At 49.2% G+C, this 115,343-nt stretch carries 74 protein-coding genes (2 of these 74 cut by a window edge); 37 read left to right on the top strand and 37 right to left on the bottom strand.

Annotation, left to right across the window (positions count from 1 at the left end):
* From MHN33_RS04890 to MHN33_RS04845, 10 genes are all read left to right on the top strand, one after another.
* Positions 1-221: the 3' end of a hypothetical protein gene (locus MHN33_RS04890; protein WP_239396525.1), read on the top strand. 508 nt of this gene lie to the left of the window's left edge; 221 of the gene's 729 nt are visible here — the last part of the coding sequence; the start codon falls outside the window, past its left edge; the stop codon is at positions 219-221.
* Positions 222-309: 88 nt separating this feature from the next.
* Entirely contained in the window at positions 310-1,548 is a 1,239-nt protein-coding gene (locus MHN33_RS04885; protein WP_239396523.1) for a hypothetical protein, read from the top strand.
* A 10-nt stretch (positions 1,549-1,558) separates the two neighbouring features.
* Positions 1,559-2,506 (top strand): formyltransferase family protein, encoded by a 948-nt coding sequence (locus MHN33_RS04880; protein ID WP_239396521.1) that lies wholly within the window; start codon positions 1,559-1,561, stop codon positions 2,504-2,506.
* Positions 2,507-2,736: 230 nt separating this feature from the next.
* Positions 2,737-3,237, top strand: a complete 501-nt coding sequence (locus MHN33_RS04875) for a hypothetical protein (protein ID WP_239396519.1) — start codon at positions 2,737-2,739, stop codon at positions 3,235-3,237.
* Between the two features lie 240 nt (positions 3,238-3,477).
* Complete coding sequence (locus tag MHN33_RS04870; RefSeq protein ID WP_239396516.1) at positions 3,478-4,095, top strand: tail fiber protein; 618 nt, start codon at positions 3,478-3,480, stop codon at positions 4,093-4,095.
* Positions 4,096-4,366: 271 nt separating this feature from the next.
* Positions 4,367-25,984, top strand: coding sequence for an Ig-like domain-containing protein (locus tag MHN33_RS04865; RefSeq protein WP_239396505.1), 21,618 nt, complete (start codon positions 4,367-4,369; stop codon positions 25,982-25,984).
* Between the two features lie 273 nt (positions 25,985-26,257).
* On the top strand, positions 26,258-27,928 hold the full coding sequence (locus tag MHN33_RS04860; protein ID WP_239396494.1) for an O-antigen ligase family protein: 1,671 nt from the start codon (positions 26,258-26,260) through the stop codon (positions 27,926-27,928).
* A 155-nt stretch (positions 27,929-28,083) separates the two neighbouring features.
* Positions 28,084-28,410: a hypothetical protein gene (locus tag MHN33_RS04855; protein ID WP_239396472.1), complete on the top strand. Its 327-nt coding sequence runs from the start codon at positions 28,084-28,086 to the stop codon at positions 28,408-28,410.
* Between the two features lie 16 nt (positions 28,411-28,426).
* On the top strand, positions 28,427-32,122 hold the full coding sequence (locus tag MHN33_RS04850; protein ID WP_239396470.1) for a hypothetical protein: 3,696 nt from the start codon (positions 28,427-28,429) through the stop codon (positions 32,120-32,122).
* A 119-nt stretch (positions 32,123-32,241) separates the two neighbouring features.
* Positions 32,242-33,180 carry a class I SAM-dependent methyltransferase gene (locus tag MHN33_RS04845; RefSeq protein WP_239396468.1) on the top strand — a complete coding sequence of 313 codons (939 nt, stop codon included), beginning with the start codon at positions 32,242-32,244 and terminating at the stop codon, positions 33,178-33,180.
* Here MHN33_RS04845 and MHN33_RS04840 read toward each other — a convergent pair.
* Positions 33,173-33,916 (bottom strand): transporter substrate-binding domain-containing protein, encoded by a 744-nt coding sequence (locus MHN33_RS04840; protein WP_239396466.1) that lies wholly within the window; start codon positions 33,914-33,916, stop codon positions 33,173-33,175. The two genes, MHN33_RS04845 and MHN33_RS04840, sit on opposite strands and share 8 nt — an antisense overlap.
* A gap of 148 nt (positions 33,917-34,064) precedes the next feature.
* Complete coding sequence (locus MHN33_RS04835) at positions 34,065-34,826, bottom strand: hypothetical protein (protein ID WP_239396464.1); 762 nt, start codon at positions 34,824-34,826, stop codon at positions 34,065-34,067.
* Between the two features lie 301 nt (positions 34,827-35,127).
* Here MHN33_RS04835 and MHN33_RS04830 point away from each other — a divergent pair, with 301 nt between their 5' ends.
* Positions 35,128-36,132, top strand: coding sequence for a prolyl oligopeptidase family serine peptidase (locus MHN33_RS04830; RefSeq protein ID WP_239396462.1), 1,005 nt, complete (start codon positions 35,128-35,130; stop codon positions 36,130-36,132).
* A 332-nt stretch (positions 36,133-36,464) separates the two neighbouring features.
* Complete coding sequence (locus tag MHN33_RS04825; protein WP_239396460.1) at positions 36,465-38,705, top strand: M14 family zinc carboxypeptidase; 2,241 nt, start codon at positions 36,465-36,467, stop codon at positions 38,703-38,705.
* Between the two features lie 57 nt (positions 38,706-38,762).
* Here the strand turns inward: MHN33_RS04825 and MHN33_RS04820 are convergent, their stop codons facing one another.
* The 7 genes from MHN33_RS04820 to MHN33_RS04790 all read right to left on the bottom strand — a co-directional run bounded on the left by MHN33_RS04820 (position 38,763) and on the right by MHN33_RS04790 (position 51,067).
* A complete protein-coding gene (locus MHN33_RS04820; RefSeq protein WP_239396458.1) occupies positions 38,763-40,304 on the bottom strand; it encodes a M20/M25/M40 family metallo-hydrolase in 1,542 nt (513 codons plus the stop codon).
* A 196-nt stretch (positions 40,305-40,500) separates the two neighbouring features.
* Positions 40,501-40,857: a gamma-glutamylcyclotransferase family protein gene (locus MHN33_RS04815; protein WP_239396456.1), complete on the bottom strand. Its 357-nt coding sequence runs from the start codon at positions 40,855-40,857 to the stop codon at positions 40,501-40,503.
* A 360-nt stretch (positions 40,858-41,217) separates the two neighbouring features.
* Positions 41,218-43,371 carry a DUF6351 family protein gene (locus tag MHN33_RS04810; RefSeq protein WP_239396454.1) on the bottom strand — a complete coding sequence of 718 codons (2,154 nt, stop codon included), beginning with the start codon at positions 43,369-43,371 and terminating at the stop codon, positions 41,218-41,220.
* Between the two features lie 83 nt (positions 43,372-43,454).
* Positions 43,455-44,675 (bottom strand): response regulator, encoded by a 1,221-nt coding sequence (locus tag MHN33_RS04805; protein ID WP_239396452.1) that lies wholly within the window; start codon positions 44,673-44,675, stop codon positions 43,455-43,457.
* 47 nt (positions 44,676-44,722) lie between these two features.
* On the bottom strand, positions 44,723-45,082 hold the full coding sequence (locus tag MHN33_RS04800) for a response regulator (protein ID WP_239396450.1): 360 nt from the start codon (positions 45,080-45,082) through the stop codon (positions 44,723-44,725).
* Positions 45,079-46,284 carry an EAL domain-containing response regulator gene (locus MHN33_RS04795; RefSeq protein WP_239396448.1) on the bottom strand — a complete coding sequence of 402 codons (1,206 nt, stop codon included), beginning with the start codon at positions 46,282-46,284 and terminating at the stop codon, positions 45,079-45,081. Before MHN33_RS04795 ends, MHN33_RS04800 begins: the two co-directional genes overlap by 4 nt.
* 67 nt (positions 46,285-46,351) lie before the next feature.
* Entirely contained in the window at positions 46,352-51,067 is a 4,716-nt protein-coding gene (locus tag MHN33_RS04790; RefSeq protein ID WP_239396437.1) for an ATP-binding protein, read from the bottom strand.
* Between the two features lie 75 nt (positions 51,068-51,142).
* Here MHN33_RS04790 and MHN33_RS04785 point away from each other — a divergent pair, with 75 nt between their 5' ends.
* Complete coding sequence (locus MHN33_RS04785; protein WP_239396427.1) at positions 51,143-51,649, top strand: GAF domain-containing protein; 507 nt, start codon at positions 51,143-51,145, stop codon at positions 51,647-51,649.
* Positions 51,650-51,704: 55 nt separating this feature from the next.
* On the opposite strand, the gene MHN33_RS04780 is transcribed toward MHN33_RS04785, so the two are convergent.
* The 6 genes from MHN33_RS04780 to MHN33_RS04755 all read right to left on the bottom strand — a co-directional run bounded on the left by MHN33_RS04780 (position 51,705) and on the right by MHN33_RS04755 (position 57,975).
* Positions 51,705-52,427 (bottom strand): transporter substrate-binding domain-containing protein, encoded by a 723-nt coding sequence (locus MHN33_RS04780; protein ID WP_239396415.1) that lies wholly within the window; start codon positions 52,425-52,427, stop codon positions 51,705-51,707.
* 78 nt (positions 52,428-52,505) lie between these two features.
* Positions 52,506-53,243, bottom strand: coding sequence for a transporter substrate-binding domain-containing protein (locus tag MHN33_RS04775; protein ID WP_239396413.1), 738 nt, complete (start codon positions 53,241-53,243; stop codon positions 52,506-52,508).
* Positions 53,244-53,384: 141 nt separating this feature from the next.
* Positions 53,385-54,011, bottom strand: coding sequence for a hypothetical protein (locus MHN33_RS04770; RefSeq protein ID WP_239396411.1), 627 nt, complete (start codon positions 54,009-54,011; stop codon positions 53,385-53,387).
* Positions 54,012-54,196: 185 nt separating this feature from the next.
* Positions 54,197-56,632, bottom strand: coding sequence for a TonB-dependent receptor (locus MHN33_RS04765; RefSeq protein WP_239396409.1), 2,436 nt, complete (start codon positions 56,630-56,632; stop codon positions 54,197-54,199).
* Positions 56,633-56,890: 258 nt separating this feature from the next.
* Positions 56,891-57,601 (bottom strand): YafY family protein, encoded by a 711-nt coding sequence (locus tag MHN33_RS04760; protein WP_239396407.1) that lies wholly within the window; start codon positions 57,599-57,601, stop codon positions 56,891-56,893.
* Between the two features lie 56 nt (positions 57,602-57,657).
* Complete coding sequence (locus MHN33_RS04755; RefSeq protein ID WP_239396405.1) at positions 57,658-57,975, bottom strand: hypothetical protein; 318 nt, start codon at positions 57,973-57,975, stop codon at positions 57,658-57,660.
* 227 nt (positions 57,976-58,202) lie between these two features.
* Between MHN33_RS04755 and MHN33_RS23835 the strand changes: the two genes are divergently transcribed.
* Entirely contained in the window at positions 58,203-58,334 is a 132-nt protein-coding gene (locus MHN33_RS23835; protein WP_275442523.1) for a hypothetical protein, read from the top strand.
* 122 nt (positions 58,335-58,456) lie between these two features.
* Positions 58,457-59,077, top strand: a complete 621-nt coding sequence (locus tag MHN33_RS04750) for a LysE family translocator (protein ID WP_239396403.1) — start codon at positions 58,457-58,459, stop codon at positions 59,075-59,077.
* A gap of 3 nt (positions 59,078-59,080) precedes the next feature.
* Here MHN33_RS04750 and MHN33_RS04745 read toward each other — a convergent pair whose 3' ends face one another.
* Together MHN33_RS04745 and MHN33_RS04740 are read right to left on the bottom strand one after the other, a co-directional pair.
* A complete protein-coding gene (locus MHN33_RS04745) occupies positions 59,081-59,728 on the bottom strand; it encodes a hypothetical protein (protein WP_239396401.1) in 648 nt (215 codons plus the stop codon).
* A 64-nt stretch (positions 59,729-59,792) separates the two neighbouring features.
* Positions 59,793-61,193, bottom strand: a complete 1,401-nt coding sequence (locus MHN33_RS04740) for a PLP-dependent aminotransferase family protein (protein WP_239396398.1) — start codon at positions 61,191-61,193, stop codon at positions 59,793-59,795.
* An 86-nt stretch (positions 61,194-61,279) separates the two neighbouring features.
* Between MHN33_RS04740 and MHN33_RS04735 the strand changes: the two genes are divergently transcribed.
* Entirely contained in the window at positions 61,280-62,659 is a 1,380-nt protein-coding gene (locus MHN33_RS04735; protein ID WP_239396396.1) for an aminotransferase class I/II-fold pyridoxal phosphate-dependent enzyme, read from the top strand.
* Positions 62,660-62,707: 48 nt separating this feature from the next.
* Here the strand turns inward: MHN33_RS04735 and MHN33_RS04730 are convergent, their stop codons facing one another.
* Positions 62,708-66,220, bottom strand: a complete 3,513-nt coding sequence (locus MHN33_RS04730; protein ID WP_239396386.1) for a hypothetical protein — start codon at positions 66,218-66,220, stop codon at positions 62,708-62,710.
* A gap of 395 nt (positions 66,221-66,615) precedes the next feature.
* On the opposite strand from MHN33_RS04730, the gene MHN33_RS04725 reads away from it, so the two are divergent.
* The gene (locus tag MHN33_RS04725) at positions 66,616-68,664 is read left to right on the top strand and encodes a winged helix-turn-helix domain-containing protein (RefSeq protein WP_239396384.1); all 2,049 of its coding nucleotides are present in this window, start codon (positions 66,616-66,618) and stop codon (positions 68,662-68,664) included.
* A gap of 39 nt (positions 68,665-68,703) precedes the next feature.
* Here MHN33_RS04725 and MHN33_RS04720 read toward each other — a convergent pair whose 3' ends face one another.
* Positions 68,704-70,890 carry a DUF5916 domain-containing protein gene (locus MHN33_RS04720; protein ID WP_239396373.1) on the bottom strand — a complete coding sequence of 729 codons (2,187 nt, stop codon included), beginning with the start codon at positions 70,888-70,890 and terminating at the stop codon, positions 68,704-68,706.
* Positions 70,891-71,060: 170 nt separating this feature from the next.
* Here MHN33_RS04720 and MHN33_RS04715 point away from each other — a divergent pair, with 170 nt between their 5' ends.
* Both MHN33_RS04715 and MHN33_RS04710 read left to right on the top strand, forming a co-directional pair.
* A complete protein-coding gene (locus tag MHN33_RS04715; protein ID WP_239396371.1) occupies positions 71,061-72,101 on the top strand; it encodes a S66 peptidase family protein in 1,041 nt (346 codons plus the stop codon).
* A 142-nt stretch (positions 72,102-72,243) separates the two neighbouring features.
* Complete coding sequence (locus MHN33_RS04710) at positions 72,244-73,473, top strand: ectonucleotide pyrophosphatase/phosphodiesterase (RefSeq protein WP_239396369.1); 1,230 nt, start codon at positions 72,244-72,246, stop codon at positions 73,471-73,473.
* Positions 73,474-73,747: 274 nt separating this feature from the next.
* Here the strand turns inward: MHN33_RS04710 and MHN33_RS04705 are convergent, their stop codons facing one another.
* Together MHN33_RS04705 and hutH are read right to left on the bottom strand one after the other, a co-directional pair.
* Positions 73,748-75,760, bottom strand: a complete 2,013-nt coding sequence (locus MHN33_RS04705) for a urocanate hydratase (RefSeq protein ID WP_239396367.1) — start codon at positions 75,758-75,760, stop codon at positions 73,748-73,750.
* A gap of 13 nt (positions 75,761-75,773) precedes the next feature.
* A complete protein-coding gene (gene hutH, locus MHN33_RS04700) occupies positions 75,774-77,267 on the bottom strand; it encodes a histidine ammonia-lyase (protein ID WP_239396365.1) in 1,494 nt (497 codons plus the stop codon).
* A gap of 853 nt (positions 77,268-78,120) precedes the next feature.
* Between hutH and MHN33_RS04695 the strand changes: the two genes are divergently transcribed.
* Positions 78,121-79,041 (top strand): LysR family transcriptional regulator, encoded by a 921-nt coding sequence (locus tag MHN33_RS04695; protein WP_239396363.1) that lies wholly within the window; start codon positions 78,121-78,123, stop codon positions 79,039-79,041.
* Between the two features lie 68 nt (positions 79,042-79,109).
* Here the strand turns inward: MHN33_RS04695 and MHN33_RS04690 are convergent, their stop codons facing one another.
* Genes MHN33_RS04690 through MHN33_RS04680 form a run of 3 tightly spaced genes read right to left on the bottom strand, consistent with a single transcriptional unit; the run spans position 79,110 to position 80,419 of the window.
* On the bottom strand, positions 79,110-79,709 hold the full coding sequence (locus MHN33_RS04690) for a hypothetical protein (RefSeq protein WP_239396361.1): 600 nt from the start codon (positions 79,707-79,709) through the stop codon (positions 79,110-79,112).
* A 12-nt stretch (positions 79,710-79,721) separates the two neighbouring features.
* A complete protein-coding gene (locus MHN33_RS04685) occupies positions 79,722-80,165 on the bottom strand; it encodes a hypothetical protein (protein ID WP_239396359.1) in 444 nt (147 codons plus the stop codon).
* Complete coding sequence (locus MHN33_RS04680; protein WP_343224812.1) at positions 80,162-80,419, bottom strand: helix-turn-helix transcriptional regulator; 258 nt, start codon at positions 80,417-80,419, stop codon at positions 80,162-80,164. The genes MHN33_RS04685 and MHN33_RS04680 overlap by 4 nt, the downstream gene beginning before the upstream one ends.
* 350 nt (positions 80,420-80,769) lie before the next feature.
* Here MHN33_RS04680 and MHN33_RS04675 point away from each other — a divergent pair, with 350 nt between their 5' ends.
* Complete coding sequence (locus MHN33_RS04675; protein ID WP_239396355.1) at positions 80,770-81,060, top strand: helix-turn-helix transcriptional regulator; 291 nt, start codon at positions 80,770-80,772, stop codon at positions 81,058-81,060.
* Between the two features lie 509 nt (positions 81,061-81,569).
* Here MHN33_RS04675 and opgC read toward each other — a convergent pair.
* From opgC to MHN33_RS04650, 5 genes are all read right to left on the bottom strand, one after another.
* Positions 81,570-82,685, bottom strand: coding sequence for an OpgC domain-containing protein (gene opgC / locus MHN33_RS04670; RefSeq protein WP_239396353.1), 1,116 nt, complete (start codon positions 82,683-82,685; stop codon positions 81,570-81,572).
* A 216-nt stretch (positions 82,686-82,901) separates the two neighbouring features.
* Positions 82,902-83,693 (bottom strand): hypothetical protein, encoded by a 792-nt coding sequence (locus tag MHN33_RS04665; RefSeq protein ID WP_239396351.1) that lies wholly within the window; start codon positions 83,691-83,693, stop codon positions 82,902-82,904.
* A gap of 411 nt (positions 83,694-84,104) precedes the next feature.
* Positions 84,105-84,680, bottom strand: coding sequence for a hypothetical protein (locus MHN33_RS04660; RefSeq protein ID WP_239396349.1), 576 nt, complete (start codon positions 84,678-84,680; stop codon positions 84,105-84,107).
* Between the two features lie 441 nt (positions 84,681-85,121).
* Complete coding sequence (locus MHN33_RS04655) at positions 85,122-86,948, bottom strand: di-heme-cytochrome C peroxidase (protein WP_239396347.1); 1,827 nt, start codon at positions 86,946-86,948, stop codon at positions 85,122-85,124.
* 135 nt (positions 86,949-87,083) lie between these two features.
* Complete coding sequence (locus MHN33_RS04650; protein ID WP_239396337.1) at positions 87,084-88,490, bottom strand: coniferyl aldehyde dehydrogenase; 1,407 nt, start codon at positions 88,488-88,490, stop codon at positions 87,084-87,086.
* Positions 88,491-88,702: 212 nt separating this feature from the next.
* Here MHN33_RS04650 and MHN33_RS04645 point away from each other — a divergent pair, with 212 nt between their 5' ends.
* The 5 genes from MHN33_RS04645 to MHN33_RS04625 all read left to right on the top strand — a co-directional run bounded on the left by MHN33_RS04645 (position 88,703) and on the right by MHN33_RS04625 (position 96,618).
* Positions 88,703-90,016 carry an AarF/ABC1/UbiB kinase family protein gene (locus MHN33_RS04645; protein WP_239396335.1) on the top strand — a complete coding sequence of 438 codons (1,314 nt, stop codon included), beginning with the start codon at positions 88,703-88,705 and terminating at the stop codon, positions 90,014-90,016.
* A 105-nt stretch (positions 90,017-90,121) separates the two neighbouring features.
* Complete coding sequence (locus MHN33_RS04640) at positions 90,122-90,460, top strand: hypothetical protein (RefSeq protein ID WP_239396333.1); 339 nt, start codon at positions 90,122-90,124, stop codon at positions 90,458-90,460.
* Between the two features lie 142 nt (positions 90,461-90,602).
* Positions 90,603-91,265, top strand: a complete 663-nt coding sequence (locus MHN33_RS04635; RefSeq protein WP_239396331.1) for an ABC transporter ATP-binding protein — start codon at positions 90,603-90,605, stop codon at positions 91,263-91,265.
* Positions 91,256-93,784 (top strand): FtsX-like permease family protein, encoded by a 2,529-nt coding sequence (locus tag MHN33_RS04630; protein WP_239396329.1) that lies wholly within the window; start codon positions 91,256-91,258, stop codon positions 93,782-93,784. Before MHN33_RS04635 ends, MHN33_RS04630 begins: the two co-directional genes overlap by 10 nt.
* Before the next feature lie 230 nt (positions 93,785-94,014).
* On the top strand, positions 94,015-96,618 hold the full coding sequence (locus MHN33_RS04625; protein ID WP_239396327.1) for a serine hydrolase: 2,604 nt from the start codon (positions 94,015-94,017) through the stop codon (positions 96,616-96,618).
* A gap of 76 nt (positions 96,619-96,694) precedes the next feature.
* Here MHN33_RS04625 and MHN33_RS04620 read toward each other — a convergent pair whose 3' ends face one another.
* Positions 96,695-97,219: a GNAT family N-acetyltransferase gene (locus MHN33_RS04620; protein ID WP_239396325.1), complete on the bottom strand. Its 525-nt coding sequence runs from the start codon at positions 97,217-97,219 to the stop codon at positions 96,695-96,697.
* Between the two features lie 238 nt (positions 97,220-97,457).
* On the opposite strand from MHN33_RS04620, the gene MHN33_RS04615 reads away from it, so the two are divergent.
* Positions 97,458-98,675, top strand: coding sequence for a serine hydrolase domain-containing protein (locus tag MHN33_RS04615; protein WP_239396323.1), 1,218 nt, complete (start codon positions 97,458-97,460; stop codon positions 98,673-98,675).
* On the opposite strand, the gene MHN33_RS04610 is transcribed toward MHN33_RS04615, so the two are convergent.
* A complete protein-coding gene (locus MHN33_RS04610) occupies positions 98,659-99,234 on the bottom strand; it encodes an FMN-binding negative transcriptional regulator (protein WP_239396321.1) in 576 nt (191 codons plus the stop codon). The genes MHN33_RS04615 and MHN33_RS04610 overlap by 17 nt on opposite strands.
* On the bottom strand, positions 99,231-99,806 hold the full coding sequence (locus MHN33_RS04605) for a GNAT family protein (RefSeq protein ID WP_239396319.1): 576 nt from the start codon (positions 99,804-99,806) through the stop codon (positions 99,231-99,233). Before MHN33_RS04605 ends, MHN33_RS04610 begins: the two co-directional genes overlap by 4 nt.
* Positions 99,807-99,932: 126 nt before the next feature.
* Between MHN33_RS04605 and MHN33_RS04600 the strand changes: the two genes are divergently transcribed.
* The 3 genes from MHN33_RS04600 (at position 99,933) to MHN33_RS04590 (ending at position 102,560) form a co-directional block, all read left to right on the top strand.
* Positions 99,933-101,393, top strand: coding sequence for a PLP-dependent aminotransferase family protein (locus MHN33_RS04600; protein ID WP_239396317.1), 1,461 nt, complete (start codon positions 99,933-99,935; stop codon positions 101,391-101,393).
* Positions 101,394-101,712: 319 nt separating this feature from the next.
* Entirely contained in the window at positions 101,713-102,084 is a 372-nt protein-coding gene (locus tag MHN33_RS04595) for a hypothetical protein (protein WP_239396315.1), read from the top strand.
* A 101-nt stretch (positions 102,085-102,185) separates the two neighbouring features.
* Positions 102,186-102,560, top strand: coding sequence for a hypothetical protein (locus MHN33_RS04590; protein ID WP_239396313.1), 375 nt, complete (start codon positions 102,186-102,188; stop codon positions 102,558-102,560).
* Between the two features lie 53 nt (positions 102,561-102,613).
* On the opposite strand, the gene MHN33_RS04585 is transcribed toward MHN33_RS04590, so the two are convergent.
* Positions 102,614-103,084 carry a phosphoglycerate mutase family protein gene (locus MHN33_RS04585; protein ID WP_239396311.1) on the bottom strand — a complete coding sequence of 157 codons (471 nt, stop codon included), beginning with the start codon at positions 103,082-103,084 and terminating at the stop codon, positions 102,614-102,616.
* A gap of 337 nt (positions 103,085-103,421) precedes the next feature.
* On the opposite strand from MHN33_RS04585, the gene MHN33_RS04580 reads away from it, so the two are divergent.
* From MHN33_RS04580 to MHN33_RS04555, 6 genes are all read left to right on the top strand, one after another.
* Positions 103,422-104,678 carry an HlyD family efflux transporter periplasmic adaptor subunit gene (locus MHN33_RS04580; RefSeq protein ID WP_239396301.1) on the top strand — a complete coding sequence of 419 codons (1,257 nt, stop codon included), beginning with the start codon at positions 103,422-103,424 and terminating at the stop codon, positions 104,676-104,678.
* 15 nt (positions 104,679-104,693) lie between these two features.
* Positions 104,694-105,407: an ABC transporter ATP-binding protein gene (locus MHN33_RS04575; RefSeq protein WP_239396299.1), complete on the top strand. Its 714-nt coding sequence runs from the start codon at positions 104,694-104,696 to the stop codon at positions 105,405-105,407.
* A 1-nt stretch (position 105,408) separates the two neighbouring features.
* Positions 105,409-106,722, top strand: a complete 1,314-nt coding sequence (locus MHN33_RS04570; protein ID WP_239396297.1) for an ABC transporter permease — start codon at positions 105,409-105,411, stop codon at positions 106,720-106,722.
* Positions 106,723-106,734: 12 nt separating this feature from the next.
* Positions 106,735-107,940, top strand: coding sequence for an FtsX-like permease family protein (locus tag MHN33_RS04565; RefSeq protein ID WP_239396288.1), 1,206 nt, complete (start codon positions 106,735-106,737; stop codon positions 107,938-107,940).
* Between the two features lie 206 nt (positions 107,941-108,146).
* A complete protein-coding gene (locus MHN33_RS04560; RefSeq protein ID WP_239396674.1) occupies positions 108,147-109,484 on the top strand; it encodes a sigma-54 dependent transcriptional regulator in 1,338 nt (445 codons plus the stop codon).
* Positions 109,468-110,802: an ATP-binding protein gene (locus MHN33_RS04555; RefSeq protein WP_239396279.1), complete on the top strand. Its 1,335-nt coding sequence runs from the start codon at positions 109,468-109,470 to the stop codon at positions 110,800-110,802. The genes MHN33_RS04560 and MHN33_RS04555 overlap by 17 nt, the downstream gene beginning before the upstream one ends.
* On the opposite strand, the gene MHN33_RS04550 is transcribed toward MHN33_RS04555, so the two are convergent.
* On the bottom strand, positions 110,764-111,114 hold the full coding sequence (locus MHN33_RS04550; protein WP_239396271.1) for a hypothetical protein: 351 nt from the start codon (positions 111,112-111,114) through the stop codon (positions 110,764-110,766). The two genes, MHN33_RS04555 and MHN33_RS04550, sit on opposite strands and share 39 nt — an antisense overlap.
* A gap of 124 nt (positions 111,115-111,238) precedes the next feature.
* Between MHN33_RS04550 and MHN33_RS04545 the strand changes: the two genes are divergently transcribed.
* Complete coding sequence (locus tag MHN33_RS04545) at positions 111,239-113,071, top strand: ATP-binding protein (RefSeq protein WP_239396269.1); 1,833 nt, start codon at positions 111,239-111,241, stop codon at positions 113,069-113,071.
* A 9-nt stretch (positions 113,072-113,080) separates the two neighbouring features.
* Here the strand turns inward: MHN33_RS04545 and MHN33_RS04540 are convergent, their stop codons facing one another.
* From MHN33_RS04540 to MHN33_RS04530, 3 genes are all read right to left on the bottom strand, one after another.
* Positions 113,081-113,581 carry a low molecular weight protein-tyrosine-phosphatase gene (locus tag MHN33_RS04540; RefSeq protein ID WP_239396259.1) on the bottom strand — a complete coding sequence of 167 codons (501 nt, stop codon included), beginning with the start codon at positions 113,579-113,581 and terminating at the stop codon, positions 113,081-113,083.
* A 90-nt stretch (positions 113,582-113,671) separates the two neighbouring features.
* Positions 113,672-114,850 carry an NO-inducible flavohemoprotein gene (gene hmpA, locus MHN33_RS04535; protein ID WP_239396257.1) on the bottom strand — a complete coding sequence of 393 codons (1,179 nt, stop codon included), beginning with the start codon at positions 114,848-114,850 and terminating at the stop codon, positions 113,672-113,674.
* A gap of 60 nt (positions 114,851-114,910) precedes the next feature.
* On the bottom strand, positions 114,911-115,343 hold the final stretch of the coding sequence (locus MHN33_RS04530) for an NnrS family protein (protein WP_239396255.1). The gene runs 785 nt beyond the window's last position; 433 of the gene's 1,218 nt are visible here — the last part of the coding sequence; its start codon lies off the right edge, out of view; the stop codon is at positions 114,911-114,913.

Here is a 115,343-nt window from a genome sequence, read left to right as displayed (position 1 = left end):
CATTTGGTCATGTGCATATTCTGGAAATGGGCACATCCAGCATCAAAGTGTTTGATAGTAATGGTGCTTTCTTGTACACCTACGGCCAGGCGCGACTCGGAAAAAGGCCTAACTATAGAGCGCTCGACGGCACACAGCAAATCGTAGTCAGCGGTGGTCAGCTGGGCGACAGAAAATGGATTTTTAGTAAAGAAGTTCGCAAATTATTGGCGCTCAACTAAACTCAAACGTGAAAGCTGACGCAGCGCTGAACAACACGGCTCAGTGCTGCTTCTTGTTGTCAGGGACAAACCCAGTTAGGTAACGCCTATGGAAAAACATCAAGTGCACGATGCAACATTGACCGACTATGCAGATCCGCAGATCGATCAGTTATTAAAGTATTCAGTTCGAAATCAACTAGAGTCTTTACTTAAGGCTAAACTTACCACTACACAAAGGCAACAAGCGCTTACTCAGAGCTTTGTAGACGCGATGACTTTAGTGCTTAGTACTGAACCGGTTCAACATGCTCAATTGACGGCAGCATTCGAGGCTATGTATGAACATGCTGTCCAGTCTATGGCCATGGCAGAACTGAGTGAGGAGCTGCTGACTCGGCAATACATCTCAGCGACTGGCCTGATCATGTCACCACTTAATTGTCGTCATACAATCAAAGACATCTATCGGATCCAGGGTTATGTTAAGGGAATAGACAAGGCTGTGCGGGCTATGGCCAGTCGAAAAGAAAAACTGACTATTTTGTATCCTGCATGTGGGCCATTTGCGCCTTTATTATTGCCCTTGCTGAGTTACTACAAGCAGCATCAATATTTTGACGAAAAGCAGTTACAGGTCATTCTGGTAGACCTACAGCCAGGTGCTGTACAGTCGCTACGCCAATTGGTGAGTGATCTGAACTTACAAGACTATATCAGTGAAATCACTGAACAAGATGCGACTACTTATGAGCCCAAGGAAAGTATAGATTTACTGGTGCTCGAAGCTATGCAGCATGGCTTTACTAAAGAGGGCCAGCTGAGCATTGCCCGGCATCTAGTGAAATACTTGACGATAGACGGTTGGATGATCCCTCAATCGGTTTCTATTCGCGGCATGATGGTACTTGGTGAAACAGAGTTTAATCAGCAATGGAAACAGGCTGAATATAGTCATTCAAAAAATCGCCACCGGGCTGCGCTTGACGACCGTGTTGAGCTTGGCGAGCTGCTGCATATTGATAAGTCCAGCTTATTGAAAATGGAAGAAATAACGCTAGCTGATGAGGCTAAAGTTATTCCCGCGAATCAGATAATTTTGCCGACTGATGTGCATGATATGAGCAAGCGCATTCTTGCCATTTATGCTCACATTACTACTTTTGCAGAAGAACAAGTTGATCAGTATGACTCGGGCATTACTCACCCCAGACCGGATATGACCTTTTATGTTGATACCCGGCCTCAAGACGTAGAACACACTCATTTTGTTGCCAATAGCGGCGACACAGTACAGTTTTATTATCAGCTCAGCGGCTTGCCGGGCTTTGTGCCTACAAAAGTGTAAGGAGGCTGGTATGAGTGCAAGATATGCGGTATTCAGTGGCAGTTGCCTTACATTGGGGGCAATTCAGTATCTACACCAGGCGAATCTGCTGGCGTGTGTGGTGCTGCCGGACGCAGAGCCGAACCCCGATTTGGTGCGGCTGGAGGAGTTTTTGCGGCACCAGCAAGTGAAGGTACTAAAATACCAACACGAGTCAGACGACGAACTGTTAGCAAGTCTCGACAGGCTAGGGATAAATGGCGGGTTAGTACATTTATTCAGACATAAAATTCGTCAGCGTCTAATCCAGTTTTTTGCTGGCAATTTATACAATGTTCACCCTGGAGCTTTGCCCGATTACCGTGGGCCAATGCCATTATTCTGGCAATTGCGCAATGGTGAATCTGAGGTTTGTCTGACTCTTCACCGGGTCACCAGCGATCTGGACTGTGGTGAAATAGGTGCTGAGCTGGAAGTGCCAATTCATCCGTTTGATACCCACCAGTGTCTGCACCAAAAAACAGCGCAGGCGATCCCTGAATTGTTGTCACAATTTTTTAGTTTACAGCAGGGCGGTGAACTACAGTGGCGCGAGCAGGTTTTGGTGAAGGATGGTGGAGCGAGCGAGGAGCCACGGCAATTTGCCCGCCAAGTACGCCAGGAGGATCTGCTAGTTGACTGGCAACGACATAGCAGTGCCGAGATCATTAATTTAGCAAGGGCTGCGAATGCTGATTTGGGCGGGGCACGGTTTGTTCTGCGCGAGGCTGCGTATCAGCTTTTGCAGGCAACGCGTGTTGAACAGGATATGGCTGGCATACGACCTGGTACCGTGGTGTCGTTGGGGCGCAGAGATGGGCTCGTTGTAAAAACTCGGGATGGTGCGCTCAGGCTGGATGTAGTTGTAGCACCTCAGGGGATATTTGACGGATATAAATTTGCAGTATTATTCGGGCTGGATCCCGGGCTGTCGTTGTGAGGTGTTAAACCTCAAATAACGAACTGGAATAAAGTGTGGATATTTTGAATTTTGATATTGAAAGGCGGTACCTTTGTACTAAATTTTGTAGATGAAGCTTAGTTGAGAAGGACTCGATAGTGGCTTATCCAGTGTGGCACTTTGAGGTTTATGGCCATATTTGTGTAACCGATGTTTATCAATCCTGCAGTCTAACTTTGCTCTGAACTTAACTCAGAAGCGAGATAGATATGAATATTAAGATCAACCTGACAAACCGCTACGGATATGAGCTAGCTGTACATCCGTACAATGGTGGTGCGTTTCCAGAAGGTCAAGGTGAGCGTATTGCTCAAAAGGAAGGAAAAGGAGTGATCACCTTAGCAAGTGGTGAAAATAGCATTCTGATCATTCCGGGGATGGACAGTTTATTGATTCAATTCATGGGGAACCAAAGACTTGAAAACATTCATGAGCGTTTTCGTGATACCCCGGATGAGTTTGATCAGTATGAGCAAATGGCATTGCTAAGATATAAAACGACCGAGCTTTATTGGCGTTTCCCTGGCGATGACGATGCTGCGTTGGAGCTGAGCATTAATGACATTGGTACTGTGTGTCTAGATAAAGTGCTGACGGGTGAAGTACGTCAGGTGTCTTTACCAGAGTTTTTTATACCACCAGTGTTTTGTGATCATGGCCCCGAAGGCGTGGTAGAAGCTGTGTCGAATAGCGATCAAACAGAGCAATAGACTTGAAGGCGTATCCAACTTGTGGGAAATGCAATTGTCACGAGTTGTATTAGCAAGTGTGTTATTGCGGTTCTGTAACCGTTTAATGCGAACTTGCGTACGCCCAGATAGCAGTTGGAGTTGTTTAATATCAGCGAGGGTTTTTATTTATAAAACTTCGCTATGCGAAGGTAAAGCCAGACAAAGCTCTGTTGGCGATTACCTTAACAAAAGTATGTTTACATATTAAGAGGAATTAACATGTCTACTGATCCATATATTGGCTCTCTCTCCACATTTGCCGGAACGTTCACTGTTGAAAATTGGGCAATGTGCTTAGGACAGCTTCAGGCAATTGCACAAAATACAGCACTCTTTTCACTGGTTGGCTCACTATATGGTGGCGATTCGCGCACAACCTTTGGAGTGCCCGATCTCCGTGGCCGTAGCCCGGTGGGGCAAGGCACTATGGTCGGCGGCTTGACGTATCCGCAGGGGCTTATGATGGGGAAAGAGCGGGTTACCCTGAAGGTCTCACAGTTACCTGCGCATAGCCATACAGCTACGTTTACGCCAACAGGTGGTGGCACAAGTGTTACAGGTAAGCTAGAGGTGGCTACGAATGATGGAACGACCAAAGTACCTTCTAACAGTACCTATCTGGCTGCAGGCACTGCCAGCGAGAACTATATTACGCCAGGGCTTGGAGGCGTCAACCTCACTGAAATACAGGGTCTGACGGTGACTGGCGGAGGCGATGTTAGCGGCGTGGTTACAATTGGCAGTACAGGTAGTGATCAACCGGTGGACATTATCAACCCGGTGCTGCCAATGAACTGGTTAATTGCGCTCCAGGGAATTTATCCGCCACGTAGTTAATAATGGCGTTGTATGTGGCGGCTGGCTGAAGGTTTTCTGGTCGCCAAAGCAAACTCAGCTCAACCGATTGAGCTGAGGGATTTCAGGAAAATCGGGGGTTGGCCAGCCTTTGACCTGAGTGTACAAGGAATGAATTGTCGGTATTGATGTCCAGCACCACCACTTGCATGCAGTAAAGGCGGATGGTGGTGCAGGGCGCAACAATTAATTTTTGGGCTCCAAATGCTAGGTGGTACAGCTGCGAGGTCAAGTTGTAAGTTAGGATAAAACAATGCATTTTAAATCGCTATCGTCTACTCAAATTAGCCCGCTTGGTAAGGGGGGGTCTCAGCAAGGGAAACTGCATAATTTGTCGAAATTGGCATTGCTTATGTCAGCCATGTTCAGTGCCGACTCTTCAGCTTCAAGCAGTAAGTTTACTTTCCTGGTGGTAGATGGTAACAACACCCCGACGCTGACGACCACCATAGACACAGTGACACTCACCGGTACCCAGTCCAATGGCAATACGCTTACCGTTTCATCGGGCTTTATGGATGCGGGAACGTCAAGCAATGGCGAAACCTGGACGATCAGCTTTGATAAGGCGATTGCCATTACCCAGTTTGATATTGGCGAGTTTGCCAACCAAAGCGCCGGCACCTATGTATTTACTCCTGACAGCGGCACCGCAGTTAGCATTGTCTCAAACCATGCAGACTTAAGTGATTTTATTGCAACACTAACCCCTTCAGACTGGACCTCTGTGACCTCGGTGGTCATGAGCTATGACCATCCTACCGATGGTTCCCGGGTCGGTATTGACAATATCATCTTTACTATCGCAGCCTCAGATACAACCGCGCCGACCTTCGATGGGGGCAACTCCACACCTAATGACAATGCAACCGGTGTGTCGGTGGGCAACGATATAATCATTGACTTCGATGAAGACATTGCACTGGGAAGTGGCAATATCACCATCCGCAACGTCACCGACAGCAGTGATTTTGAAGTGTTTGATGTTGCTAGTGAAAGCGATGGCACAACAACATCACCGGGCGCCGGCAGGGTGAGTATTACCAGTGATAAAGTGTATCTTAATCCCACTAACGACCTTTCAGGCAATCGCACGTATGCAATTCGCATCGATGCGAGCGCTGTTGATGACAGTGCAGGCAACAGTTTTGCCGGGATCAGCGACGATACCACGTTTAATTTCAGTACGCCCAATACCGCACCTGAGGTTGATTTGAACTCGGGGACAGGTGGCAATGATAACACCGCGAGCTTTTCTGAAGGCAGTGGGGCGGTCAATATCGCCAGTAGCGCGTCAGTAACCGAAGCGGACAGTGATACACTAAACACCATAACAATTACACTGACCAACGATCAGGATGGGGCATCTGAAGGTCTGAATGTGAGCGCCTCTGCGCAAAACGCGCTGACCGGTGTATCAGGGGCATCGGACATTACACTCCAAGATACGATTTCTATTACGGGGGCAACCGCAACGGCCGCCGAAGTCGCTACGTTCTTGCAGGCGATTACATACAACAATACATCTAGCACGCCTGATGAAACCGCGCGGACTGTGACCGTTGTGATCAATGATGGGTCGACCAACAGTACGACCCGAACTGCTACCATCAGTGTGACAGATATTACTGCTGCCAGCTCCAGTGCCGCTGGGTTTGACACTAGCAGTGGCACCAACCTCTCACCAGCCATCACCTTTGCAGGAGGGGATGAAACCCTGACGATCGCCAATGCCAGCCATACGACAGGCTCTACCGCAAGCGGTGGTACAGGCACCGATATTCTTTCTGTCCCTACCAGTACTAACCTGGCAAACTTAACCTCTTTAAGTGGCTTTGAAACGCTAACACCAGATAGCGGGGCTTCCGTTACACTCACCGAAACTCAGCATGAGTCATTTACCACGATAAATGGCGCCGGGACCAACCAATTTACACTCAGCAGTGCTGATGGTGATGCGATTATTAGCGGTGATGCTGACATTGAAACCTATGTATTGGGTGCCGGCTTTACCTTTACGCTGGGTGGTGCTGCGCAAAACGTGACAGGCAGCAGCTCGGGTGACACAGTTGTGACCGGCTCAGTAACCGCAACTGGCACGTTGGCCGGTAGCGACGGTACCGATATATTACAATTGAGCAATGGGGCCAGTATCGCGGGTGCCACGGTGAGCGGCTTTGAAACCCTGACTGTAGACGCGAATGCATCTGTAACAATGACAGAGGCACAGCATGATGCCTTTAGCACGATTAACGGCAGTGCGACGGAGAGTATAACTATCTCTGCAGCAACCAACGGTTTAACAGCTGCAAGCGCCATCGAAGCCTATGTTTTGGGAGCAGCAAATAGTATTACGCTTAGCTCAGCGGGGCAAAGTGTTACAGGTAGCAGCGGCAACGACACTGTAGATATTGGTACATTAACTGCAACTGGCACTCTGAATGCGGCAGGTGGTACTGACACTTTATCAATGAGTTCAGGGGCAAGCATTGCTGGCGCGACGGTGTCTAACTTTGAAAACTTGACGCTGGCCAGTGGGGCAAGCGTGTCGATGACGGCCTCACAGCCCACGTTGTTCGGTGGTACAATCACCGCAGCTGGCACCGAAACCATCAATATTTCAGGTGATGGTAATTTTACCACGCTTTCAAATGTGGAAAGCTTTTCAGTTGGAGATTCATCGACCAACAGCAGAACGGTAACTGTGGCTGCTGCCGGTACATCGGTGACTGCTTCGTCATCTACAGATGCCGTGACTTTTGATATTGGTACACTTACCTATACAGGTACGTTGACGGGGGATGGCACGACAGCAGATACATTGTCTATGTCTTCAGGCGCCAATATTTCGGGCGGTACGCTTGCAAATATCGTTAATCTGACCTTGGCCAGTGGTGCATCGGTCACGATGACGCCGGCGCAAAATGCCACGTTTACAGGTACTGTCACTGCGGCAGGCTCTGAGACCATTACCATCAGCGGTGATGGTGATTTTACAACGCTCACAGGCATAGAAACCTACTCAGTTAATGATGACAGTACCAATACCCGGACTATCACAGTCACCAATGCGTCTGCCACGATAGACGCGACCGTGTCTAATGATGCCATTACGTTTGATATTGCTGGCAGCGCCTTTAATGGTTCGTTGGTGGGCGACCCGACTACAGGCGATACCGTGAGTGCATCCGATGGCGCTGATGTCAGTGGTGGGGGTTTTACCAATATTGGCACCTTGTCACTGGCCAGTGGCGCAACGGTGGCGATTGATGCTGCCAATGTGGTAAACAACTTCACTACGGCGATTACCGGCGCCGCAGGTTCTGAAACCCTAAAACTCATGGACGGGGGCACGTTTAACTTTAGCAATACCAGCGTCTCCGAAATAGAAAATCTGGCGATTGGTACCAATAACATCTTTACCATTACGCTGACAGATAACTTTGATTCCAATGGCAACTCTGTCACAGTTTCTAATGCCAGTGGTTTTGCGGTCACCGGTGGGATTTCACTGAATGCTAGCGCTCTCAGCGGTGATACCATTAATATGACCGCCACTGACTTTGACGGTAATGACACGATCACTGGTGGTAGTGGTACCGATACCATTCGTCCGGGTGGTGGCACAGACTCAATGACGGGCAATGCGGGCAACGATAATTTCGTCGGCGACGCATCTGATCTAAATGGTGACACCATCACCGATTTGAGTGTGGGTGACATCATTACCATAAATAGTGTCACCGGACTGACAACCAGTAATGTGCGCTTCAATGGTACGAGTACACTTCAGGTAGATACTGATGCAACTGACTTCAGTGCGATTGAAGTTGCAATCAGTTTGTCAAATGCGCCAGCTAATTCGCTTGATTTTACCGTGGCAGATAATGGTGCCAATACCGATATCACCTTTATTACGCCAAACGATGTGCCAGTATTTAGCAATCTCAATGGTGGACAAACATTCATTGAAAATGGCTCGGCTGTTGTCATAGATTCAGACGTATTGATTGCGGATACTGAACTGGATGCACTCGACAGCGGCGCAGGTAACTACAACAACGCTACGCTGACCATTGCTCGTAACGGTGGTGCCAGCTCGCAGGATGTCTTTGCTAACAATGGTCTGTTGGGCACCCTCACCGAGAGCAGTACTTTTACCTATAATTCAACGACGGTTGGTACAGTTACTACTAATTCATCAGGCACTTTAGTGCTGACGTTCAATACCAGCGCGACATCTGCAATCGTTGATTCTGTGTTGCAAAATATTACTTATCAGAATAGCTCAGAAGCGCCTCCTTCGTCTGTAACGCTCGACTATACCTTTAATGATGGTACAGCAAATAGCACAGGCACCAATCAGGCAACCGTTACCATTACTGCGCAAAATGATGCGCCAACTGACATTAGCCTGGACACGACATCAATCAATCAGTCAGCGACCGGCGCAGGTGCCAATATAGGCACTTTGAGTACGACAGATCCCGATACCAGCGATAGCCACACCTATTCTATCGTTAGCAGTGGAACCAGTGCCAATGGCACTTGTAGCGCAGATACCAACAACGGTAGTTTCCAGATCAATGGGTCTAATCTCGAAACACAAGCTGCATTATCGGCTGGAAGCTATGTTGTTTGCGTACAAACCAGTGATTCTACAACGACTTTCCAGGAAGCGTTTACGATTACTGTGAATGATGATGTGGCACCAAACGCACCATCTACTCCGGATCTCGATGCCAGCTCAGATACTGGCTCGTCAGACAGTGACAACAACACTAACGACACAACCCCGACCTTCAGTGGCACCGCTGAAAGCGGTTCAACGGTTAGACTGTATAGTGATCAAGAGGGTGGCGGTACAAGCGTGATAGGCACCGGCACAGCAACCGGTGGCAATTGGCAAATTACCACGAGTGCCCTGACTGCCGGTGTTACACATGCGATCACTGCGAAAGCAACGGATGCAAATAGTAACGAAAGTTCGGCATCTAGCAGTTTAAGCGTCACGATAGACACAACCGCGCCTTCAGCACCGGGCACACCCGACCTGGATGCCAGTAGTGACACTGGTACATCCAATACGGACAATGTCACCAACGATACCACAGCCACGTTTACCGGTTCAGGTCCTAATGGTGGTGACATTACGCTGATTTCAAGCATTGATGGTACTGTAGGTACTGGCACTGCAACAAATGGTACATGGACAATCACAACGTCTGCTTTAACAGCAGGCACGCACACGATGACAGCACGCTCAACTGACACAGCAGGAAACACTGCTGATGGCTCAGGTCTGTCAGTAACAGTGGATACCAGCGTGGGTGCTGTCAGCATTACCACGCCTATCGAAGTCGATGGCATCGTTAATGCGGCAGAAGACAATGACGTCTTAATTGCTGGCTCGGGTGCAGAGTCAGGTAACAGTGTGACCGTGACCATCACGGACAACAACAGCTCGGTGAGCCGTACGGTGACCGCCGACGGATCTGGTAACTGGACACTGAGCGGCAGTGAGCTGGATGTCAGTGGCCTGAACAATGGTACCCTGACGGTCTCGGCGACTCAAACTGATACCGCGGGGAACACTTCAAGCGCTGCGACGCAAAGCATCACCCTGGATAACGCGGCGCCCTCCGCGCTGACCATCACCACGCCGATTGAAACCGATGGACTTGTCAATGCCGCAGAAGACAATGATGTGCTGATCGCGGGTTCGGGCGCGGAAGCGGGCAACAGTGTGACCGTGACCATCACGGACAATAACAGCTCGGTGAGTCGCACGGTGACCGCTGATAACTCCGGTAACTGGACACTGAGCGGCAGCGAACTGGATGTCAGTGGCCTGAATAACGGTACTTTGACGGTCTCCGCCACACAGGCCGATACGGCGGGCAATACCTCAACCGCAGCCACCCAGAGTATTACCCTGGATAACGCGGCACCCTCCGCCGTGACCATCACCACGCCGATTGAAACTGACGGCATTGTTAATGCCGCAGAAGACAATGATGTCTTAATTGCCGGCTCCGGTGCGGAAGCAGGCAACAGTGTGACTGTGACCATCACGGATAATAACAGTTCGGTGAGTCGCACGGTGACCGCCGACAATTCCGGTAACTGGACGCTGAGCGGCAGTGAGCTGGATGTCAGTGGCCTGAATAACGGCACTTTGACGGTCTCCGCCACACAGGCCGATACGGCGGGCAATACCTCTACGGCCGCGACGCAAAGCATCACTCTGGATAACGCCGCGCCTTCCGCGCTGACCATCACCACGCCCATTGAAACCGATGGGCTCGTGAATGCGGCAGAGGACAATGATGTACTGATCGCGGGCTCGGGTGCGGAAGCGGGCAATAGTGTGACCGTGACCATCACGGACAACAACAGCTCAGTGAGCCGCACGGTGACCGCCGATAATTCCGGTAACTGGACGCTGAGCGGCAGTGAGCTGGATGTCAGTGGTCTGAACAATGGCACACTCACCGTGTCGGCGACACAGGCGGATACGGCGGGCAATACCTCTACGGCCGCGACGCAAAGTATTACCCTGGATAACGCGGCACCCTCCGCCGTGACCATCACCACGCCGATTGAAACCGATGGGCTCGTGAATGCCGCAGAGGACAATGATGTACTGATCGCGGGCTCGGGTGCGGAAGCAGGCAACAGTGTGACCGTGACCATCACGGACAACAACAGCTCGGTAAGTCGTACGGTGACCGCCGACAATTCCGGTAACTGGACGCTGAGCGGCAGTGAGCTGGATGTCAGCGGCCTGAATAACGGCACACTCACCGTGTCGGCGACACAGGCCGATACCGCAGGCAATACCTCTACGGCCGCGACGCAAAGCATCACTCTGGATAACGCGGCGCCTTCCGCGCTGACCATCACCACGCCGATTGAAACCGATGGGCTCGTGAATGCCGCAGAGGACAATGATGTGCTGATCGCCGGTTCGGGCGCGGAAGCAGGCAACAGTGTGACCGTGACCATCACGGACAATAACAGCTCGGTGAGCCGCACGGTGACCGCCGACAATTCCGGTAACTGGACGCTGAGCGGCAGTGAGCTGGATGTCAGCGGCCTGAATAACGGCACTTTGACGGTCTCCGCCACACAGGCCGATACCGCAGGCAATACCTCAACCGCAGCCACCCAGAGTATTACCCTGGATAATGCCGCGCCTTCCGCGCTGACCATCACCACGCCCATTGAAACCGATGGGCTCGTGAATGCCGCAGAAGACAATGATGTACTGATCGCCGGTTCGGGCGCGGAAGCGGGCAACAGTGTGACCGTGACCATCACGGACAATAACAGCTCGGTGAGTCGCACGGTGACCGCTGATAACTCCGGTAACTGGACACTGAGCGGCAGCGAACTGGATGTCAGTGGCCTGAATAACGGTACTTTGACGGTCTCCGCCACACAGGCCGATACGGCGGGCAATACCTCAACCGCTGCGACGCAAAGCATCACCCTGGATAACGCGGCGCCCTCCGCGCTGACCATCACCACGCCCATTGAAACCGATGGGCTCGTGAATGCCGCAGAAGACAATGACGTCTTAATTGCCGGCTCGGGTGCGGAAGCGGGCAACAGTGTGACCGTGACCATCACGGACAATAACAGCTCGGTGAGCCGTACGGTAACCGCCGATAATTCCGGTAACTGGACGCTGAGCGGCAGTGAGCTGGATGTCAGCGGCCTGAATAACGGCACTTTGACGGTCTCCGCCACACAGGCCGATACCGCAGGCAATACCTCTACGGCCGCGACGCAAAGTATTACCCTGGATAATGCGGCCCCTTCCGCGCTGACCATCACCACGCCCATTGAAACCGATGGGCTCGTCAATGCCGCAGAGGACAATGATGTGCTGATCGCCGGCTCGGGTGCGGAAGCGGGCAACAGTGTGACCGTGACCATCACGGACAACAACAGCTCGGTGAGCCGCACGGTGACCGCCGATAATTCCGGTAACTGGACGCTGAGCGGCAGTGAGCTGGATGTCAGTGGCCTGAATAACGGCACTTTGACGGTCTCCGCCACACAGGCCGATACGGCGGGCAATACCTCAACCGCAGCCACCCAGAGCATCACCCTGGATAACGCCGCCCCTTCCGCCGTGACCATCACCACGCCCATTGAAACCGATGGACTCGTCAATGCCGCAGAAGACAATGATGTACTGATCGCCGGTTCGGGCGCGGAAGCAGGCAATAGTGTGACCGTGGCCATCACGGACAACAACAGCTCGGTGAGCCGTACTGTGACCGCTGATAATTCCGGTAACTGGACGCTGAGCGGCAGTGAGCTGGATGTCAGCGGCCTGAATAACGGCACTTTGACGGTCTCCGCCACACAGGCCGATACCGCAGGCAATACCTCTACGGCCGCGACGCAAAGTATTACCCTGGATAATGCGGCACCCTCCGCGCTGACCATCACCACGCCGATTGAAACTGACGGCATTGTTAATGCCGCAGAAGACAATGATGTCTTAATTGCCGGCTCCGGCGCGGAAGCAGGCAACAGTGTGACCGTGACCATCACGGATAATAACAGCTCGGTGAGTCGCACGGTGACCGCCGATAATTCCGGTAACTGGACACTGAGCGGCAGTGAGCTGGATGTCAGCGGCCTGAATAACGGCACTTTGACGGTCTCCGCCACACAGGCCGATACGGCGGGCAATACCTCTACGGCCGCGACGCAAAGTATTACCCTGGATAACGCGGCACCCTCCGCGCTGACCATCACCACGCCCATTGAAACCGATGGGCTCGTGAATGCCGCAGAAGACAATGACGTCTTAATTGCCGGCTCGGGTGCGGAAGCGGGCAACAGTGTGACCGTGACCATCACGGACAACAATAGTTCGGTGAGTCGTACGGTGACCGCCGACAATTCCGGTAACTGGACGCTGAGCGGCAGTGAACTGGATGTCAGCGGCCTGAATAACGGCACACTCACCGTGTCGGCGACACAGGCCGATACGGCGGGCAATACCTCTACGGCCGCGACGCAAAGCATCACCCTGGATAACGCCGCGCCTTCCGCCGTGACCATCACCACGCCGATTGAAACCGATGGGCTCGTGAATGCGGCAGAGGACAATGATGTGCTGATCGCTGGCTCCGGTGCGGAAGCAGGCAACAGTGTGACCGTGACCATCACGGACAACAACAGCTCGGTGAGCCGCACGGTGACCGCCGATAACTCCGGTAACTGGACGCTGAGCGGCAGTGAGCTGGATGTCAGCGGCCTGAACAATGGCACACTCACCGTGTCGGCCACACAGGCCGATACCGCAGGCAATACCTCAACCGCAGCCACCCAGAGTATTACCCTGGATAATGCGGCACCCTCCGCGCTGACCATCACCACGCCGATTGAAACTGACGGTATTGTTAATGCCGCAGAGGACAATGATGTGCTGATCGCCGGTTCGGGCGCGGAAGCAGGCAACAGTGTGACCGTGACCATCACGGACAACAACAGCTCGGTAAGTCGTACGGTGACCGCCGATAACTCCGGTAACTGGACGCTGAGCGGCAGTGAGCTGGATGTCAGCGGCCTGAACAATGGCACACTCACCGTGTCGGCGACACAGGCGGATACGGCGGGCAATACCTCTACGGCCGCGACGCAAAGTATTACCCTGGATAACGCCGCGCCTTCCGCGCTGACCATCACCACGCCCATTGAAACCGATGGGCTCGTGAATGCCGCAGAAGACAATGACGTCTTGATTGCCGGCTCGGGTGCGGAAGCGGGCAACAGTGTGACCGTGACCATCACGGACAATAACAGCTCGGTGAGTCGTACGGTAACCGCTGATAACTCCGGTAACTGGACGCTGAGCGGCAGCGAACTGGATGTCAGCGGCCTGAATAACGGCACTTTGACGGTCTCCGCCACACAGGCCGATACCGCAGGCAATACCTCAACCGCAGTCACCCAGAGTATTACCCTGGATAACGCGGCACCCTCCGCCGTGACCATCACCACGCCGATTGAAACTGACGGCATTGTTAATGCCGCAGAAGACAATGATGTCTTAATTGCCGGCTCCGGTGCGGAAGCAGGCAACAGTGTGACTGTGACCATCACGGATAATAACAGCTCGGTGAGTCGCACGGTGACCGCCGACAATTCCGGTAACTGGACACTGAGCGGCAGTGAGCTGGATGTCAGTGGCCTGAATAACGGCACTTTGACGGTCTCCGCCACACAGGCCGATACGGCGGGCAATACCTCTACGACCGCGACGCAAAGTATTACCCTGGATAATGCCGCGCCTTCCGCGCTGACCATCACCACGCCGATTGAAACTGACGGCATTGTTAATGCCGCAGAAGACAATGATGTCTTAATTGCCGGCTCCGGTGCGGAAGCAGGCAACAGTGTGACTGTGACCATCACGGACAACAACAGCTCGGTGAGTCGCACGGTGACCGCCGATAATTCCGGTAACTGGACGCTGAGCGGCAGTGAGCTGGATGTCAGTGGTCTGAACAATGGCACACTCACCGTGTCGGCGACACAGGCGGATACGGCGGGCAATACCTCTACGGCCGCGACGCAAAGTATTACCCTGGATAACGCCGCGCCTTCCGCGCTGACCATCACCACGCCGATTGAAACTGACGGCATTGTTAATGCCGCAGAGGACAATGATGTACTGATCGCGGGCTCGGGTGCGGAAGCGGGCAACAGTGTGACCGTGACCATCACGGACAACAACAGCTCGGTGAGCCGTACGGTGACCGCCGACAATTCCGGTAGCTGGACGCTGAGCGGCAGTGAGCTGGATGTCAGCGGCCTGAACAATGGCACTTTGACGGTCTCCGCCACACAGGCCGATACCGCAGGCAATACCTCTACGGCCGCGACGCAAAGTATTACCCTGGATAACGCGGCACCCTCCGCCGTGACCATCACCACGCCGATTGAAACTGACGGCATTGTTAATGCCGCAGAAGACAATGATGTCTTAATTGCCGGCTCCGGTGCGGAAGCAGGCAATAGTGTGACTGTGACCATCACGGACAACAACAGCTCGGTGAGCCGTACTGTGACCGCCGATAATTCCGGTAACTGGACGCTGAGCGGCAGTGAGCTGGATGTCAGTGGCCTGAACAATGGCACACTCACCGTGTCGGCCACACAAGCGGATACGGCAGGCAATACCTCAACCGCGGCCACCCAGAGTATTACCCTGGATAATGCGGCACCCTCCGCGCTGACCATCACCACGCCGATTGAAACTGACGGCATTGTTAATGCCGCAGAAGACAATGATGTCTTAATTGCCGGCTCCGGCGCGGAAGCGGGCAATAGTGTGACTGTGACCATCACGGACAACAACAGCTCGGTGAGCCGTACTGTGACCGCCGATAATTCCGGTAACTGGACGCTGAGCGGCAGTGAGCTGGATGTCAGTGGCCTGAACAATGGCACACTCACCGTGTCGGCCACACAAGCGGATACGGCAGGCAATACCTCAACCGCGGCCACCCAGAGTATTACCCTGGATAATGCGGCACCCTCCGCGCTGACCATCACCACGCCGATTGAAACTGACGGCATTGTTAATGCCGCAGAAGACAATGATGTCTTAATTGCCGGCTCCGGCGCGGAAGCAGGCAACAGTGTGACCGTGACCATCACGGATAATAACAGCTCGGTGAGTCGCACGGTGACCGCCGATAATTCCGGTAACTGGACACTGAGCGGCAGTGAGCTGGATGTCAGCGGCCTGAATAACGGCACTTTGACGGTCTCCGCGACACAAGCGGATACGGCAGGCAATACCTCAACCGCAGCCACCCAGAGTATTACCCTGGATAATGCCGCGCCTTCCGCGCTGACCATCACCACGCCCATTGAAACCGATGGGCTCGTGAATGCGGCAGAGGACAATGATGTACTGATCGCGGGCTCGGGTGCGGAAGCGGGTAACAGTGTGACCGTGACCATCACGGACAACAACAGCTCTGTGAGTCGTACGGTGACCGCTGATAACTCCGGTAACTGGACGCTGAGCGGCAGCGAACTGGATGTCAGCGGCCTGAACAATGGCACACTCACCGTGTCGGCGACACAGGCCGATACGGCGGGCAATACCTCTACGGCCGCGACGCAAAGCATCACTCTGGATAACGCGGCGCCTTCCGCGCTGACCATCACCACGCCGATTGAAACCGATGGGCTCGTGAATGCCGCAGAGGACAATGATGTGCTGATCGCCGGTTCGGGCGCGGAAGCAGGCAACAGTGTGACCGTGACCATCACGGACAACAACAGCTCGGTAAGTCGTACGGTGACCGCCGATAACTCCGGTAACTGGACGCTGAGCGGCAGTGAGCTGGATGTCAGCGGCCTGAATAACGGCACTTTGACGGTCTCCGCCACACAGGCCGATACCGCAGGCAATACCTCAACCGCAGCCACCCAGAGTATTACCCTGGATAATGCGGCACCCTCCGCGCTGACCATCACCACGCCGATTGAAACTGACGGCATTGTTAATGCCGCAGAAGACAATGATGTCTTAATTGCCGGCTCCGGTGCGGAAGCAGGCAACAGTGTGACCGTGACCATCACGGACAACAACAGCTCGGTGAGTCGCACGGTGACCGCCGACAATTCTGGAAACTGGACGCTGAGCGGCAGTGAGCTGGATGTCAGCGGCCTGAACAATGGCACACTCACCGTGTCGGCGACACAGGCCGATACGGCAGGCAATACCTCTACGACCGCGACGCAAAGTATTACCCTGGATAATGCCGCGCCTTCCGCGCTGACCATCACCACACCGATTGAAACTGACGGCATTGTCAATGCCGCAGAAGACAATGATGTGCTGATCGCCGGTTCGGGTGCGGAAGCGGGTAACAGTGTGACCGTGACCATCACGGACAACAACAGCTCAGTGAGCCGCACGGTGACCGCTGATAACTCCGGTAACTGGACGCTGAGCGGCAGTGAGCTGGATGTCAGTGGCCTGAACAATGGCACACTCACCGTGTCGGCGACACAGGCCGATACGGCTGGCAATACCTCCAGCGCCGCCTCTCAGAGTATTACGCTTGATACTGTTGCGCCATCAGGCCAATCAGTTGCAATTGATCAGACTCTGATCAACCTGGACAATGAGTCGGCGCTTAGCTTTACCTTATCTGGCCTGGAAGGGGCAGGTTCATTTACTTACCAAGTTAGCGATGGCACGAATACTGTGTCCAGCAACAGTGCTACAACAATCACAGCAAGCAGCCAGCAATTAACAGGTGTGGATGTAAGTACCCTTGATGAGGGCACTTTGACATTGACGGTGACTGTGTCCGATGAGGCAGGTAATGCCGCTGAGGGCGTAACTGCCACAGTGACTAAGCAGTATAATGTTACACCTGTACTGTCTGGCACGCCTGCGACCTCAGTAAACGAAGATGAGGCTTATAGCTTTACACCAACCCTAACTGATTCGGACGACGGAGACACACACACCTTTAGCATTGTGAATAAGCCAGATTGGGCTGAGTTCAGCACCACGACGGGCGCTCTCACAGGAACGCCGACGGATGATGATGTTGGCACCCATGCAGATATTCAAATCTCAGTATCGGATGGCACTGATCAGGCGACGCTGACAGCATTCAGTATTGAAGTGGCAAACACCAATGATGCACCGGTTGGACAGGACTTTACCTTCACATTAGACGAAGAGGCCACGCTGACAGTAACGGCGACTCTCGGTTTATTGAGCACAGCCACAGACGATGACATGGACAGTGGTGACACATTAACGGTGAGTGCAATAAGTCAACCGCAATATGGTCAGTTGTCACTGAACGCAGATGGCAGCTTTAGCTATCAGCATGATGGCAGCGAAAACCACAGCGATAGTTTTACTTATCAGGTGATTGACAGTAACAATGCAACATCTGCTACCCAAACGGTCACGTTGACTATTACACCGGTGGCAGATGCGCCAACTGTGGTTGATGATTCGGCGACGACCAACGAAGATGAAGCTGTTATTTTCGATCTGTTAACCAATGACAGCGATCCGGAAAATGATCTGGTAGAGGCTTCTGCTGCTATTGTGACACAGCCTGGCAAAGGATCGGTGACTATAGCTAATGGCGTAGTAACTTACACGCCAAATGCCAATGAAACGGGACAGGATACATTCACTTATACGGTTAAAGATGCGGCACTCAATACATCCGCCGAAGCAACCGTCACAGTGACGATTACGCCAGTCAATGATCAGCCGACCGTAGAAAACTTCATTGTTTCAATAGATGAAGACAATGCAAGTGACGCCATCGCCGTGCGTGCCAGTGCCAGCGATATTGAGGACGGAATGCCTTCAGGCGATATTGCACTGGCTACACAACCTTCAAAAGGCAATGTCGCTATTGACCAGGATGCGGGCACTTTGGTGTACACACCGAATGCAAATGAAACGGGTCAGGATACTTTCACTTACACCATCACTGACAGCGAAGGCAGTACCTCAGAGTCCGGTTCTGTCACTGTGAACATAGGTGCAGTTAATGACCGTCCGGTTGTAGCAGATGACAGTGTGACCACCGATGAAGATGTTAGTGTGACGCTTGACATACTAAGCAACGACTCGGATGTAGAGGATCAGGGCTTCAATGGAGCCAACGTTACCCTGGAAGATCAGGGTAGTGGTGCGGGCAGCTATGCTAAGGCAGATGTGAGCATTCTTACAGACGGATCATTGCAAATCTCTCCAAAGCAAGATGAAACGGGCACCTTTAGTTTCACATACACGCTTACCGACAGTGAAGGACTTAGTTCAGATGCAGCAACAGTGACAGTCACCCTGGCACCTGTGAATGACGCACCTGTTGCGGTCGATAACGTGGCACAGTTAATGGAAGAAGGCTCATACGAAGTCAACGTGTTGGGCAATGACACCGACGTTGATGAGAACGATAGCTTTGATGCATCCAGTGTTACTGTGGTGCAGGCGCCAAGCAGTGGTCAAACGCAGGTCACTACGGCAGGGGCGATTATCTACACCCCTGATACCGACTTCTCGGGAGAAGATACCTTCACATATACAGTAGCTGATGCCGCAGGTGCAGTTTCGAACGAGGCGACAGTCACTATGACGGTCACACCAGTGAATGATGCGCCTGTACTCTCAGGGACACCTGCAACTGAGGTTGATGAAGACAGCACATACAGCTTTGTACCATCCGCAAGTGATGCGGACGCCGACACGCTTACGTTCAGTATTCAGAACTTACCGTCATGGGCCAGTTTTGATACAGCAATAGGCTTAGTAACAGGTACGCCAACCAATGATGATGTTGGGACTTATCAGGGAATTGTGATCAGTGTAACGGACGGCACGGAAACCGTGAGTATGACGGCCTTCAACGTCACAGTGGTAAATACCAACGATGCACCCACAATTTCAGGTACGCCAGCGACCAGTGTCAGTGAAGATGCTGTATACACCTTTACGCCGACAGCGGATGACGTGGATGTGGGTGATAGCCTGGTCTTTAGTATTGCGAATCAGCCTGCCTGGGCGAGCTTTGATACACAAACAGGCACGATCTCAGGTACTCCGACGAATGACAATGTGGGTACAACTTCGGATATTGTTATCAGCGTAAGTGACGGCACAGAAACAGTCTCACTGGCGGCATTCTCGTTAACCGTCACGAATACCAACGATGCGCCCGTTATATCCGGGACGCCAGCGGCCAGTGTTAATGAAGACTCCGGCTACAGCTTTGTTCCAACGGCGTCGGATGTTGATAGCAATGACACATTAACTTTCAGTGTAACGAACCTGCCATCTTGGGCAAGCTTCTCTACCTCAACAGGAGCGATAACCGGCACACCTGTGAATAGTGACGTGGGTAATTATCAGGGTATTGTCATCAGCGTAACCGATGGTACCGTCACTGTGAGCCTTGACGCCTTTACAATTACGGTTGTAAATGTAAATGACGCACCGGTGATATCCGGTACGCCAGAAACATCGGTGAACGAAGACACGGATTACACCTTCACGCCTGTTGCATCGGATGTAGATGGAGACAACTTATCCTTTAGTATTGTGAATCAGCCAGCGTGGGCAAGCTTCGATGCTCTGACTGGGACGCTATCAGGTACACCTACCAACGGTGACGTGGGTACCACCAGTGATATTGTGATTTCAGTCAGTGATGGCACGGTTTCTACATCGTTGCCGGCGTTCTCACTCACGGTTGTTAATACTAATGATGCACCGGAAATTAGCGGCACACCGGCGACCAGTGTGAATGAAGACGCCAGCTATAGTTTCACACCTACAGTGACAGATGTCGATGTGGGCGATGTGCTGGTCTTCTCCATCAGTAATCAACCTGGCTGGGCTAGCTTCGATACCACCACAGGAACGCTTTCAGGTACGCCAACCGACGTAGACGTGGGCACCGACACGCAGATCGTAATTACGGTTTCAGACGGTACAGCACAGCAGTCACTAAGTGCCTTTGATATTGAAGTAATTAATACCAATGATGCGCCAACAGCTCAAGACTATAACTTTGGCCTTGATGAAGGGCAGCTGTTGACCGTGACTACGATGCTAGGTTTACTGAGCAACGCCAATGACGATGACTTAGATAGCGGCGACAGCCTGTCAGTCAGTGCGCTTTCGCAGCCGCAGCATGGTGTGCTGACCTTAAACGCTGATGGCAGCTTTAACTATCAGCATGATGGCTCGGAAAGCACCAGCGACAGCTTTACCTTCCAGGTAACCGATTCACAAAATGCCGCCTCTGCTACCCATACGGTTTCGTTAACAATTAACCCGGTTGAGGATGCGCCGACAGCGGTAGATGACAGTGCAACAACCAACGAAGATACTTCGGTACAAATAGCCCTGCTGGACAATGACAGTGATCCAGAAGGCAATATGAACGCGGCTTCGGCTGTGGTTGTGACTGCGCCGACCAAAGGGTCAGTGTCCATTGTTAATGGCATCGCAACTTATACACCTGCGACTAACGAGAATGGCCAGGATAGCTTTACTTATACGGTAGCAGATACCGCGCTCAATACGTCTGAGCAGGCAACGGTTGTAGTGACAATCACGCCAGTGAATGATGCTCCTGTTGCTGCAAACTTAACGATCAGCACAGATGAAGACACCCCATCAGCGGCATTGGCTGTGCGTGCAGCAGCGACCGACATCGAAGATGGCGTACCAACGGGAGTGATGACACTGACTAGCACACCAAGTCTTGGCGTGGTCTCACTGGACCAGGAAGCTGGTACTTTAGTGTATACACCAAACACTAATGAAGTTGGTGAAGAGACCTTTACGTACACGATTACGGACAGTGACGGACAGGCCTCGGCATCTGCCAACATTACAGTCAACATTGGTGCTATCAATGACCGACCAGTGGTTGGTGACGATACGGTAACCACGGACGAAGATGTCACGGTTGTTCTGGCTATCCTGGCTAATGATTCGGATGTAGAAGATCAGGACTTTAATGGTGCCAATGTCACGCTGGAAGATCAAGGCAACGGCGCGGGTAGCTATGCTAAAGCAGATGTGACTATTCTGGCCGATGGCACACTGGAGATTACGCCCAAACAAGATGAAACGGGCACCTTCAGCTTTACCTATACACTAACGGACAGTGAAGGGCTTGCTTCATTACCTGCAACAGTCACAGTCACCTTAACACCGGTGAATGACGCACCCGTAGCAGTCAACAATAGCGTGGAGCTACAAGAAGAAGGCTCGTTTGAAGTCAATGTTTTAGGTAATGACTTTGATGTGGATGAAGGGGATAGCTTCGACTTGAGCAGTGTTACCGTTGTGAGTGAGGCTCAGAACGGCCAGACTACGGTGACGGCACAGGGCACCATTATCTACACTGCGAACACGAACTACTTCGGCAACGACAGCTTCACTTATACAGTCAAGGACCAGGCCGGAGCGGTATCGAACGAGGCAACGGTGTCACTAAGTGTAACACCAATAAATGATGCACCGGTCGTTGAGGGGCAAGCACTGTCCTTAAATGAAGATGATACTTTGCTCATCACTTTGGACGGTACCGACCCGGATGCGGATCCGCTGACATACAGTATAGTGTCAGGCGTGTCGTCTGGAACATTGCAGCAGCAGTCTGATACGACCTGGTTGTATACACCGAATACAGACTTTAATGGTTCGGATAGTTTCAGCTTTATGGCAAATGACGGGGCGCTTGACTCAAACACAGCGACAGTATCGTTAACGGTCAATGCAGTGAATGATGCGCCAGCGATTTCCGGAACGCCTGATACCTCCGTAGTCCACAACACTGCATACAGCTTTACCCCGCAGGCCTCTGATGCAGATGGAGATGCTTTAACATTTGCTGTCGCTAACCTGCCTGTGTGGGCACAGTTTGATACCGCAACGGGCACGCTTTCGGGCACGCCGGGCAGGGATGACGAGGGCGTTTATAGCAATATTGTGATCAGCGTAACTGACGGCACTGCACAGACCTCCCTGGATGCGTTTGATATAGAGGTGCAGTTTGTAAACAACCAGCCAGTTGCTAATAATATGGACGTGGTGGTTAACGAGGATGGTACAACCAGCTTTGTGGCTGATGCATCGGATGAAGATGGCGATAGCGTTACAGTATCCATTGAGCGTCAGCCAGTGAACGGTTTGCTGGTGTTGCAGGGTAATACCTTCACTTATACGCCGTTTGGCAACTTTAATGGTCTGGATAGTTTCAGCTACATTGCTAATGATGGCACTCTGGACTCGACGGCAGGCGAAGTGAAGATCACCATCAATTCGGTTAATGATTTACCTCTTGCAGTTAATGACAGTTTTGTTTTTGAACCGCAGGCAAACAATACCTACATTCTAGATGTCCTGGCCAATGACACTGACGCTGATGCGGGAGATGTGCTGAGGATTGTTGGTGCCAAGGCCTCGGTGGGCACAGCTTCAATTGTAAATGATACAGTGTCTTACGTAGCTCAGGCGGATACCCAAGGTTTAATTGTCATTGATTACCTGATAGAAGACAGCCAAAAAGCACGTAGTAAGGCCACAGCTCAGCTGCAAATTAACTCGGCGCCAGCGAATACGCTCCCTGTTATCACTGCCCCAGCTGATGTAACAGCCAATGCAACGGGCTTGTTTACCAAAGTGGCACTGGGTACTGCAACGGCAGTGGATGGCAGTGGTAATACCATCGCCGTATCCCTTGTTGATGGTAGAACCCTGTTTGCACCTGGAACGCACTTTGTATATTGGCAGGCAACAGATAGTCAGGGATTACAATCTATTGCAACACAAAATGTGTTTGTGAATCCGCTTATCTCATTGGAGAAAAACAGTGAAGTGGCTGAGGAGCAGAGCCACACAGTTAGTGTATTCCTCAATGGTCCGGCACCAAGCTATCCGGTGACCATTCCTTATACTGTTTCGGGCACTGCCGATACCGCAGATCATGATTTAATTGACGGTCAGGTGGTGATTGAGTCAGGTACGTCTGCCCAGATTAACTTTAACGTGTTTGGCGATGGCGTCATAGAAGGTAACGAGAACATTGTGATCACGTTGGCAGATTCTCTGAATCGAGGTGCCAAATCGTCCACCACAGTGACTATTGTTGAAGAAAATGTAGCGCCTAAAGTCTCTGTCAAAGTGACACAAGCCGGTGAAACGCGCTCGCTTCTGACTATCAATGATGAGCTGGTCACTGTGACCGCAACCGCTAGGGATGCAAACCCTCAGGATAACGTGACGTTAAGCTGGAATTCTGTTGATAATGCGTTGACTAATCAGAGTACAGACGAAAATACCTTTGTATTTAGTACCTCAGAACTCACTGAGGGAATTTATCAGTTGACTGTGACAGCGACAGATGATGCTCAGCCCAGTCTGTCTTCCAGAAGAGATATCTATCTGGAGGTGGTTGCTGAGCTACAGACTCTGACGCAGGTGGATACCGACGGTGATTTAATTCCTGATGACGAAGAAGGCTATGCTGACTCCGATGATGATGGTATACCTGACTTCCAGGACGCCATCACTGAATGTAACGTGATGCAGGAGCAAGCTGCTGAGTCAGCTCAATTCCTGGTTGAAGGTGAACCGGGTGTCTGTTTGCGTAAAGGTGCCACCGTGGCACAGAATTCCACCGGTGGTGTTCAGCTACTTGAAGATGAGTTGCCGGGAGATGGAGATGCTATCAACATCGGTGGGTTGTTTGACTTTATTGCCACAGGGCTGCCACAGGCAGGCGATACGTACACCATAGTTATACCTCAGCGCAGGCCCATTCCAGCAAATGCGGTCTACCGTAAACTTAAAAATGATGAGTGGGTCGACTTTGTGGTCGCAGATGGCAACGCGATATTGTCAGCGACAGGAGAACCTGGTTACTGCCCGCCTCCAGGTAGTAATGAGTGGACTGATGGAGTGAGCGAAGGCGACTGGTGTGTTCAGCTACAAATTGTAGATGGAGGTCCTAATGATGACGATGGCATTGCCAACCGCAGCGTGGTGGACCCGGGTGGTATTGCGGTTCCAAGAACCAGTAACACTTTACCCATTGCTGTGGCAGATGAAGTTACCATTGCGGCGGGCCAGCAGATTACCATAGATGTGTTGGAAAACGATACCGATGCAGATGGCAATGCCTTGACGATTACCGGTGCTACCGTTGATTTTGGTTCAGTGCGTATTGTGGACAATAAGCTGATTTATACCCCACCTGCTACTTTCGTGGGTGTTGCAACCATCCAGTATAGTATTTCAGATGGTGAAGGAGGGACGTCTAACAGTCAGGCTATTGTCAACCTGACCGTTAACAAAGCGCCAACCGCAACGCTGGATGTGGCTTCAACGGATGATAGAACAAGCCTGGTGTTGGATGTACTTGCAAACGATACCGATGCGGATGGAGACGAACTGTTCCTTATCAGTGCGGTGGCAACACATGGCAAAGCAACGGTGAACATAGATGGCACGCTGACCTATGAGCCGAAAGTGGGTTTCTCTGGGGAAGATGTCATTGTGTATCAGGTGAGAGACAGCAAAGGCGCGCTCAGCAAGGGTATCGTCAAAGTAACGGTTTCTGCTTATCAAACTGTGGGCGTTGAAAATACATCTTCGGGTGGTCTGGGAGGATTATTAGTGATAATGATGTCGGCATTAATTTTACGTCGTCGTAATAGAAGTAAGTTGCCAGCATATACGCTGCTAAGCACGAGTTGCTTGTTGGTAAATCCGGTATTGGCAGAGCAATGGCGCGTCGAGGCAACAGTCGGTCAGGCTGAAGCTGATTATCAGGCTCCGGCTTCCGTTGGCGGATTGACCGTTGGGTCGGTTGATGACAGCAGTGAGTCCTGGTCGGTTGGCGCTTATTATGAGCTTATGCCAAAGTGGGAAGTTGGGCTTCGTTATATTGATTTGGGCCAGGGACGTCTTGCGTTAACTGGTCAGTCTCTGACGCCAGAAACAATACATGAGTTGGTTGCACGAGCGACTCCAGTATTACCAGAGGGCTTTGCATTGCAAACCGGTTATGAGCTGTTACGTTATGAACGCTTTAGTGCTGCCTTGTTCCTGGGAGCTTTTGATTGGAAATATCAAATTGACAGTACACGGGATAACAAGCATTTATTGCAGTATGAAAAAGAGGGGACCAGTGCCTATGGTGGGATAACACTGGGGTATGATGTTCTGGAAAATACCACAATTAACGTGAATTACAGCTACTATAACGTCAGTGAAAATACCATTAATGAAATATCTGCCGGGATCAGCCTGAGGTTCTGATCCTGCGTCGACTCGACCGGGGTTGGCCTGTCAGTCCAACCCCGGTATCTCACTTTTATAAAGCAAAGTAAGAACAAGGCTTGCTATTAGCCCCCGGCTTGTGCTTTGTGCGCCTTAATCGAACCATGAATTTTACATTCGGTAGTTCATAGATATACATTTCAACTTGCTACTGTGTTAGAGTCCCCTTCGATAAGTACCGGTATAATCTACAGATATCCTATACAACCAATGCGATCTTGACTTGGTCGACTGTAGAAATGGAGTGTAATTTTGCGAAGTAATGGAATGTGCCTCAACGTCCGCTGGGTTAGCGCCTTAATTATTCTAATCTCAATGTTGATATCGTCAGTTTCCTGGGATGTTTTTTATAATCAGTTTGATGTCCCTAAGTGGATTGTATTTGATGTCTTTGTTGGTATATTGCTGGCTTATGCTGTTATTCAAAAGGTCGATATTGACATTACCCCACTAGGTAGCCTGTGTATTGGATTATTGCTCCTGATGTTTGCTTCATTGCTGCATGCGGTCAACCATTATGAAGGAACGGTGCTTATTCTCCGCTTTACGGGGTGTGTATTAGCCTCATACATTCTGCTAAAGTGCGTATGGCAAAAGAGTGGTGTCAAGCTATTGTTCGATAGCGTTATCTTTTCTTCCGCAGTTTTTTCGTTAATTTACATTGAATCTCGGGTAAATGATTACGATGTGATTCACGCAACAGCATTTTCTTCATTTGGGTTTATCAATAATCTAGGGCAGGTTTTAAATATTTGGTTGCCTGTGCTCGTTGCTGCTATCTTGTATCAGGGTAGGCTAAACGCTCGGTCTGTTTGTGGTTTCATCTCGTTTATTATTTGTATTTGTGCGTTATTGGAAGCGGGTACACGCGGTACGATATTAGGTTTATTGCTGGGCGAGACGGTGTTGTTTTTGCTTATTTTGGGTAAACTCAAACGCCGGGCATTTACCTACCTTACTATCACAGCCAGTTTGCTTGCTGGCAGCATTGCATACAGCCAGGTAGATAGTTATTTAGGTGGAAGGCTGAGTCACAAGATTGAGAGCATAAAAAACCTGGAAACTGGACGAGGGGAGCTATTTGTCAATACGATTGATATGATCCTTGATAAACCACTGGGTGTTGGCGTCAATAATTTTGAGTATATTCATCCTAAATATGCAAAGCTTGGGACCGATGCTGTCTCTCCCATGGTGGGAGAAGACTTAGTTCTAAAAACGCCACACAACATAGTACTGAAGTTTTTCAGTGAAACGGGTTGGCCTGGAGGGCTAATTTTTGCTGCGATACTTGCCTTGATACTATTTAAATCAATGGTGAATGCTTACAAAGGAAATCAGACTGATCGATGGTTACTGGTTGCTGTGATTTCTGCTTTGTTCCACTCAATGTTTACTGCACTTTTTTTGACTCCCGGAAGTCTATTTTTTGCGACACTTTTGTTTTCGTTTGTATTATACAGAAATAAGGAATTAGCCGGAGAAGATACACCAGTAAAACAGCGTATCAGGTTTAAATATTTACCTTTATTTATCGCTTCATATACGGGCTTTTTTGCATCGAACCATTTGGCTAGTTACTATGCCCACATCGGATATATATCTGGCAATCAGTTATATATACAACGTAGCCTCGCACTAAACCCTTACGACAGCAAAGCATTGTTTGACTACTACATACTTCAGCGGCATTTGCACAAAGATAACGAGCAAGCATTGCAGGCACTTGAACGCTTTTTATCATTGTATCCATACCATACAAGCGGGCTTCTTGCGGCAGCCGAACTGATGGTGCAAAACCAGGACTATGCAGGCGCGGTGCGTAAGCTGGATGACCTTTTAGCATTCTATCCTGAGCAAATTCGTGCTCAGGAGATAAAGGTCGTAGCTCAAAAGAAACTGGAACAGCAGTCTGCGCTTTAATAGTAGGCCGGATTGGGAAGGAATGTTCCCATTAAGTTTTTGTAAAAAAAGAAAAAAATGTTGTTTGGAATAATAGGACTTGATAGACTTGCTTTGCTATTTGGACCTGCAATAGTTCCAATATCAATAATAATACATAATTCAGGAAGAAGAAAATGACTAAGGATATACCTTCATGGATGTTTGCGATTGTTATGGCAGCGTCGCTTTCAGCATGTGGCTCAGGAGGCAGTGAAGATAAAACACAAGCCGGTGAAAATAATACCAGTACTGACCAGCCTGTCACACCTAAGCCAGAGCCCAAACCGGATCCTACCCCCGGTAAAGCAATACATACTGTGTCCCAAGCGACACAAGCTCAGCCCGTAATACAAAGCACTTCTTCTGGACGTCACGATCTAAAAGCCTCGACGGTCATCGTGACGCAGAAAGCAAGTTCCAACAACTTCCAATTAGACAATGCTCAAACCGCTCTAGACTAACTTTATAAGGGAAATTATGTTTAAAGTTAATGCGTTAGCCGCAATTATTGCGGCTGCCAGTGCTATATCTATGCCTGCAATTTCAGCACAATTAAATCACCAAGGTACGTTGACTAACTCGAACACACAAGAAGTCGTCAACGATACTCTGACCATAACATTTACACTTTATGCAAATGAACAAAGCCTCTGGCAGGAAATCAGAGAAGTTCAAGTCGTAGACGGTCAATATAGTGTCCGTCTCGGGGAAAACAACGATATTGATGCCGCAATATTCCAAAACACAGAACTGGAGTTGGGTATCAAAGTGGGTGACGATATTGAAATGTCCCCTCGGTTGCGTATTGATACAGTACCCAGCGCGTATTACGCCGAAGTATCAGGGTCTGTGCAAGGTGCAGTTGATGCGACACAAGTTTCCGTTGCAGGGATCCCGGTGATTAATGAGAACGGCGAGTGGGTTGGTTCTACAGTTGGCCTGAAAGGTGAGCCTGGAGCTGATGGTCGTGATGGTGTCGATGGTAATGATGGCGCGGACGGTAAAGATGGCGCTGATGGCCAAGATGGCGCTCCTGGTGCAAATGGCCTTGATGGGGCTAAGGGCGAAAAAGGAGACCAAGGTGAAAAAGGCGAGCAAGGTGAAAAAGGTGAGCAAGGCGAAAAAGGTGAGCAAGGTGCCGATGGTGAAAAAGGAGACAAAGGCCTCCAGGTTAAAGGTGCATGGACAGAACTTGCGGCTTACGTTGTTGATGACTTAGTCAGTTTTAACGGCAGTGCTTATATCGCTATTGCTGATGTTGCTGCTGTTGAAGCGGGGGGAGACGCCAATCCATCGCCGGATGTTGCTGCACAATGGTTGCAATTGGTTGCAAAAGGCGAGCAAGGTGAAGCCGGGGCTGATGGAAAAAATGGCACGGATGGTCGTGATGGCGTCGATGGAGAAAAAGGCGACCGAGGTGAGAAAGGAGACACTGGCGAGAAAGGTGATCAGGGTGCCAAAGGCGACCAGGGTGAGAAAGGAGACCGAGGCGAGAAAGGAGATCCCGGTTTGAAGGGGGACCCGGGTGTTAAAGGTGATCAAGGTGAAAAAGGTGATCGAGGTGAGAAAGGTGACCAGGGTAACCGGGGTGAAAAAGGTGAAAAAGGCGACCAAGGTGAGCAAGGTGAAAAAGGTGAGAAAGGTGATCGTGGCCTGACCATTAAAGGCAGCTGGTCTTCTGAATCTGCTTACAACATGGATGATGTTGTTGTTTATGAAGGACTGGCCTATGTTGCCCGGGTAAATATTAGTGGTACTCAGGAGTCTGGTTCGGTCAATGATGCGCCATCTGTTTCTAATGACTGGTTGTCGCTGTTTGCCGGTGTTGGATCTGGCATGCCAGGTAAAGATGGTCTTGACGGTAAGGATGGCAAAGACGGTCAGGACGGTCAGGACGGTATTGATGGCCAAAACGGCGAACGCGGCGAAAAAGGCGATAAAGGTGACAAGGGCGATCAGGGTGACAAAGGTGATCGAGGTGAACAAGGCGAACGCGGCGAAAAAGGTGATCAGGGTGACAAAGGAGAAAAGGGCGACAAAGGTGACCGAGGTGAGCAAGGTGAGCGCGGCGAAAAAGGTGATCAGGGTGACAAAGGTGAAAAGGGTGACAAGGGTGACCGGGGCCTAACGGTAAAAGGAACGTGGTCAGCTGAATCAGCCTACAGCACGGATGACGTAGTAGTACATGAAGGACTGGCGTATGTTGCTCGTGCAGATATTCTGGCGACTCAGGAGTCTGGCACTGTAAACCCTGCCCCCGCACTGTCCAACGACTGGTTATCGTTGTTTGCCGGCGTTGGCTCAGGTATGCCGGGTAAAGATGGACTGGATGGTAAAGATGGCGCACCAGGTAAAGATGGTGTTGACGGTGCCCCTGGTGAGAATGGTGCGCCCGGGAAAGATGGTGCTCCAGGTAAAGATGGTGCTCCAGGTAAAGATGGTGCTCCAGGTAAAGATGGTGCTCCAGGTAAAGATGGTGCTCCAGGTAAAGATGGCGTTGACGGTGCCCCGGGTAAGGATGGCGCACCTGGAGAAAAAGGGTTACAAGCACGAGGTGTTTGGAATGCACAATCAGGTTATCAAATTGATGATGTCGTTACTTTCCAGGGCAGTGCATATATAGCATCAGTCGCCATTGTGGAAACTGATGGTGATAATGTGTCTCCGGAACAAGATACACAGCGCTGGCACCTGCTGGTCGCTAAAGGAGCAACGGGTATTAACTTCATTGCTGCAGGTTATCTGTTGACCACAGAGTACCTGACAGGAGACGTGATTAACTATATGGGCAGCGCCTTTATAGCGACTCAGGAAGTCATTGGTGTTCCACCGCTCGACTCTGAAGGTAACATACAACAGCCATGGTCCATATTAGCTCAGGGAGTGGACTACGACGTTGAACAGCTTGTTAAACGTACTGAGTTACCTGATTTTGAATCGTTTGCGCTCAGCTCTGATGTGGCGCAAATGTTGGCCAGTTATGTTACGGAATCACAAGTAAATCAAGCTCTGGCTGTAAAGGCAGACCAAAGCGGTGTTGATACCGCGCTCGCTGCTAAGGCAAATCAAAGTGATGTGGATACCGCGCTCGCTGCTAAGGCAAATCAAGGTGATGTGGATACCGCGCTCGCTGCTAAGGCAAATCGAAGCGATGTGGATACTGCGCTCGCTGCTAAGGCAAATCAAAGTGATGTGGATACCGCGCTCGCTGCTAAGGCAAATCGAAGCGATGTGGATACTGCGCTGGCTGCTAAGGCAAATCAAAGTGATGTGGATACCGCGCTGGTTGCTAAGGCAAACCAACGCGATGTGGATACCGCGCTCGCTGCTAAGGCAAACCAAAGCGATGTGGATACCGCGCTGTCGGCCAAGGCAAACCAAAGCGATGTGGATACGGCACTGGCTGCAAAGGCAAACCAAAGTGACGTTGATACTGCATTGGCGAGTAAAGCGGATCAGGCTGATATGCTGACAGCCCTGTCATCAGTGCTTAAGTTTACGCCTTCTAAGCTTGCCTGGGCACCGGAGCATACCTATCACATTGGTGAAGTTGCACGTGTGGAGTTAAGCAACAGTCTCTATGTAGCAAGTCAGGAGATCACAGCATCAAGCTCTGAAAAATCGCCAATTCTGGATTCCGAACGCTGGTCTTTATTACTTAAAGGTAATTCATCGAGTGTTAAAAATGTAATCTTTGTTACAAGTACTCAGCACACCGGTGACCTGGGAGGAACAAGGGGTGCAGACAGTATTTGTAATGCATTGGCAAATAGTGCAGAGTCAAAGGTCCCGTCGGGCACTTATAAAGCATTACTGAACGTGTCGTATGACAAAGTAAGTAGCTCAGCAAGTGTATATAATATAAATGGAGATTTGGTTGCCAATAGCGGTTCGGATTTATGGAAAGCCAGTGCTTCCCCCCTGCTCGCAGGTATTATATATGATGAAAAAGGAAACGATGTATCGGGAGCTCGTGTGTGGACAAATATGAATTCTCAAGGAAACTCGATTCACTGGAATGCATGTGGAGGCTGGACCAGTGACAGGCCTTACGATGTATATAGCTACGAGGGAGCTATGACGGGGGTTGCAGGAGCAACTTCTTCCGTATGGGTTGCAAATAGAAATTACAGTTGTACGCTAAATGCACGACTGTATTGTGTTAAACAGTAAAAGACGACTGCTCAAAATAACAAAAAACCCGGCTTTTCATAGCCGGGTTTTTTGTTATTTGCATCACACAAAGAAATCTAAGTAAAATACAGATCAATATTGAAAAATACGCAAAGTAAATGACTTCTAAGCCACTTTCCATCTTAATTGACCATCTTTTCCGACAGACATTGCCGGATGAAGTTTGTCGCCTTTTCCACGGCAGGGGGCGCTGTTTTCCCGGGCTTGAACACGTTACGGTAGACTGGTTACAGGGACAGATCCTTGTTTCCCTGTTTAAAGAGCATGAGCCGACATGGGTTGAAACGCTTAAATCTGAGCTACAAACGCTAATGACGGCCCAAACATGGGCTGATCAGGTGTCGGCTGTCATACTGCAGCACAGATATATTAGTGGCGCACCGATTGATGTGGTGTATGGCGCGTTATCTGCCATGCCTGTTGTTAACGAGCAGGGCCTGAAGTTTGGCTTATCTGTGGGCGCAAATCAAAATATGGGGTTATTTCTGGATATGCGTTTGGGTCGCCAATGGGTGAAAAGCCAGGCTAAAGACAAGCGTATACTGAATTTGTTTTCTTATACCTGTGGTTTTTCCGTCGCGGCGCTGACTGGTGGTGCAGATCATGTCGTCAATCTTGATATGTCGAAAGCGGCACTCAAGCAAGGAAAAGCCAACCATAAGCTGAATGGGCATGATTTGACTAAAGTCACTTTTCTTGGTCATGAGCTGTTTAAATCCTGGGGGAAAGTAAAAAAACTCGGACCTTACGATTTAATCATTATTGATCCACCCAGTTTTCAAAAGGGGAGCTTTGCGCTGACCAAAGATTATCAGCGGATCTTAAGGCGCCTGGAGGAGTTATTAACAGAGCGGGGAACAGTACTGGCGTGTGTCAACTCACCGCAGGTGAGCGCCCAATTCTTAATCGATGAAATGGCAAGAGAAGCGCCGCAAATGCAATTTGATGCTCGGTTACCAAACCCGCCAGAATTTCCTGACATAGATGAAGACAGCAACCTGAAATGTCTGGTTTTCAACAAAGAAACGCTTAATTGAGTTGCCATTGTGCGAGGATCTGCTGATATTTCCCCGACTCTTTGAGATGAGCCAGGGCATTCATCAACAGATCTGCTTGTTGTTGGTTAAAGTCTAAGTTGGTTGCCAGGTGCAGCTCTGAGGGAAAAGCAGGCACCACCATCTTGCGTTCAACCTGCTCAGCAGGCAGCCCAAGTGCATTGAGCTCTTTGTTTATGGTTTGGGCATTGGTCAAGACTAAATCAGTGCGGCCCTTGAACAGCATGTGCCATAACGTTTGATAGTGCGACACCAATACCAGTTCATGGTCTTCTGAAAATCCTGCGGCACGTAAAAATCGCTCACTATAGTATCCGCGAATGGTGCTAACGCGATGTTGTCTGGCACTCTCTAAATCCTGTAAGGAAAAAGTGCGCTCTTTCAGGCCAATTAAGTAAGCCTGAGCATGACACATCACACCCAAAAAGCGATACTTCTTGGCACGTTCAGGGGTCTTTAGCCAGGATAACAGCAAGGTATTATCTCTTGCCTGCATTTCATGCAGTGCGCGGGCCATAGGCATGATTTCTATATGGCCCTGTAATCTGGTTTGTTTGAGTAATTGCTGTGCTATCTCAACTAAGGCGCCCGCGGGTTTTCCGTGTTTGTCGAGGTAATGATAGGGAGGCAGATCCTCTGCAACAAAACGGATGACGGTGGTATGGCCGGAAAAGGGTATCAAAGCAACAAAAAAGACGAACAAAAACGCAAAACGCATAGACACTCGGCAAACAGCCTAAAAAACCGCAGTTTGCCGTGTTTCTGAACAAAAATCCAGTTCAGCACCTCAGACCACCTGATAAGGGGACGTATTCATTGAGCTGAGAACAGCGTGCGACTGTGTTAGGCCGCACGCAATATTGGCATTAGTTTCTCAGACGAATTTCAAACTTATCAGAGTAACGTTCCTGAACCGCTTTTGCAGAGCTACCGCTTGCATAGCCTGGGTCAACGCTTCCCGGGCGGGTACGGGCAAGATAAAATTCAGCACTACACTCCTGACGAGTGTTGATAGCAGTATCTTTCAACTCTTCGATGGTGCTCAAGTTGATAACCTGAGTGCCATCATCGGTCAGCTGCTCGTTATTCACATACACGAAAATACTGTCACCGTCGTTTTTCTTACACTCAATTGTGAGTTTGCTCTCAAATTCAGTGTCATCTTCTGTACCTGGGGTCCAGGAAAGTGTTAGCTCGTCATTCACCGAATAGGACTGGTTTTTTTGTGGGGTGATAATGTCGAAAGGACGAGGTAACTTCATGGTTGTAGTCAGAGTTTTATTTTCAGACGCTCTGGTAAAATCTACGGTAAACTGGGTGCCACCTGAGGTAACATCAAAAATTGCGCGATAGTCTACGTCAAATAGTTCTTCGTCTTCGCTCATAACTTGGCTGATATTAGCAGCCTTTGCCACAAGCTTATCATTGGCAGTGAGCCTGATATTGTTGCCAGTTGGGCCATCAATATTGAGTTCGGCAATCACTCGTGATGTTTCACCCGTGGTTGTCACATAAATTTTAGACCAGATGGCCTCTGTTTTAACATTCTCGGAGTTAGTCGTTTCGGTTGAGCAAGCAAGCAGAGCAGAGCACGCCAGCGCAATCATAGAAAATCGTAAAGTATTCATTGTCTTCCCTTACAGGTTGGAGTCATAACAGGCCCCATTCTAATCACGAACAGCAGAATAAAAAATGGTGATTTACATTTTTAAACAAACAATCTGATTTTTAAAACAAACGGTTCGGTATTTCTGAGCGGATACTGAAGCGTTGGTGAGCCTTAGCAGGTGTAATTTTTTACACGAATAGTGAACATATTAAGCCTTGATTAATGCATTGTGTTTACGATGCTTTTTTTGCAAAAGGTAGCTGTTTTTTCGAAAATACAATAGCGTAATATAAGAATAATTCAGCCGCAGGAGTGGTAGTGTGTCTAAATTGATATATATAGCGCTTGGTTTGTTGATGACCTGTGCCGTGAGCGCACAGCAGCCCATCAAACCGGGCATTGATAAGGTTAGTAATTGCTTTAGGGGAGGCTTCTCAGATTACGCTAGCTGGGTGGGGTTTATGGAAAAACGATTTGCTGCAAGCGGGTCAGATGAGCACAGGGTGAAAAAGCGGCTAACCGGCTTTATGGCTCGGTTTCCAGAGGCTGATTTCAACGAATTTCAACAAAACCTGTCATGTCATACCTTTACTTATAATGTAGATGATCAGATCGTTGCCGGGTATGTCATAAAGCCCAAACAGTTAAATGAAAAACTACCTGTTATTATCTATAACCGCGGTGGCAATGGTAACTATGGCGCCGTTGTTTTTGGTAGCATGATGGCAAACCTGTTTCCACTGGCCAAAGAGGGGTTTGTAATTATCGGGAGCCAATATCGGGGCACGTTTACCCAGGAGGATAACCTTGATGAGTTCGGAGGCCAGGATGTGAATGACGTCATCGCACTGATGGATATTCTGCCCCAGATTGAAGGAGCTGATGCGCACCGGGTTGGTATGCTTGGCGCCAGTCGGGGTGCAATGCAAACACACCTGGCAACGAAAAAAATGTCAGGTATAAAAGCCGTCGCTACCATAGCAGGAGTTGTAGATTTAAACAAAGAGCTGGCGTTGCGGCCCGAGATGGAAAGAGTCTATAGCAAAAGAATGCCAAACTACCATACAGCTAAAGAGGCTCTGCTGGCCAAGCGATCGGTGATCAACTGGGTAGGTGAGTTGCCAAAAAATGTACCCGTTTTATTGATACATGGCGAGCTTGACAAACGCGTGTCAGTGGAAAATTCAATCCGCTTTTCAAAGGCTCTGGAGAGCGAGAAAATCCCAAATAAACTGGTTGTTTATAAAGCAGACAACCATAGTTTAGCGCTAAATAAACAAGCCGTCTTTGCTGAACTTTCTGAGTGGTTTCACACACATTTATAAGGTACACCAAAGCTGCACACACAGGGGAGACTTGTGGTCTGCCCTGAACTCTACTTTCTCTTCATTGAAATTTTCTAAATTTCAAAAAGCAACGGGCAGGATCTCTCCCACAATCAAAATGACTCACCCGCTGACAGGACCGTTGCTCTTTTTAATGCTGGGATGAATCCGGATCCTAGTCAGCAGAATAAGACAATGGCACTAACCGTATAATAAATGAGCTTTTTAATATTTCAGTATGTTTACACTTGGGGGTTGCCTCAACTTATTTAACAAGGAATTTAGGTTTGAGCGGAACGTTAGACACTCATCAACAAAGAGAAGGAAACACTATGAAAAGAAATGTACTGGGTACGCTCCTATTGAGTGCCATAAGCCTGTCGGCCACTGCACATAGCCCCTCTGAAATAACCAGCTCACAGCCTTTGGCTGTTTCAGAACATACGTTATCCACCTATCAGTTAGCGTTCGCAAGTGAAGCGCAAAAAGTCGAATATCTGACTCGTTATCATGATGCACTTCTGGATGTAAAAGACAATTATCTGGTGCTTACATTAAATCAAGCAGAGTTTGCAGAATTACATGAGGCGGGGGCACTGATTTTTTTAACAACACGCGCACGCACTTTTCCAGACACCAGGTCACTGGCAGACATGCCAATGCAGGGGCGTAATCAAAGTGCATCACCCGAGTCGGGTATACCAAACTTTCCGTGTTACCCGACTTTGACAGAAACGCATCAAATGGCGCAGGCACTGGCGCAAACCTATCCTGATTTCGTGGAGCTAAAGCACATAGGGCCATCCTGGGAGAAAAGTCAGGGGCTGGGTGGTCATGATCTAACGGTATTGGTTTTGAAAAATAAAAAGAAGAACAAATGGCGCAAGCGTCCGGCACTGTATATGCAGGGGGCACTGCACGCCCGGGAGTATACGCCAGGAGCAACTACCCTGAAGTTTGCCAAGTACTTGCTTGAAAATCGCGAGACCAATGCTGATATCAACTGGATCATGGACCAACGCGAGATCCACATCTTGCTCATAGCAAATCCGGATGGACGTGTGCTGGCAGAGCAGGGGCAATTGTGGCGTAAAAACACCAACACGGCATACTGTGCACTGGATGACACTTTGCGAGGTGTTGATCTTAACCGTAACTTTGATTTCGCCTGGGCTTCCCCCATTGGTGGCTCGACAGACGACCAGTGTGCAGCAACTTATCATGGGCCCAGCGCCGCATCGGAGCCAGAAACACAAGCGATTCAGGCCTATCTCCACGGCCTGTTTAAGGACCGCCGTGGAGACTTGCTGACTGACCCTGCGCCACTCAATACCCAGGGGGTCTTTTTGGACCTGCATAGCTTCAGCCGCTTTGTGATGTGGCCCTGGTCCAGTGAGCTGACTCCCAGCCCCAATGCGCAGCAGCTCTCTATGATGGGACACAGAATGGCGGCTTACAATGGTTATACGGCGTTTCAGACCAAAGAGGTATTCAGAACCGGTGGATCTGCGGATGGGTATGTGTACGGACAGCTGGGGGTTGCATCATTTACCTTTGAACTGGGCAATTCCTTCTTTGAAAGTTGCGCCAATTATGAGGGGGAGATCTTTCCGAACAACCTGAATGCACTGATATATGCTGCGAAAGTTGCAAAGCGTCCGTATAAGATGCCAGCCGGGCCACAGATCAATGACCTGCGCATACAAGGGGCGGGAGATGAAGCGATACCTGCCGGCACGCCAGTGCAGATAATTGCAGATGTTGCTGATGATCTTTTTGGTCGTTCTTTGATAGGACAGCTGCCACCAAGTGAGGCAATTCGCAAAGTTGAGCTGATCATTAAGAGAAAGGGGAAGCGTGTAAAGCAGCGTATTTTATTGCCCGCCGCGGATGGTGTGTTTGACACAGTAAGTGAATCAATCAATTATACATTAGACACACATCGCTGGCGTAAGGGTCGCTATACTCTGACGCTTCGGGCGCAAGATGCTTCTGGTCAGTGGGGCCCTAAATATGCGAAGTTTCTGACCATCGACAACGACGCGATGCCTGGCAATGTTGCCCCTGTGGCCGATTATACCGCTGATTGTCGAAAAGGTATTTGCGGTTTTGATGGCTCTGTAACCCAGGATGATCGGGATGCGCTGACCTACAGGTGGGTTTTGGCCGGTGACCGTTTCTTAGGCGTGTTCCATGGTGAGCAGGTCGAGATAGAATATGGTCTTGCGGGCAACTATCAACTCACCTTGACGGTTGATGACAGCCACGGTTATCGCGATACCAAAACGGTGCAGCTGGAGCTGGATGGTGTACGTCCACCGGTTGCGCAATTTAGCTATCAATGTACCGGGTTGACGTGTGAATTTGATTCCTCAGCCTCATATGATCCGGATGGAGACATTGTTCAACGCCTCTGGCGTATGGGCCTGAGTGCACCCTACTTACCGGGCGCAGAAAAGGCGGTGCACACCTTCCCGGCGCCAGGTGAGTACACCATTGCGTTTGTCGTGATAGACAATGACAATGAATTTAATGAGACATGGCAGACGATAACGATCACAGAGACGAAGTAACCAGCCGCTGACCTGAGCGCGCGTCAGCGCGCTTTTAACCCGATTTATTCTGGTCGCTCACAGTTTTTCATTAAGTACCGAAGTAATGATAGCAATCCCCTCTATAAAGTGTCCGATCCTCAGGTTTTCATTAGGACTATGTTGATTATTGTCACTATTGACACTGGCAACGATCGCCGCTGGAATGTTCAGCGTATCCACTATTGGCGCAATGGGAATAGAGCCACCGCCTGAGCGCAGTACAATGGGGGATTCTCCAAGTAGTTTCGTGATTCCCTGGATTGCCATTTGACCCGCAGCAGAGTCGGGTTCACTGCGAAACGCTCCGTATATTTCTCGTGATGTCATACTCACAATGTATGGGTATTGCGCCCGTTCAGTATCAGTTGGAGGCCTGTCTATGACATAGTAACCCAGTTTCTCAATATGCTGTCTAACAAGCTTTATCAAATGACTGGCATCCGACTCTTTTACCAGGCGAATATCCATTGCAGCCGTTGCCGTTGCAGGCACAATTGTTCTGGCCTGCTTGCCGACCCAGGCACTGCTCATTCCCCTGATATTTAAAGAGGGGTATTGAATGGATTCTTGCAAACTGCTAGCTACCGCATCGGCTTGCGAAAAGCCCAACTGTTTCATGATTTGCGCTTCATCATCCGGAACGGTCGCCAGCTGTGCTTTGAGTTGAGCAGACAGTGAAACCCCGTCATAAAAACCACGGATAAGTACTTTGCCTTGCTGAGACTTCATTGAGCCCAAAATCTGAGCAAGGTGTAAAGCTGGATTTGGGGCATAGTTGCCGTAATGGCCACTGTGTTGAGGCTTGTGAGGGCCATATGTAATGAGCTGAATAGTGGCTATGCCACGTGCGCCCATGGTGATTGTTGGTTTATTGGTCTGATGTGGCGGACCGTCGAATATTAGCAGTAAATCGGCACTGAGCTTGTCTTTATGGGTTTTGATGGCTTGGGGCAAGTTGGGTGAACCTTGTTCCTCCTCTGTATCCATGATGATCTTTAGGTTGTATTCGGGTGAAGCTTGTTGATTATCCAAAATGTCCAGTGCTGTAAGAAACTGAGCGATTGGGCCTTTCGAGTCGGCAGCGGAACGTGCAAATATACGCCAGTCGGGATCCAGAGCCTGTACTGGATCGGGCCATGGCTGTGACTTCCATTGACCATTTACAAGGTGCTTTAACTCTGCTTTATAGGGGTTGGGTTGATCCCAGGCTGAACGGTCAACCGGCTGGCCATCCGCTTGCAGATAAACCAGTACCGTTTTTTTTGCGCCAGGTACTAAACGTTCAGCATAGACAATTGGGCTGCCCGACATTTTTAGCTTCTCTACTTTAAACGCCCGGTCCCTGAAAGCCTGTGTTAACCAGGCCGAAAGCTTTTCAATATCATTTGGATAGTTTGCATCATTTGGCAAGCCCAGAAGCTCACGATACAGTGTGATAGCGTGTGGTGTATTGCGTTTAACTTGTTGATGGATTTGTGCTGCCGTCAGCGCGTTATTTGCTTGTATTAAAGGGGCGTTGAAAGCACTGCCGATAAGCAGTATTGGAGTCAGGCGCATAACGGCCAAGTGTTTTATCATTTTTACAATCCTTTTTCATCAGTATTAACGTAACGAGATAGATAGGAAAGCAATTAGAGACCATATATCGCTGTAGTGCGTTAAATAACCCGTTGAGCAGGCAACATCGAGATAAGCTGAGGTTATCCGGATTTGAACTAACAACTTACCAGAAACAAAGAGGAAATTGATATAGAGTTAGTTTGTCTTAGGTTGGTTAATCTACCACCAGGGTTGCGCTGTCACTGGCGGCATAGATCCAGCAGGTTTTTCCAGATTTCAGAATGGCTGCCTGTCTGACATAATCCGCAACTTCATAGCGGTCAGCACGTATTAACTCCAGCTCCGTGATCATGAATACAGTGCCCGCTACTTCATCGTCGGGGTTTGCGGTATGGATGAGGATTGGATGGTACGCCTTGCCACTACTTTTCAGTACCTCCGTATCGGTAATTTTGATCTGTCCAAGCCGATATCCAACCAGGCTGTCTGCGTCACCATCGAGTAAGCGACCAAAGTTATCCAGCTGAACCTGAGACTGTTGTAATGTGCCATAAGAGAAAAGTGCTTCCATAGGATTTCCTTGCATGTTTATTTTTCACCTTAGTGCAACGCAGCGTTGTCGTAAAGAGGTTATACCAATTTACTTTCATTTGGCGACAACCCCAATGCGGGCCCGCAGGACCCCAGCAGTTGCATGGTTAATACCAATTTGCTTAATTAAATGTTCTATTTTGAGGCGAGAAAATAGGGTCGATAACACTGCTCCCGCGTCCTGCTATCACTGAGGCACCTACGTCCATGTAGGCGAGGCAAAAATTTGTGAACCTATGTCTAAGGTATAAGGTTCTAAATGAGAAGTTTTTAACGCTGTTAGCGTCATATTTGCTCCGTCAAATTGAACAGGTATTTAGTGAAATTGGTATAAGCTCCGTTATAAGTCACCGGGCCTGCCAAGGTCACGGCCTTCGTAATCACAGACGCCCTGTGGAAAAGTTGCCCTGAGGGTATCCAGATGAGGGCGAGCATCAAATGGTAAATACCAGCCTCTTTGTATGGCTGTTTCAACGCTGACGAGCGGGCATTTGAACATGTCGCCACCCCAGCCTCCGCCGGCCTGAATACGGCTTGTGCTAAACATTGGAAAGCGGCTCTGGCACTGACCCAGAGGCTTGTTGTTCCATTGTCCGTCAAAAACGTCCGAGCCGGCAGCGTAAATACTGCCGTCCTGGTTAAAGCAGGTATCCTGCAATGAAGCGGGTTTTGCAGCTGTAGCGCTTAACTGCGGATTATGTTTCATAGCGCGCAGCCAGTCATCCATAGCGGCAAAGGCTGCCGTTGTAGGGTTGTGATCTTTATGTGCAACCCAGATCACGTGATTGTCGCTGTGTCCCTTATGTTGCGCAATCCTCACACGGCTGTAAAAAGAGGCTGACATATGGTGCATATCCAGCTCGTTTTCCAGATAGTGGCGGGCATCAATTATGGGTAAATCGACTTTACCTATGAATACCTGCCCGGCACGATATGCCAGTTCCATGGCTTGTATTGAACCCTGATGTCTGGCTGCCGGGCCCTCTGATGCCTTGGTTATATTATGGTTGCCCCACAAAGTGAGCCATATCGGGACACGGGTGCCAAGCGGTAAGGCAATTTCTTCCTGACGCATCTCAGGTTGAGGTTTCCAGCCACCAATGTGGTGATTAATGTGAACAAATTCAGCAAAGGTAATCTGTCCCTCACGCAGCGCATTCAATCCATATTGCACGCCTACATTGTCCCAGGTGCTTCTGCCAAAACCTTGTTCGTCTGTACCAAAGATATGTTTGAGATCCTGCCAGTAACTCCAGCGCGTTTGCGTAACGACTTGATCAGAAAAAAAGGGTCGTAAAAAGCCCTGTCTGGGGTTATTGATAAACGCAGACAAGCCAAAATAACCATTAATACACTCACTGTTGCCATCAGGAAATGAAGGGACAAACCCGGCCATGAGTTGATTCAGAGGCTGTAAAAACCCCGCTTTCTGTGGAAATTCATTAATTGCGTTAAGGCCCTCTATTTGCCTTCTGCGCTCCCAGTCTCGCCAGGCTTTTGGATTATCAGAACGGAAAGTAAAGTAGTTATTCAGCAAGTCACAATCTAATGCATAGGTTGTTTGTGTGATCATATCCGGGTAGCTGTAAAGGGGGATCAGTCCATCCAGGATCCCTTTGCTATTTTGCCCAATCAGATATTGCGCAAGGCCACCACCGGAGCCTCCAATGCCCACCGTATAAAGGGGAGCGCCATAGAGGCTGACAAACTGCTGCTTAACGCGTCTTGCGGTATCTTCTGCCAGCAGCATATTGTAGGTGTAGCTGGTTTTGTTGCCACTGGAGCTGATTACCGCATAGCCATCGAGCAACTGTTGTGCCTGACGTGTCATTACCCGGGAGGCCTTTTGTCGGCCCTGCCTGTAACCAATCCCTGAGCCGCCATTAAATTGATAGATGAGCTTTTTATTCCACTGAGACTGACCATGCCTGTCTCCAACTTCCTGATTAGAAATTGGCATGACTAAAGTGTAAATAAAGCGATTTATGGTGCCTTGTTCCACCCTGAACAATGGTGAAGAATGATGTGAGCGGGCAGTATATTCATCAAGCCTGACAGCTGAGAAACTTCCGTCTTGCTCTACCAAAGTGAAATAAAATAATTGTGAGGGCAAGGAGCAGTCTTTGCTGTACCCCACTATTTGCTCACCCTGAAATACCGGTACTCCCAGGCCTTGCTGATTGTCTACCAGAGGCTGTCCAAGTTCCGACTCCTGAGTCATACAGAAAAAAGGATACTGGTTAGGACCTGAGTAAAGGTTGTTGACCGGGCCCGTTGCACCCAGTGCAATGGGAAAATCAAATGACTCTGGTGGTCTCGGAACTTGGGACACATGCGGCGTAAAGCGCAATAATGGGTTAGCAGCAGGCTGTGCAATCGCAGTGATCTGTCGTGTGCCCGCCTCATCTTGGTGAGGGTAATACTGGAAGACTGCAACAAGAATTGCTCCAAAGAGCAAGGTTAAAAGAAAAATGACGCCCGCTTTTTTACCCATAACAACCTCTGCTGTGATAACCGTCACTCATATTAATAAGTGTAGGGCGAAAGCGTCAAAAGCATTGTTGTTTATTTGTTATTTCAGTGAGCGGGGTTGTAACTACCCTGAACTTTATCGATGGCTTTAAGAATGGCCAGTTTGGTCGAGGGCTTAGTGATGTATCCCATCAGGCCCAGGCTTGCCCATTTACGGATCAGTTCTTTGTTGCGGTTCGTGGACAGGGCGATAATGGGGAGTGTTTTACAGTGTTTGAAGGTCCGTATGTTCTTAGTGGTGTTATAGCCATCCAGTTCAGGCATAAACAGATCCATAAACACCATATCAAATTTCTTCTTCCTCAAGAGCTTCACGGCTTCAAGACCGGTTGTGGCGTATTCGGTAATATGGTCTTCTTCTCGAAGTATTCTAAGCAGCATTTCGCGATATATTTCATTGTCTTCAACCACCAAAATACGCATTTTTTTGGGGATTTCGGGGGGCGTGTGTGCAGCTGGTGATGCCGGTTTAGGAGGTGCAGAGGGCGCTGTTTCGGTGGGGGGAGTCTGAGCTGCCGATACACTACGAGGGACACGCCTTTCGGTCAGCAATGCAGACAACTCTGCCAGAGAGACCTGTTTATCTTTGAGCTGAGATTTGAGTAATTCCACACTGGTAGTGAGCTGGTGTTCCAGCTGCGTAATTAAAGGGTTAATATGTTGTTCTTTGAGCTGCTCAAACATTTGTCGTTGCACGTCATTGTGGCCCTGCTGCTGCGCAATTTTATCCCGTGTCTGTGCAAAATTATCTTCGGTTTTGCACCTGTGCTGTGCAACGTCATCAATGAGTACCCGCAGTTGATTATCCATTTTGCCAAAATGCGCCTCCTGAAGCTCTGCACTTTTTTTGCTGCCTGACACTTCATTTAATGCATTGTGCAAGATCATTCTGAAACGGTAGTTTTCGTACATGGGTTTGTGTACAAAGTAGTCGCTGAAGATGTCCTTCATGCAACATTTAAATGCAATGCCCGATTCTTTGTTTTCGCATAACAAAATGTTTTTGTGTGGATAATTGAGCAGGCCTTGTTTCGATAACTCAGTATAGGTCTCAATACTGCCGGCAACATCATTTTTTGCCATGATAATAATAGACGGGTTAGTTTCTACTATGAGTTCTGCCGTTTCTTCCCAGTGAAATACAGTGCGATAGGCGTCGGTATGGGCTTCAATAATCTCTATCACGCCGGTTAGTTCGTCGGTTTTGTCGCAAATAATAATGACCTGAGGCCGACGTTGTGCGTGATTGGGGCTATTTTCTGTCATTGTACTCGACTTCCCGGAACATGATTGTTACCTCGTTGCTATATCACTTACGGACAGAGCAGCGCTCTGAGTTGTTGCAAAGTTATTGGTTTTACAAAATGCTTATTGATACCTGCACTGGCATAGCGACTGGCACAAATCTCATCGCCCGACATCCCAACCAAAGTGCAGAGTCGGTCATGGTGTGATTGCTGCTCTATCAGTACATTGGCCAGTTGCAGCCCACATTCGCCGTCTTCCAGGTGCGCATCAATAAATGCCCAGTCATACCAGTTAGATTCGAGGTGTGCCAGTAGCTCCTGCTTATCTCTTGCCTGCGACACAGTAACCCCCAACGAGGTTAGCTGACTGCTCAGTAGCTTAAGAAATAACGAGTTATCGTCTATGAGGATAGCACTTTGGCTCATGTTCCCCACTCCGCCAGAGGTTTGTTTAAATGGTGTTCCAGCCAGTTCAACAAGGCATCAGTGGCCAGGGGCTTAGCAAACAAAAAGCCTTGTGCGACATCAATGCCACACATACGTAAGTAGTTTAGCTCACCCGCATGTTCTATGCCTTCGGCAACGGTCTTGAGCGACAATTTTTTTGCTAAATCAGATGTAGCAGAGACAATCGCTTGTTTTTTGCTATCTGTATCGCAGTTCTGGACAAAGCTACGGTCAATTTTGAGCTCACTGAAGGGCACTTGGTTGAGCTGGGTAAAGCTTGAAAACCCCGTACCAAAGTCGTCAATTGACAGCGCAAAGCCCTTTAATCTAAAACGCAATAACACTTCCAGTGTACGGGGGAGGTTATCCAGTAACTGACTTTCGGTGATCTCCAGAATGATCTGCTTGCGCGGCACTGAGTGCTGGTCACACAAAGTGGCGAGCTTGTTAGGCAGTTCAATGTCATACAGGGCTCCAGCGCTGAGATTAAGGCTGAAATTGAGAGATTTAACCCGTTCATAGTGTTTATTGTAGAGTACCAGGGTTTGCGTTAATAGCTGCAGCGAGAGTTCCGCCGAATGACCGGCGCGTTCCAGTTGAGGAATGAACTCGCCGGGCGATATGATGCCATCAAAAGGGTGATACCAGCGTGCCAGTATCTCCATGCCAATTACACTAAGCGATTCCAGCGATACTTTGGGCTGGTAGTGAGCTTTAAATTGCTGCCGGTCCAGACCAATCCGGATATCACTGGCGTTATAATGCTTGTCTGGCAGAATGGGTGAGGCTCTGTGGTGTTGGTCCAGGCATTCAAGCAGAGCTTTCAATCGTGGCAAAGACACGGGTTTATCTATGTTGGAAATTATATTGAGATTATGCATTGTGCCCAAATTGCTGGCGGTTTCGAGTACGTCTTTGTCTTCGCCACTGAGTAGCACTATCGGCGTTGTCAGTTTGGCATCGGCAAAAATACGCAGTAATTCTATCCCGTCTATTTCAGGCATGTTCAGATCTAAAAAAATCAGCGACGCGGAGTCGCATAGCCCGGAGTCCAAAGCATGACGGCCTGCGGTAAAGCCATGATAGTCGACGTCCCGGGCAACTTGTTGTAGTAACAATTCCAGTTGGGTAATAATCAACTGGTTGTCATCAATTGCAATTACTCTGATCAGATTATTCATCTTGCCTTTTATGACCCTGCGTTTTGAGCATGTATAGTCCTGAATACGTCTTGTGTGGGCATACTTTTTACTCAAGTATAGTTTCTATTTCCACACATGCGGCATTAAACTTGTCGTCGCAGGCCTTTTGTAAGGCCTGTACCTTAATAACATCTGCCGCCTTGGCGGCTTGCTCCAGCGCGAAAAACTCATCTGCAAGTGTCTGAGCCCCAATGGCTTTGGCCGAAGATTTTAACTGATGCGCGGTATTTTTAATGGTGCTGAGCGACACTTCTTTAGCACTCAAGCCTTCAACCAGAGGACGAGAATCGGCCAAGAAGCCTTGCAAAAACTGCTTTTGAATCGCTTTGTCACTACCAACATAATTTTCCAGTACATTCAAATCTACAATACGTGTTGAAGATTTTTCCGGTTCACTGACTTTGGCCTGGGCATCGGACAAGGCAGCTTCAGGTTGGTTGACTACCGTGCTAACCAGCCCAGTGGCATGACCATTCAAAACCGGTAACCCCGAAGTCTGCGGCCTGTGAAGCCACTGTTCAATTTTGGCGCGCAGTGCATGCAGTACAATGGGCTTACAAATATAATCGTCCATTCCGGCGGTCAGACACTTTTCACGCTCACCACTGAGTGCATTCGCCGTCGCCGCGATAATGGGCAGGCTGGGCACTTTACCTTGTGTTTCAAGTTCACGGTAGGTTTTCGCAAAGGTATATCCGTCCATGACGGGCATATGACAGTCACTGATGATCAAAGAGAATCGATATTTCTGCATTAACTCAAGTGCGATGGCACCGTGCTCGGCAATAATGCACTGCAGTCCAAGCAAGGCAAGCTGGCGCTTAAACAAGTCCTGATTGTAGACATTGTCTTCTATCACCAGAATTAAGGCATTCTTTTGCTGGGCCTGTTCAATTGTGGGTAACTGCTCTTCACTTGCCAGCTGGCTCATATCTGGCTCAGGACTGATCTGGCCTTCGAGTGTTGCAATCTTCTCAATCACTCTGAATGCATAGTATGGGTTATTTTCAAGCGCATAAATATTCGCTCCTTCAATGGCAGGCATCTGAATATTGGTGTGCTCCAGCACCAGGCACTTGAGTTCGCTGTTAGTGGAAATGATGTCCTGGCCATTGGTAACCAGATGCTGGTATTTTTCGCTCGTAATAATCAAATAGTCAACATTCAGGCGGGCAAGCAAATAGGCATTGAGGTCGTCGTCACTGATTAACTGACAGTGCATACCATGAGCGCTGAGGTTGTGTGCCAAATCCTGTTCAAACTTATCATCATCAGAGACGATATAAGCGGTTAAGCCCTCAAAGCTAATCGCAATTTCCTGCTCACCGGTTTCGCTTGGTGCAAAAGGCAAGGTGACAATAAAGTTACTCCCGACATCTTCCAGGCTGTGGCACACTATGGTGCCATTCATCAGCTCACAAAGCCGCATGGTAATGGACAGCCCCAGCCCGGTGCCGCCATATTTTCTCTGTATGCTATCGTCAGCCTGTACAAAGGGCTTAAACAACCCCTGAGTTTGCGCCTCGCTCATCCCTTTGCCGTTGTCTTTGACACTGATCTCCAGGTATCCGGATTCAGTGGCGGGTGACACAAAGACTTCCACATTTCCGGTTTTACTGGCAGATGTTTTAGTGAACTTTACGGCATTACCTACAAGATTGAGTAAAATCTGCCGGATCCGGATAGGGTCGCTTTTGTGCCAGTAGCCCAAAGCGGGATCAAAGTAAAAATTCAGATTTATGCGCTTTTCGTGACACTGATGGCTCATCAGTTCACACAGTTCTTTGGTCAGGTTTTGCCAGCTAAAGGCTGCGTGCTCAATGACCATTTTACCCGCTTCGATTTTAGAAAAGTCGAGTATGTCGTTGATTATTCGCAATAGCATCATGGCTGAATTCTTGGCAACAGATGTCAGGTGACGCTGCTCATCGCTCAGCCGTGACTGAGACAAAATATCCAGCATACCGACTACACCATTCATCGGAGTTCTGATCTCATGGCTCATAGTCGCAAGAAAGCGGGATTTGGCTTTGTTGGCGGCTTCGGCGGTTTCTTTGGCATCGGCCAGGGTGGTGGCGTCGTTCTTACGTTGGGTAATATCATGTTGATATAGCAGCATGTACTTTTTATCGTTGCACATAATGTTGGTTAAAATCACTTCAAACCACATCTTAGCACCGTCCAGCTGATAGCATATCTCCATATCCTTGTAATACAGGTCGCGCGTTTTGGCTGATGCAAGCGCTTCCAGCAATGGTTTTTTATTCGACAACGGAAGCAAGGAAATCACGTCAATCAGGTTGTCGTTTACACGCATCAGGGTATTAATAAACAGGCCACTTTCTTCAAGGTTCAGGCGTTTGCTTTTATACCAAAAGCGGTTGATCAGGCGGATATTGGCGTCACCGTCCAGTAACAAAATAAAGGCAGGAATACTGTCCAGTGTGGCCTCCAGCAGGCTCTCGGTTTCGCGGTTACGGTGGAGCAGCTGCTGCACCTCGTGGCGCTGGGTTTCGGCTTCTTTCATACGGTCAAGCGCTTCCTGACGAGCAGCCTGCAGGGACGCCTGATATTTGCCCTGCCTTTGCTGCTGCGCGACTTGCTCTGAAATATCTCGCACAACGCCGACGACACACAAAGAATCTGACGCATCGCTCTGGTGTGACGTCATGATCACTTCTAGCTGCTTCTCTGACTCCTGCTCGTCGCAGAAGCTTAGAGTTAGTCGAATCTGTGAATCCAGCGTTTGAGTACGCAAATGGTTGAATAAGACACGTCTGCTCGAGTGCGTTAATTTACGCAGTACCTCTGTGTAAGGTACGTATTTTCCGCTACTTTTTACACTCATTAGGTTTTTCAATGTCTTAGATAGCAATACATCACGACTGCCTTGTTGCCACTCCCAGCTCCCCATCCCGACAATCTGTTCAGAGTTAGACAGCAACAAGCGTTCTTTATCAAGCTGTGCCTCAGAATGCTGTAACTGCTCAATAATGCGATTTTGCGCCCGATGGGCCAGCACCAGGGCGGTCAGGCTCAGTGTGAGCAGTAAGGCCAGTTGCACCGAAAACTCTTGCTGCAACGTATTGATGTACCCCTCTATTTGCTCTGGATCCTGAGTTGCTCTGACGGTAAAACCAAGCGCAAAGTTTTGATGTATCAGCTCCAGTCCGTTTTTGGGTAGCATGGCAGCCTGGCCGGTCGAGTAGTCGTTACGGCCAATCACTATGTCGTTGAACAGCAAATGCGTTGTAATTCCCTGATAAGCAACGGGCATTTTTAGGATTTTCGTGAGGGTGTCGTCAATGGGCTGGATCAATACCAGTAGTATGTCTGATAATCCGTTTGCACTAGCCTGCGGTGCCGTTGAGACACTATATAACTTATTATTGCTGTCGGACATCAATGCCAGAGAGAGTGACTGAGGCCCTTGCCTGGTAATACTGTCTGTAATGGTTTTTTGTAGTTTCTGCACGGGTAAAGTGGCAGGGAACAAGCCAACCAGATCATTATCTGAGAGGGTAAACTTGCCTATATATTCTGTACCTGTCGCATTGGAAAAAACAGGTTGCTTGGTAATACTCAATGTGTGCAGCCGCTCGGCCAGCGGCTTCAGCCATAAATTGTCGATGGCAATAACGGAGTAGGCAAGGTTATTACTCAGCTCATTTGCCGAGCGCGTGTACAAGCCGTTGCTCAGCTCACCCTGACTAATGTCATGCTCAGACATAATGAAAGACACGATTAATCCCAGTAATAGCAAAAGCTGCGACAGTTTGACCGGAGTCTGGTGCCGTTTGGGTTTCTTGCTATACCCCAGTGTGCGCCAAAGCAGAGTACTGGCCAAGACTATACCCACAAATGCAATTACAGCATACAGGGCATAGTCCAGCTTGGTAGAGTCATGTGCTTTGAGTTCGGTGCTGAGCTGTTGTTGGTGAGCGGTCAATTGCGTACTGACAATCGTGATGAGCAGCTCGATATATTGTGTTTTTTGTTGCCACCATTGCTGTGCATTGAATGTACTGTGGCCGGTGCGTTCGAGCAACAACAATACATCATTCAATGTCTGATTCTGAGGCTGAGTTTGTAAGGCTGTTATTTGCTTGACAATACTTTCACTAAAAGGTGTGTTGGTGAGTAGCGCAAGATGGGTGTTGTGTAAGGTTGAGAGCTCAAAGATGGCGCTTGCACGGTTGTCCAGTGTGTTGTTGAGCATGGCATACGTATGTGCCCTGAGTTTGCCGGCCTGTTCAATGGCCCGAGTCAGACTATATAAGTGCGAGTTAACCGCATCTGCGGCAATTTTCAGTTCAATCGCTAAAAACAGGTCCAGCAGCGCATCTATTTTTGCCGTGTAGAGCGTCATGGCCTGCTCCCGGGTGAGCAGCCGCTGGTCAAATAGAGCCCTGAGACTCATCAGTTCTGCCGTGCTGGGGAGTGAAGACAGCAAATTTTGGTTTTGCGCGCTCTGAATTGCAATATCGGAAAGCGCAGTATTGCTGTCATTGCGATACTGATTGAGCTGGCTGAGCGTTTCGCCTGTAGCCCGTTCAGACAAACCAAATGTATAACCACGCTCTTTTTGCAGCGCGAAGATGGCATTGCTTATCTGCTGCATATGATGGATATTTTTCAGGCTGTCCCGGGTTGCTTTAACCTGGTGATGGGAAGCGAAATAAGACCGTGCAAACCTGTCAAGTGAAAGTAAACTGACAAGCACGACCATTAACCATACAATAATTTTGAATTGCACTTGCACGCGTGCTTTCCTTAATGTAGACGTTCAGGCATTTTTAACTATAGTTTATAAACCATCTGTTAATTGGTGATTTGGATGAAAAATCCACCACTGCCGGATAACGAAGCACTGCGATTGCAAACGCTGCATGACTTAAAGGTGCTTGATACTCTTCCCGACGCCGAGCTTGACAGGCTTACGGAATTTGCTGCACATGTCTTTAATGTGCCTATTGCACTAATAAGTCTGGTCGACAGCGACAGGCAATGGTTTAAATCCAAAGTTGGGCTGGATGCAGCACAAACACACCGGGACATTTCTTTTTGTGGCCACGCTATTTGTCAGAATGAGGTCTTTGTCGTTGATAACGCATTAAAGGACGATCGTTTTTTTGATAATCCTCTGGTAACCGGGGAGCTGAATATCCGCTTTTATGCAGGTTGCCCCTTACGGCATCCGAATGGCAGCCAGCTAGGCACTTTGTGCCTGATTGATTTTGAGGCCCGAGAGTTTAACGAACACGATGCTTCAATTTTGAGTCAGGTTGCGGCAGATGTGGTGGCGCGACTGGTGATACTGGCTCGTCAGCAGGCGTACAGTTAATACTGATAGTGTACTTGAATCGCTTTCACCAATTGACTGGTCAAATTGTGTCTGGTTAGTACTGATATTGTGCTTTAATCGCTTTAACCAGGTCGTCCGGTAGTGCAGCCATAGCAGCTTCAAGCTGCCTGGCTAGCAGGGCATTACTGTGACGGTAGCCAATATATTGAGGCTCACTATGAAAATCTTGCGCCAGTATCACCACTGGCAGGTTAAATCGTTTGACCATATGCTGGGCCCATAATTTATCTACCAGCATAGCATCAACGCGTGCAGTGGAGAGAATATTAAAAAACGTCTTTGCATGCTCGTCGCTTTCTTCATAGTAAGAACGCCTGACTAATCTGGCATTCAGTGCTTCAAGCTTTCGATAAACTGCTTTGGGATACGGGTATTCTGTTGCCAACATGATCCTGGGCGTGTCAATTTGCCTGAAGTCTTTCATGCTGTTAAACCGCTCTGCGGACACTGCCAGGCTAAGTTGCCAGGATGTCGCTGAATCTGAAAAAATTGCCAGCCCGTCGGTCTTGTCCACATGGAGTGAAAAATCCGTACTGCCAAACTTAACGTTAGCAACGCAGCGTTTAAAAGGGAGCTCACTGAACTCGACTGTGCGATTCATCGTTCGGGCTGCAGCTCTGATCAGTTCGACCTCTTGCCCGCGGGCAACACCACTTTGATCGGTATAACTAAACGGACGCCAGCGTTCAAAACAGACTGTGATAGGCACAAGGACAACGTGTTGTTCAGGTTGTGATGCCCAGACAGACTGACTCATTGATAATCCAGGTAGTACCGTTACAAATGCGAAGGCTAACGGTGAATAGTAACGCGTCATTGGTTCCTCTGGACAGCTTTAATATGATTGTGGCAAAAACAGCGACGGCTCGTTGCGGCGCAAGCGTCGCAGCGCCTGGTTCATGCTGTGAACCCACCGTGCATCAACCTGTTTATTGCAGGCAAAGCCCAGGTAAGAACGTGACAAGGGTAAAATTATGCGGTAGTGCGCTGGGTCTATACCGGCCCGTTTAAACTGAAAGCGCGCAATAATATCGCCATAGGCAATTAAGTCAATGCGTTTTAATTTAAGCATTTGTACTAGCTCAAATCCGGAGGCCAGGAAAACAAGATTGTCTTTGCCGACATCTGACTGGCGTAACAGCTGGTGGCCAATGTCGTTTTTAACCACGCCAATTTTGTAGTTTTTCAGATCTTTGAGGGTTGAGACGTCGTAGTCGTTGTCCTTATGGCCAATGATGGCCACCTGGTTATCTATCGATGGGCCAATAAACTGAAATATTTTAGCTCGCTCCTGAGTATAGGTAATAGAAAAGATACAGGTTTTAGGTGAGGTCATGGCCATCCGATAGGCTCTGGGCCAGGGCACCAGCATGATGTCTCTTTTGTTCAGAGTCCAGCCCAGGTCACGATAAATACTATCCAAAATGCGGATCGATAAGCCTTCTATCTCGCCGTTTATGTGGTAATTAAAGGGTGGATAATCTTCGGTCACCCAGTCCAGACTGGGCGTATCATAGGTTGCCCCAAAGCTCATAAATGGATACAGGGCAACCAAACGCACTAACTGATGCATTGCAACCTACCTTGTAATCAGGCCGATGCCGTGTTCGGCCCGGATCTGTAAATCGACATGATTTCAGTATAGTACGTTGAGCGTAATTGCACTGTCTGTTAGCCTGGTGTGGTATCACTCAGTGCATGTTTGACGGCAGACTTAAGTGCTTTGATAGAGCGAAAACACCTCACTGACCGTGCCGCTCGGTTCGGTTTCTACAGGCTTATCCTGGCTGTCGCCAAGCAGCTCATCGATAGCCGCTTCCAGTTTGGCTTTGAGTTCATCAATTGTGTCTTTTAGTTTGTCTTTTTCATAATCGGGAAGCGCTCTATCATCGTGCATTTCCTGCTCTGTCAGGTCGAGCATTTCGATTCTGACTTTGAGCTCTTTATAGGCTAGGTAGTCTATTCCGAGGTTATTGAACAGCAAGGCTTCATTGACTTCGTGTGGCTCGACCTTGACTTCGATTGGCATCTCCATGATTTCGCTCATGGTTTCCTGATAGAACTGGATCTGCTGCTGCTTTTCTGGCTGGCTTGAGTCAACGCGTTTGTGGGCGTTGTCTCTGGCAACCTGATAGTAGCTTCTGGTCTGCTCAGAAATACTTTGATAATCCACCCCAACGGAAACCGCAACCTCGTTGTCCGGTTGTGTCCGCCCGGCTGCCTCCATGGCACCATTCAGTTGCTGTGTAAAGTGCGCCTGTTTATCCAGTTGTGCCGCATTGTGTGCTGCATACTGATTGGCAGAAAAGGCGCTTTGAGGGGTAATCGTGTTAATTTTCATTTGGTAATTCCTTTGCAGAGTCGGGAATACCTAAGCAAAGATTGTACCTAAACTTATTATCCAGGCAGGGTGATCTAAATCGTAATAAAAAGCGAAGTGGGCAGGCCCACTTCGCTTATGTGTTTTGCTAATACGTTGGCAACGGGTAACCGGATAACCGGATTACGGATTACGGCACCTGTGCTTTAGAACTGGTAGTTTACAGACAGCTTAACGTTACGCTCGTTGCCTGGCAGGCCGCCAAGGAACAGCGCTTTGCTGTAATAACGCTCATCCGTCAGGTTCTCAATATTGAGCTGGATCTGATACTGGTCACCCTGATAGCGCGCTGCAGCATCCCAGCGTGTGTAACTGTCAATCGTTGCTGTTGGCAGGCCGAATGATGCCGAATTAACGGTACGCTCATCCACATAGTTCACACCCAGGCTGAGGGTCAGGTTTTCCAGCACCGTGGCTGGCAGCTGGTAGTTGACCCAGGCGCTCGCCATTTTTTCTGGAACTCCTTTTTTCTGCTCTGAGCGCTCCTGGGCACGGATCTCAATCGCGTCCTGCCAGGTGGCGTTCAGGTTTAAGTCAACCGACTCAGCCAGTGCCAGGTTCAGGTCAATTTCGACACCCTTTGATTCATCTTCGTCATCGTAGAAGTATTGCGCAACACTGATGTTGTACTCCGGATCTTTGGGATCATCGTTGTACAGCGGGTTGGTATAACGCAGATTTGTGCGGCTGGTCTCAAACCACACGATTGAGCCAAGCAAATCTTCGTCCAGCGCCGTGAAACGGATCCCTAAATCGAGTGACTCTGACTCAGAATCCGGACGGTTTGGTGATGCTGTATCATCGGACAGAGCACCTAAAATACTGTAAGCCGTGCGGCCTTTGGCGACATTAACAAACGCAGAAAGCTGCGGGTGAACCTGGTAGTTAATACCGACATTATAGGTCATACCCGAATCATCTGAATCCAGTTCTTTGCTGGCTTCTGGCGCGCGGTCACTGCCTTTGTGTTGATAAGCCTGCTCAATCGCAGAGTAAGCAAGACCGGCACGTGCGGTTAACTGATCCGTCAGATACAAGACTTCCTGGAAACTGATCCCATAGGCATCCAGTGATTTATCATAGTTGCTGCGCAGTGACGGGTCGTAATCCATGATATCGCCGCTTGCCCAGTTCGGGTTGCGAATATCCAGAATATACGGGATTGCATTGTCGCCTTTGGCACTGTCGGCATCGTAAGCTGACCAGCTCTTCAGCGCCATTTCGCGGTTTTCATAGTTTACGCTGACAAGGTGTTCACCCATAACGCCACCCAGGCTCCAGCCCAGTTGCAGATCGGCAAAGTATTGCCAGGTTTGTTCTTCAGCAACCTGACGGCGGTATTCCTGACGACGGGCGGCAAAGGGGTGCAGTTCGCCATCAATAATTAGCGGTGCACGTGGATCGGCATTAATCACGCCGCGACGCTCCCAGTACACGTAGTTGTAAGCACCTGTCTGGCGCGCAAACTCAGAATCATAGCTGCGCCACAAGACTTGCTGTGTCAGGGTCGAGTCGTTGTTGATATGCCAGTCGTGGCGCAATTTAATGCGCAGCTCTTCACCTTCGTTTGGCTTGGACAAAGGCGATATCAGGTTGCCATCACCCAGATTGTAAGGTTGCAGGCCATCGCTTGCGCGCACTGAGGCTGCCAGCTGTTCACGTTGCTGTTCTGTCAGTTGTACGCCCAGATAGTTTGTGCCATCGTCATCCAGTTTGGCATCGTTTGGCAGATCAGCCCCGCTCAGCTTACCTGGCGTACCACTGGTGCTGTCCCAGTTCATGATCCGCACGGGATCGCCAATTGAGTCAATTTGCAACGCATCATCGATATAAGCGGTTGAAAGCAGCAGCTTGTGACTGGCGTTTACTTCAAAGCTCAGACTGGCGTACACTTCGTCTCTGTCTGATTGCAGGTCGCGATAGCCATCGCTGCGCTCATGGTTGGTTACCAGACGGTAGGCCCACTGGTCGTTCAGGCCACCTGTGGCATCAAAGCCAATACCATAACTGTTCCAGCTGCCTGCTTTGGCGCTGATTTCGAAAGCTTCCTGTTGCTGAGGCTTTTTCTCAACCAGGTTGATAACACCGCCTGCGGCGCCAATACCATATAAACCGGTTGCCGGGCCTTTTAAGACCTCAATGCTCTCAACATTGGTCATCGAGCGGGTAGGGTTAAAGTTGTTGCCTAAGTCAGCACCACCATACATGCCATCATAGGTGTAGTTGACTCCCAGGCCACGTACGGTCAGGTTGTCACCAATGCCATAGTTATTACCGGCTTGCCCCAGACCACTGACGTTACGCAGGGCTTCCTGAAGTGTGGTGGCACTTTGTGCTTTAAGCAATTCTTTATCAACAACCACAATGGCAGCCGGTGTTTGCATCAAGGCCACGTTGGATTTGGTGGCTGTGCCTGACTCCAGGATCAGCGTGTTGTGTTTATTATAAATACTGATCCGTTCGATACTTTCGTCAGTATTTTGAGCAAAAGCAGCAGGGCTGCTCACAGCGGCGCCTAACAGGGCGATTTTAACGGCATTGGCCAATATATTTGGTGAATTCTTTGAGCGAGAGAATTGCATTTTACACTCCATACGACTAAGGAACCCGGCTTCGGGACTGCAGAGGGAGCGCATACTAACAGTGATTTTAAATGATAACAACTCTCATTTGCGTTTAATAAATGTTGCTTGTGTGGCGAATTATTTGACCGGGTATACTGGCTGAGAATGAATTATTGATAATTTATTAAATAAAAACAATCGAGTAAAAAAAGCACACAGATCGGATGATCGGCTACACTCGCCTAAACGTGATGAGAACACATAGGAAGAGGCAGATTAAAGGCTTGTCTGGTTTGCCTCATCGGCATATTTTGCTTTAACCAGAGCAATATAGTGTTGCAGGTTCTTTTCCTTTGTGAGTTCAAAAGGGTGCGCCAGCAGGGAAATATCACACACCCGATCAAGGCGAAACTCGCGATAATCGTTGCGCAAAAGGCAATGTCCTATAATGGTCCATTTGCCGCCCCAGTAAACCAGACCCAGTGGCTCAATATCCCGCTCACTATAGGCATCTTTGGCATCTCTGTATTGCAATCTGACCTGACGCTTTTGTACTACGGCTTCGCGCAGTGTACGGCTGAATCTCTGATGGTCCTCTGTATGACCAAAGCTGGCGGCCACATAGGGAAAGTCGTCCAGCTGTTGTTTGAGGTGGTCGGGCAGCGCCGCCTCAATTTTTGCCATGGCACTGCTGGCATGCTCCGACAGTAGCGGATCGGTCCAGGCACTGGCCATACGTGTACCTAACAGCAAAGATTGTAGTTCCGCGACGGTAAACATCATGGGCGGCAGATCGCACTGGGCTATCAGATAACCTATGCCCGCCTCGCCTTCGATGGGCACACCTGAACTTTGCAGATGCTGGATGTCTCGGTAGATGGTGCGCTCAGACACGTTAAGCCGCTCGGCAAGCTGCTTCGCGGTAATGGCCAGTCGCCGGCCTTTAAGCAGGTTGACTAGCTGAAATAAACGCTCAGATTTGTGCACGGTGATCTCCAAAAAACGCCGGGGTATAGCCCCGGCACTCAAAAAGCCAGGTCAGGTTACCCACTGCAAGGCGATTGCGCAACCACCTCAGTCAAGGTCAGTGACAGACTATCCTTGTCAATCAGTGCCGCAAATTGCTGACACACCTGCTCATGCTCGAAAGCAGCTTGCACGCGCTTCGCATCTTCCAGTGTAGTCCAGTACACAATGTCGGTGTAAACGCCGGTGTCAGCATGTTTTGAAACCGAACGATATAATGACCCTGGTTGTGCATTAACGAATGCCATAAATTGCGCATTTTGCTCTAAAAAGTCAGCTTCAGTTACGCCGCTTGCGAGCTTGAAAGTAGCGATTTCTACGATGTTGGTGCTCATGTTTTATCTCCTTGTTTAAGTTGATAACAGTAAAGCACGTGGTGTTGTCAGGGAATGTCAGTAGGGCACCTTGATTTGCCACTAAGACAGGACGGTCAGTTTTGCCTGGATGAACGCAGGCAAACTTAAAAACGGATGGTAGGAACACTCGGTCATATTTTTGGGGTGGATTTCGGTATTGCTAAATCACTAAGATGCTGAATTTCAAAACGTCAGGGAGTGAGGGCATGAAAGCTGACAAAAATAGCAACATCCTGGATGTAGTGGTGAAATGGCTGGCTATTGCTGTTGCTACAGTGTTTGCTTTGAGTGGAGTACTGTGGTTGATGTATGTACTCGTTTCCACCCATGATGGCTAATCCTGATCGGCTGAAACGCCACCTCAACTGACTAGCTGGTTCCGTTGTTACGTGAATTTAAACATTGGCCCGCTCTTTACGCTCGGTTAGACTATGCGCTTTTAGTTCTGCGGAAAATAAAGATGGAATTAACGGCCTGGTTAAGTCTGGCGTTTATATGTTGTGTCGGAGCCATGTCTCCCGGCCCCAGTTTGGCGGTAGTGTTACGTTACAGCCTGTATCACAGTGCCCAGCACGGGATTGTGGCGAGTTTATCTCATGGCCTGGGCGTGGGTATTTACGCCAGTTTGTCTCTACTGGGCCTGGCCAGTCTGATTGAGCAATTTCCCTTGGTTTATCAGGGCCTGGTCTATGCGGGGGCGGCGTATCTTGCGTATATGGGCTACAAAATCCTCAGCAGCAATAGCAGTGGTATTGAAGTCGCCAAAGAGCACGATACTAAAAGCTATCTTACTGCGGCAAAAGATGGCTTTGCCATTGCCTTTTTAAATCCAAAGCTGGCCATTTTCTTCCTGGCGCTGTTCTCACAGTTTATCGACCCTGACGCACTAACACTCAAGGCTGCGGTGATCATGTGCATGACAGTACTGGTGATCGATGCGCTGTGGTATTTCTTTGTCTCTGTCGTGACCGCCTCTGCCCGTGAACGCTTTGATCTGAGTGCGAAACAGGGCGTGATTGACAAACTACTTGGCTGCGCTTTTTTGCTGCTGGCAGCACGGGTTGTTTATCAAACCATCTAAGCTTTAATGCCAGCCGTGCAGGCGCACGTAGTTACTGACGACATAGACTTTTAGGGTTGGACTGGCGACGGTGTAATGGTCAAACTTCAGTGCCAACCGGTGTTCGCTCCGGCTTGACACTGAGGCAATGTCGATTTGGATGCAGTGTCCATTTGGTAACACCAGACTTGCGCCTCTTAGTGTAAACATATCCTGGTGTGCCCAGGCGTTGAGCGGGAAAGTGTTAATGCAGGCACCGGTAAGTGACAAAGAGTCAACATGAAATGATGCCCTGGGAAAGTTTAGCAGTAGACGGACTGCCGGGTAGGGGGTAAATCGCCAGCTGCGTGGCATACCGTGTCCCTCAACGATCTGAGGCAAATCGTCAATGATAGACAACAGCGTTTGGTGATCCGGATGCCACCGATTTTGGCTGTCTGGCTGCAGTACAGGTTGAGCAGGGAAGTCGACGATATTGGCAGCGCGTAAATGGGTGTCGAGCATACGCTCGTTTTGCGCGTAGCTTGCTTCTTGCTGGGCCAGCTCTTCAAGCAGATCACTGGTAAACGCTTTTAGTTCATTGCATAAATTGGTGTGTGCCTGAAATAAATCTAGCTGGGATGTTTCAACCACCAAATGAATATAGTCCAGCTCATCCTGTGTCAGATCCATGATAGTAATCACCGCATAAGTCGTAGTTTAAAATTTAAGCATTTTTTGTACCAGTTTTAGTATCTTATTTGACTGATTTTTGACATTGTGTGTGGGCTGCAACGTGGGCAAAACGGATAAGCTGTGATTTTACTTCTGTAGTGAGACACAGGCCAAAGTTGAGACGAACATATTGTTGATAGAGCCCGGTGGTAGAAAAAGCGTCGCCGCACAGAATATAAATTTGCTCTGCCTGAAGCTGGGTCTGAAGTCTTTTGATATCAACACCCGGTAGTTCAAACCACAGCACTAACCCCCCACGCGGGCGATTGATTTGGATATTTGCGGGGAGCCGTTGTGTCAGTGTCTGGATGTATTGGTTGCATTGCAGTGCAAGTGTCTGGTTAAGTTTTTTCAGGTACCGGGTGTAATGTCCCCGACCAATATAGTCTGCCAGTGCCAGCTGGAGAGGCCGGTTACATCCTAAAGAGCGCACACGGATCAGGTCGCTGTAATGTTGATAGAATCTTCCCGGCGCGCACCAGCCCAGCCTGAGTCCCGGTGCCAGAGTTTTGGAAATACTACTGCACCAGATCACCCAGCCGTCTTCATCAAAGTGTTTTACCGGGAAGGGCATCGTGCGGTTGTGACTCAGCTCCCGGTAAACATCATCCTCTATAACAGGGATTTGATAGCGCTTTGCCATCTGCGCGAGTTCCTGTTTTTGCTGCACGCTCAGACAGTGGCCGGTTGGGTTTTGGAAGTTGGCGCTGAGCATACATGCCGCAATTTTCTGCCCAGCCATTGCTTGTTCCAGTTGTGCCAGATCGATGCCGTCCTGATGACAGGGGATCTCCATAACTTGCCTGCCCATGACGCTGAGCGTATCCAGCAACCCGGCGTAGCACGGAGACGGTACAGCAACGACCTCGCCTTCTTTGGTCGTAACTTCCAGGGCCGTTTTTACGGCATCCAGACAGCCTTGTGTAACAATTAACTCCCGCTCATGCAAAACAAACCCCTGGGTTTTAAGATGTGTCGTCAGTGCTTGTCGCAGAGTTTGTTCACCGAGTGGGTCCCCATAATTGAACAAGGTATGATTACCACGCAGGGTGCGCGCCACAGAGGCACGGAGTTGCTGTGTATCTATCAGGGTGGCGTCAAGTTGCGCTGTTGCAAATCCTGACCTGAGTCGCAGGGGTGGGTTTTTGGGTAAAGTGCGGATCTCTGCGTTAAATTTTGTGTGCTCTGTAGCCTGTGTCGAGACGGGGTTGTAACAAGGAAAAAAGCCACGTTTTGGATCTGCGTGAATGTAACCCAGTGATTCAAGATAACGATAACAGGAAAGCGCAGTGGTCATACTGACCTGATTGAGCGCACTCAGCTGGCGCAAAGAAGGCAAAGGCTGGCCACATTGGTACTCACCGGCTTCAATGGCATTGATAAACTGTTTGGCCAGTGCTTTGTATTTTGCTTGCTTACTCATCTGTTATCTAAAAATTTCTATTCTTTGTATCTGTTACCTTTTTACTATCACGTTAAAGTAGGGCCGTAAAGTCAAAAGGAGTCATTATGCATGCATTAACACCCCGGCAGTTGCCGGCTTATGAACAACTGCTCGCAGCACTTGAGCAAGAGTGTTACGCCTTCAGAGAGTCGCTCGGTACCCGGCGAGTAAGCAATCCTGAGTCTTGCTTACAAGCACGTGAACTTGTCGAGCAGCCGGCCGGGTTTGAGGTTTTCAGGCAAGTCTTCAGTACAGAAATAGCCCCTCAGCTGTCAGCCAGTAACGGTGGGCGTTACTGGGGATTTGTCACTGGCGGAGCCAACCCGGTTGCCACGTACGCCGATTGGCTCGTGACCTTGTACAACCAAAATGTCTCCAAAGGCGGCGACTCAATTGCCAGCCAGGTAGAGCGTCAGGCGATTAAGTGGATCACTGAGTTATTTGAGCTACCTGCTGCATATGAAGGGGTTATGACCACAGGTGCGACGGCCGCCAATGTATTAGGTGCCATGACGGCCAGGCAGGAAGTCGGACTTAAACAAGGGGTTGATGTCGCGAAGGCCGGTTGTAAGGCGCTGGATTATACCGTGTTTGCCGCGACCCCACATGCGAGTATGGTCAAGGCGCTGGGGCTGGCAGGTTTGGGGCAGGAGAGCTGGGTGCAGATTGCCTGTGAGTCAAACAGTGAAGCGATGGATACAACGGATTTGGCCAACAAACTGAATGAATGTCACAGTCAGGGAAAAATTGTTATTGCCAGTGCAGCAACGGTGACTGGCACCGATTTCGATGATCTGGTCCGCGTCGCACAGTTGTGCCGTAAACATCAGGCCTGGCTACATGTGGACGGCGCATTTGGTATTTTTGAACGACTGCTGACAGGTTCGCAAGGGAAAACGCAGGGGATAGAGCTGGCAGACAGTATTACGCTGGATTGTCACAAATGGCTGAATGTACCTTATGACTGCGGCGTTTTTCTCACCCGCCACCCGCACTCACTGTTTGCAACTTGTAATGCAGATGCGCCATATTTGGTCAATGATGAAACAGAGCAACCTTTTATGTCTTTGGGGATTGAAAACTCCCGGCGTTTTCGTGCTTTGCCCGTCTGGGCCACTTTGCTTGCCTATGGCAAACAGGGTATCAAGTCGCAGATCCAGCGTAATGTGGATCAGGCTAACGTGTTGGCCAGCTGGCTCAATAACTCACCTGCCTATGAATTGGATAAACCGTGTGAGCTAAACGTTGTGGTGTTCTCAGCCAGCGATAAAAACAAACTGGATACACATGACTTATTAGCACAGTTAAACGAAGCCGGTCAGGTGTTTATGACACCAGGCGTGTGGCAGGGTAAGGCGGTGATCCGTTGTGCATTTAGCAACTGGTGCACTGAAATGAAGGATGTGGAGCTGGCGATTGCGGAACTATCCAGACTGGCAAGCTAAGAAAAAACGCGGTCCCTCTGATATCAAGGGACCGCAGTCAAAATTTACCTAGCGGCGCATATCTGCATTAAATTGCATATACGAACTGACAGGGTCGTTTTCTAAAACTATCTCAGGCTCCATCATTTTCAATACTGACACTTTCCAGCCATCATCTAGCATGTCACTTGGCGAAATAACATAACCTTCAGCACTGAAGCCAAATTCAGGCTGATTGGCCAACAAAGTGAGTTGCCCCTGATTAATGGACCAGGTGTAGGCACGCGTTTTACCCTCTGTGACCACTTCTGCCAGGGCATTCTCGCCATGAAACTCCACGTACATAGTCTCGCTGCCATTTATGAGCGCAAAGCGTTCATACATCAGAGTATGGCTATCGAACAAAGGTTGACCTGCACTTGGTTTAACACGTTGTACAGTACCCAGATCGTCGCCGTCTTTCCATTGGATCACATCCCCGTTCAGGAACATCGCAAAAATAGTGTCGCTGTCAGCGAGCTGATTCAGTTCAAATGTTAGTTCAGTTCTGCCTGTGCTGGCATCATAATTAAAGCTGCCGTAATTGATACCTGCCATGGCAGAATCTGCGCTTTCATAATCTGCTTCAAAGAACTTGTTACCGGGTAAGAATGCACTGACCCAGATCCGTTCACTATCCAACGGATACTCAACATAGGCCCCGACTAAGGGATTGTTTGCATCTACTAGTCTGCTTAATGTAAAGCTCGGTTCGCCTTCAATATCAATGGTCAGTGTATCTCCATCGACCATCAGGGTATGTTTAAGGTCAGAGTCGTACCCATATACGCCATTAGAGTCAAAGAAGAGGCTAACCATAAACTCGCCGGTTTGTTCATCCCATTCGGCATAGCCCACTTCAAGCCCGGCCCTGCCATCGGGATCATCATCGGTTTTAAGCTCCATATGGACCCATCTACCATCACGGATCACCACCAGAAAATCTGGCTGGCTGGGGTCATACCAGGCACCACTGACTTTTTCAGTTGAGTAAACAACTTTAGGTGGCGGAGTGATCATAGTCGCCTTGTCAGCAGCCTGACCGTTAAGATAGTAAGTTTCTTCCATACCTTGGTCACAGTTAGTATCCAGCGGGTAGTTACAGACCTTGATGTAGTCGCGATCAAAGCCTTTTAAATCACTCACAGTCACAGATCCGGACTCGTCAGAATGTAGCTTGCCGGATTTAACTGAAAAGGTACCAATTTCGCTGAAATTACTGTCGCGAATTACCCGAGTGAACGTGTCGTCGTCGCTGTAATTCAGGAAGTAATATTTAAACTCAACCTGGTTGTTGTCGTTGAGGATATGGAAAGTCCGGTTGTCCATCCACATATAGTCGAATTGCGTTAACGTTGTGCCGGTCTTCATATATTTCAGCATATAACTGGAACTCGGGCCTTGCTCATAGGCGTTGGTAAAGCTATAGCGCACATACCAGCTGTTGCTATCCATGGAGATGACCTGATAGTCATTGCTGGAGTTAACGGTACAGCTCTCGGGGGTTGCCCCTTCCGGGCACTGGTGTACATTACGCCCATTCATGCTGTCGAAATAGCTATTAACTGATAAGGTGCGGTTGTCTATTTCCCAGACTTGTGTGTATTTGTTCAGCCGGGCATAGCTCACGCCATTGACATAGTTGTCAAAGAAATAGTTTTGTGGCAGGTTTGCCCCATAATATGGAATAAAACGCCCCTGGGCCATGGCATTGTTCAGGGTGATGGCTTGTTCAGGCATCATGATCCCGCTGCGACGGCGGTGCGTCATTGACGCCATTTTATCAGGCTCTGTTGCAACGGCGTCATCGGTGATTGCCCAGAACTGAAAGCCATTTTGTAGTGACTTCAGCAGCCAATAGGTGATTGTTCTCGCTTCCATTGAGTCAGTTTTGGCCAACATCACTATCAGATTATTGCCACTTATCTGCCAGCTGAAATCGCGCTCGGTGCCGTCAGGCAGGGTAGACTTGCCAGTGCCACCCTGGTTGAATACCATCTTACCGGCTTGTGGAAGGGTGTATTCGTTACCGGTTTCACCACCCATCAGATAGTACATTTGGTCAAAATGCCAGGTGCCAGGGATCTGTGCCGCTGTGGGTGTGATTGTATTGTTGCGCACAACCATAGTGAAATCGTCGGTGTCGGTGACATCTGCATTTAGCACAGTGTCGTCATCGGCTTTGATCTCGTCACGGACAGCGGTCAGGCTGATTGCTTTCGCAAAGCTGTTATCGTCGTAAATAGAAAAGGTCGCAGTTTTGTAACGCGAGTAGCAGGTATAGTTCATGCCCTCAGCATTTTTGCAGCTGTGTCTGGGTGAGAAAATGCCGTCGGCAAAAACAATACTCACTGATCCGTTAGTGGCCTGTGTCCAGGTAATGGCACCGCTGGTATGATCGGTGAAGGTGCCCGTACCATCCTCATTTAGCGTCATTTCTGTAAAGTGACTACGGAACCAGCGCGTGGAGCCAATCAGGTAGTCGCCTACAATAGAACCTTCGCCGTTATCAACCAGCTTGTCGTCCTCTTTGATTTCTTCTTTGGTTTTATCAATTAAGGTCGGGTCTGTGTCGTTGATGGTGTTGGTCAGTTCATCGACGGCGCTTTGGCTCGAAACCAGTTCAAAGGTATTGTTGACGCTGGCTGGCAAAGAAAACTTAGTATCACCGCTGCCGTCGACAACCAGTTTTATCAGTGCAGATAAAGTCAGTTTTTCATTGGCATCAACCCCTACCAGCGCATTGTTCAGCTCGTTGGTGGTTTGTGGCACACCGCCGACAGCACGGGTAACGAGCGCATACTCAGCGGTAGTCACATTGGTCACATTGACCCCAAAGTTTTCGCTGCTATTGACTATGCCGTCGCCGCCTGCCTGGGTGGCAACGGAGGTAAAGCTTTCCAGTTGAGAGTAAAACTCTACATTCTCCTGGTTTGTGCCACCATTGGCTTTGATACGAATAAGCTGGTTCACTGCCGAATCGTCGATATTCAATTGAACGGTGTAGGTACCATCATTGCCGGCGGTCGCCGGGAAGGTTTCATCACCTACGTACACCATGAGTGACGCATTCGCCACAGGCGCGTCGGTGACGATGCCGGTCAGCGTAACGGATCTGACTAAACGTTTTACCGTGAAGTTTTTCGTTGCGGTCGCCGTTGCACCATCGTCATCGGTCACTGTAACGGCCAGTATCATCGCTGTATCTTCAGTGACGTCGGGCGTTGTGAAGCTTACATCACTGGTTGTACTGTTATTCAGCGTGACCGAGGGTCCGGTGCTGACACTCCAGCTGTAGCTGACAACCTGCCCATCGCTGTCGGTTGCGCTGGCTTTGAGTGATACGGCGGTGCCTTCCAGTGCTTCACTGTCGCCACTAATACTGACTGTAGGAGCCTGGTTAGTTGTGCCTGGATTTGGGTTCGGATTCGGGTTCGGATTCGGGTTTGGGCTGGGGGACGGGCCACTGTCTGAGGAGCCTCCACATCCAGCCAGTATGGCTGTCAGGCAAGAGGCAGCCAGCAATAATTTTAGATTTTTCATAAACACACCTGTTCTATTTAGCGAAATAAACTCGCCCTTCCTTTGGTTATAAAGTGAGCAGGGTAAGCATAGTTTATAAGTCAGAAAAGTGAATGCTAATTCAGTGCAAATTCAGTGCAAATTCAGCTGAGTCTGTAACGCGGAACATTGGCTTAGTTTGCCTTCAATCTCCTGGTTGTTGCACAACTTCTGCTCAGCTGTCGTATATTTCTGCCATGTTCTTTTGCTGGTGGGTTGCAAAGCTTTGAGATGATCATAGACTAAGGCGAACCTTGTTTCGTCATTGCTTCCTTCGCAGGCGCAATATCAGAATAAGAACAACGAGCCCGAATTTGCCGACTTCACGCGATTAATTGGAAGAAAGCGCGAAGCCGCAGAGGATAGACGAGAAGTCCATGGATTTTATTCAAATTGGCGAGTTTCGCCTCTACCAACAAACCAACGAACTCATTACTGATGAGCATAGCATCACACTGGATCCCCGGCTGCTGTCACTACTGATATTCTTTATTGACAACCCAAACCGTATTATTGGTCGGGATGAATTACAAAATGCCATCTGGCAAGGCACCATAGTGACGGACAATGCCATCAATAAGCTGGTGGCGAATCTGAGAAAGGTATTTTGCGACGATCCTAAGTCGCCTCAATATATTCAAACAGTGCCTAAACAGGGTTACCGCTTTATTGCGCCTATTAAACTGGGGGCTGAGGAAAATACGTCTACACCAGCACGATCCGCCGCGCAAAAACGCCTGTCAGGGCGCTATTTATTGGCGGGCTTAATTATTCTGGCTGGACTGTTGGTTAGCGTGGTTTCGCATTATGGTAGTTCGGCTGCGCCACAGTATGGCGAAAGTCGGGCGTTGAGCCGGGTGAGTGGCGGAAAAATGTTTCCTGTCGTGCTCACTCAGCAAGCCCATGTTGCATTTTTGAATGTGACCGCAGCGCAGGGGCGCAGTTTATGGGTTGCTCAATATGCCCATGATAGCAGCGCATTACCGCAACCTATTGAGACGCCCGGTTATCATCTGCAACAATTGCTGGGTAGTCAGGGGGAATATTTGGTCTTTAAAGGGTACTACAAGGAGCAGTGTGGCTGGTTTAAAGCCAGGCTAGATTTGCCTGCGCGACAACTTGCGCCGCCTGATCAGGCGTTATATGACTGTGAGCTGATTTATCATGACAGTATTTATGTTGCGGGCGATGATCTTATCTATGCGCTGGCGCATGAACGCCGCTTTGAGCATAAAAACGATTTGTACGCGCTCAGTTTTTCGGCACAGAGAGCCAAGGTACCAACCAGCCTTGAGTCAACCTGGCGACTTGCCTACCTGGATGCCCATCCGGGCACACATCACTTGTTGCTGACGGCACACACTAATGATGGTAACAGCCGGGTGCTCAGCTATGACCCTGAGTCGGCAAAACAAGTCTTGCAGCTTGCGCGTACCGGTCTGATGCATGGCGCAATTTGGGATCATGACCACAAGGGGGTTGTTTTTTCGTCTTCCAGTCCACGCACTCAAATGTATCATCAGGCATTTACCGATAACGAGGCTACCTTACTGAGCAGCCTCAGCGATAAAATCTGCTGTAATATCGCCCGGCATAGTAATGGTGCGGATTATGTTTTTACGACCTATGATAAAGACATCGAACTTCAATGGCTGGAAACCGGGTTTGTGCTGGATAACAGCAATGGCCTGGATCGCTCGCCACGTTTAGCACACACTGATAATGGCGTCTATTTTATTTCTGACCGTTCGGGTAGCTCTCAGGTGTATTATCAGCGCCCTCAGGAGCAAGCCAGTCCGCTACCGAGATTACCTGATCATGTACGACTTCGGGGTATGGCGCTGTCGCCAGACGATGAACTGTTGCTGATCAATCACGATAATCATGCCATGTGGTTGATCCCCACCGGTGAAACAAGCCAGGGTAACACCTTGTTCTTTGACGGATATATTTACCAGCAAAGCTGGTTGAGCAACAGCTTGTTTGCCCTGTCTGTGAAGCAGAATGAGCGTAAACGGGTGCAAATCTACAATCGTCAGATGCAGCAAGTGGCACAGCTGCCAGAGGGCTGGATAACAGCGATGGCAGACCCGGCAACACCAGAATATGTTTACCTGACAGACAAAAATCATACGCTCTATCGCTTTCCCTTTGCGAGTATTTTAAATGGCATTGCGCAAGCTCAGGGAGAGCAAATTGGTGAGCTGGAGCCGTTTTCAAGTCTGGAGCTGGAGAACGGTATGGTGTACCTGATGACCAAAGAATGGCATGAACTGGTGCGATACAAAGTGACTGATGAGGGACTACACCCTTTATCTCGGCAAGATATCGGCGCTTATATGGGGTTTGATGTGCGTGATGGGCAAGTGATTTATGGTCGCAAAGCCGCATTCAGAAGCGACGTTTACAGCACCGTTGCGAGGTAACTGGCAGCGCGTTGCCTTAATAGGGCAACGCGCTTTTTGTTACCACCGATAGGTGTAGTTGAGCTTAACGGCGGTCTCACTGAATACGGTTTGTTTGTCGTGCCATCCATCCTCTAAATCATATCCTTTATTAATACTCAGCTGGTAGAGCTCATCCGGTGCCGGCTCATAGCGCAGCCGGCTAAACAACGAGAAACTGTCTGACTGAGTATTGTGCTGCAACAGCGAGTTCCACGACCATTCACTGTTGAAAGCAATATTGACTTTTAGTCGCGTGTTGTACATGTTACTTTTCTCGCCCGCACGCTCGTAATAGTACATATGACGCCCAAGCTGTACATACAAATGCTTGTTTGGGCGGGTATTTATGGTCAAGCTGAGGCGCTCTAAATCAGCATCAAAAAAGTCGCCTTTAACAACCCGGCCGCTGACGAAAACAGGTCGATCACTGGCGCTTTCATAGTACAGGTTCCACTGTTTGTAGTCATACTCACCTTTGGCAAATTGGATGTTATTACGGAATTTAAACGGATCTTTGAGTACTTTGTTGTACATCTCATAACTGATGTAAAAATAGTCATGGGATTTGGTTTGCACCACTAAAGGTTGCAAGAACAGCTGCTTACCTTTCTTTTCGCCATCGGTATTCTCCCAGCGTTTATAATAGGTTCTGATCTGGTAGAGGTTTAAATTATCTCCCAGCCAGCCCGTTTGTGGACGAACCCGGTAATGGCTGGTGAGGTGATAGTATTTAAGATCTGTGCGGTTCACAAAACCCAGCGCTGGTTTAAAATCCTTACCGATGTAGCGATACTTGGCATTAAGATAAAACCGGTCATTGGGCAGCAACAATGCCAGACCATAGGACTTACTGTCACTGTCGGATGTGTCGTCTGGCAGGTCAATTGACTGGTAAAAGGCGTTGGCAATCAATTGCTCTTCACCAAATAGTAAATCGTCAAAGCGATAATCAACCCCAGTCAGGGCCTGACTGGCACTGTCATCGGCGCTGCCATGAGTGAGTATGGCACCGAGCTGGTGGCGCTCGCCAATATGCTGTTTGGCTCTGGCGACACTGAGCTGAGTGGTTTTGTCACTATTGCCGTCGCGTTCCTGATTGACACTCAGTACGCCTAAGTCTGTATTACCCACTCTACCTGTTAGCTTAGTGCCCCAGTTGATATCCAGTACGCCTGATTGTGGTCCCTGACCAATGCGTCGGGAGTAAAAGGGCATGCCGTTATAGTCGTCGTCATCCATGCCGCCAAAGCGAAAGATCTGGCTGTCCTGCAAAAAGAAATCTCGCTTTTCGCTGTAGTACTGACCAAACCGGGTCATGTTCATTTCAATTTCGTCGACATCGGTACCGGAGAAGTCGGTATTGAGTGTGATCTGGCCGGTCAGGCTGGGTGTAAAACGATAAGTGGCGTCCAGGGAGGGCTCGAAGCTGCTCTCATCGAGTGTATCCTTGTAGGCCAGGCCGGGCTTAACCTCAATACCCTGCCCCTGGTCTAATTCGTGAAGTCCGGAAATGGGTGCGGTTTGTGATGCATGCCAGCCTGCCGAGTTGGGGTTGTTAAGGTTCCAGTAGGATTGCACATAGGGGCTGGAGAGCTTATGGCGTAACTGTAGTCCCCAGTTTTTGGCATCCGGGTCAAAGGATAACGATTGCATGGGAATGGCAATTTCCACCGTCCAGCCATCTTGCTGTTGCTGAGTTTTGGCATACCACAGGGTTTTCCATTCGGCGATGTACTCGGTCCCATTCACCAGACCATCTTCACGAACCCCTGAAGGCGTGACATGAAATAGATAGCCGTCCGATTTATCGTAATTGGTGTCCAGGATCAGACCAAAATAGTCTTCGTTCCACACACGCTCACCCTGAGTGAGTACCCGATCCACAATGGTGTTAGCAGGCTGGGTGATTTTGGCAGCAACATAAAAGAAGTGTTCATCGTAGGCCACATAGGCGGTGATTGGGTGCCTGGGTGTACCACCCACCGTTGGCCGGAATTCAACAAACTCAGTGATCACACGGGCATCAGTCCACTCATCAGGCGCTAGTTCACCGTCTATGCTCGGGGCCGTAGCAAGTCGTGGGATAGCGGTATCACTTTGGGTAAATTGTTGCCAGTCCCGAATGGTTTCTGGTGATTGCTGCGCGGTGCTGCAAGCCGTGTATAAAGTACATAGTGCTAAGCTTAGTGCGTTCAACTTGTTCATTGTTTTATCCGTTTCGTAAAAAGCTGGCTCCATTGTTGTTTGAGTGGAAATAAAAAGCGTGAAAAAGGCGCGAAATTAGGTGACAAAGTGGGGAAATTATGTGACTAATACCTGCCTAACATAATGAATTGAATGGTTTTAAATTTCTAGCATGTAAAAAGGACCAGCATATGCACTATCCAGCCCCCTTAACCTCTGGCAGCACCATTGCGGTTACCGCATTTTCCAGCGGCGTAGCGTCACCTCTGCACGCCCGGCTTGAGCTGGTGCTTGGCGACCTGGTACGGCGTGGGTTTAATGTGCTCGAAGGGCGCTGTTTACGTGAAGATCAGCTGCATGTCAGTGCACCAGCGGCGCAGCGTGCCGATGAACTGATGCGGTTTTTACTCGACGACCAGGTAGATGCTATTATGGCGCCCTGGGGCGGAGAAATTGCCATGGACTTGTTGCCCTTACTGGACTGGCAGGCATTGAGACTGGTCCGGCCAAAATGGCTGATGGGGTTTTCCGATATCAGTACAGTACTCAGTGCGTTTACCAGCAAACTCGGCTGGGCGAGCTGCCATTGTACCAATCTGATGCAGCTGTCGCTGGCACAAACTGATCCATTGACAGCCACTACCTTTGCGCACTTGCAAACGCCAACAGGTGAGGTCTTTACTCAGCATAATGCGCCGTTTTTTGAGCATGGCTACAGCAACTATGCCCAGAACAGTAATGCCGTATTTAACCTCACTGAACCAGGCGGCTGGCAGTTGCTGGGGGAGGAAGCAAACAGTACAAAACAGGTGTCTTTTCAGGGCAGGTTGACAGGCGGTTGTCTGGATACGCATATGTTGCTGTTTGGCTCTGAGTATTTTGATCCCCAGTCGCTGCGCGACAGACACCCGGACGACAAGCTTATTTTTTACTTTGAAAACGCCGAACAGTCACCGACCGCCTACTACCGGGCATTGCAGAGTCTGAAATTACGCGGCGCGTTTGATCACGCCGCTGGCATACTGATTGGTCGTAATGCCGTATCAGGTAATGCAGGTAAAGCCTTTGATGGCCAGACCGCGGTAAGAATGGCACTGGGTGACCTGTCAGTCCCCATCGTCACGGGTGTCGATATTTCACATATTGCCCCGAATCTGGTGGTGATAAACGGGGCGCTTGCAGAAGTTACTTTTTGTGGCAAGCAGTGGACGCTGGTCCAGCATTTACGTTAGCCTGCGCGGGGCGAGTGCGGCTCGTCCCGAAAATCTGTTACTGGTCGTAAAACGCCTCTGGTTCGGTAAAAGGTCCTTCATTTTATTCATCTTTTGGTTTTACAGTGCCTGCGCTGGTTTATCGTTTTAGGAACGCAAGGGTATGATGATCAATCGCATATTACTGGTTTTATTCTTTTTTACACCTCTGATCTCTTCTTTGGCTTTGGCAAAGCAAACTGCAAATAAGCAGCTTGCTGAGCAAAGTGTGGTGATGATCTCGCTCGATGGCTTTCGCTGGGATTACATCGAAAAGCACAAGGCTAAGAACCTGGCTTCTATCGCAGCGCAGGGCGTTCGGGCCGAGTACCTGGAGCCTGTTTATCCAACCAAGACTTTTCCCAATCACCTCTCTATTATCACCGGCTTGCTGCCGTCCAATCATGGCATTGTTGGCAATCATTTTTGCGACAGAGAACGCAACCAGTGCTATAAAATGGGCCATGGCAGGGATGACAGCTCGTGGCTAAAAGGGATCCCGCTGTGGAACCTGGCCGAGATGCAGGGGGTAAAGGCCGCAACGTATTTCTGGCCCGAATCGGATGCCCGTATTAATGGTATGACACCCAGCTATTTTCACCATTACTCAAAGCACAGTGACTACCAGCAACGCATTGACCAGATAGTGCAGTGGCTGAAACTGCCAGCGCAAACACGTCCTCGCTTTGTGGCCGGGTATTTTTCACTGGTGGATACCATGGGACACGACTTTGGTCCGGATGCACAGCAAACTTATCAGGCGGTGCAAAAGGTAGATAAACTGATTGGCCAGCTTGCAAGGCGGATTCAGCGCGAGGTCGAACAGGATGTGAACCTGATCATAGTGTCAGATCACGGTATGGCGCAGCTGGACCCTGAGCAGCGTTTGCAGCTGTCGGACTTAAGCGTCGATCTCAGCAATTTCATCGTTAAAAACAGTGGCACTCAGGTTTGGCTTTACAAAAAGCCGGATGCAACGTTAGACCTCGATGAGGTGCGCGCTCAGCTGATGCGCAATGCCCGTGGTCGCTACGACATTACCAGTGAAGCAACCCTGAAAAGTCGCGGGGTAACCATCACTTCAACCACCGCCGACATAGTCATTGAAACGCAGGCGCCGCGCTATTTTGCCTATGATGACAAAGACAAGCACTATGGCACCCATGGCTTTGCGGTGACACCCGATATGCATGCGACCTTTGTCGCTGTGGGTCCCGCATTTAAACCAGGCGCAGAAATTGGCCCGGTGAAGAATCTGGATATTTACCCGGTCGTGGCGCAGATCCTGGGTCTTGCATTGCTGTCCGATATCGATGGCACGGGTGCGACTTTATTACCGGCGCTTCGACATTAATAAGCGGATGAGCAGATTTGGATGGGGTCGTGGTTTAGTTATGCAGGCCAGGTGTGTTCATTTCCAGCACACAGGGCAGAAGTGAATGAGAGGTTTTCTGAACTATTCCTGAGTTACTCACAAGATAGTCACAAAATCTGTGGGTAATAATGTAATGGTAAATAAAAACAATGAGTTAACTGTTTATTTTCCGGTGAGTGAACAGTCACGCAATTTGCCAGCGACCCATAAAAAAGGCTGCCTCAGGCAGCCTTTTCCACTGTGCTATTAGTGCTTACAGCGACAGGCTGTTTAAAATTTCGTCGTCTACACCGTTTGGCAGCGTCACTTTAAGCTTAGGCGTGCGGGCCATTTCGCGCTTAATCGCAAAGTTGGCTTCTTCGTTACGGGCCCAGCTGCGCCGTGCAATACCATTGTTGACATCGAATAACAGCATAGACTTCAGACGACGCTCTGCATCGCTGCTGCCGTCCAGTACCATACCAAAACCGCCGTTGATCACTTCACCCCAGCCAACGCCACCACCGTTGTGGATAGACACCCAGGTTGCACCACGGAAGCTGTCGCCAATCACGTTGTGAATGGCCATGTCTGCGGTAAAGCGGCTGCCATCATAGATGTTGGACGTTTCGCGGAACGGTGAATCTGTGCCACTCACATCGTGGTGGTCACGACCCAGTACCACAGGACCAATGTCGCCGCGCTCGATGGCATCGTTAAAGGCCTTGGCAATTTCCATACGACCTTGTGCATCGGCATACAGAATACGCGCCTGTGAGCCCACAACCAGCTTGTTCTGTTTCGCATCCTTGATCCAGGTGATGTTGTCCTGCATCTGCTGCTGAATTTCTGCCGGAGATTCCGCCATGATCTTGTTCAGCACCTCAGCGGCAATGGCGTCGGTTTTATCCAGATCGGCTGGATTGCCAGAAGCGCACACCCAGCGGAACGGACCAAAGCCGTAGTCAAAACACATCGGGCCAAGAATATCCTGCACGTAAGACGGATATTTAAAGTCGATGCCGTTCTCAGCCATGACATCGCCACCGGCACGTGAGGCTTCGAGCAAGAAGGCATTGCCGTAATCGAAGAAGTAAGTGCCACGGGCTGTGTGCTTGTTCACCGCATCGGCATGACGCTTCAGCGTAGCCTGCACTTTTTCTTTAAACACTTGTGGCTCTTCGCGGATCAGTCGGTTAGACTCTTCAAAACTGATATCGACCGGGTAGTAACCGCCTGACCAGGGGTTATGCAGCGATGTTTGATCTGAACCCAGATGAATAAAGATATCCTGCTCGTAGAAGGTTTCCCAGACATCAACCACGTTGCCGATGTAAGCAATTGAGACCACTTCTTCGTTCGCCTGCGCGGTTTTAACGCGCGCAACCAGCTCGTCCATGTTGTCTACCAGCTCATCAACCCAGCCTTGCTGGTGACGCTTAGTGGCAGCAGCCGGGTTCACCTCGGCACAAACGGTAATACAGTTAGCGATGTTTCCAGCCTTAGGTTGTGCGCCACTCATGCCGCCAAGACCGGCGGTGAGGAAGATTTTGCCTTTCGGGCTGTCACCTTGTTCAAGGACTTTACGGAATGCGTTCATCACAGTGATGGTGGTGCCATGAACAATGCCCTGCGGGCCAATGTACATGAAAGAACCCGCCGTCATCTGGCCGTACTGAGTCACGCCCAGCGCATTGAATTTTTCCCAGTCATCAGGTTTTGAGTAGTTGGGGATCATCATACCATTGGTGACAACAACGCGCGGTGCGTCTTCGCTTGACGGGAACAAGCCCATCGGATGACCAGAGTAAATGTGTAGTGTCTGGTCACTTTCCATTTCGCTCAGGTACTTCATGGCCAGCAGATATTGCGCCCAGTTCTGGAATACCGCACCGTTACCGCCGTAAGTGATCAACTCCTCCGGATGCTGGGCAACTGCCGGGTCCAGGTTGTTGTCGATCATCAGCATGATGGCTGCGGCCTGCTGACATTTGGCCGGGTAATCGCTAACTGAGCGCGCTTTAAGGTCGTAGTTAGGCTTAAAGCGGTACATGTAAATACGGCCGAAGTTTTTCAGCTCTTCGGCGAACTCTGCCGCCAGCTCCTGATGCCATTCTTTCGGGAAATAACGCAGGGCGTTACGCAGCGCCAGTTGCTTTTCTTCGGCTGATAAAATGTCTTTACGCTTGGGGGCGCGGTTGGCACCGGCCGGGTAAGGCTTAGGCGCTGGCAACTCGCTGGGGATCCCTTGCTTAATTTGGTCCTGAAAACTCAGTGTGGTGGTCATTGTTATTTTCCCCTTAGTTAACCGTAAATGCTTGTGACTTAACCAATGCGACCATGTGATCAATGTCGGGTTTAAGCAGTCTGTCTTCTTCAAGTTTGGCGACTTTGCTGCGGATCAGCGCAAAGTTTTCTTCAATCAGGTCTGAGCAGGTGTTAGGGCGTCTGAACTCAATGGCCTGGGCTGCATACATCAGTTCAATGGCAAAGATTTTTTCCAGGTTACCCAGGATCTGGTTTAGTTTACGACCCGAGATACTACCCATAGACACGTGGTCTTCCTGGCCCATGGAGGTGGGTACGCTGTCTGCCGATGGCGGGAAGCACAAAGACTTGTTCTCAGTGACCAAGGCTGCGGTGGTGTACTGTGGGATCATCATGCCCGAGTTCAGACCGCCAGAAGTGGTCAATAAGCGCGGCAGACCGTGCAGACCTTCCAGCAGCAAATAACAGCGGCGGTCTGAAATGTTGCCCAGCTCAGCGGCAGCAATTGAGGCGTAATCCAGCACCATAGCCAGCGGCTGGCCGTGGAAGCTGCCACCCGAGATGGCTTCTTCGCTGCTGATCACAATCGGGTTGTCGGTGACTGAGTTCATTTCAATCTCAGCCAGCTCTTTAAGGTGGTTGTAGGCGTTGCGAGACGCACCATGCACCTGTGGTATACAGCGCAGTGAATACGGGTCCTGTACGCGGTCGCACTCTTCATGGTCGGCCATATTCTGCGAGTCTTTGAATAAACGGCGCATCCGCCTGGCCACTTCCAGGTTACCGGCAAAGGCGCGAATTTGGTGCAGCTCTTCACGGAACGGCGACTGGCTGCCCTGCATGCCTTCAATACTCATGGCACCGGCCACGTCTGCCAGGTCCAGAAGATAGCGCATTTTGGTCAGCGCGGTGATGGCGTGTGAAAGGATAAACTGAGTACCATTGATCAGGGCCAGGCCTTCTTTGGCGTGCAGCTCCATTGGCTCCAGGCCATGTTCTTTCAGCGCTTCGGCCGCGGGTACAATTTTGTCGCCCTGCCAGAATTCACCTTCGCCAAGTAGTGGCAGGAATAAGTGAGACAGTGGCGCAAGGTCACCCGATGCACCCACAGAGCCTTGTTCCGGCACCACAGGGATAAGGTCCAGCTCAATAAACTTCAGCATACGTTCCACAGTTTCCAGGCGAATACCTGAAAAACCCTGGCTCAGCGCATGGACTTTGGTGATCAGCATGAGTTTAGAAATCGGCTTAGCGATTGGCTCGCCAACCCCAACAGCATGGGTGATAAGCAGATTTTTTTGCAGCAGATTGGTCTCTTCTGGTGAGATTTGCGTGTCGCATAGTGGACCAAAGCCGGTGTTAATACCGTACACAGCCTTGTCTGAGGCGGCCATCACGTCAACATTGCTGCGGCTGGCGTTGATTTTATCCAGCGCTTCCTGACACAGTTCGGCTTTAATGCTGCCGTCGGCAATGCCGTTGACTGTGTCCAGATCCAGACGATCGATACCATATCTAAACGTCATTTTATTCTCCTAAATATCATCTTGTTACATGCAGATGGTGTTTTTATCTCACAATCCTAACTTGCTGTAGTAGTTTTATAAATGCATAATTATCGTAATTCATTCCGATTTTATCGAACTTAAAGTGCCGAACTAAAAAGTATCGAACTAAAAGTTCGAGCGAGTAAGAGGTGGCGTTTTAGTTGAACAGCGTACGTTTAACCTCGGTCATCCCGAACTCAACTCCGGTTATTCGGCACCTAACTCCGGACATTCAGCACCCAACTCTGGTCATCCCGCACTTGATGCGGGAACTACCAACCGACAACCTGGGTGTTAAATCTGACGGCTGAATAGCCTGGGTGTGGATCCCGGCTCAAGGCCGGGATGACGGGAGAAAAGGGTAGGTTTTCGTGAACAGGTGTGATGGTGGATAATTTGATTAGTGTGCTTTTACGTTTGGTCATTCAGCACTCAATTCCAGCTCTCCTGCACTCAACTCCGGTTATTCAGCACACAACTCCGGTCATCCCGCACTTGATGCGGGAACTACCAACCGGCAACTTGGGTGTTAAAACAGACGCCTAAATGGTCTGGGTGTGGATCCCGGCTCAAGGCCGGGATGACGCGAGAAAAGGGTAGGTTTTTTGTGAAAAGGTGTGATGGTGGATAGTTTGATTAGTGCGCTTTTATGCTTCGTCATTCAGCACTCAATCCCAGCTTTCCTGCACTCAACTCCGGTTATTCAGCACCCAGCTCCGGTCATCCCGCACTTGATGCGGGAACTACCAACCGGCAACTTGGGTATTAAAACAGACGGGAGAAGTAGAGCAAGCCGGAGCATTGCAGACATAAATAAAAGAGGTAATTAGGCGTGCAGGTACAAGACGTTGATTTAAGACTACTGAGGATCTTTGTCGCTATTGTGGAGTGTGGCGGCCTGTCGGCTGCGGAGTCGCGCCTGAACATCGGCCGTTCGACCATTAGTTCGCACCTGTCGGACCTGGAAGTACGGCTGGGCCTGAAATTATGTAAACGCGGGCGCAGCGGTTTTGAATTGACCGAGCCCGGCAGGGTGACTTATCAGGCGTCCCTGGAGCTGTTGCAGCAATGCGAAGCCTTTGCCAGTACCGTAGCCAGTTCTAAAAATGAACTCTCGGGGCGGGTGACCATTGCCACGATAGATACTATGGTCAGCGATCCCCGTTGCGGCGTGGCGCGGGCCATTTCGGCGCTCAAAGCGCGTGGTGGCAATATTCAGTTTGATATTCATGTGTGTGAAGCCCGCGAAGTCGAAACCTCAGTGGTGAACGGCCGCTCTCTGGTGGGTCTGGGCGTGAGTCGCCATCAGCTGCGCGGTCTGGACTATTACCCGCTACACAATGAGTACAACTATTTATATTGTGCTCAGGGTCATCCACTGTTTGAGCTGCTGGAAGATGATGTGGCCGAAAGCGACAGTGCAAAATTAGAGGCATTACTGGCCGAGGCTGAAGTGATCACCAGTAACTACCTGCGCGATAAAGAAGTGCGCAACGATGGCCTTAACTACCAAAACAGCGCCATCGCTTATCATGATGAAGGGATTGCCCACTTAATATTGTCCGGCGAGTTTATCGGCTATCTGCCAGAGCATTACGCCAGCTACTGGGTCGATAAAGGCATATTCAGAGCCATACAGCCAGAAAAATACGCCTATCAGATCCCGGTGATGCTGATCACGTCAAAAAGCAACAGCGCTTCACCATTGGCTGAGGCGCTGATAGAAGAAATAAAGCGGGTGCATGCAAGTTAGAGTGGCGCACAAAGAATGCCAGTCAGCAAAGCTGACTGGCATCGGGCAATGGAATTTTAGGGGCCAATTTAAGATGCGTGAGAAGCCTCAGAGCCGTCTTCTCTTCCGGACAGGATCATCATGGTCAGCAGGGCACCACAGCACAATGCCCAGGCGATATAAATTAACCCCTCAAAATTATCATATATTAACGTCCATGACTTCATGTCGAAGTAAGACCAAGCAATGTTTTCTAGCATTCCTAGGATATATAGCAGCGACATATACATATATATCCAATGGAAAACACCATCAAAGTTAGTAAGCTCAACTTTGGAAGATTTTGAAATTAACTTAGAAATCTGGACTCTAAAAATGAGCACAAAAACAGTGGAAAGGCTTAATAACAATTGCGTTCCATAAATGATAGTGCCTTGTAGAAGAGGGTTACCTGAAGGCGTTACATAGTTTATTATACCATTTTCGAATAATACGTAAGAAATACCAGTAGCAACAAACATAAATCCAGCAATGTGAGTTATGTTTATATCCTTTTTGAACTTGCCGTAGCATGCACATACCAAGAGAAATATTAGGTATTGCGGGGTTACAAGACGATCATCCCATAGTTGAATATAAAAGAGTGCTAAGGAAGCAATGCTAAGCAAGATTAAATTTGAAAGTTTCATTATCTCCCCTTGTTAGTTATCCATAGCGTTATTGAATAACAAGTCCGAGTTGATACAGGCAGCTCTAGGCGGTTTTTTAGCGCCAGTACCACCAGTTATCAATATGCAAGCTTCGGTACTAAGAGGTTTTCTCTCAACTATATTACTAGAATCGTCTGTTTTAGTTAGGGCATGTCTTGGTGGTTTTTTTGCACCTGTTCCACCCATTACCTCTGCGCTTAAACTATCAGAAAGAACTTTTGACGTATTGCCATCTGAAGCGTCTGGTTTTACCGGCTTAAAAGCACCTGAGACGCGAGGATCATTAGGTTCATAAATACCGCAACCCGATACTAATCCCTCCTGACCAGCTGATAAAGTTTTTTCGTTACTCAGGTCTTGGCCTGTCTCCCGGCCTGTTATATTAGTCAGAGAAGCCAATTTATTGAGAAATGTAAGTGGGCGTATCTTTTTCATTTTTCGTCATCCTGTAACTTTGACGCATCATAGCGGTTTAAACTGCCACTGATCTGTCTGATTTCATTGAGTAAAGAGCGTGTATCTATTTTGCATAGCATCAGCCAGCGAAAAAGCTGTTTAGACTTAATGTCACTGACACCCTGCTCATAGTTACTGATTGTCTTACGGTCGCACTCTAACTTTTTTGCCATCAGTTCCTGGGATATGCCGGCGTTTTTCCTCATTGCCTTTAAATCATCGCCATCAATCACGTCCTTTTTTTCCTTTTTTTATTGAATGCGGAGACTTTTCCACATTCGAATGAACATAATCTTAACAAGAAAGTCGCAATGTTAATACAAAAAGGGAACATGTCAAACTGACTTAAGTTAGAGATATCAATTTATCTCGTTGCTATTGCAACACTAACAGCCGTGCGGGACTGTGAGTTACACGATATTTCTTAACGTTAAAAAGGTCAACAGGACGTTTACATTGGGAGCGATTTTTCCAACAGTTTAACCAGGTGGTGTGCCTGAAACGGTGCTTTTCAGGTGTATCTGATAAAAATACGGTCAGCGCTTGTGCAGGCCAGTATACAAGCGTGTAAAAGGATTAGGCTATGAAAAACGATACATTTGCCAGAAAACAGAGAATCAATAAGCTGATGGGGCGTTTGCAGTGCAATCTGCGCAACTTGAGACATAAAAACAAGCTCTCCCAGGCTCAGCTGGCCGCCAAGCTCAATGTTGATCAGTCAACAATCAGTAATTTTGAGTCGGGTCGCTCAGTGATGACCATAGAGCACGTATACGAATTATACCTGATGTTCGGCGATGACTTCTCCTGCCCGAATATCTTGTTTTCTGAGCAAAATAAGGCTAATAAAAAGGATGAATGCCTTCAGGAATAAAGCAACTGACTAAAACGATATGGGTGTTTGGTCCCCCGGATTACCGTTTCCACAAAAAAACCAGACGCAGGTCTGGTTTTTTGTAACTCACGCTTGCTTAAAGCATGGTTTTAGTTTTTTGTGCTGTTTAGCACATAGCAGAGCGGCAGCAATACGTCGCTGCAGCATCAGTGTGCTTTGCGCTGTCACAGGTATTAATTTCGTGAGTCCAGCAGTGGTTTGACCAGTAGTCTGTTACACGACCGCCAGCTACAGCAGGTGTTGCATCATTTGGCAGTTGCTTGTTGTCTGCACTAAGTGTTTTGAAGCTTTTTTCTTTAGACCTAATTTCATTATCATATTCCTTTAAGTTTTTGATGTAGTTTGCTTATTTGCTATAAGCGAGCATTAAAATAGTCTAATGTATCTGCTTGTGTTAACAGTGCTTTTGTTTCGTGTTTTTCTGTGAGTAAAATGTTACTCGGTTGGGTGTGGTGAGCTGAGCTGCGCAGTATATATACCATAGTTGCTTAGTAAGAATTATTGACCTGCTTAACTGTACTTGCATGGCTTGTATTCTTGCCGCAATGGCTACGCCAGTACCAGTCTAGCTTGGCTGGAATGGCTAATAAGCTAACAAAAAGCATGCAAATCAACACATCCCAGTACCACTGGGCGGTGGTATACGCATGGCTCCAGGGCAGCAGAAAGTAAATCACCACACAGTGAAAGGTAAACACGGGCAGGGCGTGCTGGCCGATAAACACCGGGTATTTCAGTGTAAAAAGCCACGAAAAACGTCGCATCAGCAGCATTATCAGATACGCGCTTAGCAACAAATTAACCTGATAGAGCACAGAGGCGCTACCGTGGCCCGCATAATAGGGTTGCATCAGCTGTGGGTAGCCATGTTTAACAACAAAGAAGCAGCCCACACCGCTTAGCAGCAATATTCTCACCACAGGAGTAAATATAAAGGTATGGCCTTTATCAAATTTCAGATAACTGAGCATCACACCCAGATAAAAATAAATCTGCCAGGCGAAGGGGTCAAAATGACTGACGTTTAATGTGATGTCGTTAAACACAAGATTAAACGGCGATGCTAAAAACTCAGCTGTCACAAACTGGGCCAGTAGCCAGACCAGCAAGGACGTTGCGACCACATACCACGCTTTAGCGCGTTTAAGTGCTACGATGGCAAACGGCAAAAATGTCATAGGCACCAGATAGAGGATCAGAATATCGTGAAAACCAGGGTGTTCGAGTAGCAAGGCGGCAGACAAAACACTTTGGATGGGATTGCTAAACCAGTTGGCAGCATTAAAAAAATCAGACCACTGTGGGATATACAAAGGAAACAAGGCTACCAGCGAAAAGCACAGCACAATCGCGCTCAGATGAAACCCGTAAATCACCCAACAGCGTCGCCATATTTTTCGCTGCATCGTTTTGCTATCACCAGCCAGTCGCCCATACACCAGATAAGCAACAAACCCGGATAAGAACACAAACCCCTCAGCTGCCGAAACAAACCCCAGCGGAGTACGGGTAAACTGAGTGACAAAGCTGCCAAACAAGTGATTGCAGGCAATGATAATAAGCAACCAGCCGCGAAGGCCATCATAGGTTAAATCTCGGCTCATGTTCTCTCCTTAAACCTCACAGATTTTGTCCGCAGGCGGGTGGGCCATGTCATCGAATAGGATATAGACTTTTAGGTACAAAACTTAACGCAGAGAATGGATAGAGACAATTGAGAATGTTTAATAGTTACCGGAAGGAGCATTAACAAGGGTTGTGGTTTGCCCTCATATATACAAAATAAGGGAGCCTGGCAATTTAAGCTCCCTAATGATGAATTACTGATACAAGTGAGACAATTCGGCCGGAACCTGAGTTGAGATATTAGCGACTCGCTCTGTGGTGGTATCTATCCCAACAAAGGTGGTGGTATCGTTACCTGGTACACACAATGTGGTTGTGATTGGACCGGTTGTCTGGTTGGCCTGGGTAAAATTAACCCGTGTAATGCTTGATGAGCTGGTGTTGAGTACCGCCAGGTTCATACAGCCTGCCATCATAGGAAACTTCACGCCATCTTGTTTGGTATTGTAAGGCAGGCGAGCCAGTTCAAAACCCAGGTTGTTGGCGTTTTTGGTTGTTTGCATACTGGCACGGCCGTAATTGGCTACCTGATGCGAAGAGCGACCATAGACATTCAAGGTTGATGTAGGTTGTGCATTGTCTAAAAAGTAAAAGTGCACATTACTGGATGGGATCAATACCGTTGAAGTCTGCTCCTGATGATGCAGGTACATCCAGCTAGAGATCTGTTGAATGGACCCCTGCATTGATGCTCTGCCCCAGTGAATGTTGGATAATGTGACTGCACCATTCATGTTTTTGATGGTACAGGAGTCCTGATGATACAGAATCAGGCATCGCCCGCCATTACTCTGATATTGATAGTCCAGCATGATGTCAAAAGAGAACGCGTTCTGGCCCATAATCGGCATAGGTACAGAGTGGGTTGTTCCGTCAGTGGTGGCTGCGAGTTTAAAGGTAATATCATGATGACCTGCGTTCGCATTAAACCCGAATGTTAAAGAAGAAGCTAAGGCAAGGCTTAGCGCAGCTTTTGTGAATTTCATAACTTATCCTTAATTTTGTGATCCAAAGCATTTATCTTTCGACGGTCGGCAATTGCAAGCAAACCTGCCTGTACGCGACTTACAAACGCATGTTTTAGGCATCCGTATGTTCTAATCAATAATTACATTTGGAGTTTTTTTGGAAACGCTAAGTTAACCGATTGGGGAGGTTTCCACAACAAGTCATTGAGGGTTTACTGTTGTGTGAGTCAATCCACATTGGTTGCACACCAAAGCATAACGCTGTTGCTCCTTACAGAACTGTTATTCATTGGGGGTAATAAGCGTATTCCACCATCAATCTGGAGTGTAGCAGCCTAAAGCATGCTCACCAGTTCTTAAAGTAAGGTAGGCTGAAACGGGCGAGCATCACATTGCAGGTACCAAGAAATCATGGCTTCTTAGTGTGAATTAATTTTCACATGGCTTTGTTGTTAGTTCATAGTTTTCATTTTCTTTTTTTACGAACTCGCCGTTTTTCTGCTTGATATCGTAAAGTGTGATTGTACATTGCTTTTTGCCATCTATTTGATCTACATAATATTGAGCTTCATAATTATGATCGGCAAGTGGAGTAAAGCTGACTTCTTTAACACAGTATCTATAGCCGTCGATGCGTGTATTCGTGCCAGTTACCCAAACGCCCGCAAAATAAAACGAAATAGGTACGTTTGCTTCTACTTTCAGCTCCGTTTGCTGTTTTTCGTGAACCTCTGAACGATACATGGGCATACCAATTACTCGGCCTGCTTGGCGGTCCGCAAGCAAGTTGGCCTTTACCCCCAAAACGGCAATTTCTCCATCACGAATAAAGTTGTGATTAATACACCCTTCCGTATTGTCAATCCATACTGACACATTGCCGCTATCCAGAGAGACTACGCGAAGTGATGCGGTTTCTTTACCAGGGGCAACCGTATAACCAGTTGTTGAGCAAGCTGATAATGTTGCAACCATAAGAGCACTGACGGCTATTTGTCTGTTCATTTATTTTACCTATTGCTTTGAAATTGACACTCATAGAGTGAATGGCTTTTGTGCCTGCAAGGAGTGAATTATAGATCCACTATGGTAATTGAGTACAGTCATTCAGTATTGAGTTGAAGCTGCCACTGCTTGGTCGGTATTCGTGTAACCCTCCAGGGATCCCTTCTGCTTGCTTTGGGCGAATCTTAGCGTCATATAGTTTGAGGCAAATTACGCCGTAATTTGAATCAGTACCAACATTTGAACTGAGGTTTTAGTACATGCAATTACCGTCTCACAGGCTGGAAATTCAAGACTTAATCAGCCAAACCTCCGTTTACATTTGAGTTGGGACGGTTAAATATGTGCGCAGGTTTAGCGGCTGGTATTGTTAAGCGGGTAAAAGACTATTCAGTTCGCAGTCCAGGCTTGCAACCTTCTGAAACTGCGAACTGGTTGACCCTACAGTGTCTTCATAAATTCAATGATCTGCCACTTTTCCTCGTCGCTAAACTCAGTGCCATAGCTGTGGCCAAGGTTGGAGTTGCCGGGCATGATTTGGCCATTACCGGCCTTTACCCTGAACTTGTTCAGTCCCTGTGTTGTAATGTACCCGACGTTGACGGGATCGAACTCGCGACTGCCCACCCAAAACTCGGTGATGCGCTGTTCGGGTTTTTTCATTAACTCATAAAGGTTGGGCACAGAGCCGTTGTGTAGGTAAGGCGCGGTTGCCCAAATGCCATTGAGCGGACGACCTTTGTATACAGCGCCATCAAGTACACCATCGGCACAATCGTTTTCCACTGCATCGGCACGCTCTCCGCGGGCTTTCAGATGTTGCATGACCAGATTTTCCAGTTCTTTCACAACGGATATTTTTTCTCCGTCAGCGCCGGTCCTTTCGGGAATATTGCCTGCTTTGAGCGCAGTGGGTAAATCTTTCAGTACTAAGCCGACCACGCCATTGACAGGCACATCGATTGCATTGTCGATGGCCTGAAATTTATTGCCGATCAGAATGCGCTCTTTAGTGCCCTCTAAAATCAGTGTTTTGGCCATGTGGCAGGAGGCGTTGTTAGCCGTCACTGGATCGGTGCCCAGCTCAGAAACCAGGGTCTGGTTTGCAATATAATCCAGGTGCTCTTTTTCCCGGGGGATCAGTTGGTGGCAGCTGGCACAGGCTTGCTTATAAAGCAGCCCCCCCTTGGCCGCTTTTTCTGTATCAATGGCGGGCAGATACTCAACAGGCCATTGTGGCGACCTCAGGGTTTTGACCCAGGACTCAATATAACCCAGCCCAATCATATCGACGGTCGAGCTGTAGCGGAATTTCTTACCCCAGATGCGTTGCCAGACCGGTGCTTCTTCAATGTTCAGTTCGCCAAATACCCCTACGACTTCGCCAATATTGCGCACCAGGGGTCCCACAATCGGCGTATTGGGCGCAGAGGCATTCCACTGCACGACGTCTGACTGATGCGTGCCCCACAAAAACGGATAAGACACAGGTCCTGTCGGGGTATTCTTGTTGGTGAGATCGTTAAGCGCAAACGCCGTCCCCGCGTTTTGAATGTTGCCGAAGGCATCTAGCCGGGCATAACTGGTAAAATCTTCGGGGTAGTCGTCCGGCAGCGCGTTAACGGCCTGTCTTTGTGCTGTTTGCAGTGCGACTTGTTGCAGGCGTTGTTTGAGGCTAGCCTTGCTGCTGTCGCTGTATTTTGAACCCAGTACATTTCGGGCAAAGCGATCAAACTTAGCGTCGTCCTTCAGGGTTGTGTTCAGGGCGGCGACCAGCTTATCAAAAAACAACACGAAATTGGCCAGCGTAGGCGCGCCTTCAACGAGCATTTTGGTGCCCTGATAATCAATCTGGCTGGTATGACACGCCGCGCAGGTCATGCCGACCCAGTTTTCACCGGTTTTTTGGTTGCTATGCAGCGCAAAGCCAATGGGCAGACCGCCAGGGTTGCGTGTGCTTGCCTTGCTGGGCAGATAACGTAAAAATTCCATGTGTTCACTATGTCGGAACAGTTGCGTGTTGTCGGCTTGTTCCAGCCAAACAAACCAGGTGTAGGGAATGATTTGCGAACCTTGCCCGGTAAACCAGAAATCTTCGCGGATTTTGTCACTCCAGCCCTGATCTAACCACACCCGTTTGGGCACATCGCCATGCTCAGGGGTGACCTCTATGGGAGCAGCGGGGGCTATATGACGGTTGGTAGAACAGCCAACTAAGACCAGCAGGCTGGTCGCGCTCAGGGCTGCGATAACAGGTAACTTGCTCATTGGTTTTTTTCCTTGCACTCAGAGAGATGTAAAAGAATAGTTACCAAATGCCGGTTTGGCTATTACAGCAAGTTACAAATTAGGTGTGGTACCCGTTATGATTCAGCAGCAATCTCGGGCTTTATTCTTCCTTGTTTATCTTAACAACCACTTACGGAGGACTTTTAACGCCCAATCCCGGTGTTTGAGTAAAAACCGATTCTTAGGCAGCCAGCTGCTGGAATACAGCACGGTTTTGGCCTTCGAGAAGGTTAAAAAGCCTTCGTAACCGTGATAATGACCCATACCCGAATGGCCAATGCCACCAAACGGGGCATCATCTGCAACCACATGCATGGCGGTATCGTTAATGCCTATGCCGCCGCTGTGCGTGTGGGTGATCAGGCGTTCAATCAATGTCGGATTGTTTGACATAATATACAGCGCCAGCGGACGAGGTCGATCAGTGATGTAAGTTACCACGTCATCTAACGTTTCGTAGGTCATAACAGGCAATAATGAGCCAAAGATCTCTTCTTTTAGCACCGCCATATCGTCTGTCAGGTTGGTCAGCAAATGCGGGTAAACGCACTTGTTGTCATCTGGTCCCATCGCCTTAACAGCATGTATTTTGGCACCTTTGGCTTTTGCATCTTCCAGCAGTTGCACTAAGCGAGTGTGCTGGCGCTGTGAAATTATATGGCTTTGCTGATTGCGGTTGGCACTTTTCAGGTGGTATTCGCTGTAGCGTGCAATAAATGTCTCAATAAATGCATCCAGGCGCGTGGTTGGGACAAAAACATAATCCGGGGCCACGCAGATTTGCCCAGAGTTGATAGATTTACCCATGATCACGGCATCCACAGCGATCTTCATATCAATATGTGCGTCGATAATCGTGGGTGATTTGCCGCCCAGCTCCAGCGTAACCGGGGTCAGGTTATCGGCGGCAGCTTTGGCAACCAGTTTGCCAACGGCGGTTGAGCCGGTAAATATCAGATGGTCGAATGGCAAGGCGGTGAATGCTGCGCCGGTTTCGGCATCGCCTTCTACGAGATGAACATGGTCACTGATGTCGTCAAGAATGGTGCGCAATATCTGATTAGCATTTGGCGTAAATTCACTCATTTTGATCATCACACGGTTACCTGCGGCCAGCGCCTGAACAGTTGGGCCCAGCGCGAGATAAAACGGGAAGTTCCAGGGAGTTACAACGCCAACCACACCTAATGGCTGATAATGCACAGTCACCGTTGAGGGGGCGAGCATCAGTCCGGCGTGACGTTTTGAGGGCCGCATCCATCTTTTCAAATGTTTAATGGCATACTTAATGGCCGCTATGGTAGGCATGATATCGGCAAAGAAGGTATCGAACTCACTGCGATAACCATAATCAATGGATAGTGCCTGGTAGATCTGCTGTTCGTGAGTAATCAGTGCCTGTTTAAGCTTCTTAAGCACGGCAACGCGCTGCGCGTAGTCGGGCGCAGGGTCCCGGCGGTAGGCCGACTGCATAGCCTGAAAGTTCATGGTTAGCAGCGCGTGTTCAGATACTGTGCTCATATTGCTCATTGTTGCGGGCCTTTTTCGCGAAAGTTTGCAAAGCGGTTTACCTGATAATAACCCTCATACGCTGAAGTGTGAATAAAAGCTCTAAAATTGGTCAAAAATATTCGCTAACCTGAACGCAATCTAGACAGAGTTTTTGCTAGTTATCCTGAACAAAATGGGTAAACTGTGCGTATCACAGGATTGAATTAAGTTGCAGGAGTTGAGTGTTGAATAACAAATCGCGCCGAGTACCGGCTAGTCGCTTGAGCAGGCTGGCACACTTTGGTGGCCTGGCAGGTAAAGTGGCATCTAATGTGGTGATCGCGGGTGCCAAGCAAGCCTTGAAAGGTCAAAAATCCAGCCGTGCAGAGCTACTACTGCAGCCGGGTAATGTGAACGCGGTTGCTGAAAAGCTGTCGCACATGCGTGGTGCGGCGATGAAGCTGGGGCAGTTGTTGTCGATGGATGCAGGAGAACTGCTTCCTGCTGAGCTGGCTCAATTGTTGGCGCGACTCAGAGCCGATGCGGCACCCATGCCTCACAAGCAGCTGGTTGCCACGTTTGAAAGAGAACTTGGCCCCGACTGGTTGGATAAATTCAGCCACATAGATCTGAATAGCTTTGCTCGTGCATCTATAGGTCAGGTGCATAAAGCAACGTCTGAGCAGGGCAAGCCGCTGGCCATCAAAGTGCAATATCCGGGCGTTGCCGGCAGCATTCACAGTGATGTTGATAACGTCGTGAGCCTGGTTAAGCTCTCCGGATTATTGCCAAAAACCCTGAACATCGCGCCTTTGGTTGAAGAGGCAAAGTTACAATTGCTGGCGGAAACCGACTATCTGCACGAAGCGAAATCCCTTAATGCTTTTGCTCAGGCTCTGGCGGATAATCCACACTTTAAAGTACCGGGCAGTTACCCGGCTCTGAGCACCAAACACTTGCTGACCATGGAGTTTGTCGAGGGTGAGCCACTGGAAAACATGGTGTCGTTGCCACAGCAGGCTCGTGACGAGCTGGCCTTTCGCTTGATTGAACTGTTCTTTACCGAGATGTTTGAGCTGGGTATGGTACAAACTGATCCGAATCTGGCGAATTATCAGTACAATCGGGCGACCGGTCAGATTGTGCTGCTCGACTTTGGCGCAACCAGGACCATTTCGCCTGAGCTGATTCTGGGCTATAAAAAGCTTCTCAGGGCTGGGGCCGAGCAAAATCTTCAGGCGTTAAAAGAGGCGGCCTGTGAAATCGGATATTTTGCAGAGGGTATAGACCCGCATTACCAGCAGGCGGTGTTGTCATTGTTTGAACTGGTTCTCTCGCCGCTGCGCGCTACAACGCCGTTTGATTTCGCTGCCAGTGGGCTGGCAAAGCAGATCAGTGAGCAGGGCAAGCAATTGAGTATGCAATTCAGGGAGTGGCATACTCCGCCAGTGGATTCTTTGTTTATTCATCGTAAACTGGGGGGCTTATACCTGATTGCTGCCAGACTGAAAGCACGGGTAAACCTTGCGCCCTTGCTGGAACTGTTAAACGACTGACGCAGCCAAGCCGACATCTGCGCTTGATTGTTATCAAAAAAGAAACATTGGAACATCAGTTTAGCTTAAGCTATGATGTATTTTTTGAGAAAAATGAAAATTATCATGATAAAACAACTGTTTGTTGGCGCAGCTTTAACGCTGACGCCTTTTATGTCTGCTGCTATAACCGACATCGGACTTGGAACGCTAAAAGGCGTTAAGGTATACGACTATTCATCTAACAGGTCGATCCGTCTGTACTTTAATAATGATGTACAGTATGAGCTGGCCGGTTGTAACAAAACTGCGACAATTACATACAGTAAGCACACTGCAGACAAAATGGATCATTTTTTGAGTCTGGCTTTGTCAGCTTATATGTCGGGTAAAAAAGTGCGTCTGACATCGGCCTCAGCTGATTGTGAAGTTAGCCAGATATCACTTCAGGACACGCGATTCTAAAAAGCAACAGCGACGCCTTATCACAGGTGCGTCACTAGCTTTCCACCAGAGCGCCCAGTCGGGCGCTCTTCAGTTCTTTCACATACATTTCACAGCCCGGAGCACATGCTGAGCCCCAGATAACTTAATGAGGGATTCAGACATGGCTTTGTCACTTGAGGTCAGTGGCCTTAAACACAGTATAAATCTACACAATGGTACACGGTTGGCATTGATTGATGCCCTGGATTTACACCTTGAAGCGGGTGAGCACATTGCTATCGTAGGCGCTTCCGGGTGTGGTAAGTCGACGTTACTTTCTTTGCTGGCCGGGCTGACGCCTTATCAGTCTGGACAAGTGTATTATCGTTGCGATGATCAGACACTGAATCCCGCTGAGGTGCTTGTTCATAGTGGCTTTGTATTTCAGCAGTTTCACTTGTTGCCCGAGTTAAATGCAGTAGAGAATGTCGCATTGCCACTACAGCTCAGGGGCAACCGTGATGCGCAGCAGCAGGCCATTGACTGGTTAACCCGGATGGGACTGGCACAGCGATTAACAGACAATATCACTCAGTTAAGCGGCGGTGAGCAGCAAAGGGTAGCCATAGCCCGCGCTTTGTGCGCACACCCTAAGATATTATTTGCAGACGAACCCACGGGGAACCTGGACGAAAAAACCGCGGAGCAGGTGATGGACCTGATGCTCAGTGGTGCCAGAAAAAGTGGTGCAGCACTGGTGTTGGTGACACATGATATGGCTCTAGCACGGCGTATGGATAAGGCCTATCGCCTGAGCCATGGGAGGCTGTCACTATGTCACTAACGCAGACGATGACGCACGATTCAGATAACCGGCATACGGTCACACCCGCACACGCGCTGCTTGCTTTTTCCAGTGTACTGTGGCGGCAAGTGTTAGACGGTAAATACTGGCTGACGCTCGGCGCTCTGTGCCTGTTGTTTTTTTATTTATTGCTCAGCAGCTTGCTGGGTCAGGGGGTTGAGCGGTTTTTGGCGTACAATCTGCAAAATACGCTAGGCGCAGACACGCAAGTCACAGTCAGGCGAGCCTGGCAGGAGTCGGAGTTAACCTGGGTTAAGGCGCACAGCCAAGCTTACAGCATACAGTCTCAGTATCATGTTACTCTGAGCCATCAGGCGCATCATCAAAGTGTGCTTCTCAAAGCCGTTGATAATCATTACCCGTTGCAGGGTGACATTCATATCAGCCTCAGCAAAGGGCTTAATACACAGCACGTTCAAAAAGGCCCGCAACCCGGAGAAATCTGGCTGGAACCCAGACTTGCCGCTGCTTTGTCGGTGGAGTTGGGCGAGACAATTTTGCTTGGCGAAACACAACTGCGAGTCGCTGCGCTTCTGCTGCTTGAACCGGATCGAGTGCTTGAGGGGCTCGGCAGCGATATGCGTGCAATGGTGTCTGAGTCCAGCCTGTCCGCAGCCCGCCTGGCCCCACATCTGAACAGAGCGCTGATGCGACACAAGGCACTTTCTGAAAGCACTATTGCACAGTTTCAGTCGGCTTCGCCCACGGCACAGGTGATCAGCAAATCTCTCAATAACTACCCCCTGGCTAAAGTTTGGGAGCGGGTGCAGAATTTTCTCGGGCTGCTGAGCTTGATCATCGTGTTACTGAGCGTATTGATCCTGTGGTTATGTAGCCAGGTTCAAATTCAGCCACTTAAAAGAAGTGTGTCTGTGATGCTGGCCTGTGGCATGCCGCGCAGCCTGTTACCAGTGCTGGCAATCCATGCCGGTGCGATGATCTTAATACTGAGCTTGCTACCGGCGTTGCTGCTGGCGTTACTGGTAAGCTATGGGATAGGCCATCTGGCGCAGGGTTATATCGAAGGATTTGCCCTGCAATGGCAGTGGCGAGATCTACTGGCTGCCTGCACTTTGGCCACCACCGTCTATTTTTTTATTGTTCTACCTGTATGGCTGTCCTTGCTCAAAGGGGATATTCGTCTGCTACTGGCACAACGTACTGAGCGAGGGCACGGGTATTGGCTGGCAATGCTTAGCCCGGCAGGATTGCTGATAGCATTGGTACTGCGGTATACCGATAACTGGCTACTCAGTGGCATGCTGCTGGGTGGGCTGGGAGTGTGTGTTTTACTGGTGCTTTTGGTCACCTGGCTGGTGCTTCGCTTTGGCAGCTATTTAATGCCACAGCCTTGGGGACTGGTGCGCTTTACTCTGTTGTTATTACGAAAGCGTATGTCAGTCAAACTGGTGCAAATTACAGCACTGAGTCTGAGTCTCACCTTGTTATTGCTGAGTATTAATATGGGACGGGATGTAACCAATATGCTGGCGCTTTATCTTTATCAGCATCAGGGTAATGTATTTGTCAGCAAGGCAGATGATCAACAAAAAGAAGCGCTTACATCCTTTGTTGCCCGCTATCAGGGGAATATTAAAGAGATGAAGGCATTTCAGCTGGCGCAGGTCACACATATTAACGGTATCGGGGTGCTGGAGCGGGATGTTCAACCCAGTGATACCCTGCGTCGTCTGGCGCAACCTGTGAACCTGCACTGGCATGCACAAACGCCTGAGAATGTCCGGGTTACAGAAGGGAGGTGGTCAATGGATCCATCCCGGATGGGGGTTTCTGTCGATCATGAGGTATTCGTTGAGCTGGCACTTTCGCTTGGCGACACTGTGCAGTTTTTCATTGGCAATGAAGCTGTTGAGGCTACCATTACCGCGGTTCACCAGTTTAAACCTGGTGGCAGCTCGGTCACCTTTTGGTTTGTGTTGCAACAACATAGCGCCCCCAGTCTGGTGGAGCCGATTTACCATATGGGCAGTCTTGAGCTCAATGCGCGTGGCGTAGCAGCCGTGAGTGAGTTGTGGCGTGCATATCCACAGTTACGCCTGGTCACTGTGGATGCCCTGCTGGAGAAGATCCGTACGCAAGTTCAGGCACTGATTGTGCTGGTCATGAGCTACGGTGCATTTATTGCGTTGCTTAGCAATCTGCTGATGGTGGCTGCAATTCAGACCCATATGAAAAAAGATCAGATACGTAATGGGTTGCTGCTGAGCTTTGGCCTGTCATCCGCACAAGGCCTGAAGATCCTCAGCATTGAATGGCTGATAGTGACTGTGATCCCGGCTTTATGTGCGGTTGGTGCAATATACAGCTTTATCGATGCATTTTATCAGCAGAATCTGGCCATGTCTTATCGGGGGAGTCTGCTGCTGATGTTTGCAGAGGCAGTTGCCATTGCACTGGTGGTGGCACTCAGTGGCATTTTACTCAGCCGTAAGCAATTGTGCAGAAGTAGCATGGGGTTATTGAAAGAAGGCGGATAACGCCGTGCTGAGCAAGGGAATTGACAATTTGATGTACGCGATGTTTAACAAGCCTAAGCGCACAGGGCCACAGTTCGATACATTTCCTGACAGGGTACGACACAATTAAACAACCTTGAATAAGCATACTACAGAATCGAGCAACGCATTCATCTAGCCTTAAGTCTCCTCATCAGGGCCAGCTCAGGCTGTCTGGGCTGGAAGACAATCAAAAGGAAAAGGACAAAGGTATGTGTGACGTGAAGGGTAAGAGAAAATCAAGGGGGATGGCGTTGGGCCTGGTCAGTGCGGCTTTGTTGCTCGCAGGTTGTGGCACGAGTAATGACGATCATTCGCTGGCAAAACATCGGGGGGTTTGGGTGCAGCAGGGCACTGGCAATCTGTGGCAGTTTGATACCGAACATTTGCGGCGTTTCCAATATAACAGCCATGGCTGTGTGCTGGTTGAAACACACCCCTACAAAGAGCTGGACGAGCTGGATCAGTACCTCAAAAGCGACAAAAGTACATTGACGTTAACCACTCATGCGACCAATGACTGGGTATTTACAAAACAATCAGAAATGCGTGAGCAATGTCAGCGCAAAAATCGCCTGAACGGTGACGACCCCGTAGCCAACTTTGAGTATTTCTGGCATACATTTAACGATTACTATGCATTTTTTGCGCTTAGAGACATTGACTGGCAGGCAGCCTATACGACATACCGACCCCAGATCAATGCAGGTACTTCACCACAGCAGCTTGCGAGCGTTTTTGAAGCCATGCTTGAAGACTTTGATGATACGCATGTGTCACTCACAGATGGCAAGCGCTTTGAAGTGTCGGGTGAAAGCAGCACGGCGCTATATGAAGATTTAGTCTGGCTTATGCTGCAGCGCCACGGTGAGCAGTGGGAAGCGTATATTGACACCGCCTATGACGAGCAGCTGGGTGAGTTTGCGCAAATTACCAATCTATATCTGACGGGTGAAAAACTAACACGATATCAGGACAGTAATGCCCTTGGATGGGGCAAAGTGGCAGGCAACCTGGGTTATATTCGTATTGACCGTGAGTCTGCCATGCTGGCGCCTGAAGAGTCACAAAGCGATGATTTTTTTGCTGTTATCTCTGATGCAAAGCAGGATATTGAGGATACCCAAACATTAATGCGCGAAGTGATGAAAGACCTGGCTGACAGCGACGGCATTATTATTGATTTGCGAGTGAACGATGGGGGATTTGATGGGGTTTCACTGGAGATTGCGCGATTTTTTAACGATCAGGCACAAACTGTGGCATACAAGCAGATCCAAAATAACGATTACCAGCAGGACAAGCAGGCAATAACACTGAAAGCCGCGCCGGATCAGGCTTACACTAAGCCAGTATATGTGCTTACCGGCGAGCTGGCTTACAGCGCGGGCGAAGTATTGGCCCAAACCTTAAAATCCTTGCCTCATGTAACACTTATCGGTGGCGCGACCAATGGGGCGGTGTCAGATGCACTGAGCTTTACGCTGCCTAATGGCTGGACAGGATCGTTGAGCCACCAGAACTATTTGGATCTCAGTAACCAGGTCCTTGAAGCGGCCGGCGTGACGCCGGATACGGCTGTGCCGGTCTACGCCAGAAAAGAAGTCGAATGGGCATCGGATAATGTACTTGATTATGCTATTCAAGCACTCGGCGCGGCGCCGAGCCGGGGTTTTAGCTTTCCGGGAGTAGACCAGACCTTTGCTCAGAGTCTGGCCGAGATGGCCATTCCCGGCGTTGCCGTGGCGGTTATCAAAAATGGGCAGATCATTTTTGAAAAAGGCTACGGAATCGCAAATCTGGAAACCGGGCAGCCCATGACGGTCCATGCCCCGATGAATGTCGGCTCAACCAGTAAAGCGGTGATGGGGGCTGGTATGATGCAGTTAGTTGAACAAGGCCGACTCAATCTGGATATGTCATTGTCTGAGATGAAATTGCCGTTTGATATAGCACACCCAAATACAGAGCGTGATATCCTGCTGCGGCATTTAGTGACGCATACCTCGGGCATCAGAGACACCGTACAATACAATTGCAGCTACTATATTCATGGCACGAATTTGTCTTTATATGCGCAAGGCGGGCATGAGGTCTGTGAAGACACAACGCTGACGGATCCCACCGAGTTCTATCGGGCGTATTTACTGCAAGATGGTCAGTATTACAGTGAGGACGTATATATTGGGGCAGGCAGCTTGCCACCTGGCAGTGTTCACAACTATAGCAATGTGGGGGCAGGTCTGGCAGGGTATGCCGTTGAGCATGTGCTGGGTATTAGCCTGGTTGAGCATTTGCAGCAAAACTTGTTTGCGCCGTTGGGGATGAATAACACACACTGGGATTATACTCAGTTGCCAGAAGACAATCCGAAAACACCTCAGTACACAGTGGATGATGAAGGCACAGTACACTATGTGCCTGAGTTCAGTTATCCGACTTTCTTTGACGGAGATTTGAACTCAACGGCGCATGACCTGGCTCGCTTGTTAATTGCCATCAGTCAGGGTGGCACACTGGACAATGTCAGCGTGTTGAGTGAGCACAGTGTCGCAACCATGCTGTCTGTGCAAACAGACGTGCCGACCTATTGGATGGACACGCAGGGGTTGTTTTGGTTCTGGCAAGGTCCGTTTGTGGGTCATGGCGGAGGCGATCCGGGTACCCATACCATTATGAGTTACAATCCATACACCAAAACGGGTGTGGTGGCGCTGGCGAATGCGGAAGATGGCACGCTGGGGAACGGGTCAAACATACAGCGTTTGCAGACTCACCTGGCTGCATTCTACCGTGCCGGAGTGGCTCATCAGTAAAACGTCGTAGTGATACGGTACAAGGAGGGCTGCGCCCCTCCTTTTGGCACTGTAAGCAGATACAGGCTGACGTATCTCATAAGTGCTTAACTGTGGATATTTTATAAACGTTATTGTTAATTGTACTACCGAATGCTTCAAAGCTGAGTGTACCTATTTGCTTAGCCCCCAGTCTGCGATAAAACTGGTTTGCTGTGTTTTCTGTCCAGGTGTAAAGCCACATGGGCGTACCATAGTGACTGGCAACCCGGCTTAGCAGAGCACGCCCAGCCCCTTTGCCCTGAAATGATCTATGCACATACAGTTTGTCGATTTCATAACCATTGTCTGGCGTCTGGTACTGAGCGGCCAGGTTGACCAGCACAAAGCCTTGCAGCATATCAGCCTGTTCACAGACAAGCAGCCGGTAATCCGAGTGTTTAAGCAAAGACTGAAAATAGGCTGTGGTGAAGGTGCTGTTCGCGTATTCTGCATAGTCTGGTCTAATCCCATCCGTTGCGTAAGTATCGAGCCAAACCTGCGCAGCCAGCACGGCCAGCTTCTGGCAATCCAGACTGTTCGCAGTGCGGATCTTATAGTTGTGCGTGTTACTTTCATGCATGGGGCCGTGTCCGTTTAAACCGCGCTTTGAATAACAGCAAAGCGCTCATTACAATCAGCGGCAGGTGAGCAGCCACTGAATAAATTGCATTAAACAAAAATGTCCTTTTGTAATGCGGTCAGTGCCAGTGAGCAACCAGCCAGTACAACAATATTTAAATATATACTCGTGAGTGTATGTATTTGTACCGAAAATTAAAGTAATTTGTATGGGCGTTAATAAGCAAGGAGCTGAAAAGGTGGGTATTAAAATGGTGCAAGTTGGTATGTGGCTTGCGATGCTGGTCTGGTTTGTCAGCAGTTGTAGCGGGCCTCAAACTGCCGAGCCTGGTGAAATCACACTATCTGACAGTGACGTTCACAGGCAAGTAGACCTCTTACTGGCCGATTTAGTATCGGACTTTATTCCCGGCGTGAGCGTCTACATCGAAACGCCCAGCGGACAATATACTGCCAGCGCTGGCTACGCCGATCTTCAAGCGTTGGCGCCTATGATCAGCCAGACCCGGATCCCCAATGGCAGTGCAGGCAAAAAGTTGATCGGTTTGCTGGTAGCTATACTGGATGATAAACAATTGCTTAGCCTCGATGAGCCTGTGTTGCCCTGGGTGCCAAACGACCTCGTAACAGAGCTAAAAGGCATAGAGAAAATGACCTTACGTCAGCTGCTTAATCACAGCGCCGGGGTCGTTGAATACAATGACGTGGGCGAGCTGGATTTTATTCGAGCGCAACTGGCTGACAAGGCGCGCCGCAAGGGAAACCGGTTTGCATTGCAGTTTGTCCTGGGTAAGCCAACTTACTTTGAACCGGGCAATGGCTTTGCCTATTCAAACTCTGGGTATGTACTGGCAGGTATGGTAATAGAAAACAAGTTAAAACAGCCTCTTGGCCGATTACTGCACGAGCATGTGCTTGAGCCACTGGATTTAACAGAGACCTTTGTAAAAGGGTATGATATTGCGGCGGATGATGTGGCGTCCGGCTATTTCTTTAACATGGACGAGCCTGACTTTGTCCTGCCATACCGCCAGCGCTACGACACGAAACAGCTGATTGTGAATACGGCATTAGCGGATGCACCGGTTGCATCAAGCGCACGGGATATGGCAAAGCTACTCAAAGCCATAGTCGTTAAAGCGCAGCCTGTTAATGAACGCATCCACCGCAATATGGTCGGTGATAAGCATCTGCGCGCAGCCCGCTGGTTGCCGAGCTTTATGGACGGGGCATTGTATTATGGTTTAGGCGTGATGGTTGAAAAGCATGAAGACGGTGTTTTATATCATCATGGCGGCAATGAGTTTGGTTATATCACACAAAGTGTTTATCTGGCCGATCAGGGGGTGGCGATCGGACTGATCGCCAACTGTGGGGCTCAGGATGAGTGTGATGAACCGGTTATAGCGCTGACTCACACTCTGATCGCGCTTTTTGCTGCTAATAGTAGCGGCTAAGCGGGTTGCACTGAGTTGCAAGTAAATGTGCGATGGCCTGACGGGTGTCGTCACTCTTGTTCTGACTGAGTTTAAATGTACCCGTTATTGACGTTATCTCTATGCTAAAGAAAAACAGTTGCGAAAACAGTTTATCTATCTGGTGTTCGCTCAGCGTCGACATATCCCAGGGATTGGCCTCAGATTCAAACTGGGTTAACTGGCGCTGCATGGTCGCGTATTTATCGTCCGGGTGTGTGATCTCCTTGAGTTGTCCGCGGATATGCACGGTGGCGTAATCCCAGGTTGGTAACATGATCCCGGCAACCTGGCTGGGGGATAAATAAGCATCCGGTCCTTTGAATAATACGTGCTGCTGTGTGTTTTGTTGTTGTGTTAACGGGTTGGCCAGATTTGCATGCCCCAGTAACTGGGTCTTGTCCTGACTCAGGCTCAAAGGCATATGCACCAGCTGACAGTCAGGATCTGCGGTGATCACTGTGGCAAGTGGGCAGTCCTCAATCAGTTGCCACAGGTGCTCGGTATTGTGCTGTGAAAAAGCACTACGTGGATAACTCATAACCAGCCCTGCAGTTTGTTCTTCACGCCCGGCCACATGTCATCTGTGATGGTAAACTGAGCGGAATTACGAAATGCATTGGGCGCAACACGCTGATCCTTCATCATAATCCCTTCGAACTGCGCACCCAGTCGGGCGATTGCAGTACGCGACGCCTGATTGTGTTCGTGCGTGCGCAATTGCACGCGCACCAGGCCCAGCGTTTCAAAGGCATGTTTTAGTAGCAGGTATTTGGCATGGGTATTAATGTGGCTCCGCTGCCACTGTTTACCAATAAAAGTATGCCCTATTTCCGCGCTCAGGTTGGTTTTGTGCAACCTGAACAAGCGGGTGCTGCCCGCCACCTCATTACTGTGCTGGTCGATGATCACCAGCGGTAACTGAACGTCTGGGTCAAACTGTGCATTTTGTTCAAACCAGTGAACGAGTTTGTTATCCGTTTGACAGTAATTATCCAGCACCCAGCTCCACAGCTCAGTTTGTTCCCCGAATTTGCGTAAGTGTGGCAGGTGTTCACGTGAAAGCGGCTCAAGTCGCACCTTGTCTGTTCCCAGTGAAATTTGTTTCAACATAAATCTGTACTCCATAACTGTATTCCAATTAGGATCAGCTTAGTGATTTCTGGTAGATTATAAACAACCAGAATTTTATTTTTAATTAGACCAGTTGGTGTTGTCGAACTGGCTGGGAGAGTAAATATGTTAACGGGCGCACCCTTGACTCAGAGTTCACCTAAGTATATTCAACTGGCACAGCAGATCCGAGTTGCAATTAAGCTGGGACATTTGCAGCCCAATGACCCGCTGCCTTCAGCGAGAAAACTTGCCGAGTTATATGGTATTAATCGCCATACCGTGATGACCGCGCTGCAAAACTTAGTCGCGCAGGGCTGGTTGTGCTCCGCACAAAGACGTGGATATCGAGTGAATCAGGCACTGCCGATTGAGTCCAGTCAGCTTGTTGTGCAGCCCAATACACAGATCAGAGACATTAAACCCGACTTTGCGTCATCGCTGTCAGGTATCCAAACCCGAAGTTCAGAAAAAGCAACTTACGAGTATAGTTTTGCAGGCGGTTTGGCTGACTTGTCTGACTTTCCTTACGATGAGTTTCGGCGTCATCTCAATCAGGCCTGTCGCGCTGTGAATGTACCACAGTTGCACTATGGTAATTGCAGTGGAGAACCGGCTTTGAAGCAACAACTTCAGCATTATCTGCGACGCGCGCGTGCTCTGGATTGTGAAGATCTTCTGGTGTGCAATGGCTCTCAGGAAGCCTTATTTTTGATTGCCAAAGCCTTTATCAGAAATGGTGAAGGTGTTGCAGTGGAATCGCTGGGTTATCCTCCCGCACATTGCGCATTTGAGGCATGCGGTGCGACGCTCCATGGTATTGCCCAGGATAAGGAGGGATTAGACGTAGATAACCTGCGTGCTTGCTTCGAACAGAACAAGATTAAACTGCTGTACTTAACGCCGCTACACCAGTATCCGACGATGGTGACCTTGTCCGTTGCGCGTCGTATGGCGATATATCAGCTGTGTGCCGAATATGGTGTATTCATTATCGAAGACGACTATGATCATGAATTTCACTATCGTTGCCCACCACTACAGCCGATGGCTGCAAGCGACCCTCACGGGATTGTGATTTATGTCTCTACCTTTTCGAAAATCATGTTTGCCGGAGCCAGAATGGGCTATCTGGTTGCCAGAGCGGACGTGCTCAATCAGCTGATTTTGCTTAAGCAATTGATGAATCATAAAAATGATATTCTGCTGCAAATGGCACTGGCGAGCTGGATGGCCTCCGGTGAGTTTGAACGCCACTTAAGGCGCATGACCAAACGCTACCATGCGCGCTGTGATGCGATGGCGTCTGAGCTTAAACACTATCAGGCGCAAGGGTATCCAATGACGTTTACTGTGCCAGATGGCGGTATGGCATTTTGGGTTAATGTGCATCAGGATGTGTCTGAACTGAGTGTCCGGGCGGCCGAGCGAGGCGTTTATGTGCAGACCGAAGATGAATTCTGGCGATTTTCTCAACAACACTACTCGCATATTCGGCTTGGATTCGCCGGTCAAAATGAGCAGAAAATGCGAGCCGGGTTAGCGCGTCTCATCGCATTACTTGAAAAGGGGGAACGAACAGGGTGAACAATATGTCTTGCAGAGTTGCAACCATATTGTTGAGTAAAAGTGTCACATATTTATTATTCCCGGTACTGTCTGGAATAATATATTCATAATAAACATAAAGGTAGCTCGAATTCTCTTCTGGCTTGTTAAGGTGAATGCGAACCCATTATGTGCGAAAAAATATAACCAAAGTGTAACTTTTTTGTTTTCATTGTGTCTTTTGTTATTTCTATTGTTGACTTTTGTGTTGGTGTTTCGTTACTTTCATTAACGAATGTTGCATTTCTTGTTTCATTTCAATATCGAGTGATTCACAAAAAACATAAGGATAATAATTATGAAGACAACAATAAAAGCGTTCGCGTTGATCGCCGGTACAGTATTTGCGGGTTCTGCATTTTCTGCTCAGGTAGTATGTGATGTTTACCCTAAATCAAATGGTCACAGCTGGGGCAATGGTACGCCTAATTGTTCTGGCTTTGACTTCTCATTCGGTAGCTCCACGAGCGGTCGTTTCTATCTCAAAGATGTGACCAAGGAAATCAAGGAAGTCCGCTGGGAAGGTAATGCGAACTGTTCTGGTGGTACCAGCTGCAGAACAACCATCCGTGCCTACACAAGTAACACAGCAACTGCACTTATTTTGTATAAAGACGGTACCTGGGAGCGCCCCAAAGCAGCCAGCGCATTCTACGAAACAGGACACTAGTCGATATGTGTGAAGCCTAATTGCAAAGGGGTTCACACTTTTGTTCTGCTTAGATGAAGTTCTAAACACTAAAAAATGAGATAACAGAAAAGGAAATGACCATGAAAACAATAATAAAAGCATGCGCGCTTATTGCAACCACCGTATTTGCTGGATCAGCATTTTCGGCGCAATTGGTTTGTGAAGTATATCCTAAAGGAAGCAATGCACACTCCTGGGGTGATGGAACACCCAACTGCGGTGGTTTTGACTTCTCGTTTGGCAATTCAACCAATGGCCGTTACTATCTGAAAAATGTCGCAAAACCTATCCAGGAAGTGCAGTGGAGCGGCGATGCAAACTGCTCTGGTGGGACGAGTTGTAATGCTACTATTCGTGCGTATACGACTAACTCAGCTTCTGCGCTGATCTTGTACAAAGACGGTTCCTGGGAGCAAACCAACACAGCCCGAGCCAGTTACGAAACAGGCTACTAGGCTTTTAGAGGGGGGCTATGGCTACCAAGTTCCTCTCAATTGTTATTGACGTCTCAATTGGAATGCCGCTTTTCTAATATGGCTTTGCCACCTTCCCAGCTTACGATAAACACTTTATGAAATTCATCCTCGCGAATACTGACAGAGTGTCCGCTCAGTAACTTGACCAGCTCAGGCGTCGTATTACTGTGACCGGCAACAACGATGGTGCCCGATTGCGCTTTAAGTTGAGTAGCGAAAACCGCCAGTGCGCTTGGGTCATACAATTGCACCTCGATTGACGTAGCTGCACTTAAGGGCGCTAATGTTTGTTTTGTACGATGGTAATCTGTTGAAAATAAACGGTCCGGGTCCAGTGGGGCCAGTAACGTGACGAGTCGCTGTGCTCTTTGTTGTCCTTGTTGTGTTAATTCCGGGTTCTTTCCCGCCTGTTTTTCTGCATGACGTATCAAAACGATACGATCAGGCAGTGCGTGCGCAGCGGCGGCAGTGAGCATTATTAGTATCAGAAATAAGGGCTTCATATTCTTTATGGTCTTTATTTTTAAAGCTGGCAGTGTGTCCAATTTTTACCGCGATAGCAAGCGGCCACCTCAGCGGGGTGTTTAACAGTCAGTCCTCAAACCTGTCCGTTTTGCCAGTAATGGCGGACACTTTTTCTGTCCGCGGACACTTTTCCATTGTCACTAAACTCATTAAACTCAATAAAAACAATGTGTTAAAAATTGGCACGACTCTGGTATTCATTTTACTAAACCGATGACAGGACACTTCGACATGCAAAGGTTTGTGGCTTTGCCACTGCGCAATGTTGGAAGCAAAGCCTGACCAATGTGAAGTGAACAAGACTAAGGAGTACCCATGATTAAAGACACCAGTCAACAGGATTTAGTGGTGAAACCTGGGAGGGTGAGCTGGAAAAAGGCCGCTGGCGCGATTGCACTGATTGGCGCTTTAGGCGTCACCGCGCGGGCTATTTCAATGGCGGATTCGACAGGCCGTTCCTTTGAACGCAGTGCCCTGCAGGTGGCAACGGTGTCGCGGGGAGATTTCGTACGCGATATTTTGGCCAGTGGCAGAATTGTGGCTGCTAACGCACCGCAGGTTTATAGCCCGGAGGCAGGCTTTGTTGATTTATTGGTAAAAGCGGGTGATACCGTCACTGCTGGTGAAGTAATTGCCCGAGTCGTTAGCCCGGCGCTGACCAATGAATTGAAACAGCAGCAGGCAGAGCTGGCAAGGTTGCGTGATGACCTGGCACGAGAGCAACTGGAGGTCAGGCGCGAGACATTGACACTCAATCGTGCTCTGGAGCTGGCGAAAGTAACATTGGATGCCGCTGAACGTGAGAATCGACGGGCACAGCTTTCCATACAGAAAAATCTGATCAGCCAGATCGATCTCGAAGAAGCGGTGGACGATCTGGCTCGCGCCAGGCTGAACTATCGTCATGCGCAACAGGAAGTGGCACTGAGCAAGGATACGCTGGCATTTGAGCTGGCCGCGGCGAGTAACCTGGTCGAACGACAGCAGTTGGTTGTGGATGAACTGCAACGCAAGGTGAATGCACTGGATATCAATGCACCGGTTAGTGGTTTAGTCGGAAATCTGATGGTACAGACCAAGGCTGCGGTTACGGCCCAGCAGGCGCTGATGACACTGGTTGATTTATCCGCCTATGAAGCACAACTACAAGTACCTGAAAGCTATGCCAATGAGCTTGGCCTTGGCATGAGTGTGGTACTGCAGGTTGGTGCCAGCGAGGTGTATGGTAAGCTCTCTGCGATTTCTCCGGAGGTCAGCAACCGGGAAGTGACGACCAGAGTACGTTTTGATCACAGCGATATTGGCGGGATCCGACAGAACCAGCGTTTGTCTGCTCGCATACTATTGGATCACAAAGAAGGCGTTGTAAAAGTGCGTCGGGGTTCATTTATGAACGCAGGGGGAAACGTCGTTTATCGGGTTGAGGGGGCAGTGGCAACACGCCTGGATGTGCGCACTGGCGCATCCAGCGTCAATGAAGTGGAAATATTGCATGGCCTGAAACCTGGCGATCAAATCATAGTGTCTAATTACGAACAATTTGAACAAGCACCTTTAGTGCAACTGAGATAAAAAAGGATAACAACAATGCTAGATATGAAAGCGATCAGTAAAGTCTATCAAACTGACATGGTACAGACGCATGCACTACGGGATTTTAATCTTCATGTTGCAGAGGGAGAGTTCGTGGCGGTGACCGGCCCTTCGGGCTCTGGGAAAACCACTTTTTTGAATATTGCGGGCATGCTGGAACCCTTTAGTGGCGGGCAATACTGCCTGGACGGGGTCGATATTGGCAAACTCAACGATAACGCCAGAGCAGACCTACGCAACCAGAAAATTGGTTTTATTTTTCAGGGTTTTAACCTTATTCCAGACCTAAACCTGTACGAGAACGTGGAAGTGCCATTGCGATATCGTGGCATTAAATCGGGTGAGCGTAAACGTCGCGTAGAAGAATGTCTTGAGTTGGTTGGATTAGCGGGACGGGCCAAACATTTGCCTCAGCAATTATCCGGGGGTCAGCAACAGCGTGTCGCGATTGCCAGAGCACTTGCCGGGCGACCGCGCTTTTTGCTGGCGGATGAACCGACCGGTAATCTTGATAGTCTGATGGCGCGTCAGGTTATGGAGTTACTGGAGCAAATCAACCGTGAGGGCGCAACCATAGTGATGGTAACGCATGATCCTGAATTGGCACGCCGGGCACCGCGCAACATTCAAATTGTCGATGGTCGGGTTACAGACTTTACCTTGTATCAGGGACGTTCTGTGGACACCATGATGACAGCAGGGGGCTAACATGTTTACACATTATATTGATCTGGCATGGCGCAGCCTGCGCCAGACACCTATGGTTACCTTCCTGATGATATTAGCCATCGCCATCGGCATTGGGGTGACCATGACGACTTTGTCTGTTTATCACATGATGTCTATGGATCCGATCCCACAAAAGAGTAATCGTTTATTCGCAGTGCAAATGCAAACTATGGATGAGGGGGAAACGTGGCAAACGGAAGATAATATTCCATATCAGTTAACCTACCCGGATGCCATTAACTTGCAGGCGTTGCCCGGTGACTTTGCGCGTGCAGCGATGATCCGCTCCGGATTTTCCGTCCATCTTAATACACCAAGCAGTAAGCCCTTCATAGAAAACGCGCGGGTGACCGGACGTGATTTCTTTAGCATGTTTGACCTGACCTTTATCCATGGCGGGGCCTGGACTGAGGCGCAATCACGCAGTGCAGCACCTGTGGTTGTGATTGACGAGGAGATGGCACAGCAGCTATTTGGTAAAACAGATGTTGTGGGCGAGTCATTATTTCTTGGAGAGCGTCGTCAGGAAATTGTGGGCGTGACGCAGAAGTGGCGACCAACCATCAAATTTTATGACCTCAACAATGGCAGCTTTGGCAAGGCAGAGCGACTGTTTGTACCATTCAGTCATGTGAAGGCCTATGACGTGGATACCTGGGGTAATACCAATGCCTGGAAATTTGAAGAAACCCGCGACTTTAACGACAAAATGAACTCCGAGATGGTCTGGATCCAGTTCTGGGTGCAGCTGGATACGCCAGCGCAGCGCCAGGCCTATGGTGATATGCTGATGGCCTATATGCAAGCGCAGCAAAAGCTGGGTCGCTTCAACCGTGAAGAGTTATCGTACGGATTACAAGACGTTAATGCCTGGATGAACTACAACGATGTTATCAGTGAAGACAACAAAATCCTGGTCGGTCTGAGCTTTATGTTCTTGGCGGTGTGCGTGGCCAATATTCTGGGTCTGCTGCTGGCAAAATTTATGCGCCGTGCTGCAGATGTCGGTGTAAGACGAGCACTGGGAGCCAGTAAGCGGCAGGTATTTTATCAGCACCTGGTGGAAGTGGGCTTGCTGGGCCTGCTAGGTGGCAGCCTGGGTGTGTTATTCGCCCAACTTGGCCTGCTCGGGGTACGTCAGAGTTATGATTATTATGAAAGCCTGGCCAACATGGATTGGGTGATGCTGCTCAGTGCGCCCGCTATCGCCATTTCGGCGTGCATCCTTGCTGGGCTTTATCCGGCCTGGCTGGTCTGCCGAACCACACCCGCTACACATCTTAAAGTGCAATAAAAGGACAGTTATATGTTTGAACTAAAACCGACTATTAACGCACTGATGCGTTCTAAATTAGGGGCTGTGTTATTGATCCTGCAGCTTGCTATCACACTGGCGATAGTCAGTAATGCGGTATCTATTATTCAGGACAGGATGACCTATCTAAATAAAAATACCGGCTATCCGGAAGACGACATTTTCAAGTTCAATTCGCTTAACTTTGATAAGCAGTCAGACTTGCTGCAACAAGTGGAACTGGATGAACAAAAGCTGCGCGGTATTACCGGTGTTATTGACGCCGTTGCGATCAGCTCTGTGCCTTTGTCGGGCAGTGGCAGCTCCGGTGGTATGCAGCTTAAGCCTGAACCACAAGAAAGTAAAAGATCTAACATGGGCTATGTGACGGGTGATGAACATGTACTTAGCACATTAGGCGTGTCTGTGTCTGAGGGGCGAGATTTTACCGAGGCTGATGTGGTGGTGATTGACGACAGTGATGCGCGTCCCTCGGTTGTCATTGTCAGTCGTGCTTTATCTGATGCGTTGTTCGGAGCGGGTAAGGGACTGGGTGAAACGATCTATTGGGGAGCCGATCCGCTGAGCATCATTGGTATCGTCGAAACTATGGCCAACCAGTGGCCGAAAAGCAGTTTTGGCGAAAAAATGGCCATTATTCCTATGCTCAGGGTTGGCAACTTTCAGAAGTACCTGGTCCGAACTGCCCCCGGAGAGCGCGCCCAGGTAATGCGTCAGATTGAAGAATTAATGTTGTCCGGTCACCGCGACCGGGTGATCAGTGATATCACTGGGCTAGATCAGAAAAAAGCGCGCTATGATGCCAAAGATGTACTGATGATGCGCATGCTGATAACGCTGATTGTGGTACTGGTGATTGTTACAGCTCTGGGCATTTTTGGTTTGTCGACCTTTAATATCAGTAAACGAACCAAGCAGATTGGTACACGACGGGCCCTGGGGGCCAGAAAATCAGCCATTGTACGCTATTTTGTGGTGGAAAATGCACTGATCTGTGCCATGGGGCTGATGCTGGGTACCGCAGCGGCAGTGTTACTTGGGCAGCAGCTGATGCAGTGGTATTCAGTCCCGGCGCTGGGCTACTCATTCATTGCCATCACCGCCGGGTTGTTGTTGATGATGAGCCTGCTCTCAGTACTGATGCCTGCATTACGTGCTGCCAATATTTCTCCCAGCATTGCGACACGCAGTGTCTGAGCTGGCTTTGTCAGTATCAACTGACTTTGCAATCTGACCCACGGTGGCAACCTGGTTGCTGCCGTGCACTTACTTCAGCTGCAGGCAGTTTGAATTGATATGAGATTACTTACTGATAATAAAAGAGATTATGTTACACTGAATGGACTGAGCCAAAGTGATGGATATAGCTGGCTCCCGGACACAATACGAGCACAATAATAATGATGAATAAGATACTCGTCGTCGATGATAACCAGGCTGTGTTAGATGCACTTTCACTGCTGCTGGAACTTCATGACTATCAGGTCGAAACGGCTTTAACTCCCTTCGAAGCGTTGCAGATCGTGCGCTACCAGCGCATTGCTTTGGTGATCCAGGATATGAATTTCACTGCTGATACGACCTCCGGAGAAGAAGGCAAAACTTTATTTCAGGCATTACGTGCTATCAATCCACATTTACCCGTGATCCTGATCACAGCCTGGACCGAACTGGAAATGGCCATCGAGCTGGTCAAAGCTGGCGCAGCGGATTATCTAGCCAAGCCCTGGGACGATCAAAAGCTGCTCACATCAGTTGCTAACCTTATCGCCTTAGGCGAAGCAAAAGCGCAAAACGAACAGTATGAACGAGTTGCGCAACAGCGTGAAACACTGAACGATGGGGCTGATCTGCGTGGCCTGATTTATCGCAGTGCAGCAATGCAGCGCGTTGTGGACATGGCGGTACAGGTTGCTAAGTCCGATGTGGCGGTGTTGATCACCGGAGATAATGGCAGCGGCAAAGAAAAAGTTGCCGAGATTATTCAGGCTAATTCTGCGCTTAAAGCAGCGCCCTTTATTAAAGTCAATGCAGGGGCATTGCCACAAGAGTTAATAGAAGCCGAACTGTTTGGGGCAGAAGCCGGGGCCTATACTGGTGCTAACAAGCAGCGTATCGGGCGTTTTGAGGCTGCTGATGGTGGCACTTTGTTTCTGGATGAAATTGGAAATTTACCCTTATCTGGTCAGATGAAGTTACTCAGAGTCTTGCAGACAGGTGAATTTGAGCGGCTTGGTTCCGTTGCAACCCGGCGGGTCAATGTACGCGTGATCTCGGCGACCAATGCTGATTTACTGGCGGATATTCAATGCGGCCGGTTTCGTCAGGATCTGTATTATCGCCTCAATGTCATCGAACTGAATTTACCGCCGCTTAAATCGCGTAGTGATGATATCTTGGTGCTGATCGCACACTTTTTACCTGGCCGAGAACTGAGTCTGAACGCGGAAAACCAGTTGCTCAGCTATGATTGGCCGGGCAATGTCAGGGAGTTGGAGAATGCCTGTAAGCGAGCTGCAGTGCTTAATCCGCAGGGATTGCTTGAAGCGCAGGACTTCGGTTTACAGCAGGCAGCTTTGCGCCCCGAACAGCCTGCGACGGGCAAGCAAGAGCCCGGTAAAGCGGAACTTGAGGCAGCAATGCGGCAATTTCATGGGGTCATTGCCAAAGTTGCACGCCATTTTGGTATGAGTCGCCAGGCCTTGTATCGGCGCCTGCAAAAACATGATATTGATTACTAAAATGAAGCTGCCCGGACTATCTATTGCGCAAAAACTGCAATTATCGCTGGCGCTGACTCTGATCATTGTTAGCGTGCCGTTGCTGCTTGTTATTGGCTGGCAAACCTGGCTCAGTGTTCTGTCATCGGCCATTTTAGCCGGGGCAGGTATACTCAAACTGCTGACACGAAAATTATTTGCCGGTTTGCAGGCGCTTGAAAGTGGCTTGCTCAATTTTAAAGACAGCGATTTTTCAACCTTACTGGCCTATCAGAATAACGATGAGCTGGGCAGGTTGTGCCACTTATATAATGAGGCAGCAGAACAGCTCAGAGACGAAAAACAGTGGATTTATCAGCGCGAGCTGATGCTGGATAAGGTGTTACATAGTGCGCCGCAGGCTTTGTTGTTGACTGATGATAAGGGCATTGTGGTGTTTTCAAATCACAGTGCCAAGGCGCTGCTCAATTGTGAACATAATCTCGAAGGTATGAAGCTCGATAAACTGGCGCAGCAGGCCAGTCCAGCGTTGCATGCCGCGATGTCGGATGCGATGGATGGGTTGTTTGAACTGCAACCCGACGGCACAGACAAGCAGACCTGGCATTTATCCAATGGCGAGCTGCTACTTAACAACCAGTTTCATCACCTCTATATCTTCAAGCAGCTGACTCGCGAGTTAAATCGTCAGGAGGTGGCGGTATGGAAAAAGGTCATCCGCATCATCAGCCACGAGTTAAACAACTCACTGGGGCCCATTTCTTCGATGCTCCACAGTGGCAAAATTTTAGCAAGTAAGCTAGAAGAGGCGCGACTTGAGCGGGTATTTTCAACCATAGATGAGCGGATCCGTCATTTGACTGAGTTTGTTCAGGGCTATGGAAAATTTGCTAAGTTACCTGCACCCAGACTCCAGCCCGTGACTTTGTCACAGTTGCTGGCGCGCCTGCAAGCTCACTGGCAGTTTAGTTGCACACAAACGAACGTACTGCCGCAGAGCCGTCAGTTGCTCGCCGACGCGGCCCAGCTTGAACAATTGCTGATCAACCTGCTTAAAAATGCTCATGAGTCGGGTGGTGACCCGGGTGCCATTGCTATCGAGGTGCGCTTTTCGGCTCAGCACGTGTTGCTCAGTATTGTGGATGCCGGTCAGGGGATGAGCGAGCATATTATGGCAAATGCTCTGATCCCATTTTATTCTACCAAACCCAGTGGTACGGGCTTGGGCCTTGCGTTGTGCCGTGAAATAGTGGAAGCGCATCATGGGCATATTTATTTAAAAAACCGGCCGCAGGGTGGGTTATGTGTCGAGGTCCGCTTGCCGCTCACCACTATCTGATGTGGCAGTCGGGTGCTTTGGACAGCCTTGTACGCTTTCCAGCCAGGATACGGTATTCGCAGCAATGACGATGGTGCCAGATAGTACCAGGCTGGCAGCACTGACTAGTCCGGCGCCAGCCAGCACCAGTGCGCAGGCGTCGCCCCGACATTGATTGATGGTCTGCATTTGGGCACTCGTCAGTGTCTTTTTACGCATCATTATTTTACATTTAGCGTCGTAATACTGAATATCTTGCGGGGCAAATAAACAACCACTTAATAAAATCAAGCTGATAAATGACAGGCCCACCATGGGTTTTAAACATGTCATGCTGGCCTCTGTTGGGTGAAATAAGGGCACCTAAGTATGGCGCGGATCATTCAAGCTGGCTTGAACTCGATAAAAAAATGCACATACTCAAGTAAATAGAGTATCAAAAACACGCCCACTGATTATGACTGAACCGCTTAAACAGGTAAAGCAACTCAGAATCAAGTTATTGCTATTGCTGGTCATTGTGTTTATGGCGCTGGCAGCATTAGTGCCGTTTGTGATCTCCAGTTTAAATGAGCGCAATGAACTGAATGCACATATTCAGTCAATCAAGAAAATAACCAGTGAAATCATCTACTACGATGAAGTGCTGACGATGTCATCGCGCATGTACACCTTTACCGGAGATGAAAAGTGGTCGCAGCGCTATCTCAGTATTGCCAACACGCTGGATCAGACCTTATCTGAAGCGGAGGCGCTGGATCCTGTCATTGCCGACGCAATCGTTGCCACCGCTCAGGTTAACACCAAATTAATTGAAATCGAGACTAAAGCGTTTGCGTTGCGTCGTGCTGGTATGGCACAGCAGGCTCAGCAAATTCTGCTGAATGAGGCGTACTTTGCGCTCAAATCTCAGTATCAGGCTACCGTTTTTGACGCACTGGATAAGACCAGGGTGCTGGGTGAAATCCAACTGGTGAAGCAAAATGAGCTTAAAACCCAGATCCTGCTTGTGTCTTTAATCGCGCTGGCACTATTATTTCTGGCTTTCATTGCCTATTTGTATCGTCACAATAAACAAGCTGACGTAACCGTGGAAGACTTACTGAAGTCGCTCAATGGCTCGATTGTTCAGTTGAAAGCGACGTCAGCAGAGCTGGAGCAGGCCAGTAAAGCTAAGTCGCAACTGTTGGCCAATATGTCCCATGAGCTCAGAACACCCATTAATGGTTTGTATGGCGCACTGCAGTTACTGCGCAAAGAAAAACGCTCCACTGAAAGTACAGCTTTGCTGGATACCGCCACTATGTGCAGTGAGATGTTATCGACGCTGGTGAACGACATTCTGGACTTTACGCAGATGGAAGCCGGGAAGCTGGCACTGGAGATAGATGAATTCGACTTGAGCAAAGTGGGCAGAACCCTGGAGCATATCTATAGCCATGAATGTGAACAGAAAAAACTGCACTTTAGTTATACATTTGAGGTCAGGAAAACGGCTAGGCTAGGCGATGAACTGCGACTTAAACAGGTACTGATTAATTTACTCAACAATGCCGTTAAGTTCACTAAGCAGGGGCGTATATCTTTGTCATTTACCGCAACGCCGGACTCCGAACAGGTCGAGATTGTGATAAGCGACACCGGAATTGGCATGACGGAGGATGTGCTGAAAAGGCTATTCATACAATTTGAACAGGGTGATGCCTCGCCTACCCGGCTTAAGGGCGGCGTTGGACTGGGCCTGGCAATCGTGAAGTCTCTGGTAGATGCTATGCAGGGTACCATTCATATTTCCAGCGAGCCAGGCAAGGGCACGATAGCGACCTTAGTGTTACCATTGCCGCTACCTGATAAGTCGGCACAAAAGCACTCGGAACAAGTAGCCCCCGATAGCCAAAAGGCAAACGCAGAAGCAGCCTTACAGGGGTTGTCGGTTTTGATCGTTGAAGATAATGCCGTGAACCAAATTATCCTCCAGAAAATGCTGGTCAGTCAGGGAGCAAAAACAACCGTGGCGGTTAATGGTCAGGATGCAATTGAGAAAATGCATGCCGAGATCCAGCTGGTATTGATGGATATTCAGATGCCCGTGATGGGTGGCATTGAGGCGTTTCAGGTGATCAGAGCTCAGTGGCCGGTTGTGCCTGTGATAGCGGTTACCGCCAATGTATTTGAAAGCGATGTATCACACTACATTGATTTAGGGTTTGACGCTGTGGTGGCCAAACCCATTTCCCAGCCGGAACTGACCGAGTCAATTCTTGCCCACTGTGTATCACTGCATGAATGAGCCGCCAGTTTACAAACGGCTCTGCTGGGTTAAGCTTAGTTTTGCAATGATCCTGTTACTGGCCTGCTCAACCAGGTCTAACACCAGTTCAAACCCGTCACCGCCACCATAATAGGGATCCGGCACTTCACTTTGGGACTGTTCGCCATAGCGCAGAAACAATGTCAGTTTGTGCAGGTATTGTTCCGGGCATCTGGATTGCAGGTCTGCCAGATTCTGTTCATCAGCGCACAGGATCAGATCAAAGTACGCAAAGTCCTCGGGCTGAACCTGTCGGGCTGTGATAGATGACAGGTTGTAGCCGCGTTTATGAGCGGCAGCCGCACTGCGTCGATCAGGCGGGTTGCCCTGATGATAGGCAATGGTGCCCGCAGAATCGACTTCCAGGTTAAGTCCCTGTTGTATGGCAGCATGTTTCAATACTGCTTCCATGGTGGGAGAACGGCAGATGTTGCCCATACAGACGACTAACACCCTGGCCGGGTTACTAAATTGAATAGCGACACTCATAAAAGGATCCTTTTGCTGTGCGGCTGCCAGGGTAAGGCAGCCCAGAGTGTTTACTATACTATCAGATTTTTATGGCAATATTAGGGTAGATCACAGGCTCTCATGCGGACCAAATACTTCGTACAGTATACGCGCTTCATCAACGCCCAGCGCCAGCAACTGTTGTTTCAGGTCGGCCATAAAGGGCGTTGGACCACACAGGTAGAATTCGCCGCTGTTAACTGGCAGTGTGCTACTCAATGGTGCCAGGAGCATGCGTCCGGCGCAGCCTTGTTCTGAGCTGGCTCCGGTTGCACCTTTTTCAAACCAGGTATAAGTACTCAGTGCTGGCAAAGATTGAACAGCTTTCGCCAGTTCTGTGTTAAAGCTAAGTTGCGCCTCGGTACGGCAGGCATGCAGAAAAACCACCGCCTGATTGCTGCGGTGCTCAGCCAGGGTATGTAACATCGCCATCATAGGCGTAATGCCAACCCCGGCACTGATCAATACCTTGGGCGTGTCTGTTTGTTTGAGCACAAAGTCACCCGCAGGCGGCATAACATCCAGTTCATCACCCTCGTGCAAACTGTGTAAATAGCCGGAAACCAGGTTATCTTGTTTGACTGAGATACGATAGAACCGGGTATTAGAGGCATGTGATAAAGAATACTGGCGGATTTGGCGATGGTTTTGGCCCGGAATGTCGCACTGAACTGCCAGGTATTGTCCTGCCTGATAAGGCATGACGGCCTGCTCATCACTGGGTGTCAGGTAAAAACTCTTAACCAGTTCAGACTCCTGAACAATTTGACTGATCGTGAAGCGGCGCGTGCCCCGCCAGCCGCCATGGTGTTGCTCGGCCTGGCGATAGATCCCTTCTTCCTGGGTAATAAACAGATCGGCCAAAAAGGCATAGGCTTCGGCCCAGGCTTGCTCTATATCTGCGTTAAACTGCTGGGGAAATTTTTCCCGCAGGGTTGCGAGCAGATGCTCACCGACTATGGGGTAGTGATGTGGTTGTATACTGAGACTGGCATGCTTGTGGTTAATGCGATCAATGGCATCGGCCAGTACCTCAGGTTGATCAATATAGGTTGCATAGGCCGCGAGTGCGCTAAACAAGGCGAATTGCTGCCTGCCAGAGCGTTGGTTGCTGAGGTTGAAAACATTAAGCAGCTCTGGGTTATGAGCGAACATACGCTGGTAAAAGTGTTCAGTAACCTCGACGCCGGCGTCGGCCAGCAAGGGGATAGACTGTTTAACCAGGGTTATAGTTCGTTGAGAAAGCATAAAAAACTCCTAAAAAGTCCACTTCCCGTTGAAGTGGAATAAATGCACGAAAAATTAAAACTAACCGCGACGCCCATCCCGGCGCTTAACGACCAGCATGGGAGCATATATAAAGACAAACAGCGCAAAACTGGCAGACCAGATCAGGGCACTGAGTTGCCAGGCCAGGTGCGCGCCAATGTATGTGGGCAGCATACTGCGGATCAGCGCGCTTGTGAGAATGAGCAAAAATGCCACTGACATCAGCGGGTGTGGCGTTAAGGGGCGGGCAGTATGGCCCAGTGCAACCCGGGCCATCATAGCCAGGATCATCATGCCCATACCGCCTATGGTGATCAGATGTAGCGCATCTTTGGCCTGCCAGCTGGTGTTAAAGTAGGCACTGCCAAAACCAATCAGGCCGAGGGCCATCATCAGATAGGCCAGATAGAGTGACCACAGTAATGGCACCATAAATAAACGACGCTGAAACCACGCAGCTGCACGTGCCAGA

It is taken from the genome of Pseudoalteromonas sp. OOF1S-7, from assembly GCF_022347765.1.
Lineage (GTDB): Bacteria > Pseudomonadota > Gammaproteobacteria > Enterobacterales > Alteromonadaceae > Pseudoalteromonas.
Note: the sequence above shows the minus strand (reverse complement) of the source record. Positions and strands in the feature narration are given on the sequence as shown.

Bases quoted from the DNA above. Each gene is read 5' to 3' on its own strand.
- MHN33_RS04835 (WP_239396464.1), bottom strand. From the start codon at position 34,826: ATGAATACTTTACGATTTTCTATGATTGCGCTGGCGTGCTCTGCTCTG.
- MHN33_RS04605 (WP_239396319.1), bottom strand. From the start codon at position 99,806: ATGTTGAAACAAATTTCACTGGGAACAGACAAGGTGCGACTTGAGCCG.
- MHN33_RS04675 (WP_239396355.1), top strand. From the start codon at position 80,770: ATGAAAAACGATACATTTGCCAGAAAACAGAGAATCAATAAGCTGATG.
- MHN33_RS04595 (WP_239396315.1), top strand. From the start codon at position 101,713: ATGAAGACAACAATAAAAGCGTTCGCGTTGATCGCCGGTACAGTATTT.
- MHN33_RS04850 (WP_239396470.1), top strand. From the start codon at position 28,427: ATGTTTAAAGTTAATGCGTTAGCCGCAATTATTGCGGCTGCCAGTGCT.
- MHN33_RS04870 (WP_239396516.1), top strand. From the start codon at position 3,478: ATGTCTACTGATCCATATATTGGCTCTCTCTCCACATTTGCCGGAACG.
- MHN33_RS04725 (WP_239396384.1), top strand. From the start codon at position 66,616: ATGGATTTTATTCAAATTGGCGAGTTTCGCCTCTACCAACAAACCAAC.
- MHN33_RS04840 (WP_239396466.1), bottom strand. From the start codon at position 33,916: ATGCGTTTTGCGTTTTTGTTCGTCTTTTTTGTTGCTTTGATACCCTTT.
- MHN33_RS04585 (WP_239396311.1), bottom strand. From the start codon at position 103,084: ATGAAGCCCTTATTTCTGATACTAATAATGCTCACTGCCGCCGCTGCG.
- MHN33_RS04665 (WP_239396351.1), bottom strand. From the start codon at position 83,693: ATGAAATTCACAAAAGCTGCGCTAAGCCTTGCCTTAGCTTCTTCTTTA.
- MHN33_RS04775 (WP_239396413.1), bottom strand. From the start codon at position 53,243: ATGCATCAGTTAGTGCGTTTGGTTGCCCTGTATCCATTTATGAGCTTT.
- MHN33_RS04755 (WP_239396405.1), bottom strand. From the start codon at position 57,975: ATGAGCACCAACATCGTAGAAATCGCTACTTTCAAGCTCGCAAGCGGC.
- MHN33_RS04590 (WP_239396313.1), top strand. From the start codon at position 102,186: ATGAAAACAATAATAAAAGCATGCGCGCTTATTGCAACCACCGTATTT.
- MHN33_RS04545 (WP_239396269.1), top strand. From the start codon at position 111,239: ATGACTGAACCGCTTAAACAGGTAAAGCAACTCAGAATCAAGTTATTG.
- MHN33_RS04815 (WP_239396456.1), bottom strand. From the start codon at position 40,857: ATGGAAGCACTTTTCTCTTATGGCACATTACAACAGTCTCAGGTTCAG.
- MHN33_RS04685 (WP_239396359.1), bottom strand. From the start codon at position 80,165: ATGAAAAAGATACGCCCACTTACATTTCTCAATAAATTGGCTTCTCTG.
- MHN33_RS04620 (WP_239396325.1), bottom strand. From the start codon at position 97,219: ATGCATGAAAGTAACACGCACAACTATAAGATCCGCACTGCGAACAGT.
- MHN33_RS04600 (WP_239396317.1), top strand. From the start codon at position 99,933: ATGTTAACGGGCGCACCCTTGACTCAGAGTTCACCTAAGTATATTCAA.
- MHN33_RS04800 (WP_239396450.1), bottom strand. From the start codon at position 45,082: ATGAGCCAAAGTGCTATCCTCATAGACGATAACTCGTTATTTCTTAAG.
- MHN33_RS04560 (WP_239396674.1), top strand. From the start codon at position 108,147: ATGAATAAGATACTCGTCGTCGATGATAACCAGGCTGTGTTAGATGCA.
- MHN33_RS04795 (WP_239396448.1), bottom strand. From the start codon at position 46,284: ATGAATAATCTGATCAGAGTAATTGCAATTGATGACAACCAGTTGATT.
- MHN33_RS04885 (WP_239396523.1), top strand. From the start codon at position 310: ATGGAAAAACATCAAGTGCACGATGCAACATTGACCGACTATGCAGAT.
- MHN33_RS04880 (WP_239396521.1), top strand. From the start codon at position 1,559: ATGAGTGCAAGATATGCGGTATTCAGTGGCAGTTGCCTTACATTGGGG.
- MHN33_RS04650 (WP_239396337.1), bottom strand. From the start codon at position 88,490: ATGAGCACAGTATCTGAACACGCGCTGCTAACCATGAACTTTCAGGCT.
- MHN33_RS04565 (WP_239396288.1), top strand. From the start codon at position 106,735: ATGTTTGAACTAAAACCGACTATTAACGCACTGATGCGTTCTAAATTA.
- MHN33_RS04720 (WP_239396373.1), bottom strand. From the start codon at position 70,890: ATGAACAAGTTGAACGCACTAAGCTTAGCACTATGTACTTTATACACG.
- MHN33_RS04705 (WP_239396367.1), bottom strand. From the start codon at position 75,760: ATGACCACCACACTGAGTTTTCAGGACCAAATTAAGCAAGGGATCCCC.
- MHN33_RS04640 (WP_239396333.1), top strand. From the start codon at position 90,122: ATGATAAAACAACTGTTTGTTGGCGCAGCTTTAACGCTGACGCCTTTT.
- MHN33_RS04845 (WP_239396468.1), top strand. From the start codon at position 32,242: ATGACTTCTAAGCCACTTTCCATCTTAATTGACCATCTTTTCCGACAG.
- MHN33_RS04660 (WP_239396349.1), bottom strand. From the start codon at position 84,680: ATGAACAGACAAATAGCCGTCAGTGCTCTTATGGTTGCAACATTATCA.
- MHN33_RS04655 (WP_239396347.1), bottom strand. From the start codon at position 86,948: ATGAGCAAGTTACCTGTTATCGCAGCCCTGAGCGCGACCAGCCTGCTG.
- MHN33_RS04785 (WP_239396427.1), top strand. From the start codon at position 51,143: ATGAAAAATCCACCACTGCCGGATAACGAAGCACTGCGATTGCAAACG.
- MHN33_RS04635 (WP_239396331.1), top strand. From the start codon at position 90,603: ATGGCTTTGTCACTTGAGGTCAGTGGCCTTAAACACAGTATAAATCTA.
- MHN33_RS04610 (WP_239396321.1), bottom strand. From the start codon at position 99,234: ATGAGTTATCCACGTAGTGCTTTTTCACAGCACAATACCGAGCACCTG.
- MHN33_RS04855 (WP_239396472.1), top strand. From the start codon at position 28,084: ATGACTAAGGATATACCTTCATGGATGTTTGCGATTGTTATGGCAGCG.
- MHN33_RS04540 (WP_239396259.1), bottom strand. From the start codon at position 113,581: ATGAGTGTCGCTATTCAATTTAGTAACCCGGCCAGGGTGTTAGTCGTC.
- MHN33_RS04735 (WP_239396396.1), top strand. From the start codon at position 61,280: ATGCATGCATTAACACCCCGGCAGTTGCCGGCTTATGAACAACTGCTC.
- hmpA (WP_239396257.1), bottom strand. From the start codon at position 114,850: ATGCTTTCTCAACGAACTATAACCCTGGTTAAACAGTCTATCCCCTTG.
- MHN33_RS04765 (WP_239396409.1), bottom strand. From the start codon at position 56,632: ATGCAATTCTCTCGCTCAAAGAATTCACCAAATATATTGGCCAATGCC.
- MHN33_RS04875 (WP_239396519.1), top strand. From the start codon at position 2,737: ATGAATATTAAGATCAACCTGACAAACCGCTACGGATATGAGCTAGCT.
- MHN33_RS04730 (WP_239396386.1), bottom strand. From the start codon at position 66,220: ATGAAAAATCTAAAATTATTGCTGGCTGCCTCTTGCCTGACAGCCATA.
- MHN33_RS04745 (WP_239396401.1), bottom strand. From the start codon at position 59,728: ATGGATCTGACACAGGATGAGCTGGACTATATTCATTTGGTGGTTGAA.
- MHN33_RS04825 (WP_239396460.1), top strand. From the start codon at position 36,465: ATGAAAAGAAATGTACTGGGTACGCTCCTATTGAGTGCCATAAGCCTG.
- MHN33_RS04865 (WP_239396505.1), top strand. From the start codon at position 4,367: ATGCATTTTAAATCGCTATCGTCTACTCAAATTAGCCCGCTTGGTAAG.
- opgC (WP_239396353.1), bottom strand. From the start codon at position 82,685: ATGAGCCGAGATTTAACCTATGATGGCCTTCGCGGCTGGTTGCTTATT.
- MHN33_RS04630 (WP_239396329.1), top strand. From the start codon at position 91,256: ATGTCACTAACGCAGACGATGACGCACGATTCAGATAACCGGCATACG.
- MHN33_RS04580 (WP_239396301.1), top strand. From the start codon at position 103,422: ATGATTAAAGACACCAGTCAACAGGATTTAGTGGTGAAACCTGGGAGG.
- MHN33_RS04690 (WP_239396361.1), bottom strand. From the start codon at position 79,709: ATGAAACTTTCAAATTTAATCTTGCTTAGCATTGCTTCCTTAGCACTC.
- MHN33_RS04570 (WP_239396297.1), top strand. From the start codon at position 105,409: ATGTTTACACATTATATTGATCTGGCATGGCGCAGCCTGCGCCAGACA.
- MHN33_RS04715 (WP_239396371.1), top strand. From the start codon at position 71,061: ATGCACTATCCAGCCCCCTTAACCTCTGGCAGCACCATTGCGGTTACC.
- MHN33_RS04740 (WP_239396398.1), bottom strand. From the start codon at position 61,193: ATGAGTAAGCAAGCAAAATACAAAGCACTGGCCAAACAGTTTATCAAT.
- MHN33_RS04805 (WP_239396452.1), bottom strand. From the start codon at position 44,675: ATGACAGAAAATAGCCCCAATCACGCACAACGTCGGCCTCAGGTCATT.
- MHN33_RS04780 (WP_239396415.1), bottom strand. From the start codon at position 52,427: ATGAGTCAGTCTGTCTGGGCATCACAACCTGAACAACACGTTGTCCTT.
- MHN33_RS23835 (WP_275442523.1), top strand. From the start codon at position 58,203: ATGAAAGCTGACAAAAATAGCAACATCCTGGATGTAGTGGTGAAATGG.
- MHN33_RS04750 (WP_239396403.1), top strand. From the start codon at position 58,457: ATGGAATTAACGGCCTGGTTAAGTCTGGCGTTTATATGTTGTGTCGGA.
- hutH (WP_239396365.1), bottom strand. From the start codon at position 77,267: ATGACGTTTAGATATGGTATCGATCGTCTGGATCTGGACACAGTCAAC.
- MHN33_RS04710 (WP_239396369.1), top strand. From the start codon at position 72,244: ATGATGATCAATCGCATATTACTGGTTTTATTCTTTTTTACACCTCTG.
- MHN33_RS04550 (WP_239396271.1), bottom strand. From the start codon at position 111,114: ATGACATGTTTAAAACCCATGGTGGGCCTGTCATTTATCAGCTTGATT.
- MHN33_RS04810 (WP_239396454.1), bottom strand. From the start codon at position 43,371: ATGGGTAAAAAAGCGGGCGTCATTTTTCTTTTAACCTTGCTCTTTGGA.
- MHN33_RS04625 (WP_239396327.1), top strand. From the start codon at position 94,015: ATGTGTGACGTGAAGGGTAAGAGAAAATCAAGGGGGATGGCGTTGGGC.
- MHN33_RS04820 (WP_239396458.1), bottom strand. From the start codon at position 40,304: ATGATAAAACACTTGGCCGTTATGCGCCTGACTCCAATACTGCTTATC.
- MHN33_RS04575 (WP_239396299.1), top strand. From the start codon at position 104,694: ATGCTAGATATGAAAGCGATCAGTAAAGTCTATCAAACTGACATGGTA.
- MHN33_RS04555 (WP_239396279.1), top strand. From the start codon at position 109,468: ATGATATTGATTACTAAAATGAAGCTGCCCGGACTATCTATTGCGCAA.
- MHN33_RS04770 (WP_239396411.1), bottom strand. From the start codon at position 54,011: ATGAAAATTAACACGATTACCCCTCAAAGCGCCTTTTCTGCCAATCAG.